Annotated in this window: 85 protein-coding genes and 1 tRNA gene (1 of these 86 running past the window's edge); 34 read left to right on the top strand and 52 right to left on the bottom strand. The window is 32.6% G+C overall.

What is annotated here, in order from left to right; genetic code table 11:
• The 12 genes from WNY78_RS16365 to WNY78_RS16310 form a co-directional block, all read right to left on the bottom strand.
• Positions 1–1,105 carry the 5' portion of a gliding motility protein RemB gene (locus WNY78_RS16365; RefSeq protein WP_342874297.1) on the bottom strand. The gene continues 1,007 nt to the left of window position 1, outside the view, so only the first 1,105 of its 2,112 coding nucleotides appear in the window; the start codon lies at positions 1,103–1,105; its stop codon lies beyond the left edge, outside the window.
• A 138-nt stretch (positions 1,106–1,243) separates the two neighbouring features.
• Positions 1,244–2,050 (bottom strand): energy transducer TonB, encoded by an 807-nt coding sequence (locus tag WNY78_RS16360; protein ID WP_342874296.1) that lies wholly within the window; start codon positions 2,048–2,050, stop codon positions 1,244–1,246.
• Positions 2,051–2,165: 115 nt separating this feature from the next.
• Entirely contained in the window at positions 2,166–2,891 is a 726-nt protein-coding gene (locus WNY78_RS16355; RefSeq protein WP_342874295.1) for an energy transducer TonB, read from the bottom strand.
• A gap of 69 nt (positions 2,892–2,960) precedes the next feature.
• Entirely contained in the window at positions 2,961–3,338 is a 378-nt protein-coding gene (locus WNY78_RS16350) for a VanZ family protein (RefSeq protein ID WP_342874294.1), read from the bottom strand.
• A complete protein-coding gene (gene gcvH, locus WNY78_RS16345; RefSeq protein WP_342874293.1) occupies positions 3,310–3,690 on the bottom strand; it encodes a glycine cleavage system protein GcvH in 381 nt (126 codons plus the stop codon). The genes WNY78_RS16350 and gcvH overlap by 29 nt, the downstream gene beginning before the upstream one ends.
• A 58-nt stretch (positions 3,691–3,748) precedes the next feature.
• Positions 3,749–11,242, bottom strand: a complete 7,494-nt coding sequence (sprA, locus tag WNY78_RS16340) for a cell surface protein SprA (RefSeq protein ID WP_342874292.1) — start codon at positions 11,240–11,242, stop codon at positions 3,749–3,751.
• Positions 11,243–11,246: 4 nt separating this feature from the next.
• Positions 11,247–11,828 carry a Holliday junction branch migration protein RuvA gene (gene ruvA / locus WNY78_RS16335; RefSeq protein ID WP_342874291.1) on the bottom strand — a complete coding sequence of 194 codons (582 nt, stop codon included), beginning with the start codon at positions 11,826–11,828 and terminating at the stop codon, positions 11,247–11,249.
• Positions 11,829–11,951: 123 nt separating this feature from the next.
• Positions 11,952–14,234 (bottom strand): NADP-dependent malic enzyme, encoded by a 2,283-nt coding sequence (locus WNY78_RS16330; protein ID WP_342874290.1) that lies wholly within the window; start codon positions 14,232–14,234, stop codon positions 11,952–11,954.
• Between the two features lie 118 nt (positions 14,235–14,352).
• Positions 14,353–15,246: a carbohydrate kinase gene (locus tag WNY78_RS16325; protein ID WP_342874289.1), complete on the bottom strand. Its 894-nt coding sequence runs from the start codon at positions 15,244–15,246 to the stop codon at positions 14,353–14,355.
• 35 nt (positions 15,247–15,281) lie between these two features.
• Positions 15,282–16,364, bottom strand: a complete 1,083-nt coding sequence (locus WNY78_RS16320; RefSeq protein ID WP_342874288.1) for a hypothetical protein — start codon at positions 16,362–16,364, stop codon at positions 15,282–15,284.
• 59 nt (positions 16,365–16,423) lie between these two features.
• Positions 16,424–17,740 carry an MFS transporter gene (locus WNY78_RS16315; RefSeq protein WP_342874287.1) on the bottom strand — a complete coding sequence of 439 codons (1,317 nt, stop codon included), beginning with the start codon at positions 17,738–17,740 and terminating at the stop codon, positions 16,424–16,426.
• Positions 17,741–17,883: 143 nt separating this feature from the next.
• A complete protein-coding gene (locus WNY78_RS16310; RefSeq protein WP_342874286.1) occupies positions 17,884–20,517 on the bottom strand; it encodes a TonB-dependent receptor in 2,634 nt (877 codons plus the stop codon).
• Positions 20,518–20,684: 167 nt separating this feature from the next.
• Here WNY78_RS16310 and WNY78_RS16305 point away from each other — a divergent pair, with 167 nt between their 5' ends.
• Positions 20,685–21,713, top strand: a complete 1,029-nt coding sequence (locus tag WNY78_RS16305) for a LacI family DNA-binding transcriptional regulator (protein WP_342874285.1) — start codon at positions 20,685–20,687, stop codon at positions 21,711–21,713.
• Positions 21,714–21,744: 31 nt separating this feature from the next.
• Here the strand turns inward: WNY78_RS16305 and WNY78_RS16300 are convergent, their stop codons facing one another.
• The 19 genes from WNY78_RS16300 to WNY78_RS16210 form a co-directional block, all read right to left on the bottom strand.
• Positions 21,745–22,452, bottom strand: coding sequence for a hypothetical protein (locus tag WNY78_RS16300; protein WP_342874284.1), 708 nt, complete (start codon positions 22,450–22,452; stop codon positions 21,745–21,747).
• Between the two features lie 8 nt (positions 22,453–22,460).
• The gene (queG, locus tag WNY78_RS16295) at positions 22,461–23,384 is read right to left on the bottom strand and encodes a tRNA epoxyqueuosine(34) reductase QueG (protein ID WP_342874283.1); all 924 of its coding nucleotides are present in this window, start codon (positions 23,382–23,384) and stop codon (positions 22,461–22,463) included.
• A gap of 56 nt (positions 23,385–23,440) precedes the next feature.
• On the bottom strand, positions 23,441–24,784 hold the full coding sequence (locus WNY78_RS16290; RefSeq protein WP_342874282.1) for a cytochrome c peroxidase: 1,344 nt from the start codon (positions 24,782–24,784) through the stop codon (positions 23,441–23,443).
• A gap of 377 nt (positions 24,785–25,161) precedes the next feature.
• Complete coding sequence (locus WNY78_RS16285; protein ID WP_342874281.1) at positions 25,162–25,830, bottom strand: cupin domain-containing protein; 669 nt, start codon at positions 25,828–25,830, stop codon at positions 25,162–25,164.
• A 4-nt stretch (positions 25,831–25,834) separates the two neighbouring features.
• Complete coding sequence (locus WNY78_RS16280) at positions 25,835–27,757, bottom strand: tail fiber domain-containing protein (protein ID WP_342874280.1); 1,923 nt, start codon at positions 27,755–27,757, stop codon at positions 25,835–25,837.
• A gap of 25 nt (positions 27,758–27,782) precedes the next feature.
• Positions 27,783–28,838 (bottom strand): class I SAM-dependent methyltransferase, encoded by a 1,056-nt coding sequence (locus WNY78_RS16275; protein WP_342874279.1) that lies wholly within the window; start codon positions 28,836–28,838, stop codon positions 27,783–27,785.
• A 164-nt stretch (positions 28,839–29,002) separates the two neighbouring features.
• Positions 29,003–33,064: a two-component regulator propeller domain-containing protein gene (locus tag WNY78_RS16270; RefSeq protein WP_342874278.1), complete on the bottom strand. Its 4,062-nt coding sequence runs from the start codon at positions 33,062–33,064 to the stop codon at positions 29,003–29,005.
• A gap of 107 nt (positions 33,065–33,171) precedes the next feature.
• Positions 33,172–34,494 (bottom strand): cytochrome P450, encoded by a 1,323-nt coding sequence (locus WNY78_RS16265; RefSeq protein WP_342874277.1) that lies wholly within the window; start codon positions 34,492–34,494, stop codon positions 33,172–33,174.
• A gap of 1 nt (position 34,495) precedes the next feature.
• Entirely contained in the window at positions 34,496–34,885 is a 390-nt protein-coding gene (locus tag WNY78_RS16260; protein WP_342874276.1) for a hypothetical protein, read from the bottom strand.
• A 16-nt stretch (positions 34,886–34,901) separates the two neighbouring features.
• Entirely contained in the window at positions 34,902–35,924 is a 1,023-nt protein-coding gene (gene ruvB, locus WNY78_RS16255; protein WP_342874275.1) for a Holliday junction branch migration DNA helicase RuvB, read from the bottom strand.
• An 88-nt stretch (positions 35,925–36,012) separates the two neighbouring features.
• The gene (locus WNY78_RS16250) at positions 36,013–36,462 is read right to left on the bottom strand and encodes a hypothetical protein (protein WP_342874274.1); all 450 of its coding nucleotides are present in this window, start codon (positions 36,460–36,462) and stop codon (positions 36,013–36,015) included.
• Positions 36,463–36,552: 90 nt separating this feature from the next.
• The gene (locus WNY78_RS16245; protein ID WP_342874273.1) at positions 36,553–38,346 is read right to left on the bottom strand and encodes a cbb3-type cytochrome c oxidase subunit I; all 1,794 of its coding nucleotides are present in this window, start codon (positions 38,344–38,346) and stop codon (positions 36,553–36,555) included.
• A 25-nt stretch (positions 38,347–38,371) separates the two neighbouring features.
• Positions 38,372–39,433 (bottom strand): cytochrome c oxidase subunit II, encoded by a 1,062-nt coding sequence (locus tag WNY78_RS16240; protein WP_342874272.1) that lies wholly within the window; start codon positions 39,431–39,433, stop codon positions 38,372–38,374.
• Positions 39,434–39,460: 27 nt separating this feature from the next.
• Positions 39,461–40,852: a quinol:cytochrome C oxidoreductase gene (locus tag WNY78_RS16235; RefSeq protein WP_342874271.1), complete on the bottom strand. Its 1,392-nt coding sequence runs from the start codon at positions 40,850–40,852 to the stop codon at positions 39,461–39,463.
• A 24-nt stretch (positions 40,853–40,876) separates the two neighbouring features.
• Positions 40,877–41,347 carry a cytochrome c gene (locus tag WNY78_RS16230; RefSeq protein ID WP_342874270.1) on the bottom strand — a complete coding sequence of 157 codons (471 nt, stop codon included), beginning with the start codon at positions 41,345–41,347 and terminating at the stop codon, positions 40,877–40,879.
• A gap of 185 nt (positions 41,348–41,532) precedes the next feature.
• Positions 41,533–42,063, bottom strand: coding sequence for a DUF3341 domain-containing protein (locus tag WNY78_RS16225; RefSeq protein ID WP_342874269.1), 531 nt, complete (start codon positions 42,061–42,063; stop codon positions 41,533–41,535).
• Positions 42,064–42,072: 9 nt separating this feature from the next.
• On the bottom strand, positions 42,073–43,803 hold the full coding sequence (gene nrfD, locus WNY78_RS16220; RefSeq protein ID WP_342874268.1) for an NrfD/PsrC family molybdoenzyme membrane anchor subunit: 1,731 nt from the start codon (positions 43,801–43,803) through the stop codon (positions 42,073–42,075).
• 31 nt (positions 43,804–43,834) lie between these two features.
• The gene (locus WNY78_RS16215) at positions 43,835–47,119 is read right to left on the bottom strand and encodes a TAT-variant-translocated molybdopterin oxidoreductase (RefSeq protein WP_342874267.1); all 3,285 of its coding nucleotides are present in this window, start codon (positions 47,117–47,119) and stop codon (positions 43,835–43,837) included.
• A gap of 90 nt (positions 47,120–47,209) precedes the next feature.
• The gene (locus tag WNY78_RS16210; protein WP_342874322.1) at positions 47,210–48,508 is read right to left on the bottom strand and encodes a c-type cytochrome; all 1,299 of its coding nucleotides are present in this window, start codon (positions 48,506–48,508) and stop codon (positions 47,210–47,212) included.
• 334 nt (positions 48,509–48,842) lie between these two features.
• On the opposite strand from WNY78_RS16210, the gene WNY78_RS16205 reads away from it, so the two are divergent.
• On the top strand, positions 48,843–49,223 hold the full coding sequence (locus WNY78_RS16205; protein ID WP_342874266.1) for an SPOR domain-containing protein: 381 nt from the start codon (positions 48,843–48,845) through the stop codon (positions 49,221–49,223).
• A gap of 110 nt (positions 49,224–49,333) precedes the next feature.
• Here WNY78_RS16205 and infB read toward each other — a convergent pair whose 3' ends face one another.
• The 3 genes from infB to rimP all read right to left on the bottom strand — a co-directional run bounded on the left by infB (position 49,334) and on the right by rimP (position 53,903).
• Complete coding sequence (gene infB, locus WNY78_RS16200; RefSeq protein WP_342874265.1) at positions 49,334–52,132, bottom strand: translation initiation factor IF-2; 2,799 nt, start codon at positions 52,130–52,132, stop codon at positions 49,334–49,336.
• 64 nt (positions 52,133–52,196) lie between these two features.
• Entirely contained in the window at positions 52,197–53,429 is a 1,233-nt protein-coding gene (gene nusA, locus WNY78_RS16195) for a transcription termination factor NusA (protein WP_342874264.1), read from the bottom strand.
• 9 nt (positions 53,430–53,438) lie between these two features.
• Entirely contained in the window at positions 53,439–53,903 is a 465-nt protein-coding gene (rimP, locus tag WNY78_RS16190) for a ribosome assembly cofactor RimP (RefSeq protein WP_342874263.1), read from the bottom strand.
• 153 nt (positions 53,904–54,056) lie between these two features.
• Here rimP and WNY78_RS16185 point away from each other — a divergent pair, with 153 nt between their 5' ends.
• Complete coding sequence (locus tag WNY78_RS16185; protein WP_342874262.1) at positions 54,057–54,881, top strand: universal stress protein; 825 nt, start codon at positions 54,057–54,059, stop codon at positions 54,879–54,881.
• A 62-nt stretch (positions 54,882–54,943) separates the two neighbouring features.
• Here the strand turns inward: WNY78_RS16185 and WNY78_RS16180 are convergent.
• Positions 54,944–55,016: transfer RNA gene (locus WNY78_RS16180), tRNA-Gln, on the bottom strand.
• 150 nt (positions 55,017–55,166) lie between these two features.
• Between WNY78_RS16180 and WNY78_RS16175 the strand changes: the two genes are divergently transcribed.
• Positions 55,167–58,526, top strand: a complete 3,360-nt coding sequence (locus WNY78_RS16175; RefSeq protein ID WP_342874261.1) for a DUF2723 domain-containing protein — start codon at positions 55,167–55,169, stop codon at positions 58,524–58,526.
• 6 nt (positions 58,527–58,532) lie between these two features.
• The gene (locus tag WNY78_RS16170; protein WP_342874260.1) at positions 58,533–59,159 is read left to right on the top strand and encodes a polysaccharide deacetylase family protein; all 627 of its coding nucleotides are present in this window, start codon (positions 58,533–58,535) and stop codon (positions 59,157–59,159) included.
• Between the two features lie 3 nt (positions 59,160–59,162).
• Here the strand turns inward: WNY78_RS16170 and WNY78_RS16165 are convergent, their stop codons facing one another.
• The gene (locus tag WNY78_RS16165) at positions 59,163–59,459 is read right to left on the bottom strand and encodes a thioredoxin family protein (protein WP_342874259.1); all 297 of its coding nucleotides are present in this window, start codon (positions 59,457–59,459) and stop codon (positions 59,163–59,165) included.
• A gap of 142 nt (positions 59,460–59,601) precedes the next feature.
• On the bottom strand, positions 59,602–60,828 hold the full coding sequence (locus WNY78_RS16160) for a metallophosphoesterase (protein ID WP_342874321.1): 1,227 nt from the start codon (positions 60,826–60,828) through the stop codon (positions 59,602–59,604).
• A gap of 272 nt (positions 60,829–61,100) precedes the next feature.
• On the opposite strand from WNY78_RS16160, the gene WNY78_RS16155 reads away from it, so the two are divergent.
• The 3 genes from WNY78_RS16155 (at position 61,101) to WNY78_RS16145 (ending at position 66,894) form a co-directional block, all read left to right on the top strand.
• Positions 61,101–64,070: a GH92 family glycosyl hydrolase gene (locus WNY78_RS16155; RefSeq protein ID WP_342874258.1), complete on the top strand. Its 2,970-nt coding sequence runs from the start codon at positions 61,101–61,103 to the stop codon at positions 64,068–64,070.
• Between the two features lie 81 nt (positions 64,071–64,151).
• On the top strand, positions 64,152–65,822 hold the full coding sequence (locus WNY78_RS16150; RefSeq protein WP_342874257.1) for an MFS transporter: 1,671 nt from the start codon (positions 64,152–64,154) through the stop codon (positions 65,820–65,822).
• 64 nt (positions 65,823–65,886) lie between these two features.
• Positions 65,887–66,894, top strand: coding sequence for a N(4)-(beta-N-acetylglucosaminyl)-L-asparaginase (locus WNY78_RS16145; RefSeq protein ID WP_342874256.1), 1,008 nt, complete (start codon positions 65,887–65,889; stop codon positions 66,892–66,894).
• Here WNY78_RS16145 and WNY78_RS16140 read toward each other — a convergent pair.
• Positions 66,891–68,303, bottom strand: a complete 1,413-nt coding sequence (locus tag WNY78_RS16140; RefSeq protein WP_342874255.1) for an aldehyde dehydrogenase family protein — start codon at positions 68,301–68,303, stop codon at positions 66,891–66,893. The two genes, WNY78_RS16145 and WNY78_RS16140, sit on opposite strands and share 4 nt — an antisense overlap.
• Positions 68,304–68,476: 173 nt before the next feature.
• Here WNY78_RS16140 and WNY78_RS16135 point away from each other — a divergent pair, with 173 nt between their 5' ends.
• Complete coding sequence (locus WNY78_RS16135) at positions 68,477–68,740, top strand: hypothetical protein (RefSeq protein ID WP_342874254.1); 264 nt, start codon at positions 68,477–68,479, stop codon at positions 68,738–68,740.
• A gap of 346 nt (positions 68,741–69,086) precedes the next feature.
• A complete protein-coding gene (locus tag WNY78_RS16130; protein ID WP_342874253.1) occupies positions 69,087–69,359 on the top strand; it encodes a hypothetical protein in 273 nt (90 codons plus the stop codon).
• 75 nt (positions 69,360–69,434) lie between these two features.
• Here WNY78_RS16130 and cphA read toward each other — a convergent pair whose 3' ends face one another.
• Positions 69,435–72,074 carry a cyanophycin synthetase gene (gene cphA, locus WNY78_RS16125; protein WP_342874252.1) on the bottom strand — a complete coding sequence of 880 codons (2,640 nt, stop codon included), beginning with the start codon at positions 72,072–72,074 and terminating at the stop codon, positions 69,435–69,437.
• 105 nt (positions 72,075–72,179) lie between these two features.
• Here cphA and WNY78_RS16120 point away from each other — a divergent pair, with 105 nt between their 5' ends.
• On the top strand, positions 72,180–73,040 hold the full coding sequence (locus WNY78_RS16120; RefSeq protein ID WP_342874251.1) for a cyanophycinase: 861 nt from the start codon (positions 72,180–72,182) through the stop codon (positions 73,038–73,040).
• A 169-nt stretch (positions 73,041–73,209) separates the two neighbouring features.
• Here WNY78_RS16120 and WNY78_RS16115 read toward each other — a convergent pair whose 3' ends face one another.
• A complete protein-coding gene (locus tag WNY78_RS16115) occupies positions 73,210–74,139 on the bottom strand; it encodes an isoaspartyl peptidase/L-asparaginase (protein WP_342874250.1) in 930 nt (309 codons plus the stop codon).
• Positions 74,140–74,396: 257 nt separating this feature from the next.
• Here WNY78_RS16115 and WNY78_RS16110 point away from each other — a divergent pair, with 257 nt between their 5' ends.
• From WNY78_RS16110 to WNY78_RS16085, 6 genes are all read left to right on the top strand, one after another.
• A complete protein-coding gene (locus WNY78_RS16110; RefSeq protein WP_342874249.1) occupies positions 74,397–76,181 on the top strand; it encodes a histidine kinase dimerization/phosphoacceptor domain -containing protein in 1,785 nt (594 codons plus the stop codon).
• A gap of 2 nt (positions 76,182–76,183) precedes the next feature.
• Positions 76,184–76,882, top strand: coding sequence for a response regulator transcription factor (locus WNY78_RS16105; RefSeq protein ID WP_342874248.1), 699 nt, complete (start codon positions 76,184–76,186; stop codon positions 76,880–76,882).
• Between the two features lie 288 nt (positions 76,883–77,170).
• Entirely contained in the window at positions 77,171–79,351 is a 2,181-nt protein-coding gene (locus WNY78_RS16100) for a T9SS type A sorting domain-containing protein (protein ID WP_342874247.1), read from the top strand.
• A gap of 171 nt (positions 79,352–79,522) precedes the next feature.
• Positions 79,523–81,685 (top strand): T9SS type A sorting domain-containing protein, encoded by a 2,163-nt coding sequence (locus WNY78_RS16095; protein ID WP_342874246.1) that lies wholly within the window; start codon positions 79,523–79,525, stop codon positions 81,683–81,685.
• Positions 81,686–81,846: 161 nt separating this feature from the next.
• On the top strand, positions 81,847–84,702 hold the full coding sequence (polA, locus tag WNY78_RS16090) for a DNA polymerase I (RefSeq protein ID WP_342874245.1): 2,856 nt from the start codon (positions 81,847–81,849) through the stop codon (positions 84,700–84,702).
• A 10-nt stretch (positions 84,703–84,712) separates the two neighbouring features.
• Complete coding sequence (locus WNY78_RS16085) at positions 84,713–85,108, top strand: (deoxy)nucleoside triphosphate pyrophosphohydrolase (protein WP_342874244.1); 396 nt, start codon at positions 84,713–84,715, stop codon at positions 85,106–85,108.
• On the opposite strand, the gene WNY78_RS16080 is transcribed toward WNY78_RS16085, so the two are convergent.
• Both WNY78_RS16080 and WNY78_RS16075 read right to left on the bottom strand, forming a co-directional pair.
• Positions 85,103–87,067 carry a DUF2075 domain-containing protein gene (locus tag WNY78_RS16080; RefSeq protein WP_342874243.1) on the bottom strand — a complete coding sequence of 655 codons (1,965 nt, stop codon included), beginning with the start codon at positions 87,065–87,067 and terminating at the stop codon, positions 85,103–85,105. The two genes, WNY78_RS16085 and WNY78_RS16080, sit on opposite strands and share 6 nt — an antisense overlap.
• A complete protein-coding gene (locus WNY78_RS16075; RefSeq protein ID WP_342874242.1) occupies positions 87,068–87,337 on the bottom strand; it encodes a helix-turn-helix transcriptional regulator in 270 nt (89 codons plus the stop codon).
• 89 nt (positions 87,338–87,426) lie between these two features.
• On the opposite strand from WNY78_RS16075, the gene WNY78_RS16070 reads away from it, so the two are divergent.
• From WNY78_RS16070 to WNY78_RS16060, 3 genes are all read left to right on the top strand, one after another.
• Positions 87,427–87,693, top strand: coding sequence for a hypothetical protein (locus WNY78_RS16070; RefSeq protein WP_342874241.1), 267 nt, complete (start codon positions 87,427–87,429; stop codon positions 87,691–87,693).
• 336 nt (positions 87,694–88,029) lie between these two features.
• Positions 88,030–88,524 (top strand): hypothetical protein, encoded by a 495-nt coding sequence (locus WNY78_RS16065; RefSeq protein WP_342874240.1) that lies wholly within the window; start codon positions 88,030–88,032, stop codon positions 88,522–88,524.
• Between the two features lie 27 nt (positions 88,525–88,551).
• Entirely contained in the window at positions 88,552–90,468 is a 1,917-nt protein-coding gene (locus WNY78_RS16060; RefSeq protein ID WP_342874239.1) for an adenylate/guanylate cyclase domain-containing protein, read from the top strand.
• A 181-nt stretch (positions 90,469–90,649) separates the two neighbouring features.
• Here WNY78_RS16060 and WNY78_RS16055 read toward each other — a convergent pair whose 3' ends face one another.
• The 3 genes from WNY78_RS16055 to WNY78_RS16045 all read right to left on the bottom strand — a co-directional run bounded on the left by WNY78_RS16055 (position 90,650) and on the right by WNY78_RS16045 (position 95,237).
• Positions 90,650–91,015, bottom strand: a complete 366-nt coding sequence (locus WNY78_RS16055) for an endonuclease domain-containing protein (RefSeq protein ID WP_342874238.1) — start codon at positions 91,013–91,015, stop codon at positions 90,650–90,652.
• Positions 91,016–91,212: 197 nt separating this feature from the next.
• Entirely contained in the window at positions 91,213–93,168 is a 1,956-nt protein-coding gene (locus WNY78_RS16050; RefSeq protein ID WP_342874237.1) for a YgiQ family radical SAM protein, read from the bottom strand.
• A 437-nt stretch (positions 93,169–93,605) separates the two neighbouring features.
• On the bottom strand, positions 93,606–95,237 hold the full coding sequence (locus WNY78_RS16045; RefSeq protein ID WP_342874236.1) for an ABC-F family ATP-binding cassette domain-containing protein: 1,632 nt from the start codon (positions 95,235–95,237) through the stop codon (positions 93,606–93,608).
• 151 nt (positions 95,238–95,388) lie between these two features.
• On the opposite strand from WNY78_RS16045, the gene WNY78_RS16040 reads away from it, so the two are divergent.
• From WNY78_RS16040 to tsf, 7 genes are all read left to right on the top strand, one after another.
• Complete coding sequence (locus WNY78_RS16040) at positions 95,389–95,541, top strand: hypothetical protein (RefSeq protein ID WP_342874235.1); 153 nt, start codon at positions 95,389–95,391, stop codon at positions 95,539–95,541.
• Positions 95,542–95,695: 154 nt separating this feature from the next.
• A complete protein-coding gene (locus WNY78_RS16035; RefSeq protein WP_342874234.1) occupies positions 95,696–96,589 on the top strand; it encodes a YitT family protein in 894 nt (297 codons plus the stop codon).
• Positions 96,586–97,170 (top strand): HD domain-containing protein, encoded by a 585-nt coding sequence (locus tag WNY78_RS16030; protein WP_342874233.1) that lies wholly within the window; start codon positions 96,586–96,588, stop codon positions 97,168–97,170. Before WNY78_RS16035 ends, WNY78_RS16030 begins: the two co-directional genes overlap by 4 nt.
• Before the next feature lie 387 nt (positions 97,171–97,557).
• Entirely contained in the window at positions 97,558–98,013 is a 456-nt protein-coding gene (rplM, locus tag WNY78_RS16025) for a 50S ribosomal protein L13 (RefSeq protein WP_342874232.1), read from the top strand.
• Positions 98,013–98,399 (top strand): 30S ribosomal protein S9, encoded by a 387-nt coding sequence (rpsI, locus tag WNY78_RS16020; protein ID WP_342874231.1) that lies wholly within the window; start codon positions 98,013–98,015, stop codon positions 98,397–98,399. Before rplM ends, rpsI begins: the two co-directional genes overlap by 1 nt.
• A 239-nt stretch (positions 98,400–98,638) precedes the next feature.
• Positions 98,639–99,466, top strand: coding sequence for a 30S ribosomal protein S2 (gene rpsB / locus WNY78_RS16015; RefSeq protein WP_342874230.1), 828 nt, complete (start codon positions 98,639–98,641; stop codon positions 99,464–99,466).
• 97 nt (positions 99,467–99,563) lie between these two features.
• A complete protein-coding gene (gene tsf, locus WNY78_RS16010; protein WP_342874229.1) occupies positions 99,564–100,529 on the top strand; it encodes a translation elongation factor Ts in 966 nt (321 codons plus the stop codon).
• Positions 100,530–100,695: 166 nt separating this feature from the next.
• Here the strand turns inward: tsf and WNY78_RS16005 are convergent, their stop codons facing one another.
• Complete coding sequence (locus WNY78_RS16005; RefSeq protein ID WP_342874228.1) at positions 100,696–101,010, bottom strand: hypothetical protein; 315 nt, start codon at positions 101,008–101,010, stop codon at positions 100,696–100,698.
• 101 nt (positions 101,011–101,111) lie between these two features.
• Positions 101,112–102,248, bottom strand: coding sequence for a helix-turn-helix domain-containing protein (locus WNY78_RS16000; protein WP_342874227.1), 1,137 nt, complete (start codon positions 102,246–102,248; stop codon positions 101,112–101,114).
• A 117-nt stretch (positions 102,249–102,365) separates the two neighbouring features.
• Between WNY78_RS16000 and pyrH the strand changes: the two genes are divergently transcribed.
• The 7 genes from pyrH to WNY78_RS15965 all read left to right on the top strand — a co-directional run bounded on the left by pyrH (position 102,366) and on the right by WNY78_RS15965 (position 111,438).
• Entirely contained in the window at positions 102,366–103,073 is a 708-nt protein-coding gene (gene pyrH, locus WNY78_RS15995; RefSeq protein WP_342874226.1) for a UMP kinase, read from the top strand.
• A gap of 59 nt (positions 103,074–103,132) precedes the next feature.
• Positions 103,133–103,690 (top strand): ribosome recycling factor, encoded by a 558-nt coding sequence (gene frr / locus WNY78_RS15990; protein WP_342874225.1) that lies wholly within the window; start codon positions 103,133–103,135, stop codon positions 103,688–103,690.
• A 61-nt stretch (positions 103,691–103,751) separates the two neighbouring features.
• Positions 103,752–105,008 carry a hypothetical protein gene (locus WNY78_RS15985; RefSeq protein WP_342874224.1) on the top strand — a complete coding sequence of 419 codons (1,257 nt, stop codon included), beginning with the start codon at positions 103,752–103,754 and terminating at the stop codon, positions 105,006–105,008.
• A gap of 165 nt (positions 105,009–105,173) precedes the next feature.
• Positions 105,174–107,576, top strand: a complete 2,403-nt coding sequence (locus tag WNY78_RS15980; protein ID WP_342874223.1) for an efflux RND transporter permease subunit — start codon at positions 105,174–105,176, stop codon at positions 107,574–107,576.
• Between the two features lie 82 nt (positions 107,577–107,658).
• Positions 107,659–109,089: an asparagine--tRNA ligase gene (gene asnS, locus WNY78_RS15975; protein WP_342874222.1), complete on the top strand. Its 1,431-nt coding sequence runs from the start codon at positions 107,659–107,661 to the stop codon at positions 109,087–109,089.
• Positions 109,090–109,372: 283 nt separating this feature from the next.
• Positions 109,373–110,833: an RNA polymerase factor sigma-54 gene (gene rpoN / locus WNY78_RS15970; RefSeq protein WP_342874221.1), complete on the top strand. Its 1,461-nt coding sequence runs from the start codon at positions 109,373–109,375 to the stop codon at positions 110,831–110,833.
• Entirely contained in the window at positions 110,833–111,438 is a 606-nt protein-coding gene (locus tag WNY78_RS15965) for a hypothetical protein (protein ID WP_342874220.1), read from the top strand. The genes rpoN and WNY78_RS15965 overlap by 1 nt, the downstream gene beginning before the upstream one ends.
• A 20-nt stretch (positions 111,439–111,458) precedes the next feature.
• On the opposite strand, the gene WNY78_RS15960 is transcribed toward WNY78_RS15965, so the two are convergent.
• From WNY78_RS15960 to WNY78_RS15940, 5 genes are all read right to left on the bottom strand, one after another.
• Positions 111,459–112,181 carry a porin family protein gene (locus tag WNY78_RS15960; protein ID WP_342874219.1) on the bottom strand — a complete coding sequence of 241 codons (723 nt, stop codon included), beginning with the start codon at positions 112,179–112,181 and terminating at the stop codon, positions 111,459–111,461.
• A gap of 102 nt (positions 112,182–112,283) precedes the next feature.
• Positions 112,284–112,760 (bottom strand): biopolymer transporter ExbD, encoded by a 477-nt coding sequence (locus WNY78_RS15955; RefSeq protein WP_342874218.1) that lies wholly within the window; start codon positions 112,758–112,760, stop codon positions 112,284–112,286.
• Between the two features lie 16 nt (positions 112,761–112,776).
• A complete protein-coding gene (locus tag WNY78_RS15950; protein ID WP_342874217.1) occupies positions 112,777–113,400 on the bottom strand; it encodes a biopolymer transporter ExbD in 624 nt (207 codons plus the stop codon).
• An 8-nt stretch (positions 113,401–113,408) separates the two neighbouring features.
• Entirely contained in the window at positions 113,409–113,852 is a 444-nt protein-coding gene (locus WNY78_RS15945; protein ID WP_342874216.1) for a hypothetical protein, read from the bottom strand.
• A 27-nt stretch (positions 113,853–113,879) separates the two neighbouring features.
• Positions 113,880–114,656, bottom strand: a complete 777-nt coding sequence (locus WNY78_RS15940; RefSeq protein ID WP_342874215.1) for a MotA/TolQ/ExbB proton channel family protein — start codon at positions 114,654–114,656, stop codon at positions 113,880–113,882.
• Positions 114,657–115,343: the final 687 nt, after the last annotated feature.

The following is a 115,343-nucleotide window of genomic DNA, read 5'->3' as shown; positions in this document are numbered from 1 at the left end:
TCTTTCCATGACCAAATTGAATATTAAGAAATTTTGCTGGAGAATAAGACAAGTAAGCTTCTGCGACAGGATAGTCAAAACCACCATCTTTAAATAATTTTGATAATCCTCTTCCAGGAACAATTGGCTCGTTTCCTTCTGCTCTTATACTTACAGCATATTCATTAAAATATTGAGCAAATCGGCCTTGACTCTCGTAAATTGATGTCGTGAAATTGAATTTTTTACCCAAACCTCCTTGAATGAAAATTCCTCTCGTATTATTATAAGTAGAGCTAAAATCTGCTTCGGTATCTTTACCAACTTGCAAATCAAAAATTGGATCTACTGTAAACCAATAGTCTTTTCCTTGAATTTCTACTAAGTGTTCATTCCATAATTTTCTGCTCCACCAACTGTCGCTGCCTTTTACTAAAGCTTCTTTCTCAGCTTTAAAATCATAATATGCCGAAACTTCATCGTAAGTAAATGGTTTTGCTGCTGTATGACTATTGGTTCCAAGACCATTCATTTCTTGGTCAAATCTCGAATAATAGTTATGTGTAAATGGAATATTTAACTGACTACTATATTCTAGTTTTTCGTATTTAACAATGCTATCAGCAACGTTCTTATATTCATCACTTACATCTGCGTTTAAATCTTCAGGAGTTGATAAATCTATTGTTTTAGCTTTTGCTTGTTGTGTTTGAATTTCCGAAGGATCAACCAAAGGTATTTTTATACCTAATGAATATTGATAAAAGGTTGGTTTCCCGTTATAGGTTCCTGGAGTTACTTTTGGTAAAGAATCAAAAACACGTTTTGTTTCATCTTTGAGCTCATCGTAAACTGCATCTATATACAAAACAGAAATCTCACCTTCTTTATCCACTTCAAAAAGTACTTTGATTTCACCTTTATAACTCTCATCATTGACTATTTCTGGAACTTTAAATTCCTTAAAAATAAACGCATTGATTTTATTATTAAAGCAGACTTTTAATTCGTCTATAGGTTGCGATTCGCACTCAGGAAATACTGGTGATTTTTCAAAATTAGAAACCTCTTGCGCAGTTATAAAACCAAAAGCGAATAATAACACAAGTAAGAAACGATTCTTCATATAGCAAGTACAACATTAATTGCCCGAAAGATACTGTTTTTTTCAAAAAATAAGTAATACCATTTCTTATTAAAAAAACGATCTAAAACTATAGTTAGTTCTAGATCGTTTTATTTTTTTCTTCGGAAATGTAACGTTTTAATTCACTTTAAATACAATTGGAAGATTGTAAAGTACAGATACTGGTTGTTCTCTTTGTAAACCAGGTTCCATTTGAGGTATTTTATTAGTTACACGCGCTGCCTCTTTTTCTAAACTTGGATGTGGTGCTCTGGTTAAGATTTCTGTAACGTTACCGTTTTTATCAATTTTAAACTGAACATTGATACGTTGTGTACCAGACAATCCTAATTCACTAGCTAGATCTGTATCGAATTTTCGTTGAACCAATTTTGTGATTTTTTCGTTCATACATTTGATACGCTCTCCATTGGTTGTCTTTTTCTCACATCCTGGATATACTGGAACGACTTCAACACCAGTAAGATCAAAAGGCGTTTCAATTTTAATATCTTTTCCTGGATCTACTGGATCTTTAAATTTCCTTGGATCCATCGGTTTATCTGTCGTTGGAGGATCTGTTACGATATTTGGTGTTTCAACAACATCAGGTGTATCATTATCTACAATTTTCGGATCATTAATTAAACGCTTTTCCTTTGGTCTCTTAATTGGATCTGCTTTTGGAGGCACATTAGGTTCAACAATAATTGTAGGTATAAAATAAGGGTTGTCATCAAAATCTACAATAACAAAATCTTGCTTAGGTGCTTTGTTTTCAAACTTCATCTCAAATAAGGCATAAGTACCTAAAAGACAAAGAATGAGTCCGATTTGGAAATACAGCGATGAGTTTTTTTGTAAATTTGCATCATGCTTGTGTGATTTTTGCACAATTTTATTGCTCTGACCAGCAATATCGTGCGATTTTTTAAAATCTTTCATAATATTTGATTTATAATGTTAATATTATGTTTAAATCACAATAAGCATACCAAAGTAAAAATCCCATCTAACTAATTAGATGGGATTTTGAAATTTTATGATATGGTATTTATATCTAGTCTTGTACTTGAAATAAAATTGGTAATGAGTAAGGTACATTTACTGGCTTACCTCTTTGCTTACCTGGTTTCATTTTAGGTAATAAGTTGATTACTCGCTTAGCTTCTTTTTCAAGACCTGGATGTGGAGCTCTTGCTTGCACACCAACAATGTTACCAGTTTTATCAATTTTAAAGATCACGTTGATACGTTGTCTTCCTGATAATCCTAATTCACTAGCTAAATCTGTATCAAATTTTTTGTTTACGAATTTGCTAATTTTATCAGACATACATTGCTTTTTAGCATTGTTACCTTTTTCATTTTCGCAACCTGGAAATACTGGTACGTTCTCAATAACATTAAAAGGTACATCTATATCTTCTTCTACTTCTTCAACCTCAATTTCTTCAACCTCAACAATTTCTTCTGTTTGGTCAGTTTCAGTAGATTCAATTACTGTTTCTTCAATTTCTTTTTCATCTTCCACAATTTCAATCTCCTCTGGCACAACTGGTGGTGGAGGTGGTGGTGGTGGTGGAACTATTTTTTGATCTGTAATTGGGATATCCTCTTCTTCAAGAGCATCTAAGTCTAGTTGTCCAATATCAATAACTTCTTTCTCATAAGACCTATAATTAATAGTCAAATAAGTTAGAGCCATCATTAATACCATTCCTACTGCAAAATACAGCGAACTGTTTCTGCTTACATCCGATTTAATATTCTTTTTAGGTTCCATGTGCTTAAAAGGTTTTCTGAATGCTAAATTAACCAAATTTTTGACAAAATAGCAAGCTATTAATTCATTTTAACTTTGTTTATTTCTAAAACTAATAATGAGTGTTGCAAAGACAACACCTAATGCATTAGCTAAAGCATCATAAATATCTAATGTTCTATATGATGTCATAACGTGTTGTAATACCTCAATAATAATGCCATAAACAATGACACTTATAGCTGATATAAGTATGATGTGCTTTCCTTTTTTTTCTCTACAGTAATTATATACTAAAACTGTAAATAAAAAATAAGCTACAAAGTGATAAATCTTATCATCAAAAGAAGAGCCTAAACTAGGAATACCTCCAACATGAGCTAAACTACCAATAGTTAATGCTAAAGCGTATACTATTAAAATAGGCAATGCCCATTTTTTAAGCGCCAATAAGAGCTTTGTAATCATCGGCAGATAATAGATTATCTATTTCTGAAGCATCAGAAAATTTAATTTTAATCATCCAACCGTCACCATAAGGATCTGTGTTTACTTTCTCTGGTTCGTCTTCTAAACTCTCGTTAAACTCAGTTATCTCACCAGATAATGGTAAGAACAAATCTGAAACGGTTTTAACTGCCTCAACGGTACCAAAAACTTCTTCGATATCTAACGTTTCATCTAAAGTTTCTACTTCTACATAAACGATATCACCAAGTTCTCCTTGTGCAAAATCTGTGATTCCTACTGTAGCTGTGTCACCTTCTATTTTGATCCATTCGTGATCTTTGGTGTATTTTAAATCTGATGGTATATTCATGTTCTAATCTAATATTTTGTATTGTTACAAATGTAATTTTTTTAGATATTATTTACTACTAATTTCCAAAATTGTAACGCAAAGTAAATCCTGATCTAATTGTCGTTTGCGGAAATGCCGTTGATATTTCATACTCTGAGAATGTATAATCAAAGTAGAATATTGCCGTCAAGTTTTTAGAGAACGCATAATCTGCTGTATACTTTAAGCCCCAAATAGTTTGACCTTGTGTGATTTGATTATTTTCTATGTCCAAATATCTAATAATGGTTTTATTGTTTCGTACTGAAACATCTGCCTTCATATTTAAATCACTTTTAATCACTTGCTTTGGTCCTGCTAATTTAGAACGTATACGCAAATCTTTGATACGATAACCTAAACCTAATATGTACTCATGACCTTGAATTTCTGTCAATAAGTTATTATCAAAACTCATAGACAAGATTCGGTCTTTTTTCATTTCGGCTAGAATCTTAACTGAATTTTTCATTTCAAAGTCAATTCTGAATAACGGACTAAATTGTTCCTCTAAATTGATGTTACTAAAAATAGTTTGGTTTTTAAAATTTCCCGATTGATCTACAACATCATTAAAATTAGGTTGATCTTCGTAAGCCACTCCTGGTTGCAAATCTCCTGGTTTTAAATCTAAGTTGGTTCTAAATTGATTTATTGTATAACTAGAACGGTAACCATGTGTGATTGAAAAACGCTTAAATCGTTTTTTAAACCACTTCATTTTCATGAAACCTGTATATTTTAATTGCCAATTAGGAATTGGAATATCTCTAAAAGCAGATAAACTAATCTTATCTGGATTTGTGCCTTTATAAGCGGCTAAAAATGATGGTAACAATACAGCCTGACTGTTTTTTCCAAACCCTAAAGGGTAGCCTTCTGCATCCACAGAGAAGTTATCATTACCATAAAACTCTCGTGCTAAACGTCTAGCAACTACTAATCTGTTTGTTCTAAAATCATCAAATGCTGCAGATTGATTTTCGTCACTCTTACTAAATGATGTTTTAATTAAAGCTGTTGAAATATTAAAATTTCCGAAGGAATTAGTAATCAATGGGTTATAATCTAACACACCATCTGATCCCAAGTTACCATTGGCGTCTACAAAATCTTCAACTCTAAAGTTTTGAGTCATATTTTCAGAATAGGTACGTCCTCCAGTGATATCTATATTTAAATCTGGAATCAACTCAATATCTGCAGAGATATCTAAAATACGATTTGTTGTCTCACTATATTGTTGGTTGAAATCTGGGAATACGGTTAGCCAACCATTTCTGGCAGCTAAATTTCTAATATCACTTTGACTACCAAAAGTATAACCTAACGTAGGTTTAAATGTGCCTATAAATCCTGGAGTTCTTAAATAACCTGGTAATAATGAACCATTATTTTCGGTATAATTTATTTGAATTCGTTTTACTGCAGTCAATAAATCTATACCAGCATTTAATATTTTAGAGCCTGCTCCTTTTTTAGCTGGTCCGTTTTCTGCAGCAGCAGGAGTTGTAGATTTTCCATCTTTATCTAAAGCACCTGGAGTTGCTCTTTTAGGTGTTCTAGCTCCTCTTGTTTTCTTTTTAGTAAGACCTACATGCTTATACAACGTCTCCATATTAAATGTGGAGTTGATATTATGTGTATTTGCATTTTGAATAGAGTTACCCAAATTGTAAGTTGTAAATGATCCATCTTCATTTTGAATAGGTAGATTAGTATTTAAATCTGACCCTTTTTGCCATTGAAAATCTCCAGTGTATGAATACGTCGCTCTCATAAAACTCAACGTAGGAATCTTATATAATGGGATTTCATAATTAACTTGTAATTGTTGATTTTGAATATTAGGATCACCTAAATCAAAAAAGCCATCCCAAACATCTAAGTCTGGATTTTGTCGTCCATTAATTACATCATCAACAAAATAATTTCTAACAATATTTGTATTTGCAGCAGTGAAGTTTAAACTCAACGCTTTGGTTAAGTTATAATTAATAGCATATTGGGTATTGAAATTATAATTTCTTCGGAATAATTCTTCTAAACCAATATTATCTCCTGTTAAATCTACTTCTCTAAATTTTTGCTTATTAAATTGACGTAAAATATCTGTATTCACCGTAAAACTTGTAGGTACAGGATTAAAATTAAAGTCTTTTAAAATCTTCCAGTATTTTCCTGTAAACAGCGAATCGTTTTTCTTAAATGGTTCAATAGGTTTGGCATCAAAACTGTATGCGTAATTAACTCCAGCTCTAACCTGCTGACTTAAGGCACGCTCAATTTCAAAATCACGACGCTCCTCTTTATTATAAGAATAATTAAATGTCAGGTTTTCTACATCATAAAAACGTGGTTTTGAATCCCCTGTTCTATTTTTTCTTACTCCAATAAAATTGATACTCTTACGTTTGGTATAATTCTCGTTAACTTTTAAGATTGAATCACGATTAGTTGTGTTATCCAACTGCGTTTGTAATTTTATATCTCTATAAAACTCATCATACTCTGGTGTTATAATTTGTTCACCAACAGCGTAATTGAATGGTAATTGAATTCCCCATTTTTTTGGTAGTAACTGACCTAAATTTAAATTAGTGACTACATCGTACTGCTCAACATCTTCTCTACTTCTCTCATTTGGTCTTTGCTCTACAGAACCAAAACCAATAGTACTTTTACGTCCAGTAGCACTTATGTTAGCAAAATCTGCAAAATTAGCATCCACTGCTGCTACAGCAGCCCATCCACCTTCGTTATCTAAATCTGCTAATCGAAGTTCATTAAACCAAATTTCACCACAGGCATCCATTCCACTTTGACCAGAATTTTTAACACCTACCATTAAAACTCTTACATCTCCAAAGTTTGGATTTCCTTTAATACCAATTCTATGCTGACCAGGAACTACTGGTAAAGCAAATTCAGTTGTTGCTGTTAATTCACCACCAATCAAATCATAAAATGTTGGCTCTAAGTTCGCTAGAGAACCATCTGCAATTCCTAATGATTTTACTTGTTCTAATACATCTAGATCAATATTAATCTCATTGACTTCAGGCCAAACAGATTCAGCAGTTGACGTTCCAGTTGAGACTTGTAGAGGTACTTCAATTTGATAATAATTTTGAGTAAAGTCATTACCCATTCTAATAAAACCAATTAAATCACCATCACTAAGCATAGTTGTAGACTCACCTTCATCTGCGTGAATAAACATCCGCAGTTTATTATATTGCCTCATATCTACATTAATATTTTTAAACACACCACGTGAATCTTGTGGTTCTAAATCACAAACCTCTAATTGTAAGGATTGCTCATTTTGTCTAATAATATTATTGTTGTTATTTAATTGCTCTAATACAACTCCTGGTGGTAAGAAATAATTTCCTTCATTTTGCTGAAGACCAACAACACCAACAGTAAAATCTGTAGTATCATTATCATTATTTGCTTCATCATCAAGCGTTAATTTATAACGTCTCCAATCACTACGCACTAAATCTAAAGTCGCAAAACGCATGACTGTTTTTTCTTCAAAATCTTTTAAAAACAAACGAGCAAAACGAACGGATCTAATATCTGAAATACCACCAATTGCTTCAGTAGGTTCAGAAATTGGAATTCTAAATTGGTAGTAAGTGACATCTGCAGTTTGACCATTAGGTAATGTAACTGGCCTTTGTTTTATATCATTAATTTGAGGGTTATTCGCATTTAATGTCGTAGGATCAATTTTTACTTCATATTGAAAATAACTATCAATAGTATTCATTGTATTATCTCTATTGATATCCTCTACATCAGGTTGTACAGTAGAACCTCTATTAGTATCTGTAAATACATCTGGAGAGTTACCTTGTTGACCGTTGTATTTTTTGTAGCGATCAAAAATATCACCTTCAGTATTTAAGTAATAGGTATAATTATCTTTTGATGGATCTGGTCCAAATTGTGCTCCAAATTGTGCTAATTCTTGAGCATCATCATACCCATCATAACCAGCATCTTGATTAGCACGTTCTTCTCCACCAGTAGAGAATGTATAAATTAATGATTGATTTCTAGGTACAACCGTTTGATATGCTGTTACAGGCAATAAAGGCGTTATATCTCCATCTTCTGGCAAACCATTTTCATATTGTTTTTTACCATCTTTTATGACATCTTCGGAAATGTTACCCAAATTAATAAACAGGCTTCCTGGAGAAGAACTCAAAATAGTATTCCCACTATCATCCATAAAAGGATTCATTAACCAAAATTCAATATACTCTACATTAGCTTGTTCAAAATCTGTAGACGTTATTTGTCTTGTAATTCCTGCCCAACTATTATTTGGATCTATAGTATCTCCATCTGCATCTGGATCAAAATTGTATGGACCTCTTTCCGAAGGGTAATACACTAAATCTAAAGTGTTTATCACTGTACTCTGACCTTGAGCAACATCAATTTCTGGAAAAACCTCATCAATAAATACTCGTCTTGTATAAAGGTCAGAAACATCTTCATCACTAATATCACCTGGACGTTGATTACTATAAAAAATAGGGTCAATTGTATACCAGTTTAATAATGCTCTATCAAAACCATTTTGAATACCATTTTCATCTTCACCACCAAAACCTGCATAAACTTTTCCTAAACCTCTTGGTCTACTTGATAAAAACCAAGATTGAGGAGATAATAAATCTATAGCACCTTGAGTTCCCTCAAAATCATCTACATAAGCTGTGGCTTCGTTATCAAAGTCTGTTCCTTTAGGTGCTCCAGGTGCTAAATAAGCAAACTCACCTCTAACTGATAAGTTTGAAGGCGCATCTGTATCAATATTTGGAAGTTTATTAACCAATCTTGTAAAAAATGGCACCTCAGTTGAGTAATTACCATTAAAACCGAATATTGTATTATTAATTGGCTCAGTATTATAGTTTGCTTTTTGTGTGATTGGACGTTCATTAAGGTTTAATAGCGTCGCACCTAATACAAAGTTTTCATTAATTTGATGCTCTACATTTACACCAGTAAAACGTCTTGTTTGCTGTCCAAATACGGCATTATTTTCTACAGAAACATTAATAGGAATATTGGATGATTTTAAAGCTTCATCAATAATATAAACGCGACCAATTTGATAATTAACTGTATAATCTTGACCTTCAACTAATGTTCGTCCACCAGCAGTAACAACCACAGAACCTCTAGGCACATTAAAAGCTCCTAATGGAATCCCATCACCTCCTGAAGACTTATAACGTCCTTTTATTTGAAATTTATTTTTCTCAGCTTCATCTAAAGCCGCAGTTTTTGTTTGCTTATAGAGTATATCGTAAACGTATTTAAGTTGGTTTAAGTTATATGGATCTGGACCAGCATCACCTTCGTTATACTCATAATCTGCCTCATTATCAAAATCATTACCATCATCATCAAGAATATCAAAGAGATAACGACCAAAAGGTTCTGCTTTTGTAAATATAATTTTCCCATTTTGTGTCAACACAGTCAAGCCTGGCACAAAATCAAAGAAACCGTCTCCACCTGCTTGTGGATCGTTGTTATAGTTTAATCTATCTAAATGAAATAATCTAATTAAAGGTGTATCTATAATTTCGCCATCATCAGATGTATCAAAAGGTGTATTATTGTCAAATGCAGGGAAAGTTGAACCTTCCACTGGAGAGATATAGTTTAATGGCGAAGCTTCAGTATAAAAAATGTTAAGTCTAAAATCTTCTTTATCTAATTGAAAAGCGCCAGTATCATAGATGTTTTTCATCATCAAATCCCAAATTGGCTGATTGACATCTGTTATTGGACTCTTCAACATTTTAACTATTAAACTTTGTGTAGAACCTTCTTGAACAGTTACGAAACTATCATTAATCCCATCAAAATTGGCATCTGGTCCATTATCGATTGTTCCGTCACCATTAACATCTGCATCACCAGTATCATTAATACCATCACCATCTGTATCTGGTCCATTATCTTCAGTACCATCACCATTAACATCTGAATCAATAGAATCTGGAATCCCATCACTATCTGTATCATTTCCTGATGCTGTTGAATTTACACCATCATTAGCAAATTCACCTACTTGATAGACTTCGCCTCCAATTGTATATTGAAATGCAACTGCAAGGATTTCATCATTAAGTAATCTTTGATTTAACGAAATATATCCTAATTGTTGGCTTAGCTCATAATCTCTTCCTTGTTCTAATTTTCTTGCATTCTCAAGTTTTCCGAAGTCAAAACCTTCATTCGCAGGTGTTAAAATCCCTTGTTCTGCAGTTGTAATATCTCTAACTGCAGACGACAAGAATGAACCTGCACCACCAATATTTGTTGGATCAAAAGCATTATTCTCATTATCTGGAAATTGAGAACCAGCAGCATTTATAAATCCTCCAGGTGGTATTCCTCCATTTAAACCAACAGTTTCAAATTCTCCAATATCTTGTAAGGCAACAACATTTCTAACATTATCTGTTTGATTGCTTCTATTAGTCACCCAAACTTCAATTCTTGTTACCTGTACGTTGTTAGCGATGTACGGATAACGCAGCATAGATTCATCATAAGTATCTCTAAAATATTGTGCTAAGAAATAGTGTCTATTCTCATCATAATCTCTAGCAAAGAATTCAAATTCTTCAACGGTTCCTCCACCTTGAGCAACAACAGATTGTGATTGTGATTTTTGTTCAGAGAAAATTGCTGTGACTCTAGTTTTACCAAATTGTAATTCGGTTTTAACACCAAATAGACTCTGTGCACCTGTAATTAATGAACTATTGAGAGGCATACTTACGTTACCTACTTCAATTTTTCTAACGATATCATCTTCTGTTGGTGTGTATTCTAATTTTGTTAATTGTTGAAAATCAAATGTAGATTCTGTATCATAATTAACAGTTACTTGTAAACGCGTACCTACTTTACCTAATAAACTTAAACTAATACGTTGATCAAAGTCAAATGTAAAATTGCTTCGATTTCTAGGAGAGAATGTTGGATTATCTTGTTTTGTGAATAAAACTCCTAGATCAACTTCTGCAGATCCTTGTGGTATAACTTCAATGGTGTTACCTCCAAAAATAGTTTCAAAAAACCCTGAATTGACATAAAATTCTGGTAAAAGATTTTTTTGCTCATCTTCTGCGCCTTCTTTTTGTCCGGCTGCAGCATCAATTTTTTGTTTGTAATATTTTTGTTGTTGCTCAAGTAAAACGAGTCTTTGAAATTCCGCAGGTGTTAAAATTATTGGATAATTGATATTAAAATTTCCAACTGTTTCTGTATAAATGTATCTATCTGTAATAGGATCATAAGTATATTTTGAAACAATACTTTGTGGATTAGGGATGCTCAATCTACCTAAAGAAAATCCTGTTTTAGTTGAGTCTTGTTCAACAGGGTCTGTTTGTGCATGACTAAAACCGCTAAACAATAATGAAGCAATTACAAAAAGTAGTTGATATGATTTTGAAAAAGTAAAGTTAGTTGTACTCAAATTTCTATAAATTTTTTAACGCTTCTTTAATAATGTTTTCTACTGTTGCATCTGGTTGTTTTGATACAATTTTATCCAAAACACGTTCTGCTTGTTTTTTAGCAAATCCTAAAACTTCTAAAGCAGATAACGCTTCATCTTTATTCGTATTGTTTTTATTAACAGAAACTTCGTCAATATCGTACACTTTAAGTACTTTATCTTTTAAATCTAATATGACTCGTGCTGCTGTTTTGGCTCCAATACCCTTAATAGACTGGATTAGTGCAACATCACCATGTGCAATACCTTCTTTAACTTGTTGTGGTGATAAAGATGACAACATCATTCTTGCCGTATTTGCTCCAATTCCGCTTACAGACAATAATAATTTAAAAATTTCACGTTCTGAAACAGATGAGAAACCAAAAAGTGTATGAGAATCCTCTCTAACAATTAAATGTGTAAATAATTTGAGAGCCTCTTGATCAGGGATTTGAGAAAATGTATGCAATGATATATTTAAAAGATATCCAACACCATTGCAGTCTATGACAACATCTGTTGGGTTCTTCTCTACTAATTTACCTTGAATATGCGTTATCATTACTCAATTGGGTTTGATCCAAATCATGAGATAGCGTTAACTATTTCACAATTAAAATTGAAAACTCAAATGTAATAAAATTATTTGCATTACAAAGGCGATTAGTTTGGTATTACGCTCTGCTTAATTACTAGTTAACTTCGCTTTTTGTTGCGCATCAATTACTGCAATGGCAGTCATATTTACAATTTCATCTACACTAGCATGTAATTGTAAGATATGAACAGGTTTTTTCATACCCATCATAATAGGTCCAATTGAGTCTGCTTTATTGAGTTCCTTTAATAATTTGTAGGTGATATTAGCCGATTCTAAATTAGGAAAAATTAGAGTATTCACCTTATTTCCTGCTAGTTTTGAGAATGGGAAAGTCTCTTCTAGCAAATCTCGATTGAGCGCAAAATCGGTTTGCAATTCACCATCAACAAGTAAATCTGGATGTCTTTTATGTAGATACTCAACAGCTTCTCTAACCTTTACTGCTGTTTGATTTTTAGAAGATCCAAAATTTGAATACGAAATCATTGCCATAACAGGCTCCATACCAAACATTTTAACAACACCTGCAGTCATTTGAGCAATTCTCGTTAAATCTTCTGCTGATGGATTAATATTAATAGACGTATCACTTAAAAACATTGGTCCACGTTGAGTCATCATAACATTAGTAGTTGCTGCCCTTGTAGAACCTGTAGCCAAACCAATAAGCTCTAACATTGGTTTTAATACTAATGGATAACTTCTAGAATATCCAGAAACCAAAGCATCTGCATCACCTATATTTACCATCATTGCAGCATAATAGTTACGCTCTCTCATTATCTTTTCTGCAGAATAAAGCGTTACACCTTTGCGTTTTCGTTGATCCCAATATACTTTTGCATATTGATTTTTTCGTGCTTCTTCTTCGTCAGATTTAGGATCAATAATTTGTATATCTGCATCAAATTCAATCTCTTCCATTAATTTAAGGATTGTTTGACGTCTCCCTAATAATATTGGTATCGCAATCCCTTCATCATGAACAATTTGAGCCGCTTTCAAAACATCCAACTGATCTGCTTCTGCAAAAACCACTCGTTTTGGGTTCATTTTTGCTCTATTTATAAGCAATCTCACAATTTTATTATCAGATCCTAATCGTTCTAAAAGCTCATTTTTATATTTTTCCCAATCCAGAATTGGTTCTGTTGCCACACCACTTTCCATTGCTGCTTTTGCTACTGCTGGAGGAACTTCTGCAATTAATCTTGGGTCAAAAGGTTTTGGTATAATATAATCACGTCCAAAGGTCAAACGTGTTTCGCCATAAGCGATATTGACTTGTTCTGGCACTGGTTCTTTAGCTAAATTTGCTAACGCATGTACAGCTGCCATTTTCATAGCTTCATTTATTTTTGTAGAGCGTACATCAAGAGCACCTCTAAAAATAAACGGAAACCCAAGCACATTATTTACTTGATTAGGATGGTCACTTCGTCCTGTAGCCATAATAATATCCTTACGTGTTGCAATTGCAATATCATATGGGATTTCTGGATCAGGATTTGCCATAGCAAAAACAATAGGATTTTTAGCCATAGCTAAAAGCATATCTGAAGTCACAATATCTGCCTTTGATAAGCCAATAAAGACATCGGCATTTTTCATAGCTTCGAGTAATGTGTCAATTTTTCTATGCGTTGCAAATTCAGCTTTTTCAGTAGTCAAATCATCACGATCATCTCTAATCACACCTTTACTATCACACATGACCATGTTCTCTCGTTTTGCTCCACAGGCTTGATATAATCGAGAACAAGAAATTGCAGCAGCACCTGCTCCACTAATCACAATCTTTACCTCATCTATTTTCTTTCCGGCAATTTCTAAAGCATTTAATAATGCAGCTGCAGAAATAATAGCAGTACCATGTTGATCATCATGCATCACAGGAATATCTAATTCCTCTTTTAGTCGACGTTCTATTTCAAAAGCCTCAGGAGCTTTAATATCTTCAAGATTAATACCACCAAACGTTGGTGCAATCATCTTTACGGTTTGAATAAATTCTTCAATATTTTCAGTACCAACCTCAATATCAAACACATCTATATCTGCGAATATTTTAAAAAGTAAGCCTTTACCTTCCATTACTGGTTTAGATGCTTCTGGACCAATATTACCTAGACCTAAAACAGCTGTTCCGTTCGATATTACAGCAACAAGATTTCCTTTTGCTGTATATTTATAAACGTTCTTTATATCTTTTTCAATCTCTAAACAAGGTTCTGCAACTCCTGGTGAATACGCTAAAGACAAATCTCTTTGTGTAGCATATTTTTTGGTAGGAACAACTTGTATTTTTCCTGGAGTTGGTTTTGCGTGATATACTAAAGCTTCTCTGCGTTTACTTTGCTTGCTCATATTTGCTATGTGAATTAATCAATTTGTAATTATCGTTGGCGACAAACCGAATTACAAATGTAACTCTTTTAGGAGTAACTTAAACTGAGAATTATTTAGTTTTCTTCGGAAATGAACCTTAAGATTTAGAGTCTAAAAAACTCTGGACATCTTTAGTAGTAATCTTCGGATTTGCACCTTCATGTTGTGTTACGATTGCTCCAACAGCACAAGCAATATCAATAGCATTTTGTGGATGTTTATTTTTCAACAAGCCATTTATCAACGTAGCTAAAAAAGAATCTCCAGCTCCTACTGTATCAATGACATTAACCGAATACCCTTCATTATAGTATAAATTCTCATTGTAGAATAAAACAGCTCCATCTTTACCTCTTGTTACGCAAATATGTGCAGTATTTGTTTTATTTGCTATAAACTTAATATTTTGCTCTATAGACCTATGTTGAGATCCTAAACAAATACTTATTTCCTGTAATTCATCATCATTGAATTTAATAAAATTAGCCTGATTCATAAATTCCACTAAAAGTTCAATAGAATAATATGGTGCTCTTAAGTTAACGTCAAATATTTTATAGTTTGCCATTTCAAGTAAACTACTTAAAGTGTTTTTAGAAGTGTTATGTCTTCCTATTAAGCTACCAAAAATAAATGCATCTGATTTTTTTACTAATTCTTTATCTGAATCTGTAATTTCTATTTGATCCCAAGCTCTTGGAAAGCTAATTTCATAAGAAGCTGAACCTTTATCGTCAAGCATCACTTTTACTTCTCCTGTTTTCAATTTTGGATCAGCTTGAACGTTATTAATATTCACACCTTTTTCATCTATAAATTCTAATAGAGAAGATCCTAAATCATCTTTTCCAACCCTACTAATAATAGAAACATTATTGTTTAAAGATTTTAATCTTATGGCAACATTTAAAGGTGCTCCTCCAATTTTTTTATGAGTAGGGAATATGTCCCAAAGCACTTCGCCAAAACAGGCTATTGTCAATTCTTTCATGCATTCAAAATATTTGAATCGGTTAAAAAACTAGTTTATTTTTGATTTAAAAACTCAACTCTAAGTTCATCTAAATAAATATAAAATGTTGGAGCAAACGTGAGCATTAAATTATTACTTGCAGCTTCAGTATAAGGTGCAATACAAAGTAAACGGTTATTTTTAAAATCTGTTTTTAAGATAGTAACACCGAATAGACACTCTTTACTAAGAATTTTATCACCTAGAGATTCCCATGGACCATCAATACATTTTGATGCGTAAACCCTTACTGCTTTATTAATTTCAGAATCTGGTTGATTTTCATATAAACGATTACAGCTTGCGATAACCAGATAGTATTTATCTTGCACATCATCATATACTATTTTTGGAACTTCAATCTGCGTAAATTCACCTATATCTGGAACAGTAACTGGAGGATGAAGTTCTTCAATTTCAAAAAATTCACCTTTAGGTTTTAAAGTGACTCTTGCCATAGCTCCAGTTCTTGGGTGTGTTTTTGCAGCCCAAAATAAGTTTAGTTTCTCATTTTTATCGTAAAAAACAAATGGGTCACGCCAAGATAAGATTGGACCATCTTCTTCACCATTGTTGCTCCCTAAATGATCTACAACATCAATATAATATCCTCTTTCTGTTATACTTTTCCAATCTCGCAAAGGTGAGGATAAAACTTCATCATCTATATGGTTTACAGTATAGCCATCTTCGGAAATTCCTAAAGCAATACTTTGAAGAAAACAATGATTTGAATCTATATTTTCAAGACCAGTATAAGCTACTAATTTTTTGCCATTAGGCATAAGTTTAACACTACCACTCCAAATAGTCTTAAAATTATGTTTTGAAGTGTCCTTTATATTTAAAAAACATCCTTGATCTTTCCAACTAACACCATTATCCACAGAAGTAAAATGTCTTATATGAAAAGGAAAATCATTACGATCGTTGGGATGCAATTCTGTTCCATCTGGTTTTAAACGTGAAACTGCTAAACTATATAAATGAATAGTATCGTCTTCGACATAAGACCAAGCATCCCATATATATAAATGAGGATGTTGAATACCATTTACAAATTTCTTTCCATAAACGTCAGGAATTTGATTAATCATAGCTACTACTCTTTTTGTTAATTAAAAATTGTTAAAATAATATTGGATTTAATTTATTTCTAAAAATCTAAGTTTACGGTTCTATCCACTTTCTTAGTTTTTATAAGCAATGTGCAAACAGTAGCTATAAGTAGCAATACACCTGCAAATGTTATGGCTTGACGAGGATCATTATTTAAGAAGTTTTTCAGAATATATCCAAAAGTTAAGGTTTGAAAAATCATAGGAATGACAATCATCATATTTATAATTCCCATATAAACACCATAGCGTTCTTTAGGAATATCTGCTACAACCATTAAATATGGAATTCCCATCATACTTGCCCAACCAATACCAAAACCGGTTATGGCGAAAAATAGTAGGTTTTTATTTTCTATATGCGGAAATGCTAAAAATCCAAGTGCAGCTATTACTAAACAAAAAGCATGTACTTTTTTGGCACTATATTTTTTTGCAAAACCAACCAATGCAAAGGCTACTAAAAATGTGACTACATTATACCAACCGTTTACTAAACCAGTCCAACTTACAGCTTCACTATAAGCTTCTTTATTATCTGGTGTTGCATTCCAAACAGAAAGCGCAACGCTTTTAGAAGAATTTTGCCAATAACAAAACAATGCATACCATTGAAACAAATACACTAATGCCAATTGCCACATTACTTTTGGCATGTCTTTTATAGCTGATAAAATTTCTATTAAAGGTCCAATAACACTTCTTTTCTCACTCCTAAGTTTTGCTAATTCTTCTGCTGTTGGAGGGATTTCTTTTGTTTTACTAATACTCCATAGTATTGTTCCAATTGAACAAGCTGCTCCTAAGAAAAAAGAGGCGTAAACCCATGTTGGCAAAGCACCTGTGGTTCCTATAAAAATTAAAGGAAAAATAAATAATGATAAATTAGCTAATACTTGACCTAACCCTGTAAAGAAACTTTGCATTTGAAAACCTAGTGGTTGTTGCTCATCATCTAACTTATCTGCAATAAGTGCTCTATAAGGCTCCATTGCAGTATTGTTTCCTGCATCTAGAATCCATAATAAACCAGCAGCCATCCATAATGAACTACTAAAAGGAAATGCTAATAAAGTTAAACTACATAGAATTGCACCTATTAAAAAAAATGGTTTTCTTCTTCCAAATTTAGGACTCCAAGTTTTATCACTTAATGCTCCAACAAGAGGCTGTACTAATAAACCTGTTACAGGACCAGCAAGGTGTAACAACGGAATTTGATCTGGACTAGCGCCTAAAAAATCATAAATTGGTGTTACTGCACTTTGTTGCAAACCAAAACTATATTGAATACCAAAGAATCCAACATTCATGTTAAGGATTTGCCAGAAAGTTAATTTTGGTTTTTTTAACATAGCACCTTTATTCTAGATTAATATATAGTACTTAAATGTACTTCGTTTTAGTAAAAAAAGAGTCAATGCTATGAAAAACATTGACTCTTTCAACTCAAATCAATTTAAAAAACTCAATAAATTTAGTTAACACTTAAAATTTATTAAAAACTATATTTAAGTCCAAGAGAGATTGATCTTCCTGGAACTGGCCTAACTCTTAAATAATTTGTTTGACCTTCAGTAATACTACCCTCTTCAGATTCTGTAATTCCTAAAGAATCAAACAGGTTGTTTGCTGAAAGGTTTGCATTTAAATTATCAGTAATTCCGAAGTTTATAAAACTATTTACAATTACAAATCCTGGTAATACTAACTCGTTAGAATCTTGAGCAAATGCTTTACTCTGTCCAATGAAACTAAAACCAAATGAGTTCTGGTTTGTTTTTCCAAAGTTATACGCTGGAATAAAATTATAAATGAAATCTGGTTGTCTTCTTGGCGTATTTCCTGCATTATCACCTGAATCAATTTCAGCATCTGTGAATGTTAATCCACCACGTACATCAAAATCATCGTTAAATCTATAAGAACCTTCAACTTCTATACCAACAGATTTATAATCATTTTCAATTATACTATTTGAAGTGGCTTCAAAACCACCTTCTTCGATTGTTTTAGCAAAAAATAATGTTGCATATAGTGCTCCTTTTTCAAATCCTCTTTTGTATCCTATTTCAGCTTGATTAATAAAATCTAATGCATTTATTCCATCACTATTCGTGTAATCCAAACCTGCAAATAAAATACGATCTGCTTTTGCTGATCCACCTCTACTGTAACGTGCAAATATTGCTTCGTTATCTTTAATTAAATAGTTAGCACCTAAAGAGAATGACACATAATCATAATCATAATTAACTATAGTTGGGTTTGCTAAATCTATAGATTGTACTGTTTGCTCTGGTAAAGAAATCTCACCATCATTATTAATATCAAATTCAGACGTTACTGGTCCAGAAAAAGAACCATCTACTTGACCTTTATCATACCGAATACTCGCATCAAAATTTAATTTATCTGAAGCCTCAAAAGCTAAAGCTAAATATGGAGCAGAAGTATTGTATCTGGTATCATAGCTACGTTGGCAACAGTTACCAAAAAATGCTGCACCATAACCTACTAGACCATTTACAGAAAGTGGATTTCCACCAGCATCTAGCGCATCAATCAATCTTGCATCTTCACCTGAAGCCTCTAGTAAATATGAGTTCCATAACCATGACATAGAAACATTTTGTATGCCTTTAAAGTAACCAACAGTAACATCTAAGTTATCAAAGCTTTTGGTTAAACGTATATCATTCATAAAATTATTAAAGTTGTTTAATTGTGTATCAAACAAAACAACTGGTGTTAATAAAGACGTACCACTCACTGCACCATCTCCATTTGCATATACTAATGAATCATACCCATTATCTGTTGCAAAATCACCAGCTAAAAAATCACTTGCTGTTGAAACACTTGCTGGAAAAGGAGAATTAAATCCACCTTTATTAGATGAGAATCTACCATTATTTGTGATTTTGAAATCATCTCCTAAATCAAAAGATGCTTGAATTCCAAATGATGTAGAAATTGGATTCATACCATCACTTACATTTGATCGTCTTAACTCTCCATTAGCTCCTAGACCAACATTTTGATCTAAATAAGGTGTATGTAGTGTTTGACTATTTGCGTCAAAATTAGGAATATCTTCAAATGTAGGATCTGCATTTGTTCCTGTAACTTTAATTGGGTTTGGTAAATATGCAATCGCTTTGTCATTTAAATATTTAGCATAAAGTCTAACATAACCTTTATCAAATTCTTTAGTTAAGTTGAATTTAAACTGTCCACCATTGTTTGCAGTATATCCAGCATCTCTAATACCTTCACCTACTCTATAAAATCCACCCATATGAAAATAAAGTCCATTTGTTATAGGAGCTCCATAATCAAAATCTGTTCTAAAATTACCGTAATCTAATCCAAAAGATGTAGCGAGTGAACCACCTTCAACTTTTCCCGTTTTGCTAATTAAGTTAATAATTGCACCAGGAGAGTTTGAAGACAATGTAGAAGCAGATCCACCTCTAATTGCTTCTATTCTTCCAATATTAGCATCATATCTTGTAAAAATATCTGCAGTTGCAAATGACATATCACCAAATAATAAAACAGGTAATCCATCTTCTTGCAATTGTACATATTTAGATCCACCAGAAGAAACTGGCACACCACGAACTGCTATATTTGAGTTTCCTTCACCACCAGAGGACTCAGATCGAATACCAGGAATTGTTCTAAAAATTTCAGCTGTAGTCCTTGGTGCAGACTGTTGAATTACTTCAGGACGCATAGTTGTTACAGACACACTAGATTCTATTCTAGATTTCGGATTAGTAACACCTGTTATAATCACTTGGTCTAAAGATTCTGCATCTTCACTCATTATAATATCAACAATAATATCTGATCCATCGACAGAAACACTTTTATTAAATTTTGAAAATCCTAAATATGTAGCATTTAATGTATAGGTTCCGTTTTCAACATTGGAAATTGTATAATTTCCATCAAAATCTGAAACTGCTCCTTGAGTTGTACCATTAAGAATAACATTAACTCCACCTAAAGGTACACCAGCATTATCTGATACATTACCTGATATTGTTGATTGTGCCACTAAAGCCGACACCGACATTAGGAATAGAATTAATAAACTGTAACATTTTTTTGTTGTGATCATTTTTAGTTTATTTTAATAATTTGATAATTATTTCGGTTAATTACTGTCAAATCTATATTTATTATCATCTAAAAATGTCAAATAATTAATCGAAAACGTTTTCGATTTTACCGAAAACGTTTTCGATTTATAATAATTACGTATTTTTAAGCTAAACATTTTCAAATATGAAGCCAGTAACTCTTAAACAGATTGCCGAAACATTGGGTATATCCATTACCACAGTTTCAAAAGCTCTAAAAGATTATCCAGATGTGAGCAAAAAAACAAAGCGATTAGTTAAAGAACTTGCAAAAACTCTAAATTATAAACCCAATGCTTTTGCAGTGAATTTACGTAGGAGTGAGTCCAAAACTATTGGTTTAATCATACCAGAAGTTGTTCATCATTTTTTCTCTAGTGTTATTAAAGGTATTATTAGTCAAGCTGAAACTAAAGGATACCTCGTGATTATTCTACAATCAAATGAGTCTTACGAATTAGAAAAAAAACAACTAGATCTTTTAATTAGTCAAAGGGTTGACGGCATTTTGATATCACTCGCTAATGGTACTGCAGATTTTAAACATCTTGAAAACTTAATGATTCAAGAGGTTCCTTTAGTCATGTTTGATAAAATCGCTAAAATTGTCAATTGCTCGAAAGTGATCATTAATGATAGAAAAGCAGCTTATATCGCAACCCAACATTTAATTGATATTGGGTGTAAACGAATTGCTCATTTTAGAGGACCATTACTACCGCAAAATTCTATTGATCGTTTTTTAGGTTATAAAAAAGCATTAACAGATAATAACATTCCTTATGATCCATCATTAGTTTATATTTTAAATGATATGAGTTTTGATGAAGGCACTTTTTACGCTAATCAACTTTTAAAAGACCATACAGATGTAGATGGTATTTTTATTAATACAGATTTAGTTGCCATAGGTGCTATTACCGCATTTAATAAACGAGGCATTAAAGTTCCAGAGGATATAGCAATAATAGGTTTTAGTAATTGGTTTATGTCTTCTGTGATATCACCAACACTTTCTACAATAGATCAACCTGGTTTTTTGATGGGAAAAACAGCGTTTAAATTACTGTATAAAGAAATTAAAAAGCGAAAAAAGAAAGAACCTATCACCTTTAAAACTGTTGAATTAGAAACAAAATTGATTGTTCGTGAATCCTCTAAAACTGAAATTTGATTTTTCTTCGGAAATGTTAACGCTTTAAAATTTAATCTTCATTCAGAATTAAATCTAGCGTAATAGTTGTATTCTCAATAGTCATGAATTTAAGCTGTATAAAACCATAAGTCTCATTAAACAGAAAATTAGATGTGGTTGTACCTAAATAACTTTTAGAAGTTGCATATATAGGAGTACAGACTATATTACCCAAATCATTTTGATAATTTATAGATTTTCCTTTTTTATAATTATGTGTTAGATGAACATCTTGATAATTTTGAAATGCAGCATCCAATTTCCATTGCCATCTTTTAGTAGCATCTAATTTAATGTATGGGAAAGCTGATAATTGTAAAATCCCAACATCATCACTTCTTGGTGGATGCATCCAAATATTTTTATCATTTTCTATTAACCCTGTACGTTCTGAAGTTATTACTTTGAAGTCTTTATCTAAATACTTAAACTGAATGACTGTCTGACTATAATCTGGATGAAAATTAGAGAACGGTTTTGTTGTTCCCTGAATTGTCATTTTGATGTATCTTAATTCTATTTCTAAAATTTTTTGATCTTTCTCAATGGTGCAACGATATAAAACTTCTCTATTAACTGGATAGACTTTATTATCTAAATCAAACCTATTTTCATTTGATAATAATTGATCAGGAATAATTTCTACATATATTTCATTATTCTTTTTAGACGCACAACTCAATAAGACAAACATTATGATTAGTACATATTTTCTCATCGTGACTTTTATTCTAAAAATTTAATATTACGTTGTAAACCTTCAAATTTGGTTCGCTTTACTGCAGATTTCTGAAACACTTTATTAAAGGTATCTTTAGTAATCTCTTCCCAATCTTTTTTGGTCATATCTAATAATTCGGGATGCGGATTAAATAGTGGTTCGCTATGTGCTTTTGAAAAGCGATTCCATGGACACACGTCTTGACAGATATCGCAACCAAACATCCAATCGTTAAATTTTCCTTTGACTTCGGAAGGAATATTCTCTTTAAGTTCTATGGTAAAATATGAAATACATTTACTGCCATCTACAACATAAGGCTCTGTGATGGCTTCTGTAGGACATGCATCAATGCAAGCTGTACAGTTACCGCAATGATCTGTGGTAGCATGGTCGTATTCTAACTCTAAATCAATAATCAATTCTGCAATAAAATAGAATGAACCAATTTGTTGGGTTAATAGATTACTGTGTTTTCCAATCCATCCCAAACCTGATTTTGCTGCCCAAGCTTTATCTAACACTGGTGCAGAATCTACAAATGCTCGTCCGTGAACATCTCCAATTTCTTCTTGAATAGAATGTAATAACGCTTTCAATTTGTCTTTGATGACGAAGTGATAATCGGTCCCGTAAGCATATTTAGAGAGTTGATAACTTTCAGGGTTTTGAATTTCCGAAGGAAAATAATTTAAGAGTAATGACACCACACTTTTTGAACCTTCAACCAGTTTTGTTGGGTCGAGACGTTTGTCAAAATGGTTTTCCATATAACGCATTTTGCCATGTGCATTATTCTTTAACCATTTTTCTAGTCGAGGTGCTTCTTCTTCTAAAAAACCAGCTTTACTGATTCCGCAAGACAAAAACCCGAGACGTTTGGCTTCGGATTTTATAAATTGGGAATGTTTCGATTTGTTCACCTTCAAATTTAAAACTTATAAAGTTTATTTGAAGCCTTTTTCAGCAAGTAAAATTTATTTCATTAATCACACCCCATATCTTGAGATGACATAGGATCTGCATTAGGAAAACAATAACCTGTTGGCAATTCTTCTGGAACATAACGTTGCAAGTTATTATCATAAAGTGCATTTTCTAGAAATGCAGTAATAGCATCAATCTCATCATTTGTTAAATTAAGAGAGATAAAGAGAGGTGAAATTTGACTAGACGGAACGTTTTGGTTTTCTATTTCAGCATTATTTTTATAGCGAATGATATCTTCAATAGATTGAAAACTCCCTCCATGACCAAAGAATGTCACATCCTTTAGATTGTATAATTGAGGTGTTTTAAACTTATAATCATCCTCGGGATTATTTGTAAAACCACCTCTACCTCGTTTAGTAGCATCGTCTATTACTGTTAATATATTATCTCCTTCTAAATCTTTCATACCTAAAGCATAAAAATCCATACCGTTTAATGCTGGACCAGAATGACATGAAAAACATTGAGCATCATCAAAAAACAAAAGGGCTCCTTCTGTTTCTTGTTCATTCATAGCATTTTCGTTACCATTTAACCATTGCTGAAATGGTGCTTGGTTTGGTAATAATGTACGCTCATAAGCTGCGATTGCCAAACCTGCATTTAACTTAGAATAACGACTTGAGACATCACTATTTGGGAATGCTTCATCAAACATATCTTTGTAGGGAGAATTAAGAATAAAATCCTGATCCATGACCAATCTATGTACGTCTAAACCAGCAATAGCTTGAGTTTCTACACCTTCAAAACCTAAGTTATTAACCTCTTTTGGAGTACCAACTGTCCAATTTGTTTCGGTACCTTGATTTGTTCCTGTACCACCAAATTGACCATTCCAAAGCATTACATCTTGGTAGGCTACATTTAATGCACTTGGTGTTCTAATGGGTTGAACATCTATATCAGATTCTAAGTACATCGCATTTTTAAACCGACCTTCACCATGTAATCCAAAACCATTTCCGCCTTCTCCAATACCTTGCAAAATTCCACTTTGAAAACCAGCTTCAGCATGATGACAACTTGCACATGAATACATGTACATGCTTTCTTCCATATTTGGATTCATAGCGATTCCTGTTTCATGAAAAAGCATTTTACCTAGTTCTACTTTTGCAGAAGTTATTGGGTTATTAGGGTCGTTTGGAATGAGGTTAAAATCTGTTGCTAATGGTTGAATTAAAATATCTTTAGAACCGTAAAGCTCAATAATCCTACTTTCTAAAATACTCTGTGAAGGTATTGAAACGTAATTGTCATCATCTGATGCACAAGAAACCAAAAATGTTGTAAATCCTACCAATGACAGAATATAAAATCGTAAACTTTTCATTGTGATTGATTTAATAGCTTCTGAAAAGTAAAATAAAATAAATAACGAGCTGAATAAATTAGATTAAAGTCTTGTTTTATACTACATATAACGTTATTGAAGATAAACTACTGATTTTCATCTACTAAGTGATGCTATAAATTTTAAACTTTCTTTTCAAATCTTAAAAACACAATTTTAGGTTTCAAGGTAATTAAAAGTGTGATGTCTATCTCATCAAATTCTTAATGAATTTTATCAATTGCGTGTATTGCTGTTTATTATTCTCAGCATAAAGTTAACACTATCTAATTGTCTCAGTTTTGATTTTTAAAATACATCTCCTTCAAATAGTCATTTCGTAAATCATATACGTTGTGACAAACTGGTTTTATTCCTTAATCGACTTTTGCAGGTTTAAGAATTAAGTCGTGTTCAGTCGCTATTTTTCCAAATTCTTCTGGGCTAAAAACTGTAGCATCTTTTCCAGGTTCTGCTCCAACTTTTTTAAAGAAAGAGAGTAAGCCATCTTTATCATTTGGGATGATTGCGAAAATTAATTTTAAAGGTTCGTTCCCTGTATTTTTAAATGAATGGTATTCTCCAGGAGCAGTATACCATACATAACCTTCTTTTACTGGAGTTTCAATACGTTTCTCATTCTCATAGGTTATAACGATTCCTTCTCCTGATAAAAAGTAGGCAATTTCTTCAGTTATATTATGTTTATGTTCTGGCAATGCTCCACCAACTCCTAATTCATATTTCGCAAAACTTGCAGATGCGTGAGGATGAGTATTTGCATCCATAAATATTTGAAGTTTACCACCAGACCCTAATGTGTCTTTATTTTTAGGAAAAACCCATAAATGTTCTCCTGCATTAGGTTCCATAATACTACCTACAGATTTTTGAGTTTTGGTAGTTATGTCTGTTTTTTGTGATTCTGCTACGCTTTCAGTTTTCGCTTCTTTGTTTCCGCAACTTTGCAATAAAATTGTTACGCTTAAAAGAGCAAATAATAATAGTCTTTCACTTGATTTCAGATATTCTTTTTTGTTAATCATAAGTTTAGTATTTGTTGGTTGCTTCTATTTGTTCTATTCGTATTAGTAGTTTTTGATAATTACTATTTTGTTTTTCTTTAGTCTCAACTAACTCTGCAGTTAAAGATTTGATATCGTTATTTTGACGATCAATTATCTCTTGTTGCTCTTGTATGGCTTTAGTGAGCAGCGCAATAAAATCGTTATAACGCAAACTCATAAAACCATTGTCATCTTTATGCAAAAAACCTTGATCTGTATAACCCTCTTTCAATAATAATGCTTCAACATCTTGGGCAATAAAACCCATTTCTCGAGTTTTAGTATCATTATTCTTACGTATATAATCTACAGGTCTAAGTGCTTTCACAACATCTAAACCATATGGTAATCTTCTAATATTGTCTTTCCAGCGTTTATCAGAAGTTGCACTCCAATTTACCTGAATACCAGCATAACTAATTTGGGTATTACCTATTCGTATTTGGTTAGATCCTGTAGCGTTTGGAACTTGAGCATTTTTTCCAATACCTATATTATTATTTCCCGTCGTAACATTTCCGAGGGCATCCGCTCCTATCGCTGTGTTACTAACACCTGAAGTATTTTCAACAAGAGCCCAATAACCAAGCGCTGTATTTGATCCACCATTGATGTTTTTTAAAAGTGCATTATAACCTACAGCTACATTTGAACCTCCTGTAGTATTTAATAAAAGTGCTCTGGACCCAATGGCTGTATTTCTTATCCCTACTGTGTTACTTAAAAGTGTTGTAAACCCAACTGCTGTATTTGTGTTTCCAGACGTATTGGAAAGAAGTGCTTGATGACCAATGGCAGTATTCTCTGTTCCATTTGTGTTATCCATTAGAGCAAAACAACCAATTCCCATATTAAAGAAACCCGTATTACTATAAAGCGCTTTATATCCGAATGCACTATTAAAATTTCCAAGGATATTGCTAAAGAGTGCTTCGTCACCTATAGCTGTATTTTGCGAACCAGTAGTATTGTTTTGAAGTGCTTTATGTCCAACTGCTGTATTCTCTGCACCAGTAGTATTATAATACATTGCGCTTTTGCCATTGGCAGTATTATAATTTCCTGTAGTATTACTATAGAGTGAAGTTCTACCAATTGCTGTATTATCATTTCCAGAAGTATTATATACAAGCGACGTAAAACCAATTGCTGTATTATTATTACCTGAAATATTGTTTTGAAGTGCTCCAGTCCCAACAGAAGTATTTTGTTGGCCGTTAACATTGTTTTCACCTGCAAGTTTACCTATTGCTGTATTGTTATTTCCGGTTGTATTTTCCGCTAGCGCTCTATAACCAATTCCAGTATTCGAAACTCCAATTGTATTATTTAAAAGTGCATAAGATCCCGTTGCAGTATTATCTACTCCTGTTGTGTTAGAAGAAAGCGTTTGATTCCCTATTCCAACATTTTTATTATCTGTACCATCGTCGTTAAGTCCAGCATCTATACCTAAAAATAATGAAGAACCATCGACATCAGATTTACCATCATGTAATTCGTTTATTTTAGTCGCTGCATTAGCAGCAGTTAACGCATAAGGTACAGCCATAAACTGTGTTGTACCTAAATCAATTAAACCACTCCCTGTATTTATTTGTACGTTTAAAAAATGATCATCATTTCTCCAATCTATATCTGCAAATACATCACTTGTTGTACCAGTACCAATATTTACAAAAGCTATACCATTGATATCTGTAGTTGGCGTATGATATTCTTGATAAACATTAGTCATACCTTCACCTTTAAGGATTTGAAACTGAATTGTAATAGTTTGATTAGCGAGCACGTTTCCGATAGCATCTTTAATAACTGCCTTATAATTAATACCTTGTTGAGCTTGCATAGTCAATAAAAGTAACATACAAGTCAGTATTAAAATACTCTTTTTATGAGTTTTCATAGGTTTCGTCTTTATATTAGATTTCTTAAAGTCTCGCCTCTAGTATGAGGTTAAAAGGTGTTTCTGTAGCTCTTCTAAAGTGATTAAACCCTCCTTTAAGCGCCACTTCACCTAATCTTTTTTCTCCTGCTTGTGCACCTAATGCTAAACCAACTTCTTGACTCATCGAACTTGGAGTGCATAATAATGTAGAAAAGGAATAGAATGCTCGACCAACAGGATTCATGTTATCTTTTAAAGTATCGTTTGCAAATGGTTCAACAATCATACAAGTGCCATCTGGTTTTAATGCCTTTTTAGTATGTGAACAAGCTCCAACAGGATCTCCCATATCATGGAGACAATCAAAAAAAGCAACAAGATCATAATCCTTTCCAGGAAAGTCCTTAGCAGTTGCTAATTGAAATGAAATATTATTAAGACCTTGTTCTTGAGCATGCATTTTAGCATGATCTATGGAACCTTGATGAAAATCGAAACCTATAAACTCTGAGTTAGGAAATGCCTTTGCCATAATCATAGTTGATGCTGCATGACCACAGCCAACATCGGCTACTTTTGCTCCTTTTTGTAATTTTTCTACAACACCATCTAAAGCAGGTAACCAGGTTTGCACTAAACTTGTCGTGTAAGATGGTCTGAAGAATTTTTCTGTACCACAGAATAAACAGCTGTGATGATTTCCCCAAGACACACCTTCTCCAGATTGAAAAGCTTTTTCCATGGTTGGAACATCATGATACATTGAAGATATAGCATAATAAGCACCAGTCATTAATACAGGACTATCTGGATTACTAAACACAAAAGCTTGTTCTGGTGACAAAGCAAATGTTTGATTACTATCATCATAATCTACATATCCAGAAGCTGCATGAGCAGATAACCATTCTCTTAAATAGCGTTCATTTACGCCTGCTGCTTCGGAAAGTTCGGCTGAAGTTGCTTTACCTTTAGCTTCCATCGCTTTATAAATTCCTAGTTTATCACCAATAATAATAAGTGGACCAATTGCTGCTGCTCCCATTTCTGTAACCATTTTACCTAACAGTGTGTTCAATTTGTTTTCGTTAATTTCCATGATTTTAAGTTTTTAGATTAGTAACGATGGCAAGCTAGTCATGAAGAGAAAAGATGACTTTTACTATATTATAAATATGTTGACTTATTTAAGCAAGTACATAAAATGCTAGCACTATGTTGTCAAAAACACAATGGAAATGATTTTAATAAATTGATTTTCAGTTATTTATATATTGCGCTAGGCGTGTGACCAAATTCTTCTTTAAACGCTCTACTAAACCAAGAAGGATCATTAAAACCAACTTGATATGCAATTTCTGAAACGGATTTATCTGTAGTTTGAATAAGGTCCTTTGCTTTTTCTAGACGGACAGAACGAATGAAAACAGCTGTAGACTTTCCTGTAATGGCTTTTAATTTCCTATAAATTTGGGACTCACTTAGGTGCATTTTTTGTGCAATATGTCTAGAACCTAAGTTAGAATTATCAATATTATCTTGAATGATACTAATAATCTTTTGAAGAAATTTTAACTCAGGGTTATTATCTTTTGAATCTAATATTTGAGATATTTTATCTTTTGAAAACGACTGTATCATGCGTTGTCTTAAAAGCACTAATTGATCTAGTCTAGTCAACAACTCAGTCTTTAAAAAAGGTTTGTTTAAATATGCATCTGCACCATGCTGAAGACCTTTAAGTCGGTCTTTTTCCGAAGTTTTAGCAGTTAGCATAATAACAGGAATATGATCTGTACGTACATCTGTTTTGAGAATTTTACAAACTTCAAAACCATCTCGTCCTGGCATCATCACATCACAAATAATAATATCTGGAATTTTATCAAAAGCCTTTTCCAAGCCTAAATCTCCATTATTAGCAAAAAGACAAAGATACTTGTGCAGTAAACAAATCTTTAAATAAAAAGCAACATCTTTATTGTCCTCTATAATTAAAGCCTTTGGCAAATTGGTACTGCTATCATAAAGTTGTAATGACCATTCTTGTTCTACACCAATATCATCAATTATATCAATTGAATTTGTAATTAGTTTAGTTGATATAGATGAATTTTTGGTTACAGGAATTATTACTGTAAACTCTGTACCTTTATTTTCGGTACTTTTTACACTTATTTTGCCATTTAAAAGCTCTACTATTTTTTTAGTTAATGCTAAACCAATACCAACACCTTTTCCTGCTTTAGACAATGAGTTTTCAACTTGATAGAATCTATCAAAAATATGTGGTAATGCTTTTTCAGGAATACCAATACCATTGTCTTTTACTTTTATAACAAGATATTCTTCGTCGTTAATAACATCATTCTTTACATGAAAAATTATGCTGTTACCTACATGAGAAAACTTGATTGCATTAGACAATAAATTAGAAATGATGATTTGCAATTTTCCGTCATCAAAATCCATAATAAGACTTTCCGTTTCAAAATAAGAAGTCATTTCTAAATTTGAAGTTTTAGCTAAAGACTGAAAACTTTCTCCTATATATCTTAAAAAAGGGATAACATCTGCCTGAATAAGGTTGAGTTCCATAGTACCACTTTCAGCTTTACTTACACCTAGGAGTTGATTAACAAGTAAGAGTAAATCTTTACCATTTCTTTCTATTATATCTACAGCTTCGGTTGTTGTGTCATGATTTTGCAATTTAGGATCTTTTTTTATGGTATCTGCTAAACCTAAAATTACAGTTAATGGTGTTCTAAATTCGTGAGTAATATTTGTATATAAGTCACTTTTAAGCGTACTGAGTTCTTTAAGTTTTTGATGTTCAGCATTGGCTAATTTTTTTGATAGTTTGAAATTATAAAACCAATAAAAAAAGTAACCTAAAACTAAAACATATAAACCATAAGCCCACCAAGTTGCCCAAAGTGGTGGTAAGATTGTTATACTCATTTCCAAAGGACTTTGGTTCCATATTTTCCCTCTTGAAAAGCCGTTAACCTGAAGTTTATAATCTCCAGAAGGTAAATTTAAAAACTGTATTTCATTATCTTTAAGTCTAATCCAATCTTGATTATCTGGAAGTAAACGGTAGGCAAACTCTACATTTTTATCGAGTCTGTAATCTATTGAAGATATATCTAAATAAAATGGAAATTGATTGTGTTTAAATTCTAAATAATTTGAATTTATAATGGGTTTAGTTAATATTTCATCTTCTATTCCGTTAGGCTTTACTGCATAGTCTTTTACTCGTAACTCTGAAAAATAGATTCTTTTAGGTTGGTCAATATTCTTAATATCATCTGGATTAAAATATGTGACTCCTCCTATTCCTCCCAAATAAATAATACCATCGTTATCTCTAAATTTTGCGTGTATATCAAACTCATTACTTTGTATGCCATCTTCAATATTATATTGTACAAATGTTCTGTTTTTTGTGTTAAAATTAACCAAACCATCATTTGTACCTAACCAAAGGTTTCCTTCCTGGTCATCTTGTATACTATATACTGCGGCATTAGTAAATTGATTTTGTTCCCTCCAAGAGGTAAACGTATTATTACCTAAAAAAAGGTTTAATCCATTACGTGTGCCCACCCAAATACTATCATTTTTATCTATTAATATATCATAAACAGCGTTATGAGAAAGACTTGCATTGTTTTGCTTGTCATTATTATAGTTTGTAAAAATAGGGTTCATATAACCTTCGTCTTCAAAATGTATTTTAGTTAATCCTCCTTGAGTACCAATCCAAGTATTATTGTTTTTATCTACTCTTACACAAGCGGTTACATTGTTCTGTAAAGAGTTTTTATTTTCAGGATTATTTACATACCTAACCACTTTTATTTCACCATTCTCTTCTAATTCTAATCTAAAAACTCCATAACCATAAGTTGCTCCCCAAATGTTACCATTATTATCTAATGCTAATCCTTTTAAAAAATCACCATTAATAGAATTTAAATCGTTAGGATCATACCTAAACATTTTAAATTTTGGTTGGTTAGGATCAAATGTTTTTAAGCTTAGCATGCGTAAACCTCTAGTGGTTGCAAACCAAAGTCTTTGGTTTTTATCATCTTTCACTATTTCTCTTACAGTCCCAAAAGTTCTAATTGAATCGTTTTTAACATTTTCAAAATAGTAAGGCTTACCATTTCTAATTAAATTCAAACCACCATCAGATGTTCCAACCCATAAATCCTCTTCATCTTTTAATATAGAAAATATCACATTGTCATTCAATATATGACTACCGCGTTTGTTTTTTGAAATATTCTTAAAAAAAGGTGGCTTAAAGTTTATTAAATTTAAATTATTTGCTGTGCCTACAAGTATTTTGTCAGTATCTGTTTTAAGTAAAGCTGTAACAGTACTATTGCTCAACCCAGTTTCATTTTCTTTTGATTTTTCTATTTCACGAATGATTTTCATGTTTTTAAAATCCAATAGAAAAAGACCATTTCCTGTACCTACCCATACTGAAGACTCATTCTTTTTTAAAAATGAGGTTATGAATTTTACAGAAATGTGAGATGTTATTTCAAAATCAAATAAATCGAGTTTTTTATTTTGAAAATCATAAACATACAAGCCAAAATCACCTCCTATTAATAATTGTTCTCCCGTATTATAGAATGCACGTACACGGTTATTAACTTTCAGTTCAGGATTAATATTTGTATTATCCTTCTGCGACGGATTAATTTTATAAACATTGCCTTCAAAATCACCAACCCATAAATTTCCATCTTCCGAAATTAATAAAGCACTTAATGACTGATTAGGTAAATAGTTTTTTTGAAGAAAAGTATTATCCGCTAATTCCTTAATCATATGTAAACCAGAAAGTCTTGAAGCAACCCAAATATTTCCTTGAGTATCTAAACTCAAATCTGATATACCTTCATTATCATCTTTGGCAAATTTCAACTTTACTTTATAAAAGCGCTCTTGGTTTTTGTTGTAATAAGAAATACCGCTACCAATTGTCCCAACCCATATATTACCCTTTTTATCCTCAAGTAAGCTATTGGTTAGATTTCCTGAAATTGTTGTAGAATCTGAATCCTTGTGTTTAAATTGTTTAAATTGATTTCCATCAAACCTATTTAATCCATCTTGAGTAGCTATCCATACAAAACCAGAATTATCGAGTAAAAGGTCATTTGTGGTAACTTGTGAAAGTCCATCTTCTAATGTAAAATGTTTAACTCTATAGGAATCATTTATAGACTGAGCAAAACCTGAAGTAAAAGGTTGAATAACTAAAATGAATAGTAATACAATAACAATTTTCAATCTCTTCTTGAAAATATAAATACTATAATTAATAACCACCTTTGATTCAATTGATTAATAAGAATTAAAGTTAGTGATTTTTTAAATAGTAGTTTTAATAAATGTGTTTATCGTTTTTCAAATCTAAGCACAGCATTTTTAGGTTTCAAAGTAATTAAGGGTGTAATTTCAATGTTTTCAAATTTTGAATGTATTTTATACCTAGACACTATTTCTCTTATGGCAATAATCATTTCAAACATTGCAAAATTATTACCTATACATTTTCTAGGTCCTGCTCCAAAAGGAAAATATTGCGATGAGAATTTTCGAGAACCTTCTTCAAAACGCTCTGGCATAAACTCATTTGGTTGTTCCCAAAACTCTGGATGACGATGAATCTCATAAACCGAAAACAATAAATTTGAACCTGCTTCAAAGTCTACATCGTTAAAACTATCATTAACAACATTCACACGATCTATAAAATACGCTGGAGGATATAAACGCATGGATTCTTCAATAACTTGCTGACAAACTTTTGAAGCCATAATACTTTGCATCAAATCGTCTGTCTCTTTTTTTACTTCGGAAATTTCCTTATAAATCTTTTCTTGCCATTCCGGATATTTTGCAAGTAGCTGAAACGTGAATGTCAACGCATTAGATGTAGTCTCATGTCCTGCAGTGAATATGATCAAAATTTCATCAATAAGCTGTTCCTCAGACATGCCAAGTCCGTCATCATATTTAGTTTCAATCAACATATCTAATAAATCACCATAACGTTTACCTGATGATTTTCGTTCGTCAACAATACCTTTCAAAATTACTCTTGCTTCTTTTGAAAGGTTTAAATGTTTTTTAATCGTGCCACTCGCTTTGAACCACCAACCTAGATAAGGTTGACGTAATTCTTTAACTAACATATGTTGATTAGCTTCGGTAACAAACTGTAAACGCTCCATATCATTAGATCTGGCAGCTTTTGTGAATAACGATTTAACAACCGTTTGAAAAGCTAAATCATTTAGTGTTGGAAAAATATCTATAACAGTGTCAACCTCAATCTTTGCATACTCAGCAACGATGGTTTCTTGCATGCCACTCAATAAATTTTCAAGTTGCTTTTTATGAAAAGCAGGCTGCATCATTTTACGTTGTTTTTTCCATTTTTCTCCTTCGGAAGTCAACAAGCCTTCACCAACGTATTTTACTAAATCTTCAGTTTGAATTTTAGATTTCACATAATTCTTTTGATTTTTCTGAAGTACATAAACTGCAAATGCTGCATCTCTACAAAAAATCACACTATTACTGAATCCAATTTTTAATCTAAAAATATCACCTTGTTCATTAAAATTTCTATTATGAAAAGGAAGTGGGTTTTTAAGTATTTCTAATGAATGCTTTATGAATTTTAATAGTGGAACTTCTGGTATTTTTTTCATTTTAGTCTTTTAGATATTCCATACCATTTTTTACAATCTGATAAACTCTAACCCGTTTTGATTTTTTAATCAATTTTTCTATATCTTTTCCTTTAATAAATAAAGTTATTGAATCTTCTTTCTTTAAATTTTCAACTAAACTTCTATTATTTGACAGTAAATCATTTGGATGAATTACAAATTCAACAGGAAAATCAGTAGACCAAAATTTATAGATATAACCATGCGTTGAACCTTTAAATATTTTGATTTCTGTATAAAGCTCAACATTAAATTGATGCAGGTTGCTTTTGTCAACGTTTTCTAAATTAGATGAGTATCTTATTAAAAATACAGCGATTATAAGACCTCCAAATAATTTGGAATACAACTTTAATTTAAAATTTCTCATTTAAAAGCTATTTCAATCAAAACAAGCCACCTTGTGTTGGCCCTTTTATTTTACCTAAATGTTTATAGGCTTGTTCGGTAACTTCACGACCTCTAGGTGTACGCATCAAGAATCCTTGTTGAATTAAAAACGGCTCGTAAACTTCTTCAATGGTTTCTGCACTCTCACTTACAGCAGTTGCAATTGTTGTAATCCCTACTGGTCCGCCTTTAAATTTTTCAATAATAGTTGATAGGATTTTATTATCCATTTCATCTAAGCCATGAGCATCCACATGAAGCGCTTCTAGAGCGAACCTTGCAATTTTTATATCTATACTACCGTTACCCTTTATTTGAGCAAAATCACGAACTCTACGCAATAATGCATTTGCTATTCTTGGCGTACCACGACTTCGTCCAGCAATTTCTACAGCAGCTTCCATAGAAATAGGTACACCTAAAATAGATGCACTACGTTGAACGATTGTGGTCAATAATTCGGTATTATAATACTGCAATCTACTTTGTATCCCAAAACGTGCTCGCATTGGAGATGTTAATAGTCCTGAACGCGTTGTAGCTCCAACTAATGTAAACGGATTTAAATTAATTTGAACCGTTCTTGCATTTGGTCCAGACTCAATCATGATATCAATTTTGTAGTCTTCCATTGCAGAGTATAAATATTCTTCTACAATAGGACTCAATCGATGGATTTCGTCAATGAATAAAACATCTCTTTCGTCTAGATTGGTTAGTAAACCAGCTAAATCTCCTGGTTTGTCTAAAACTGGTCCAGAGGTGACTTTTATAGCCACATTAAGCTCACTTGCTAAAATATGTGCTAAGGTTGTTTTACCTAGTCCTGGAGGTCCATGAAATAACGTATGATCTAAAGCTTCATCTCTACCATTAGCTGCCTGAACAAAAATTTGAAGATTCTCCAACACCTGATCTTGTCCCGTAAAATCATCAAAGGATAAGGGTCTTAACTTTTTTTCAACGTCCAGTTCTTCTGGTGTAAAATTTTCGTCTGTTGGGTCTAGGTTTTCGTTCATGGCACTTCCCACGAAAGTGGGAATCTCTTTAAATTAACAAAGTGGATTCCTGCTTATGCAGGAATGATGGTATAAGCAAATGTAATAATTACATTCGAGTTATCATTTCTATTGAGCCATCTAAATTAATTCTAAATGCTTTTCCTCCTCCAACTTTTCTACTTAATTTCCTCTCTTTATTTGAAAGCAATTTATCCTCGGAAAAAATTATTGGTATATAATATTCTTTAGATAATTTCAGATATCGATTTGTTCGACTCACATAGTCATCAGAGAAATCATCATTTTCATCAAATGTTATGATGTAATATTCACCTTCGCTTCCATAAAATCGGATTTCAGTATATTGTTTTTTTAGATCATAGTTATTACCAGACCTACCATCAGCTGCAAATCGATTATCAAAATATTCAATTATATACTTTGAATATTTATCATCCAGTTCATAAACAATTCGATTTTCTGTTTCAGTTTTAGTTTCGGTTTGACATGATAATAAAACAAAAAACAAAATCAATGATAATTTACATTTCAGCATAATCAAATATATAAAAAAGACCTTTAGAATGATTGCTCAATCTAAAGGTCTTTGATAGTTTATTCTAAGATACTCGCTTTCGCCAGTATATTAGTGTTGTAATTCTTCCTCACCATCCTTTAAAGGAATGTTTTGAGGTACAAAATCGTCATCATGTCCTGGTTTACTATAATCGTATGACCAACGGTAAACATGAGGAATATCTCCTTCCCAGTTACCATGGATATGCTTAACTGGAGCAGTCCATTCTAAGGTTGTAGATCTCCAAGGGTTTTGAACCGTAGGCTTTCCGAAGAAAATAGAATAGAAGAAATTCCATAAATACACCAATTGAAACGCTCCACCAACTATAGCAAATAATGTAATTACGACATTAGCATTAGTTAAATCGTCAAACAATGGGAAATGAGAATTTGTATAATAACGTCTTGGTAAACCTGCCATACCTATAAAGTGCATTGGGAAGAAAACTCCGTAAGCACATATTGCAGTCACCCAGAAATGTAAATACCCTAAGTTTTTGTTTAGCATACGACCAAACATTTTTGGGAACCAATGGTAAATTCCTGCGAACATACCGTAAAGTGCAGATATACCCATTACCAAGTGAAAATGTGCAATTACAAAATACGTATCATGTACATTAATATCTAAGGCACTATCTCCTAAAATGATTCCTGTTAAACCTCCAGTAATGAAAGTAGAAACAAAACCAATAGAAAACAGCATGGCTGGATTCATTTGTATATTACCTTTCCAAATGGTGGTAATCCAGTTAAAAGCTTTTACTGCGGAAGGTATTGCAATTAATAAAGTCGTGAATGTAAATACAGACCCTAAGAATGGATTCATACCTGAAATAAACATGTGGTGACCCCAAACTATTGTTGAAAGGAATGCAATTGCAAGAATAGACATAATCATCGCTCTGTAACCAAAAATTGGTTTACGAGAGTTAGTTGCCATAATTTCTGAAACCAATCCCATCGCTGGAAGGATTACGATATAAACTTCTGGATGTCCTAAGAACCAGAATAAGTGTTCAAATAATACAGGAGAACCACCTTGATAATGTAAGACTTCACCTTGTATAAATATATCAGATAAGAAGAAGGAAGTACCAAAACTTCTATCCATTATTAATAATAATGCTGCAGATAATAATACTGGGAAAGATACAATACCAATAATAGCAGTTACAAAAAATGCCCAAATTGTTAAAGGAAGTCTTGTCATAGACATTCCTTTTGTACGTAAGTTTATAACAGTTACTACGTAGTTTAATGATCCTAATAATGAAGACGCAATAAATATTGCCATTGACACTAACCATAGTGTCATTCCCATTCCAGAACCTCCTTGTGCCATTGGCAGTGCACTTAAAGGTGGATAAATTGTCCAACCTGCTGCAGCTGGTCCAGCCTCAACAAATAACGAAATAACCATTATTACACTTGAGACAAAAAACAACCAATAAGACACCATGTTTAAGAAACCTGATGCCATATCACGTGCTCCAATTTGCAACGGTATTAATAGATTACTGAATGTACCACTCAGTCCTGCCGTTAATACAAAGAATACCATGATGGTACCATGAATTGTTACTAATGCTAAATAAATATCGGCATCCATAACACCTCCTGGAGCCCATTTACCTAATAATGCTTCAAATAAAACATTAGGTTCTTCTGGCCATGCGATTTGCATACGGAACATCATTGACATTAATACACCAATTACTCCCATAATAGTACCAGTGATTAGGTACTGTTTTGCAATCATTTTATGATCTTGACTAAATATATATTTAGTTACAAAAGTCTCTTTATGATGATGTTCGTGATCGTCGTCGTGTGCGTGAGTATCTGCGTGTGCTGACATAATCTATTTTCTTTTTTAAGTCTTTTTATTTTGTTAAAGAATCTTTGAATAATTTTTGCTCTTTCATCCAAGCATCATATTCTTCTTGAGTTTCTACTATAATCTTCATTTGCATGTTGTAATGTGATTTTCCACAAATCTTATTACATAACAACAAATAATCAAATTCATACATTAACTCTTGACCTCTAGCTTCTATTTCCTCTTTCTTCCCAAGTCTAATAGCATTAATATTTGCCACTTTTTCTTGAATATCTGGATTTTGACGCATGTCTTCGGTAGTCACAGTTGGCGTAAATCCAAACTGAGTAATCATGCCAGGAACACAGTTCATTTGTGCTCTAAAATGTGGCATATATGCTGAGTGCAAAACATCTTGAGAACGCATTTTAAACAGAACTGGTCTACCAACAGGTAGATGTAACTCTGTAGTAATAACATCATCCTGAGCGTTAGGATCTGCTTCATCAAGACCTAAGATATTTGCTCGATCAATATCAATCAATCTTACATTTGCCAAACCTAAGGTATTGTCCTCACCACCATAACGAGCTTTCCAATTAAACTGTTGAGCATATAACTCTACTATTAATGGATCGTCAGATTCGTCTACGTTCATTATTGCTGTCCAAGTAAATAAACCGTAGATAATTAGACCTGCTAAAACTATTACTGGAACAAACGTCCAAATAGCTTCAAGCGTATTATTATCTGCATAGAATAAGGCCTTTTTACCTTTTTCACCTTTATATTTATAGGCAAAGTAATGTAATAAGAATTGAGTTATCGTCTGAACTATGAAAATAACAACCATTGAAATGATCATCAAATTATCTAAACCTGGTCCATGTTCTGAAGCAGAATTAGACATTAATGGTAAATCTCCTAAATACCAAAAACTTGCGATTGTAATGGCATAGATGAAGATTAAGAATCCCATCATTAAATAAGCATTAATTGTGTTGTCTTTATCTGTAGCTACAGGACTCTTTGAAGAGCCTACTTGAGCTAGGTCAAAAATTTTGACCATTTGCCAAATCGCAATAGCTATGAAAAGTACTATTATAAGTGTTAAAAAAGCAGTCATTGTCGTTTCTGTTCTTTATATAATTTATTAATAATGGAAATGTTCACTTTCTTTAATGAAAGGGTTACGTTTAGGCTCTAGTGGTTGTTTTGTTAGTGCAGTAAAGACTATAAAAATAAATAACCCACCAAAAAGAAGTATTGAACTAATTTCTGGAATCCCTATAGACCATTGATCTCCAACTGTAGCTGGCATAATCATATTGAATATATCTATATAGTGACCACATAAGATTATAATACCTGCCATGATAACAAACCAGTTAACACGTTTGAAATCACTATTCATAAGAACCAATAATGGGAACACAAAATTCATAACAACCATACCTAAAAATGGCAATTGGTAATCTTGAAAACGTGTTACAAAGTATGTGACTTCTTCTGGAATGTTAGAATACCAGATTAACATAAATTGAGAGAACCATAAATAAGTCCAGAAAATACTAAATCCGAACATGAATTTAGCTAAATCATGAATATGACTATCATTTACTTTAGGTAAATATCCTCTAGATTTAAGATATATAGTAACCATTGAGATTACAGTGATACCACAAACCATCATACCTGCTAATACGTACCATCCAAATAATGTTGAGAACCAGTGAGGATCTACACTCATAATCCAGTCCCAAGACATTATAGATTCTGTATATAAAAAGAATACTAAAAATGCTGCAGAGATACGAAAAGTTTTTACAAAGTTTTTATTGTCGTCAGCTTCATCTTGAGCTATTGAGAATTTGCGAGAGAAGTGTCTGTATAACCACCAACCAGCAATAAATATGAATCCTCTTACGCCAAACCAGAAGATATTTAACCATCCTGCTTTACCTTGTATTAATTTATCGTGAGCTACAACATCTGGATCCATCCAAACGAATAAATTATAGTGTCCAATTAATCCTGAAGCCAAAGCAATTGATAATACTATTACAGCACCAGGTAACATATAAGCGGTAATTCCTTCCATAACTCTCAGTAGTAATGGAGACCAACCTGCTTGTGATGCATATTGTACAGCATAAAAAGCTAATACACCTAAAGATATCATAAAGAAGAAAAAAGCAGCTACATATAATGCAGACCAAGGTCTATTGTGCATAGCGTGCATGACGTGATTAACGTGTTTTGTGTGTTCATCAACTTCTGCTTGTGGTCCATGTTCACCATGTATTTTAGCTCCTGCATGAGTATCTTCTCCATGTGCTTCTTCTGAAGCATGAGAATCGTCAGCTTTAGTATCATGATGAACTGCTGTTTCTCCATGACTATCACCATGAGATTCGCTAGCTAACATGGTTTCTACTGCAGCAAAATCTTTGTGAGATGTGAAAAAACCATAAGCAACACCAATAGCTCCTAATATCATTAGGCCAATTGCAACTGATTTTAATTTACTTGAAAATGTATACATATCTATATATAATCTTTATCTATCTTATTTTTCTAAGTCTGCCTTCAATTCCATAACGTAATCGACAACTTGCCAACGCTCTTCTTCATTTAACTGATTAGCGTAAGAACCCATTGCGTTTTTTCCGTAGTAAATCGTATGATAAATACTACCTGGTGTAATAGCTCTTCCTGCATCATCATAACTAGGCACTCCTAAAATCTTTTCTCTTTTAACTAATGTTCCTTTACCATCACCTTTTTTACCGTGACAAATTCCACAGTAAATATCATATAACTGTCCTGCTCTTAATCTATCGATTTGAGTAGAATCTAATGGACTACTTAATGTTGTTTTAGCTAGTATGTAACCATCATTGGTATTAGCAATTTCAAAAGGCATGTGCCCTCCTCTAGGGATTGATCCTTCAGCAGGTAATTGAGCTTCCATTCCTCCTGGGAAAGCATGAGAATCCTGATAAGCTTCATAACTTACAGGTTCATACATATTTGGCATAAACTGGTAGTTTGGTCTTGAATTCTTTTGACAAGAAACAACACTGGCCATTACCATTAATACTACTACTATTTTAAAAACACTTTTCATTTGTAGATCTATATTTATCTTTTTATCAAATGGAATTCGCACTATAATTTAATTTTATAAATCAAATTTAAATATGCTCATTTCATCTATATAAATTAATGCGTTTTATCAATTAAATTAATTTCTACTGCTCCAGTTTCTTTCAATAAATTTGTCAATTCATTTTCATTTCCATGAACAGCAATTTCCATTAAAAAATGATCATCTGTTGTTCTTGGATCTGGATTTTCAGCTTTTTTAAATGGCCACATTCTACTTCTTAAATAAAATGTTATTACCATTAAATGCGCTGCAAAGAATACTGTTAACTCAAACATGATCGGTACAAATGCTGGCATGTTCTCGATATAGCTAAAACTAGGTTTACCACCAATATCTTGAGGCCAATCTGATATCATAATAAAATTCATCATTACGATTGCAACAGTTAAACCAACACAACCATACATAAATGATGTTATAGCTATCCTTGTAGGTGCAAGTCCCATCGCTTTGTCTAGTCCGTGAACTGGAAAAGGCGTATATATTTCTTCAATGTGATGTCTTGCTGCCTTAACTTTCTTGACAGCATTCATTAAGACGTCATCATCTGTATAAATAGCGTGAATTACTTTCGAAGCTTCCATGTACTATTTTTAGTTTATTAATTTTTTAGCTTGACCAGACCAATCATCACGTTCTGCTCTTCCTGGGAAGGACTCTGTAATATCGTCTAATAAGTCATATTCTCTTTTTGTCATTTTACTAACTTGAGCGTAAGTAAAAATTCCAATACTATTAAGTACCTCTTCCATTTTTGGACCGATACCGTTTATAACTTGTAAATCATCGGCAGTTTGAACAGTTGAATCAAATGTTCCAACACCTTTTAATAGATTGTCTAACTTTTCAGTTTTATCTTGTTTAGGCTTGATTGCTGTTGTTTCTTCTTCAATTTTCAATACTGAAGTTCTTTCATCAGATCCTGTTCCAACTAAACTATCTCCTCGTTCTCTTATTTTTTTATAACGCTCTCCTGAAGACTTCAAGATGGTCTTAACTTCTGCTTGTGCAATTACTGGGAACGTTCTCGCATATAGTAAAAATAGAACGAAGAAAAACCCAATTGTCCCAATGAATATTCCAATATCAACAAACGTTGGTGAGAACATTGTCCAAGATGATGGTAAGTAATCTCTGTGTAATGAAGTTACAATAATTACAAAACGTTCAAACCACATCCCAACGTTAACAACGATAGAGATAAAGAATGAGAACATAATACTTGTTCTTAATTTTTTAAACCACATAAATTGAGGTGAGAACACATTACAAGACATCATCATCCAGTAAGCCCAAGCATAAGGTCCTGTTGCTCTGTTTAAGAATGCATATTGTTCATATTCTACTCCAGAATACCATGCAATGAATAATTCAGTTATATAAGCTACACCTACTATAGAACCCGTAATCATGATTACAATGTTCATTAACTCTATATGTTGTACAGTGATATAATCTTCTAGGCTACACACTTTTCTCATGATGATAAGAAGTGTATTTACCATGGCAAAACCAGAAAATACTGCTCCAGCAACAAAATAAGGAGGGAAGATCGTGGTATGCCAACCTGGAATTACTGAGGTTGCGAAATCAAATGATACAATAGTGTGTACAGATAATACCAATGGTGTTGCTAAACCTGCAAGTACCAAAGATACTTCTTCAAAACGTTGCCAATCTTTAGCACGTCCAGACCATCCAAAACTTAATAATGAATATATTTTCTTCTGAAAAGGCTTAATGGCACGATCACGTAACATCGCAAAATCAGGTAATAAACCAGTCCACCAGAAAACTAATGATACTGATAAATACGTAGAAATCGCAAATACATCCCAAAGTAATGGTGAGTTAAAGTTTACCCAAAGTGAACCAAATTGATTTGGAATTGGTAAAACCCAGTACCCTAACCATGGACGACCCATGTGAATAATTGGGAACAAACCTGCTTGAACTACTGAGAATATTGTCATTGCTTCTGCAGAACGGTTAATCGCCATTCTCCACTTTTGACGGAACAGTAAAAGTACAGCAGAAATCAATGTTCCTGCGTGACCAATACCAACCCACCAAACGAAGTTAGTAATATCCCAAGCCCAACCCACGGTCTTGTTTAATCCCCAAGTACCAATACCTGTAGATATTGTATAGATAATACACCCAATTCCCCAAAGGAATGCGACTAGTGAGATTGAAAATACAATCCACCAAGCTTTGTTTGCTTTTCCTTCAACAGGTGCAGCCACATCAACGGTTACATCGTGATATGATTTTTCTCCTGTAACTAAGGGTCTTCTAATAGGTGCTTCGTAATGAGACGCCATAATCTATTATAATTGTTTCTTAATTAATTTTCTATGCTTCTGTTATATTTCTCACTTTAGTATGATACTGAACATTTGGTTTAGTACCTACTGTTTCTAATAAGTGATACATACGATCATCTTCTTTAAGTTTTGCAACTTCACTTTCTTTATCATTGATGTCTCCAAATTTCATTGCTCCACTACTACATGCTGCAGAACAAGCTGTTTGGAATTCACCATCTTTAATAACACGTCCATCACGTTTTGCATCAAGAATCGTTTTTTGTGTCATTTGTATACACATAGAACATTTTTCCATCACACCACGAGAACGTACTGTTACATCTGGGTTTAATACCATACGACCTAAATCATCGTTCATGTGGTAATCAAACTCATCATTTTTATTATATAAGAACCAGTTGAAACGTCTTACTTTATAAGGACAGTTGTTTGCACAATATCTTGTACCTACACAACGGTTATATGCCATATGGTTTTGACCTTGACGTCCATGTGATGTTGCTGCCACAGGGCATACTGTTTCACAAGGTGCATGATTACAATGCTGACACATTACTGGTTGGAAAGCAACTTGAGGATTATCTGCTGGATTTTCTAATCTACTAAATGTAGAAAGTGAACCATCTCCTTCTCCATCACCAAATAGATAATTACCTAATCCTAAACCATCAGCATCTTCTTTTTCAGAATCATCTCCTGCGAAAGTATCATTAGAAGAATAATATCTATCAATACGTAACCAGTGCATATCACGACTACGTCTAATTTCTTCTTTACCTACTACAGGTACATTATTTTCTGCGTGACATGCTATTACACAAGCTCCACAACCTGTACAAGAATTTAAGTCAATAGATAAGTTAAAGTGATGACCAATTGAACGATCAAACTCATCCCATAAATCCACTTCTGGAGATGTTACTTCAACTTCTTCATGGTTTAAAGATACCGTTGGCACTTTATTCCATACGTTTCTATCTTTAGTATTGAAGATTTCTAAGGTAGTTTCCTTTATAATGTCTCCACGACCCATTAAAGTATTTTGCAACTGTACACATGCAAATTCATGCATTCCTGCTGCTTTCTTAATAGATACGTTTTGAGTTGTATTAAAATCTTGGTATAACGGGTAAGCGTTAACACCAGTCATCATTTCTTCTTTTAAACCTGCTGTTCTACCATAACCTAATGATAAACCAATAGACCCTTTAGCTTGACCTGGTTGAATAATTACTGGTACATTTTTAACAGTGACTCCATTTACTGTTACATCTGCATAACTTCCATCTAATGCTCCTGTTGCGACATGATTATTTTCTAAGCCTGAAGCTTTTGCATCTGCAGCAGAAATAGTTAGGTAATTGTCCCAAGATGTTCTTGTGATTGGATCAGGGAATTCTTGTAACCAAGGGTTATTAGCATCCTGTCCGTCACCCATACCAACTTTAGTATATAATGACAACTCCATTCCTTCTGACTTAGCAGAAGATGCTAAATTTCTTGCTGCACTTCCTGCATTAATTGCAGCAACTCCAGATGTACTATTTGAACCTCCAGTTATAGTAGTTGAAGATGATGTATTTGTTACAAATTCATCTTTATCTTCATCTTTAATACCTACTCCTACAGCAACGTCATGAATAACGCCTCCTAAGAATGTTCTATCTTTTTTATCTTTTAATTCAGTTGATGTTTCTGTAGTGGTCGTTGACGATCCATTTGGTGCACTAGAAAATGTACCTGAAACGTAAACACCATCCTGCAAAGCTTTATTGAAAGATCCACCAGACCATCCTGATTTAATATATTCTCTATATGTTTTATCATTTCCAGTCCACTTTAATAGAGCGTCTTGAAATTGACGTGTATCAAACAACGGACGAATAGTTGGTTGCATTAAGCTGAAATGTCCTTTCTTGATTTCTACGTCTCCCCAAGATTCTAAGTAATGAGGTGCGGCAGCAATATATTCAGCATTTATAGCTGTTTCATCAGCTTTCATAGAGAAAGCTATAGATAATTCTGTTTTTTCAAGACCTTCAGCAAAGTCAGAAGCATTAGGCAATGTGTACATTGGGTTAACACCACTCATGATGATACCACCAACACGTCCAGCTTTCATATCTGCTACTAATTTAGTAACAGCTGCATTACTTCCTTGTCTTGTTAATATAGGTGTAGAAGGATCAAAAGCTTTACTATTCAGTTTCTCATTGATTGCTAATGCGACTGTTTGTGCATTTACATCTTGAATTCCTGTTACTAAAACTCCGTTACTTCCTGCTTTACTTAATTCTGAAGCAGCATTTTGAACTGCTTTATTTATGTGCTCTGGTAAATCTGTAGATACAGATCCACCTACTACTAAACTATATAATTTAGCTAATACTTGTTTTTGTTGACTTGGCGTTAATGGTACACGCTTGTCTGCATTTGCACCAGTTAATGACATATTTGATTCAAACTGAACATGTCTAGACATTTTTCCGTTCTTTGGAACACGTCCTTGTGCATATCCTGAATCAAATCCACCACCTTGCCAATCTCCTAAGAAATCTGCTCCAACTGAAACAATTGTCATAGCTTTAGAGAAATCATAACTCGCTAAACCACGAGTCCCATAATTCCCTTCAAAAGCATCTAATGCTGCAGATTCTGAAACCGCATCATAAACGACATGACTTACATTACCGTATTTAGATTTGAATTCTGAAATTAATCTAGATGTAGATGGGCTAGCGTATGTTTGTGTTAATAACACAATCTGCTTACCAGCTGCCTTAAGATCAGTTAATTTCTGATTAGTTTCCGTATCAAAAGCAGACCATAAGATGTCTTGACCACCTTTCATAGCACTTTTCACTCTTAAACTATCGTATAATCCTAAAACAGAAGCGTTAACTCTTGCATTAGCACCATTATGTGTTTTTGCTAAGTCGTTGTTTTCAATTTTGATGGGACGACCTTCACGTGTTTTAACTAAAACAGATGCAAAATCAAATCCATTAGCTATTGTCGTTGCATAATAATTAGCAACACCAGGAACAATAGATTCTGGCTGAACAACGTAAGGAATTGCTTTAATCACTGGCCCTTCACAAGCAGCAAGTGATGCTGCTGCAGTACTAAAACCAACATACTTTAAAAAGTCACGACGCGTAGTAGAAGACGACTCTAAAGTCTCTTTGTCTCCTAAAAATTCATCCGTAGGTATTTCGTTTACGAATTCATTTTGTTTTAGCGTCTCAACAATAGAGCTATTATCTTTTAGCTCTTCAACACTTTTCCAGTATTTCTTGTTTGATGACATATTATATAATTGAATTACTTCTTATTAAATTTATTGTTTTAAATCCTATTTCTAAGATTACCTTTTTAAAGGTTACTAATATTCTTTAGATTAATAGTGACACTTACCACATTCTAATCCACCCATTTGAGCAGCTGTAAGCTTATCTACACCATATTTCTTAGATAACTCATCATGTATTTTTGTATAATACTCGTTACCTTCAACATTCACATTTGTTTCTCTGTGACAGTTAATACACCAACCCATTGTTAAAGGCGCATGTTGGTACATTACCTCCATCTCCTCAACAGGACCATGACAAGTTTGACACTGAACACCTGCAACTTCAACGTGTTGAGAGTGATTAAAATAAGCGAAATCTGGAAGGTTATGTATTCTAATCCATTTTACTGGCTCAGTTACTCCTGTATAAGCTTGCTCTGCTTCATCCCAACCTACAGCTTTGTATAGTTTTTGAATTTCAGAATTATAATCAACATTATACTCATCTATTCCCATTTGCTGAGTTTCATCTGCTACTTGGTAAATAGATTTATGACAGTTCATACAGATATTCAATGAAGGGATACCTGAATGCTTACTTACTCTTGCAGATGAATGACAATATTTACAATCAATACCATTGTCACCTGCGTGAATTTTGTGCGAATAATGAATAGGTTGAACTGGCTGATACCCTTGATCTACACCAACTTGTGACAAATAACCATAAACGAAATATGCACTTGCTAATAAAAAGAATATTACTGTCACTAAAACCAAGAATTGATTTTGAACAAATGCCTTCCAAATTGGAAGACTCTTATCTTTGTGAGCTGCTTCAATACCTTTTTCCTCAGCAAAACGATTTAATGTTTTTCTAACAAGCACTAATGCAATGGCTAATAAAGCAAATAAGATTGCTAAAGCTCCTAAGATTAATTTACTTGAGATACCACCTTCTGACGAACCTTCTCCTCCATCTGCATTTACTACAGGAGCCTCAACTACTTTTGCAGGCTCTGCGGTATACGCTAAAATATCAGTAATATCCTGATCTTCTAGTTGCGGGAATGCAGTCATTGCAGTTCCGTTATACTCATTGTAAATCTGATTAGCGTAAGCATCTCCAGATTTAACTAATCCTGCACTGTTACGAATCCACTTATCTAACCACTCTCTACCTAAACCTTGCTCTTCTTCTAAACGCGTTTCTACATTTCGAAGTGCTGGACCTGTCATCTTTCTATCAAGATTATGACATGATGCACAATTGGTGTTGAATAAAGTTTTCCCTTTAGCAGGATCGCCTTCTTGAGCGTTAAGTGAAGTAGAAAATGTAAGTAAAATAACCAATCCTAAGTAAGGAATCTTTGAGGCTAAATGTCGGTAAATCACCTGTATCATATTGTTAGTTGAATTATCTTCTAAACTTTGGTACGGTTTTTTCATTAATACTCTTGAAAAAAGCGTGTGTAAAATCTCATGCAAAAATAATACTTATAGTCCATTTTTTAAATGTTACAGAAGTGTTAATTGATAATTTATATGGATTCTAAATAATATTTCAGGGTCTAAAATAGTTATTATTTTCAAGTAATAAAACAACACTTAAAAAAAAACGTTTTCTTTGTACCAGATTTCAATTTATATGAAACTTACAAAGTAAATTTTTAACCACCTAATAAGATGATTAATAGCCATCTGTATTAGATTATAAAAAAGAATAAAATAAAAAAACATGAAAATCAATAATCTAAAAATAGCATTTTCGTTACTTCTCGTTTTAGTGTTTTCTAACCAACTAGCTGCACAAGAAGGTGTGGTCACTATTGATCAAGATAGTGATATTACTAAGTTATTGGAATATAAGAAAGATGTTAAAACAGTTGATTTATATAAGATTCAATTAGATTTCGGATCTCGCTCTGAAGCAGAATCACTTAAACGAAAGTTTCAAAATACTTTTGCACAATGGCCAGCCGAAATGGTCTACGAAACACCTAACTACAAAGTATGGGTTGGCAATTTCAGCACACGCTTAGAAGCTGATATTGCTTTATTAGAAATCAAAAAGAAGTTTTCTAAAGCTATGGTTTTTGAACCTAAGAAAGAGGATTAAACTTTTCTAGTATATACAAAATAAAAAATGCGACTCTTTCGAGTCGCATTTTTCTTGTTTTAATATTTCCGAAGTCATTCCGTAGAAAAAAAACAGAATGAACTTGAGTATTATTTACTCTTCAATTTCTTTTTAACTTCTACTTCTTGGAATGCTTCTATAACGTCATCAATTTGAATATCGTTATAATTCTTTAATTGAATACCACAGTCATAACCTTTTGCTACTTCTTTAGCATCATCTTTAAATCGTTTTAATGATGTTAATTCTCCTGTGTGAATCACAACACCATCTCTAATTAGACGAATACCTGAGCTTCTGTAGATTTTTCCGTTTGTAACCATACAACCAGCAATTGTACCAACTTTAGAGATTTTGAATGTCTCTCTAATTTCAGCAGTACCAGTAATCTCTTCTTTAAGTTCTGGAGATAACATACCTTCCATTGCATCTTTAAGATCGTTGATTGCATCATAGATAATTGAGTACATACGTACATCGATTTCTTCCTTATCTGCAATTTGACGAGCATTACCCATTGGTCTCACGTTAAATCCGATAATAATCGCATCTGATGCAGTTGCTAGTAACACATCACTTTCTGTAATGGCACCAACACCTTTATGTATGATGTTAACTTGAATTTCTTCAGTAGATAATTTCTGGAACGAATCTGTTAATGCTTCAACAGAACCATCCACATCACCTTTAATAATAATATTTAATTCTTTAAATGTACCTAATGCAATACGACGACCAATTTCTGCAAGGGTTAATTTCTTCGTGGTACGAACATCTTGCTCACGTTGTAATTGCATACGCTTGGTTGCAATTTGTTTTGCTTCACGTTCATCTTCAAATACGTTGAATTTATCACCAGCTTGAGGCGCTCCATCTAATCCTAATATTGACACAGGAATTGATGGTCCAGCAGCTTTTACTTCATGTCCACGTTCATCGTGCATGGCTTTTACTTTTCCACTGTTTTTACCAGCTAAAACGTAATCTCCAATTTTTAAAGTTCCAGCTTGTACTAAAATAGTAGATACATAACCACGACCTTTATCTAAGAATGCTTCAACAACAGTACCTGAGGCTTGTTTATTAGGATTTGCTTTAAGCTCTAATAACTCAGCTTCTAGCAATACTTTTTCTAATAGTTCTTTAACACCTGTTCCGTTTTTAGCTGAAATATCATGAGATTGGATTTTTCCTCCCCAATCTTCAACTAATAAATTCATTTGTGCTAACCCTTCTTTTACTTTTTCAGGATTGGCACCAACTTTATCAATCTTATTTATTGCAAAAACAATTGGTACTCCTGCTGCTTGAGCATGAGCGATTGCTTCTTTAGTTTGTGGCATAATAGAATCATCTGCAGCCACTACAATAATAGCTAAATCTGTTACTTGAGCACCACGAGCACGCATTGCCGTAAAGGCTTCGTGACCTGGAGTATCAAGGAATGCTATTTTTTGTCCACCTTCTAATGTCACACCATATGCACCAATGTGCTGTGTAATTCCACCAGATTCTCCTGCAATAACATTCTCTTTACGTATATAATCTAATAAAGATGTTTTACCATGATCTACGTGACCCATTACTGTAATAATTGGTGCACGAGGTTCTAAATCTTCAGGTTTATCTTCTACTTCTTCTATAGACTCTTCAATATCTGAAGTTACAAAATCAACTTTATAACCAAACTCTTCTGCAACAACAGATAATGTTTCGGCATCTAAACGCTGATTCATTGTCACCATCATACCTAGAGACATACATGCTGAAATAATTTCGGTCACCGAAACATCCATCATAGTAGCAACTTCATTTGCAGTTACAAACTCTGTAACTTTAAGAATTTTGCTTTCTGCATCTTCAATTTGTGCATCAATTTCTGTCTGCTCTCTATGTTGATCTCTTTTATCTCTTCTATATTTTGCGCCTTTTCCTTTACTAGATTTACCTTGAAGTTTTTCTAGTGTTTCACGTACTTGTTTTTGTACTTCTTCTGCACTTGGCTCTACTTTAACAGTCGAAGTGCGTTTACCAGCTTGGTTTTTACCTTTGTAACCACCTCTTTGGTTCCCACCTGTTCTATTGTTTGACCTATTATCACCACCTGTTGATGGCCCTTTGCTAATTCTACGTCTCTTCTTTTTATTATCTGAATCCGACGCTTTTTTGTCTTCTTTCTTTTTAGGCTTTTTAAATTGAGATAAATCAATTTTATCTCCTGCAATTTTAGGACCTGTAAGTTTTTTGTATTGTGTTTTTAAAGTTTCTTCAACAGGCTCTCCATTACTTTGCTTCTCTTCAGTTTTAGGAGTTTCTTTTGTTTCTGCTTTTACTTTTGGCGTATCAGCTTTTTTAGATTCTACTTTTACAGGAGTTTCTTTTACTGATGCCACTTCCTTTTTAGTAGTTTTCTCTTCAACTGGAGCTACTTCTTTAGGAGCAGATGCTTTTGGAGTTTCCTCTTTAGGTGTTTCTACTTTTGGAGTTTCCTTTTTTGGAGCTTCCACTTTTGGAGCTTCCTCTTTTGGAGTTTTACCCTTATTCAAGTCTATTTTACCAACTTGCTTAGGACCACTAAGAGCTGCTTTGGCCTTAACAACTTCACGACTCTTTGCTTCTCTTGCAGCTTCTTTCTCTTCCAATTCACGCTCACGTTGCTCACGTAATTCTTCTTTTTCTTTTAGCTTTGCTTCGCTAACTTCTAAAGAAGCTACTTTTTTATTAGCATCGGTTTGAAATTCTCCAGAAAGAATCCCATAAACCTCTTCTGATATTTTAGTATTAGGGCTCTTCTCTATGTCGACACCTTTTGATTCTAAAAAATCAACAGCACGATCTATAGAGATATTCAATTCCCTTAGTACTTTATTTAATCTAGTTTGAGCCATAAATTGCTTGTAATATAACTTAAAAATCTATTCTACCAAAACCGCCTAATGCAGACTTAATGGCTTAATCTTCGAATTCTTCCTTAAGAATTCTTATAACGTCTAAAATCGTTTCTTCTTCTAAATCTGTTCTTTTCACAAGATCAATAACATCTTGTTCCAAAATACTTTTAGCAGTATCTAAACCTGCTTTACTAAATTCTGCGATGATCCATCCTTCGATTTCATCTGTGAATTCTGATAATTCAACATCTTCTTCAGCACCTTCTCTAAACACATCTATTTCATAACCTGTTAATTTACCAGCTAATCTAATATTGTGACCTCCTCTACCAATTGCTTTAGAAACCTCTTCTGGTTTTAATAAAACTTCGGCACGTTTATTTTCTTCATCTAACTTTACAGAAGTAACTCTTGCTGGACTCAACGCTCTTGTAATAAATAATTGCAAGTTATTAGTATAATTAATAACATCAATATTTTCATTTCCTAATTCACGAACAATCCCGTGAATTCTAGAACCTTTCATACCTACACAAGCACCAACTGGATCAATTCTATCATCATAAGAATCTACTGCTACTTTTGCTTTTTCACCTGGTATTCTAACCACATGTTTAATCGTAATTAAACCATCAAATACTTCAGGAATCTCTTGTTCAAACAACTTCTCCAAAAATACTGGTGACGTTCTTGACATTATAATTGCCGGCTTATTTCCTTTTAATTCAACACTTTCAATAATCCCTCGTACATTTTCTCCTTTTCTAAAAAAGTCTGATGGTATTTGCTTATCCTTTGGAAGTATAATTTCATTTCCATCATCATCTAATAAAATAATTGCTCTGTGACGAATATGGTGAACTTCCGCAGAATAAATCTCTCCTTCAAGTTCTTTAAAGTGCTTATATATGTTTGTATTATCGTGCTCGTGAATCTTAGAAATTAAGTTTTGACGCAATGCTAATATTGAACGACGTCCTAAATCTATTAATTTAACTTCTTCTGCAACATCTTCACCAACTTCAAAATCTGGTTCTATTTTTTGAGCTTCAGACAATGCAATTTCTTGATTTGGTTCTTCAACTTCATCATCAGCAACTACAATCCTGTTTCTCCAAATCTCTAAATCTCCTTTATCTGGATTTATAATAATATCAAAATTATCGTCATCGCCATATTTTTTCTTCAACGCATTTCTTAATACATCTTCCAAAATAGCCATTAGCGTTACACGATCAATTAATTTATCGTCCTTAAATTCTGAAAACGAGTCAATTAACGCAATATTTTCCATAATTATGAATTAAAATTTTATTACCACTTGAGCTTTTGAGATAGCATCATATGCTATTTCTGCTTCCTTCTTTACTGTTACTTTCCCTTTACCAATGGGTTTAGGCTCTCTTGTTTTCCACTCTAAAAGAATTTTTGTCTCATCTACTTGAGTTAAAGTTCCTTCTATAGTTTCATTCTCTTTGGTTTTTACGCTAAGCGTTCTACCAATGTTTTTCATGTATTGTCTCACACTAACCAAAGGTTCTGTTGCTCCAGCAGACAATACTTCTAAAGAAAAATCTTGCTCTTCCCTATCTAAATTATGTTCAATAGCACGACTTATAAATATACAATCCTCAACTACAACACCATTATCACCATCAATAATAATTTTAATTGAATTATCTGGCAATACGTCAAAGCTGATTAAAAACAGGTCTTCACGCTCTTCTAGAGCTTCGTTTAATAAATTATTTACAGTCTCTCTGAACATTTTTAGTATAAAAAGAGCGGACTTTTCGTCCGCTCATTATTCTTTTTTCTTCAAACAACGCTGCAAATATACAATATTTTTATTGATTTTCACAAGTGATTAAGTCTCGATTTTTATTCTTAAATTTATATACTCATAAACACCTCTAACAAGATGAAAAAAATATTAGTTCCCACAGATTTTTCGACAGAAGCAGAAAACGCATTAAAAGTAGCTGCTCAAATAGCTAAAAAACATAATAGCGAAATCTATTTATTGCACATGTTAGAAATTCCACTACAAGAAATTGATGCTGTAAGTACTCAAGCAGATGTACCAGAGGTTATGTTTTTTATGAAAATGGCGCATCAAAAATTTGAAGACATTATGAATAGCGACTATTTAAAAGGGATTACAGTACATGAAGTTGTTAAAGCTGATGGTTCATTCAATGGTATTTCAGAAATCAGCAAAGAACATGGTGTTTCAATGATTGTCATGGGTTCTCATGGCGCAAGTGGTATTAAAGAAATGTTTGTTGGATCAAATGCAGAGAAAGTTGTAAGAAACTCTGATGTTCCTGTTTTGGTGATTAAAAATGGTCATGATGATTTTAGTGTAGATGATATTGTATTTGCATCAGATTTCAAAAATGACAACAAAGAAACTTATCGTCAAGCTACTGAATTTGCGACTGCATTTGGTGCACAGTTACATTTATTAATGGTCAATACTGCTAGTAACTTTACAACAACCAAAATTGCAAATGATAGAATCAATGATTTTATAAATGATTATAGTTTTAAAAATTTTACTATAAATATATATAATGACGAATCTATAGAAAAAGGTGTCCTTAACTTTTCAAAGCATATTGATGCAGATCTAATAGGAATTAGTACTCATGGCAGGCAAGGTATTGCACATTTCTTTAATGGCAGTATAAGTGAAGATCTTGTAAATCACGCTAATAGACCTGTGATTACGTTTAAAATATAATTTTTAAAATTTATCCAAATAAAAAGTCCTTACTAATTTAGTAAGGACTTTTCTGGTTTTTGTTGGCCCACTAGGTTTCGAACCTAGACTCTTCTGCACCAAAAACAGACGTGTTACCAGTTACACCATAGGCCAATCTCTTAAAGAGGGTGCAAATTTAAAACAAAGTTTCATTTGAGCAAACAATTTTTTATAAAAAAATCAAAAAATGGTAACGTTTACTTAAAATGAGTAGTGCTTTTGATATTTATTGTTAATTTCGCTCGCATTAAATAGACTTATTTTATGACACATTTCAATTTCAAGAAATGGAATACCATTTTAGGATGGTTTGCCTTTATCATAGCATTAATAACCTTTGCACTAACTATAGAACCAACAGTTAGCTTTTGGGATGCAGGAGAATATATCTTAACCTCATCAAAATTACAAGTTGGTCATCCACCAGGAGCACCTTTATTTCAAATGTTAGGAGCTTTCTTTTCTATGTTTGCTTTAGAACCTGCTCAAATTGGTGCCATGCTAAATATGATGAGCGCAGTATCAAGCGCATTTACCATATTATTTATGTTTTGGACAATGACTATTTTATTAACAAAACTAGCTAGAGTTGCAAGTCCTAAACAAGAAGATCCAAATAACACTTCTTATGAAAGCTTATCAAAAAACCAATACATTGCTATTTTAGGTAGTGCTTTAGTTGGAAGTTTAGCGTTCACATTTACAGATTCATTTTGGTTTAATGCAGTAGAAACTGAAGTTTATGCAATGGCAACCCTTATTATGGCTATCCTATTTTATTTAGGATTACGCTGGGAAGCAGACATGCACAAACCTAGAGGTCATAGATGGTTAATATTAATTGCATTTGTAATTGGATTATCATTTGGAGTTCACTTTATGGGATTACTAACAATTCCTGCATTAGGTTTACTTTATTATTTTAAAAATTACAAAAAAATTACTGTAGTCAATTTCATCATTGCAAATGTTGTCGCTGCAGCCATTTTACTTTTTATATTCAAGTTATTACTTCCAAATGCACTTCTTCTTTTTAGTGCTTCGGAAATTTTCTTCGTCAACACTATTGGTCTTCCTTTTAATTCTGGATCTATAATTACCGGATTAGTTTTGATTGCTGCGTTCTATTTCGGATTAAAATATACTCGAGACAAAGGATACAAATACGCAAATACATTAACGCTTTGTTTAATTTTCATTTTTATTGGATTCTCATCTTGGATTATGTTACCAATTCGAGCAAATGCTAATGTTATAATCAATGAAAATAATCCATCAAGCGCAAGAGAGTTATTAGCCTATTATAATTTAGAGCAATATCCGGAAACACATTTATTTTATGGACCATTGTTTACTGATCAATATACTGGTCTAGATGAAAACAACCCATATAAAGATGCAAAGCCTAAATATGAAAAGGATTATGATAAAGGCGAATATGTGATTGTTAATGAGTGGAAAAACGCCGAACAACGCTACAACTCAAAACAAGCCTCTATTCTACCAAGAATGTGGAGTACAGAACATGCCGAAAATTATATGATGTTCACAGGTTTATTAGATTTCAGAATTAAACCTGAGTATCAAATGGAAAACCAAGTTCGCCAGCTTGTTAATGAATTTAAAAATGAAGTTGCTCAAGGTAAAGTTGATTATGAAGACTATCATAATTTCTTAAAACAATTTGGTAGAGATTTTCTAGTCATAGAAAAACCATCTTTTGGTGACAACCTCTATTATATGATAGATTACCAATTAGGCTACATGTATTGGCGTTATTTTATGTGGAATTTCTCTGGACGACAAGATGATATACAAGGTAAATATGACGATTTACATGGAAATTGGATAAGTGGAATTGACTTTATAGACGAAGCTCGATTAGGTATGTCTCAAGACAATCTTCCAAGTGATGTTGCCAATAATAAATCAAGAAACACCTATTATATGCTACCTTTAATTTTAGGTATTATAGGCTTTTTATTCTTATTGGGACGAGATCCAAAACGCTTTTGGGTCTTACTCGTTTTCTTCTTATTTACTGGACTCGCCATTCAATTCTATACCAATGTGAGACCTTTTGAACCTCGAGAACGGGATTACTCTGTCGTCGGTTCATTCTATGTTTTTGCAATCTGGATCGGCTTTGGAGTCTATGCTATTTTTGATATGCTTCGGAAATTTACCAGCTCCAAGTTCTTAGCTCCTGCGATAACTATTGTTTGTCTATTACTAGTTCCTGGAATTTTAGCTGCAGAAAATTGGGACGATCACGATAGGTCAGAAAAATATACTGCACAAGCTATGGCTCGAAAATATCTCGAATCTTGCGCACCAAATGCCATACTATTCACCATTGGAGATAACGATAGTTTCCCATTATGGTATTTACAAGAAATTGAAGGTGTAAGAACAGATGTTCGTGTCGTTAATACCAGTTTATTTCAAACAGATTGGTACATCGATCAAATGAAGCGAAAAGCTTATGAAAGTGATCCTATTCCATCACAATTAACTCATGATCAATATAAATATGGTACTCGTGATTATATCATGAAATATGAAATCACAAAAGACACCATGGATATTAAAGAGTATATGAATTTCATCTCAAATGATGATCCAAAATATAGTCTTAAATATGCAATGCAACGGCGAGGAGAAGATCCTAATGGATATCCTGTACAGTTACAAAACTCGAATTATTTACCAACCTCTTACGTAAGTGTTCCTGTTAATAAAGACAATGTTTTGAAATATGGTATTGTAAAAGAAAAGGATGCTGATAAAATTGTGTCTTCAATAGTTATTAATATTTCTGGAGGAGCATTGTATAAAAACAGATTATTAATGTTAGACATCATTGCTAATAATGATTGGAAACGTCCTATTTATTTTACAGGAGGTGCATTTAGCGATGAAGATTATATCTGGATGAAAGATTATTTACAACTCGACGGATTATGCTATAAGCTTGTCCCAATTAAAACGCCTGTTGACAGAGCAAACCCTTTTGACATGGGACGCGTTGACTCAGACCTCATGTATGAGAAAGTAATGTCATGGGATTGGGGAAATAGTGGAAGTGACAAGATTTATCATGATGTTGAAACTCGTAAAAACGGTATCACTTATAGAGGAAACCTTGCTAGACTTTTAGAACAATTAATCAATGAAGATAAACTAGATAAAGCAGAGCAAATTGCTGATCTCGCTATGGAAAAAATGCCAGTAGATAAATTTGGCTTTTACACGCTTTTAGAACCATATATTAGTGGTTATTACGAAATTGATAAAAAAGATAAAGCCAGAAAGTTATATACTGATGTCTCTAGAAAATATCAAGAAAACTTAACGTATTGGAGTGGATTATCCATAGAAAATCAAACACGTTACTTAGATGAAATTGTAACTGATATTGAACGTTATAGAGGACTTGTTGATATTCTAGTAATATACAATGACAAGGACTTTGCTATACAAGAAACTGAGAAGTTTAATAATTATCTTAAACTATTTAAACACTTCACAGGAGAAGATGAAGAAGAAGCGAAACCTCCAGTTAGAGAAGAACGAGATTTTCCAAAAGACACTATAGATAAAATAATAGGAATTCAAGATTAGGAGATTTTGAAAATAGCTCCAGTAAAAACACCAGTAGTTGCAAAAAAAATGTTCCCAAACTATGTTTGGGACATTGCTACTACTAGTAAGGAGTTGTATCTTACTTTTGATGATGGTCCAACTCCAGAGATCACAAATTGGACGTTAGACATTCTAAAAAAATACAACGCAAAAGCTACTTTCTTTTGTATTGGCACTAACATAAAAAAGCATCCTGATCTTTTTAAAAATATTATAAGAGATGGTCATGCTGTTGGAAATCATACCCAAAACCATATTAAAGGCTGGAAAACAAATAGTATAGATTATGTAAAAGAGGTTGAAGAAGCCCAAAGAGCAATCAATTCTAAATTAAATCTTTTTCGTCCACCTTATGGTCAAATTTCACCCAAACAAGGTAAAAAATTAATAGAGTTAGGTTATCAAATCATTATGTGGGATGTGCTTTCTTTTGACTGGGAGAAAAATATTTCCGAAGAAAAATGTTTAGAAAATGTCATTTCAAAAAGCAAAGCAGGAAGTATAATCGTATTTCACGATAGTGTGAAAGCATCAAAAAATATGATGTATGCACTTCCGAAGGTATTAGAATTTTTTAGTGAAAAAGGATTTGTATTTAAATCTCTTACTTAAGCATTAGAAATATTCTTGAACGATGCCTATTAGTGTATTAGCATCTTGTTCACCACTATGACGCCATTTCATTTCGCCATTTTTATAAATGATAAGTGTAGGTAGGCCTTTAACACGAAGTGCTTCGGCTAGTTCCTTATTTTTATCAACATCAATTTTAATGACTTTTGCTTTGTCACCAAGAGCTGCAGCTACATCTCTCATTACTGGATGCATTGCTGTAGATTGTTCATTTTGTTCTGTATAGAAATCTAACAATACAGGAATATCTACATCTATAAGTTCCCCAAATTTTGACATACATTTAAACTTTTAAATCAGACATGTATAAACAAACCTAAATAAATTTTTGTAATACTTTAGATATTACTACTCAATAGATTCGCTCTTACATATTTATAAAAATAAACAATTTAAGAGTAAATATAACATTTCTATAATATTATGCGTTATTAGCACCTTTTTTAAGTGTGATAACAGTTACTTCTGGCCAAATGCCAACACGACCAGGATAACCTAAATACCCAAATCCTCTATTAACATTTATATATTGCCCTAACTCTTCATAGATTCCTGCCCAATGTTTATATCTCCATTTTACCGGACTCCATTTAATCCAACCTGGTATTTCTATACCAAATTGCATACCGTGAGTATGACCACTTAAAGTTAGGTGGTAATGATAATCATCGTTTATTACACATTCTGCCCAATGACTAGGATCATGACTCAATAATATCTTAAAATCATTAGAGTCTACATTTGTGGTAGCTTTTCTAAGGTCTCCAGCTTTTTTAAATCCACCTTTACCCCAATTTTCAACACCAACTACAGCAATACGTTGTCCATCTTTTTCGATAAAACGACTTTCATTAAGTAGAACATCATAACCCATCGTTTTCTGAATTTGAATTAAATCGGCTAGGTTTTGTGTTTTAGCATCTTCTGAAGGCCAATCTACATAATCACCATAATCATGGTTTCCTAACACAGAATAGACACCATCCTTAGCTGACAGCTTACTGAATAAATTTGTCCATGGTACCATTTCTGAAGCTTTATTATTCACTAAATCACCTGTAAAAAAAATGACATCAGATTTTTGTTCGTTGATAAGATCTACACCATATTCAATCTTTTTTCTATTATCAAAACTTCCTGAATGTATATCACTAATCTGAGTTATACGATAACCATCAAATGCATCTGGTAAATCTTCAAAATTTAAAACGTATTCTAAAACTCTAAATCTATATTTTCCTTTATACATTCCGTAGAGAAGAGACGCAAAAGGAATTGCTGCTACACCTAAAGCAATCTGGCTAATAAACTTGCGTCGAGAAGGAATGTCTAGAGTTTCTTTAGTAACCAACTTATCATATAAACCCATTGCTCCTCTTATAATATCTTCACCAAGAAGAATAGGAACTATCACCAGATTTAAAGACATAAAAGCCAATAAAATACCAAAGGCATAACTTTTTGACGGGTTTAATACACGTCCTTCAGCACCAAAAGAAAACTGATAAATAAAATTACTAGCTATAATAATTGCGAGTACAATATACAAGTAATGTAACCAACTTGCTTTGGTCACTGTTTTAACAGCTTGAAGTCCGTAAAATGAAAATATAATATAGATTACAATAAAAATAATCCAACGCAACATAAAATGAAGTTTTCTCAAAGATAACCGATTTAAAAACCAAATTTACTTTTCAATATATTTTTAACGATATGTTAAGAGACTCTTTAAAACATTTCAATTGCTTTTTTCTGTCTCTTTTAGCTAATTGCATTAATGAAATTTATAACTGTAGTGATAGTTTGCTTAAAAAGTATACATGTTGTGCTTCATAAATTGACTATAAAAAATTTAATTACATCTATCAAACAGTGTCATAGAATTACTATCTTTTCATTCGATTTAAACAACCTTCTATGAAATCTCTTTTTTCTATTGTTTTAACAGCTTTAATTCTAATAAGTTGTAAAGCAGAATCGCAAATAGAAATCGCAAAAAAAGACAAACCTCTTATTGAATATGTCAATCCATTTATTGGTACTGGTGGACATGGTCACACGTATCCTGGAGCAACAATGCCATTTGGTATGATGCAACTAAGTCCAGATACTCGACTCGATGGTTGGGATGGTTGCTCTGGTTATCATTATAGTGATGAGTATATTTATGGTTTTTCACACACACACCTCAGCGGAACAGGAGTTAGTGATTTTGGAGATATTCTTTTAATGCCAACTAATGCTATTAATTTCGATAATGGAAGTAATACTTCGACTGATTCAACATCCGAAAAAAAGGGATATAAATCACATTTTTCCCATGACAACGAAATTGCTCAACCTGGTTATTACAAAGTACATTTAGACGATACAAATATTGATGTAGAACTAACCGTTTCAAAACGTAGCGGAATTCAAAAATATCAATTCCCTACGGAAGAAAATCAGTTCGTAATCCTAGATTTAGAGCATCGTGATCAAGTTTTAGATTATAAAATTCAGAAGATAAACGATTCTACAATTTCAGGATTCAGACATTCTAAAGCTTGGGCAACAGACCAACGTTTATTTTATACCATTCAATTTTCAAAATCCATAAAGAACATCACTTACATTGAAGATGGAACACCTATTTCTAAAAACTACAAATACCAAAGCAAAAAAGCAGCCATAGAATTTGACAATCCAAATAACGATCCTGTTTATGTTAAAATCGGAATTTCAGCAGTTGATCAAGCAGGAGCAACAAAAAATCTACAGCAAGAAATAGGCAACAAAACATTTGATAAAGTAAAAAAAGAAGCCCAAGACTCTTGGAAAACGCAACTCGATAAGATTGTTATAGAATCAAAAAATGAAGATTATAAAACAAATTTTTACACGGCATTATATCACACCATGTTAGCTCCAAATCTGTATCAAGATGTTGATGGTCGCTATCGTGGTATGGATTTAGAAATCCACGAAACTAAAGATTTTGATTACTATACTGTCTTCTCACTTTGGGACACCTATCGTGCAGCTCACCCACTCTACACGATTATAGAACATGATCGCACCAATGATTTTATCAATACTTTTTTAGCCAAACATGATGAAGGTGGCATTATGCCTATTTGGGATTTAAGTGCTAATTACACAGGTTGTATGATTGGCTATCATGCGGTTCCAGTAATTTCTGATGCCTACATGAAAGGCATTAGAGGTTATGATGCAGAAAAGGCTTTACATGCTATGAAACATTCGGCTACGAGAGATAAACTCGGACTCAAATCATATAAGGAGTTTGGCTTTATTCCTGTAGAAGAAGAAAGTGAATCGGTTTCTAAAACACTAGAATATGCTTATGACGATTGGACGATTGCACAAATGGCAAAAGCAATGGGAAAAGAAGGTGATTATAATTATTACTCAGAAAGAGCGCAATACTATAAGAACATTTACGATCCTGAAACTAAATTTATGCGAGGACGTTTTAGAAACACATGGTTTGCACCTTTTGATCCGTATGAAGTGAATTTCAATTATACCGAAGCCAACTCATGGCAATACAGTTTTTACGTGCCTCAAGATGTGTCTGGTTTTATGAATCTTCTCGGCGGAAAAGATAAACTAGAAGCGCAATTAGATGAATTATTTACTGCGCAAGCCGAAACTTCTGGTCGCAATCAAGCAGATATTACAGGTTTAATAGGACAATACGCTCACGGAAATGAACCAAGTCACCACATGGCTTACTTGTATAATTTTGTCAATAAACCTTACAAAACGCAAGAGAAAGTGCATCAAATTTTAACCGAGTTATATACCAACGAACCTGATGGAATTTCTGGAAATGAAGATTGCGGACAAATGAGCGCTTGGTACGTGTTTTCATCCATGGGATTTTATCCTGTGACACCAGGAAGTAATCAATATATCATTGGAACACCTCTTTTTGATAAAGCCACAATTAATTTAGAAAGCGGAAAACAATTTACAATTGCAGCTCAAAATTTAAGTGACACTAATATTTATGTTGAGTATGTGTATCTCAACGGAAAACAGCTAAATCAATCATTTATATCTCATGAAGATATCATGGCTGGCGGAACATTAGAATTTAAAATGACCGATAACCCTGCAATTTGGGGAACTCGAGATGGTCAAGAACCAAAAACCGAAATTAATGAACATCTTATAGTTCCAGTTCCTTTTATTGCTAAAGGCGATGTTGCTTTTAAAGGAGAAACTGAAGTAAGTTTAGGAATTGTAAATTCTGAAACAAAAATCTTTTACAGTCTAAATAATTCTGAATTTAAGCTATATACTGCACCATTTAAAATTTCCGAAGCCATAACATTAAACGTTTATGCTAAAGATGCTTCTGGAAATAAAAGCGCAACTGTAGAAACTAAATTCTACAAAATAGATCCAAATCTCTCTATTAAATTAGATACAGAATATGCCAATCAGTATAATGCTGGAGGGAACGATGCGTTGATAGATGGCATTATGGGTACCCAAGATTTTAGAACCGGAACTTGGCAAGGTTACACAGATAAAGACGTCATTGCTACTGTAGATTTAGGAAGTATAAAACCAATTAACACTGTTGAGATTAACTTTTTACAAGATCAAGGTGCTTGGATTTTTTATCCTACAGAAGTTGAATGTCTGGTTTCAAAAGATGGTAAAACATTTTCTTCGATTGAAACCATTGCCATTGATGCAGCAAAACGAAATGAGGATGTTCGTATTAAAAATTTGTCTTTTAGTTTATCTTCAAAAAATTACCGTTACGTTAAAATCATTGCTAAAAAAATGGGAGAATTACCAGAATGGCATTTAGGGTATCCTCATGATGGCAGAAGTTGGATTTTTACTGATGAAATAGTTATTAAATAACTATACAAAAACCATACATTCAATATAAACAGAAATAAAAAAAATTATTTTAATTACATTTAAAAAACTAAAAACTAACTAATGAAAGATCAAAACAACAAATCTGCTTTAACTACTTTAGTGACTGTCTTCTTTTTCTGGGGATTTATAGCAGCATCTAATGGTGTTTTTATTCCATTTTGCAAAACCTATTTCAACATAGACCAGTTTCAATCACAGTTGGTTGACTTTGCTTTTTATGGTGCTTATTATTTTGGAGCTTTAATATTATTCATCCTTTCTGGTTCTTTAAAAAAGGATATTTACAATAATTGGGGTTATAAAAATGGTATTATCTATGGCTTATTATTATCTGCTATAGGTGCATTTGCCATGTTTCCTGCCACTGCAGGTGCTGAACAAGGTGATACAAGTGTTTTTTATCTAGTGCTTATTGCATTATTTATAGTTGGTTTAGGATTTTCTTTACAACAAACTGGAGCTAATCCTTTTGCTATAGCATTAGGAGACCCTAAAACGGGTTCTCATCGTTTAAATTTAGCAGGAGGTGTTAATTCCTTCGGAACTACGATTGGACCAATTGTAGTTGGTTTAGTCATCTTTGGATCTGCAACTAGAGGCACTGATGAATTAGCTTCAATGATAGCCAATAATGAAATCACCTTAGTTACAGTTCAAGGCTTATATGCTGGAGTTGGTGTATTATTTTTAATTGCAGCTGCTCTTTTTCGTTTTTCTAAAAAATTGCCTGCGTTAAAATCAGATACACCTTTTGAGCCAGCTAATAAAGCACGAAATCTACTCATTGTATTAACTCTAGTTATTATGGGTTGTTTCGGATATATATTTAGCACATATTCGGGAGAAGTAACTACTAGCGAAAGTCTAGAACAAACACGTTTAGTACTCTTATTTATTGCTCTCTTTGCAGTTGTTTCGGCTGTATTTATAGCTTATTCAAGCGCCTCTAAAAAACCAGAAGGTTGGGGAGCAATGAAATATCCACAATTGGTTTTAGGTATGTTAGCGATATTTACCTATGTTGGTGTGGAGGTTACTGTTGGAAGTAATTTGGGAGAATTATTAAAAAAAGCTGTAGATGGGACTGGATTAAACGAATTAGGTTTACCAACACTTAACGATGCTCAAATCGCACCTTATGTCTCCCTATATTGGGGCGGATTAATGATTGGTCGTTGGGTTGGAGCTATTGCGGTTTTTAATCCTAGTAAAGGGTTAAAGAAAGTACTACTCATCATTGTACCTTATATTGCTTTCGCAGTTATAATAGCAGCAAACTCTGTTAAATATAATTTTACTGCAGATGAAATATTATTTTTTGGAATTTGTATTGCCATTCAAATTGGAGGCTTCTTTTTAGCTAAGGATAGACCTGTAAAAACACTCAAGATTTTTAGTTCACTAGGTGTTCTAGCTATGTTGATTGGTTTATTTGCATCAGGAAATGTGGCCTTATTTGCATTTCTATCTGGTGGTTTATTTTGTTCAATTATGTGGCCATGTATTTTCACATTAAGTATTGCAGGATTAGGAAAATACACCTCTCAAGGCTCTGCCTTTTTAATTATGATGATTTTAGGAGGTGCTATTATTCCTCCAGTACAAGGAAAATTAGCCGATGTATTTAATATTCAATCCTCATATTGGATTGCTGTAGCATGTTTTGTGTATTTATTATTTTATGCGTTTAGAACAAAGACCGTATTAGACAAACAAGGGGTTACCTATTAATATTATAGATTTTTTACTTCGGAAAAGAGAACTAATTAGATACCCACTTTCGTGGGCAATACATATGAAAAGAAGAAACTTTATTAAAAACGCTGCATTATCAAGTGCAGGATTAGTTGTTGGTGGTTCTATGGTTGGTTGTGTTGAAAATCCTTCCGAAGAAAATAAAACAGAGCTAGTTGCACCTACAACAAAAGCATCTTTACCAATGGTAATTGCAACTTGGCATGTAATTGATGCCACTGCAAAAGCTATGGAAGTTTTACAAGCTGGCGGAAACGCATTGGATGCTGTTGAACAAGGTTGTAGAGTTGAAGAAGCTAACGAAAAAGGACAATCTGTTGGAAAAGGCGGTTTGCCAGATCGCGATGGAAATGTAACGCTAGACGCTTGTATTATGGATAAGCATGGTAATTGTGGTTCTGTTGTATATCTTCAAAATATAACTCATGCTGTTTCTGTAGCTAGAAAAGTTATGGAAAACACGCCTCATGTGATGTTAGCTGGTGAAGGTGCTAAACAATTTGCTATTTCCGAAGGATTCAAACCTGAAGATTTACTTACAGAAGCGTCAAAAGAAGCTTGGGAAAAATGGAAAGTCGAATCAAAATACAAACCCATTATAAATATCGAAAACCACGATACAATTGGCATGTTAGCCATAGATAAAAATGGAGATATTTCTGGAGCTTGCACTACAAGTGGATTAGCCTATAAACTGGGAGGACGTGTTGGTGATTCTCCAATAATCGGTTCTGGTTTATTTGTTGATAATGAAATTGGTGCTTGTGTGGCTACTGGTTTGGGAGAAGAAGTCGTGAAAACTGTTGGTAGTTTTCTGGTTGTAGAACTCATACGACAAGGCAAAACACCTCAAGAGGCTTGTGAAGAAGCCATTAGCAGAATTGTCAATAAACCGAATAGTAACTTTACAGATTTTCAGGTTGGCTATATCGCAGTCAACAAAAAAGGGGAAACAGGAAGTTACGCCATTCATCAATGGTTTAGTATGACTAAATTTCAGGACGGAAAGAATGAACAAATTCAATCTGATTTTTTTAATAAGGTTTAAAACCACTTAATCGTCAAATCCACCAATTTCTGTTTAAAATTAGTGTAAGGAGGTGTTAGTAAATCAACAGCACCAATAGTATGTTGTTTTAAAACTGAACGCTGATTAGTGAATTCTAAAAAACCAAAATAACCATGAGATTTTCCAATGCCGCTATTATTAGAACCTCCAAATGGCAGATTGTGGTTTAAAAACTGCAATAAATTATGATTGATACACGTAGTACCAGCTCGTGTATTATTTATAATCTCATTCACTCGCTTTTTATTACTACTGAAAATGTAAAGCGCCAAAGGTTTTTCTTTTGAATTGATATCGTCTAAAACTTCAGAAATTGACGTGTATGTTTTCACCGGAAGTATTGGTCCAAAAATTTCATTTTGCATGAGTTTGCTGTCTTCTGGAGCATCAAACACAACTGTAGGTTCTATATAATTTTGTTTTGCTTCGGAATTTCCGCCAATGGCAATATCTGCGTTTCTAGTTGTTGCGTCTTCCAAGTAACCATTCAATCTTTCAAAATGTTTTTGATTTACAATCCTTCCGAAGGAATCAGAATGAGAGGGGTTTTCAGAATAAAAATCTTTAAGATGCTTTTTAAAACAGGTTACAAAATCTGATTTAATTGAGTCATTAATAAATACATAATCTGGTGCAATACAGGTTTGACCTGCATTCATAAATTTTCCGAAGATAATTTTTTTAACCGCTTTATCAAGACTTGTGGTATCATCTATAATTACTGGAGACTTGCCACCTAATTCTAAAGTGACAGAAGTCAAATGCTCTGATGCTGCTTTCATCACAATTTTACCAACTTGTGGAGAACCTGTAAAAAAGATATGATTAAAAGGTAGCTTCAATAATTCTTGCGAAACTTCAACTTCGCCTTCTATAAGTGCAACTTCATTTTCATTAAAAAGATCGCTTACAATTTTAGACATTACTTTAGACGTGTGAGGTGTCATTTCACTTGGTTTTATTATCACAGTATTGCCTGCTGCAATTGCAGATACTAATGGTCCAAAGGTGAGGTTTACAGGGAAATTCCATGGTGAGATGATTAAACAAACGCCTTTAGATTCATATTTAATCCAAGAGGAACTCCCTAACAACGATATTGGTGTATCTACTTTTTGGTTGCTCAGCCAAGATCTTAAATGTTTACATGCAAATTTAATTTCATCAACTACTGTATAAATTTCTGTAAGATCAACTTCTAACTGAGGTTTTTTGAAGTCCTTATATAACGCATCACGTAAATCTTGCTTATAAGTCTTTTCTAAAGCAACTCGTAGAGCTTTAAGTTTTTTAATACGCTCTTTATAGGTGGTTCTCCCAATCTTCAATTGTTGCAACTTTTGTTTCTCAAAAAGTTTTGAATACGTGTTATCTGTATAATTTGTCATTTAATCCTAAACAGTTTTATTGGGCTGCGAGCCATTTTTATGTATTTCATCGATGTTTTCTACGAGCGTTTTCAACTCAACTAATAATCTGCCAGTTTCAACTATTATATTCATCATCAACTGTAATGTTATGTTTCTTTGACTTGAGTTTAATAACAAATCCCTCAACGATTATGAAAAAAGTATTCACAATTTTAGCCTTTACATTATTACCTCTCCTTTCAACGGGACAGGAAACAAATGAAGTTATCAAAAATAATGATACTGTAATCGAAAAAACAATAGAAAGCAAAGATATTAAAAAAGAGACTGCTGCTAGTTCTACAATGAAAGCACAGGTTTTAAAAATCAATAGAAAGAAAAGTACTGAAATTATTAGTATTAAAGCTTACAGAAAAAGTTTACAAATTAAAGTAAAGACTATTAAACTTTGCTAGACAATATATAAAAGGAATTCAAACTTAGGTTTCAAACCCTTATATACTATATTAAAGTATCGCAATGATTATTTAAAGTTAGCTTTCATTTAGATTCTAATTTTAAATAATAAAATGTGGAGACTTTACACTTACCTAAAATTATTTAAGTACATGTTATCTGTATAACTTGTCTTTTAATCCTACACGCTTTTACTGGGCTTCAAGCAATTATTGTGTAGTTCATCGTTGTTTTTTACGACCATCCTCTTGTTATCTAGTAATCGACCATTTTATCTAAAATATTGAATGTAAGGAGTAATGTTGTGTTTCTTTGCCTTGAGTTTAAAACAAACACAAAACGATTATGAAAAAAGTATTCACAATTTTAGCCTTTACATTATTACCTTTACTTTCAATGGGACAGGTGTCTAATGTAGATGTGAATAACGATGATACTATTGAAACTGTAATCGAAAATACTTTAGAATCTAAAAACATAAAACAAGAGGCTGCTGCAAGTTCTGCAATGAAAGCTAAGGTTTTAAAAATTAACAGAAAGAAAAGTACTGAAATTATTAGTATTAAAGCTTATAGAAAAAGTTTACAAATTAAAGTAAAGACCATTAAGCTTTGCTAATTGAATATATAGAACATAAAAAAATCCGAAACTTAAGTTTCGGATTTTTTTATGTCTTAATTTAAACCACTCTCGCTAATCAAAAGTTAATTCTCCTCTAGCTTCTTGTTCTTTAAATTTCTGAACTAACTCTAAAGCATCAGGAATCACATCACTACATAATATAATAAGCGAACCTTTTACTGCATTTTTTACTGCAAATGTTATGGCTTCTTTTTCCGAAGGAATAATAGTAGTTTTCTTATTTGGATCTTTCATTTTAATACCATCATTAAGCATTTTAATGAGTTCTTCCTCGGTTTTTCCTCTCAAACGTTTATCCTGACGAATAATAATTTCGTCAAACATTTCGGCAGCAATACTACCCATTTCATTATTATCTTCTATACGTCTATCACCAATTCCTGCAATAATTCCCACCTTTACAGTTGCATCTAATTCCTCAACAAAATTTTGAAGAGCTCTCATTCCTGCAGGATTATGAGCATAATCTAAAAGAATTGTAAAGTCTTTAAATTTAAATAAATTTAATCGTCCAGGAGTTTGCGATGCTGAAGGAATAAAAGTTTCTAAACCAGCTTTCATATCCTCAATACTAACTCCTTGAACATGCACAGCAAGAACAGCAGCTAATACATTTTGAATCATAAATTTAGCTTTTCCTCCATAAGTTAACGGGATGTTTTCTGCTTTCATTAATCGCATTTTCCACTCACCTCTACAAATGGTGACATAACCATTTTCATATACAGCAGTAATACCATTTAAACGTTGCATTGCTTTAATATGCGGATTATTCTCATCCATAGAAAATAATGCCACATTACATTCTAAATTACGTCGCATGTCATAAACTAAATCATCATCTGCATTTAAAATAGCATAGCCATCTGGTAACACCGTTTCTGGAACAACTGCTTTTACTTTAGCAAGTTGCTCGATAGTGTGGATTCCTTTTAAACCTAAATGATCTGCGGCAACATTTGTAACCACTGCAACATCACATTTTTTAAACCCTAATCCAGCACGTAATAATCCACCTCTTGCACATTCTAAAACAGCAAAATTCACAGTAGGATCTTTTAGTACAAACTCTGCACTTGCAGGTCCTGTACAATCTCCCGTCATTAGTAATCTATTTTGGATATACACACCATCACTGGTTGTATAACCAACGCGATAACCATTCATTTTAGCGATGTGTGCTATTAAACGTGTTGTTGTTGTTTTACCGTTAGTTCCAGAAGTAGCAATAATAGGAATACGTCCAGTTTCTCCTTTAACAGGAAATAATTTATCAATAACTGGAGCAGCAACATTTCTTGGTAATCCAGATGTTGGAGCTAAGTGCATTCTAAATCCTGGTCCTGCATTAACTTCTAAAACTGCGCCTCCAGTTTCGGAGAGCGGTTTAGAAATATCTGTAGTCATGATGTCAATTCCGCAGATATCTAAATCAATAATTTTAGAAATACGTTCAACCATTGCAATATTTGCAGGATGTATAATATCTGTAATATCTTCTGCAGTTCCACCAGTACTTAAATTTGCTGTATCTTTTAAAATGAGTCTTTCGCCTTCAGCAATAACAGAATCTAAAGTATAACCTGCATCTTTTATTATGGTTTGTGTTAATTCGTTAGTCGTAATTTTTGTTAACACATTTTCATGTCCATATCCACGACGAGAATCACTATTGACAATATTTATTAATTCTTGAATAGTAGATTTTCCATCTCCAATAACATGTGCAGGAGTTCTAATTGCTCCAGCAACTAGTTTGTTATTAATAACTAACAATCTATAATCTTCTCCTGTGATAAATTTTTCTACAATAATAGCACCACTTCTTGAGCTCTCTTTTGCATGATGAAAAGCGACTAAAGCATCTTCATAATTATTAATATCTACAGTAATACCTCTACCGTGATTACCATCTACAGGTTTAATCACTAACGGGTAACCAACATAGCGACAGGCTTCTTCTAAACTACGTTCTCGTCTAATAATATCACCTCTAGGCACTTCAACTTCAGCTTGTTCTAATAGGTATTTAGTATCTTCTTTATCACAAGCCAATTCTACACCAATACTACTAGTTTCGCTAGTAACTGTTGCTTGAATACGCTTTTGGTTAGCACCATATCCTAATTGACATAATGAATATTTGTTTAATCTAATCCAAGGGATTCCTCTAGATTCGGCTTCTTCAACAATAGAGCCTGTACTTGGTCCTAAACGCGAACTTTCTCTTAATTCTCGCATTTCTTGTATGTCGTCCTCCAAGTTATAGTCTTCTCCATTAATTAGAGCTTCACAAATTCTAACTGCAGATTTTGCGGCAAAACGTCCAACATTTTCTTCCATATAAGAAAACACCACATTATAAACACCATCTTCTCCATAACCACGAGTTCTACCAAAGCCAGTATCCATACCAGCTAAAGTTTGAATTTCTAGTGCAATATGTTCTATGACGTGACCCATCCAAGTGCCTTCGTCTACACGCATAAAAAATCCACCTTCACAACCTTCAGAACAACGATGAGAATACATCGAAGGAAACATGGCTTTTAAACGTTCTGAAAAACCATCAACTTTATTAGACGGTTTCTCTTCCATATCTTCTAAATCTAAAACCATGACAATCAATTTATGTCTTCTTACTGACCAATAATTTGGTCCTCTCATGGCATTTATTTCGCGTATTTTCATGTTGGTTGGTATAATTTAATTATTGTGAAAGATTATAAATATAGCATTTTTCAATAGAAAATTTAGTTTATTTTTGTCCAATATTTAAACTACAGAAAGATTTTTATGCTGAAGAATAAAGGAACACTAATTCCTATTGGTGGAAATGAAGATAAAGGAATAGAAGAGAGTGAACAATACACTCTAGAATTTATAAGTGAAGGTATTCTATTTCATGTAGTAAGAGAAGCTGGCGGAACAGATGCAAATATTGTTGTAATCCCTACAGCATCAAGTATTCCCGTAGAAGTTGGAGAAAATTATTTAGAAGCTTTTTCTACTTTAGGCTGTAAAAATGTTACTGTTTTAGACATTAGAAGCAAAGCAGACTCTGAAAAACAAGAGTCAATAGATATAATAAAAGCTGCTAATTGTATTATGTTTTCTGGTGGTGATCAATCCAAAATCACTGATAAAATTGGTGGTACAGAGATTCATGAGATTATAAAATACCGTTATAAAAATGAAAAAGGCTTTGTTGTTGCTGGCACAAGTGCTGGAGCAATGATGATGTCAAAAGAAATGATTGCAGGAGGAAGTGCCACAGAATCTTTTATTAAAGGTGCTGTTAACATGTATAAAGGTTTAAGTTTAATTCCTGGTTTAATTATCGATACACATTTTATTAAACGTGGTCGTTTTGGTAGAATATCTGAAGCTGTTGCTCAATTTTCAGATTTGATTGGTATTGGTTTAGCTGAAGATACTGGGATGATTATTAAAAATAGTAAGTGTCGCGTCATTGGCTCTGGAATGGTTATTATTTTTGATGGTAGACGTTTAAAACACAACAATCACAAAGTACTTAAAGAAGGTACACCAATGTCTCTAACTAATATGCGAACTCATATTTTATCTAATGGTGACCGTTTTCATATTGATAAGAAAAAAGTGAAAGTGTTGCCTATTGAGGCGCCTTTTATTTGATTTCTTCGGAAATAAAACATGCCAATTTTAAGAACAAGTTTCTTTTAAACTAACTGTGTTTTTTTTTGCGTTAAGGATGGAAACGACATCCTTTTTATTTTCGTAAAAAGATATAGTGAACAGCCTGACGAAGACATGCTCATTTGCATGTCTTGGCAACGCCCAGAAATTATTTATAGATAGAAACCTCTTCTTTTCCTTGTGAAGTTTTGCTGGCTCTGTACATCCCTTCGGTATTAAAAGGCATAGCGATATTTCCTTTTGTGTCCACAGCAATTAATCCGCCATCACCACCAATCTCTAGAATTCGCTTATTAATAACTTCGTTTGAAGCCTCTTGTACACTCATATTTTTATGCTCCATTAAGCAAGCTACATCATAAGCCACAACTCCTCTAATAAAAAACTCGCCACTTCCAGTACATGATATAGCACAGGTTTTATTATTAGCATAATTTCCTGCTCCAATCATTGGACTATCACCAACGCGTCCCCATTTTTTATTGGTCATACCACCTGTTGATGTTGCTGCTGCAATATTTCCGTTTTGGTCACATGCTACTGCTCCAACGGTTCCAAATTTTGAATCTTTCTTTTTCGCGTGATCCAATTGAAAACTATCTGTATCCTTAATTTCTAACCATTGCTTGTGGCGAAATTCATCATAGAAATAAGAAGGCTCTTCTAGTTTATAATTGAGCTCTTTTGCAAATTGCATTGCACCTTCTCCTGCTAAAAAAACATGTTCGCTCTTTTCCATCACATCACGAGATAAACTTACTGGATTTTTAATTCCAGTAATTAGACTTACTCCTCCAGCATTTAATGATTTCCCATCCATTATGCTCGCATCCATTTCATGAGATCCTGTTGCTGTAAAAACAGACCCTTTTCCTGCGTTAAATAATGGTGAATCTTCTAAAACCTGAACTGCTTTTTCAACAGCATCAACAGCTGTTCCTCCCTTTTCAAGAATAGTGTATCCTTGGTCTAAAGCGCTTTTTAGATCGGCTTTATATTTAGCTTCTAATTCTGGAGTCATCATTCCTTTTACTAGAGTTCCTGCGCCTCCATGGATGGCTATTGAAAATGTATTCATTGATCTTTCTTTTTACTTCGGAAATTTACAAATTCTAGTGCATTTAATCCTTAAACATTCACCGCATTATTTTATAAAACAAAATCAGACAAATACCCATAAACCATCAAACGAATTTAAAATTATGAAATTTAATTTTTTAGTATAACAAAGCGTAAATCTCTCATTTAACTAAAAAAAACAAGTTTTAACTAAAATTACTGAGTTTGATCACAAAAAAAATACATATTTAAACTCATTTAACTAATTCATCCTGTATGACTAAGGCATTTACTTTTATTTTATATTTTTCTTCATTAGTCATGCTTGGACAACAAGATTCAATTTTCATAGAATTAAATGAACTCAAAGATTCTCAGAGCCAATTAGATTTACTTGGTAAAAGGATTTCTAGACTGGTTTATGCTAGCCCTGAAAAAGCGATTACCTATTCAACTATATTTGATTCTATAACAAAATTAGTACCTACCTATGAAAACAAAGCAGATGCATTGATGTATAGAGGTATGGCTAATCACGCCATTCAAGATTATGAAAATGCTATATCAAACTATTTAGAAGCCATAAGATTATTAGAAAAAAATGATGACAATAAACGTCTACCACAAGTTTATAACAATCTTGCAGCAAGTTATAATATAAGAGGTGATGCTAATAAAACTGAAGAATACTTTTTAAAAGCTGCTGAAACTGCAGCAAAGACTAACGATAGTGTATGGATGTCTAGTGCTAACAGTAATCTAGGTGTACATTATAACTCCCTTCAAGAATATAACAAAGCTGAAATAGCGTTAAAAAAATCACTTACTTATTTCGAAAACAAAAAAGACTCTATTAACGCAGGAGCTACACTCATGAATATTGGAAATTCACAATTACCTTTAAATAAAAACAATGAGGCTATTGCGAGTTATAAAAGATCTATGATATTGATTCCTTATGAAAAATTCCCTATTATACATTCTGTCGCTCAATCTGGTATAGGAATAGCGCTTACCAACCAAAAAAAATACATTGAAGCCTTACCCTATTTAAAAAAAGGAAATGCAATTGCTAAACAGATAAATTATACTGAGCAAATAATGGAGACTAATAATGCCTTAGCAGATTATTATGCGCAAACACGCAACTTTGAAGAAGCCTTTAAATTATCTCTAGTCTCACAACAATTGAAAGATAGCGTGCTTACCAAGACACAAGATAAAAACATGGCTGATGCTTTAATTGAGTTTGAAAGCGAAAAAAAGGATGCGCAATTAAAAGTACTTGAACTTGAAAAAGAAAAAACTGGGCAACGACAATTAATATTAACTATACTGGCAATTGGTGGTTTATCTTTTGCCTGTCTTATTGGTTTGTTTTTCTACCGAAATAAGAAACAAAGTAAACTACTAGCCAAACAAAAATTAATGTTAGAAAAAACTGTAGATGAGAAAAACATTCTTTTAAGAGAGACCCATCATCGTGTAAAAAATAGCTTTCAGATGGTTTCATCACTGTTATCTTATCAAGCCAATACCACAAAAAATCTAGAATCAAAATTGGTAATTAAAGAAGCTCAAAACCGAGTGAGATCTATGGTTTTAATACATCAAAAATTGTACAGTAAAGATCAGCTGGTCGGTATTAACTCTAAAGAATATATTGAAGATTTCACTAAAGATGTCATCCAAAGTCATGAATATCGCGATAAAAAAATAGAGTGCATATTCAACCTCGAATCCTTAGTGCTAGACATAGAAACCATAACTCCAATTGGTTTAATTTTAAATGAGTTACTAACAAATGTTGTTAAGCATGCATTTCCTTATGAGCATGATAACAATATCATTCAAATTAGTTTTAAGCAAAAGTCAGATACGCTTTTACTTGTTGTTGAAGATAATGGCGTTGGTAGCAATGGTGAAATTAATGAAAGTGCTTTTGGTTTAAAACTCATAAAAACGCTTGCTAAAAAGTTAAAAGGAGAGTTTAATTTATCTCATAACACACCAAAAGGAACTTCAGCACAACTGACTATTAATCGTTTTACTGTTCTATAATTATGAGTTTTAAAAACGAACATAATTTAATACGGCTTTACATTGTTGAAGATGAACCTTTAATTGCTGAAACTGCTAAAATGTCTTTAGAATCATTTGGGATTAATGTTTTGGGATTTAGCGAAGATTATGAGAATGCATTAAAAGAAATTCAACAAAAACAAGCTAACATTGTACTTTTAGATATAAATCTACAAGGAGAAAAAGATGGTATTGACTTAGCGCTAACGTTAGAAAAACTAAATATCCCCTATTTATTTGTAACCTCACAAACAGACCCAAGTACACTTGCAAGAGTAAAAGAAACCAATCCTTTAGGTTTTATAGTAAAGCCATTTACCGATTCTGGTTTGCTCAGCAATGTTGAATTAGCATGGCATAAAATATCTTTAGAAAAAGAGGAATATATCATTATACGCTCTGAAGGAGAACGTATCAAATTAAACCAAGCGTCTATACAATACCTCAAGGCTTTTGATAATTATTGCTATATAGTTACTGTAGATAAAGAGTATCTTCTTCCGCACACTTTAAAACATATTACAGAAAAATTAAATTCTAAAATTTTTGTAAAATCACATCGCTCTTACGTTGTGAACATTCAAAAAATTAAAAGTATCAAAAGTGACAAGGTTATTATTGAAAATATTGAAGTTCCAATGAGCAGTACCTACAAGCAACAGATTGAAGCTTTTTTGTAAAGCATTAATCATTTCACTAAAAAAAACGTCCTCTTACTAAAAATACCCAAACAACGTCCACTTTATCAGTAATTTAGAGTCACACCCAACCTATAATTGGGTATAAATTATAGTTTATTTAATAACAGGCTGTGCCTAAAACTATAGAACTTTTAAATACTCGATACGATGAGAAAAATTACAATTTCTATTACGATATGTCTATTTACAGATCTCAATATCGCAGTTTCTCATATTTCCGAAGAAAAATAATTCACACCATTACTATTAATAATTAAAACCATTCTTATGAAAACAGTATTACTTTTTATCATTTGCTTATGTGTAAGCACTATCTGTCTATCTCAAACAACTGCTATACCAGATCCTATTTTTGAACAAGCTTTAATTGATCTAGGACATGATTCTGGAACTATAGATGGCTCAGTACCTACAGCAAATATTAATACTATAACAACCTTACAAATAGTCGCTTTAGACATAGCAGATCTTTCAGGTATAGAAGATTTTATAGCATTAGAATCACTAACGTGTTTAGCCAACAATATCTCTAGTTTAGATGTTAGCAATTTAACAGTGCTAAGAGAATTAAAATGTGGTAATAATGATTTGACAAGTTTAGATATTTCAAACAATACACTTTTAGAACGTTTAGATTGTTATGGTAATGATTTAACAAGCTTGGATGTTTCCAGTAATACTGTACTAAAAAATTTGAATTGTAATGATAATGCTATTACGACTATAGATGTTTTAGGTAATACACTTTTAGAAACTTTAAGTTGTAGTGACAATCAACTTACTACTATAGATGTTACCAACAATATACTATTAGAAACTTTAAGTTGCAGTAACAATCCACTTACTTCTATAGATGTTACCAACAACCCTAACCTATTAGGCTTATATTGTCGTAATACATCAGTTTCTAACTTAGACCTCAGTAATAATAGCCTACTTGAGGAGCTAAACTGCAGTAACAATCAGCTTACAGCTTTAAACATAGATACGAATACAGCTCTAACACATTTAACTTGTGACAATAGTAACTTGTCTAGTTTAGAATTAGATATGAATGTTAATTTAGTAGATGTTAGATGCAGAGACAACGCAATTGTTGCGCTAGATTTAAGTAATAGTACACAATTAACAGATTTACTTGCTACAAATAACCAACTTACAAGTTTAAATATTAATAACGGTAACAATATCATTCTTTCTAGTTTGGATGCTGATAACAACCTAAACCTATTTTGCATTGAGGTAGATGATCTCGCTTATGCTACAGCTAATTGGGATGAGGTTGCCAATCTAGATCCTCAAACCAGTTTTAGCGAAGATTGTAGTTTGAGTCTAACATACGTACCAGACGATAATTTTGAGCAAGCACTTATAGATTTAGGTTATGACACGGGAAGTTTAGATGATTATGTACCTACCACAAGTATTAATGCTATAACAACATTAAATTTAGCATCTTTAGGTATAGCAGATCTTACAGGTATTGAAGATTTTATAGCTTTAGAAGAACTATCATGCTTTTTCAATAACATTTCAACTTTAGATGTTAGTAATTTAACAGCGCTTAGAGAATTAAGATGCTATAATAACAACTTAACAAGCATAGATGTATCCAACAATACACAGCTTTTGTTATTGCATATATATTTTAATGATATCACAACTCTAGATGTGTCAAATAACACACTATTAGAAGATTTACGTTGTAGTACTACTCAATTAACGACTTTAGATGTTACTAATAATCCCAACCTTATAAATTTAGTTTGCAGCAACTTAACACTTTCAAATTTAGACCTCAGCAATAATACCTTACTACAATTGTTACATTGCGAAAACAATGACCTTACAAGTCTAAATCTTAATAACAACACTGCGCTAACCACTGTATATTGTGGCTCAAATGATATTACAATTTTAAATATTGATAATACTATTAATTTAGAATTGCTTGATTGTACAGGGAATGATATTGTTGAACTTGATTTAACCAATAATACAGCAATTACAACCTTATTATGTCAGAGTAATGAACTTAATAGCCTTAATGTTAAAAATGGGAATAACATAAATATCGTTACATTTAGAACTACTAATAATCATCAACTAGAGTGTATAGAAGTTGACGACGCAAATTACAGCACTACCAATTGGACTGTAATAGACAACGAAACTAGTTTTAGTGAAGATTGCAGTTTGCTTTCTACAAACGAGTTTGATTTAAATAATTCTATTTCTATATATCCAAACCCTGTAGAAACCGAGTTAAACATATCTCTTAATGATAATCAACCCATAACTTCTATAGAATTATTTGACATTTTGGGTAAGAAAATAGTAACAACAAAATCTTTAAACATCAATGTTAGTCAATATGAATCTGGACTATATATTCTAAAAATTTCAACTAATGATGGTCATATCTCAAAACGAATTATAATTGAATAAGATATATATGCGTATATCTTAATTTTAACCAAGAAAGTCGTTATAAAAAGCGACTTTCTTTTATCAAAATAGCACCAATTAAACAGGATTTGATACCATCTATACAATTAGAACTAAATCACTTATCCAAAAATTATAAAACGCATATATTCACAGTACAAAACTAAAATCATGAAAAAAAAATACACTTTATTATTAACACTTTGTATTGCAACATTATCCTTTGGTCAGCCTGCAAATGATGATTGTAGTAATCCAGATTTAATAACAGTAACCAGTACGTCTACAAATTTTACTTTTGATATTAATTCTGCTGTCATAAACAATGAAACTATTTGTGGTACAACTGGAGATTTTGCAGACGTTTGGTACCAATTTATAATGCCTATGGATGGTAATATATTTGTAGATGGTTCAATTGTTTGGAACAAATTTGCTTTATATAATTCATGTGGTAGTACAGAAATAGATTGCGTAAACACAAAAGATCTTTTTACTAATCTAACATCTGGAAACACGTATCTTTTACGTATGTATAGAACATCAACCGAGGCCACAAATACAAGCTTTCAAAATTTTAGTATTAAAGCTTTTCCAACAGCAACAAATGATGATTGTAATTCTTCTGAAAATATTTCAGTTTCAACAACAGCAACCTCAGTAGGTTTTGAAATTGGTGGAGCTTCTGTAAACAATGAAATTGGATGCTCAGGAGCTACCTTAGATTATGTAGATATTTGGTACGATTTTACAATGCCAGTAAATGGTAATTTATATATAAATGCTAGTATTTTTTGGAATAATATCGCTTTATACGATGGTTGTAGTGGTACACTAATCCAATGTGGTACTAGCAATGAATTTATAACTGGCTTAACTTCTGGAACAAATTACAAATTGCGAATTTTCAGAACTAGTGAAGATGCAGACAATACTTACTTAAACTTCAGCATAATTGCTTATGAAGACGTAACTAACGATGATTGTGCTTCCGCAGAAAACATAACAGTATCAACAACAGCATCCACAATAGATTTTGAAATAGGTGGTGCATCAATAAATAATGAAGAAGGCTGTATTGGTACAACTACAAATTACGCAGATATTTGGTACGATTTTACAATGCCTGTAAATGGCAACCTTTTTGTTGGTGCAGCTATTGTTTGGAATGGGTTAGCCTTATACGATACTTGTGGTGGAACACTAATTCAATGTGGAGCTGGAGATGAGTTATTTACTAATTTAACTGCTTCAACAAATTATAAACTACGGGTTTTTAGAACTTTAGATCTTGCAGATAATAACGAATATAGAGCGTTCTCCATTCAAGCATTTGAAACTGTGACTAATGACGATTGCGCTTCCGCAGAAAATATCACAGTGTCAACTTCACAATCCACAGTAAATTTTGATATTGGTGGAGCATCCATTAATAATGAAGAAGGCTGTATTGGCACAACTACAAACTACGCAGATATTTGGTACGATTTCACAATGCCTGTCAATGGCAATCTCTATGTTGATGCCACAATTGCATGGAACGGTCTAGCTTTATACGATACTTGTGGTGGAACACTAATTCAATGTGGAGCTGGAGGTGAGTTATTTACCAATTTAACAGCTTCAACAAATTATAAACTTCGTGTTTTTAGAACTTTAGATCTTGCAGATAATAACGACTACAGAACGTTTTCCATTCAAGCTTTTGAAATTATAAATAATGACGATTGTGCTTCCGCAGAAAATATTACAGTTTCAACAATATCATCTACGGTTTACTTCGGAATTGCAGGCGCAACTATTAATAATCAAATGGGTTGCTCAGGAACAACAGCAGAAGATTATGCAGATGTTTGGTACGACTTTACAATGCCAATGGATGGCTCTATAATCATTGACGGATCATTAACATGGAATAATTTTGCCATCTATGATGCCTGTAATGGTAATGAATTAGGATGTTTTGATTCTAGCGGAAATGTTGATGGTTTAACTAGCGGAACAACTTACAAGCTTCGTGTATTTAGAACTTTAGCACTAGCAAATAATGACGCTTACAAAAGCTTTACTATTCAAAGCGCAGAAACTCTGAGTACCAATAACTTTGATATAGAGAATAATATTATCATATACCCAAATCCTACAAAAGGCATATTAAATATATCTTCGGACACTACTGTTGATTCCATTTTGGTCTACGACATCCTCGGAAAAATTGTAGCAAAAGCAACCAATCAAAATTCTATTAATCTAGAACATTTAAACGCTTCAATGTATATCGTAAAAGTAAAATCTAACAACACTGTAACATATCAAAGAATACTACTAGAGTAAAATTCACAACCATTGCAACCCAAATTGAATGATCTTCAATTATAATTAAAGTAAAGAAAGTCGTTATAGAGAGCGACTTTCTTTTTGTTTATTAATTAATAAACAATGTTTCATATCAAGGTCTAAGTTTTGTAGTTTTATAGACTATAAATTTAGAACATATGTCAGACCAGAAACGTCTCTTTTTAGTTGATGCCTACGCACTAATTTTCCGTGGGTATTACGCTTTTATAAAAAACCCTAGAATTAACTCTAAAGGTGAAGATACCTCAGCTATTATGGGTTTTATGAATTCCCTTTTAGACGTCATTAAACGAGAACGACCAGATCATTTGGCAGTTTGTTTTGATAAAGGTGGTAGTGCAGACCGAGTAGAAATGTTTGAAGCTTACAAAGCCAATCGTGATGAAACTCCAGAAGGTATAAAAACCGCAGTACCTTATATCTACGAAATTTTAAAAGCCATGCACATTCCAATCATGGTCAAAGAAGGTTATGAAGCCGATGATGTGATAGGAACCTTAGCCAAAAAAGCTGAAAAAGAAGGCTACCAAACCTTTATGGTGACTCCAGATAAAGATTTTGCGCAACTCGTCTCAGAAAATATTTTTATGTACAGACCAATGTTTGGAGGTGGTTATGAAACTTGGGGAATTCCAGAGGTACAAAAAAAGTTTGAAGTCACAGATCCTCTACAAGTTATAGATTATTTAGGGATGATGGGAGACGCGAGTGATAATATTCCTGGACTTCCTGGTGTTGGACCAAAAACAGCTAAGAAATTCATAGCAGCTTATGGTTCTATGGAAGGTTTACTTGCCAATACACATGAGCTCAAAGGCAAAATGAAAGAGAAAGTTGAAGCTAATGGAGAACTCGGTTTGTTGTCAAAACAACTAGCTACCATTATGCTGGATGTTCCTGTAGATTTTAATGAAAAAGACTTTGAAATGTCTGAACCAGATATTCCTAAAGTGACAGAGATTTTTCAAGGTTTAGAGTTTAGACGATTAATCGATAATTTCTTAAAAACGTTTTCTACGGAAATTTCAACTACACAAAGTGCTCCTAAAACAGCAACAACAAAAGCAGACGTAAAAACAACGCCTAAAGAAGAAAAATCTGCAGGAGAAGGTCAGTTTTCTTTATTTGGCGCTTCACCTTCCGATAGTGTACAAACTGAAACCACTTCAGAATACACAAGAAAAACCATAGATACAACATCTCATTTTTACCAAAGTATCGCTCCAGGAATGGCAACGACATTATTTGTAAAAAATCTTCTGAATCAATCCTCAGTATGTTTTGATACAGAAACAACTGGCTTAAATCCGTTGACAGCAGAATTAGTTGGCATCGCATTTTCATGGGAAGCCGGAAAAGGCTTTTACATCCCATTTCCGCAGGACAAAGAAGACGCACAAAACCTCATAGAAATATTAAGACCATTTTTTGAAAACGAGTCTATCGAAAAAATCGGTCAGAATTTAAAATACGACATTAAAGTCCTCGCAAAATATAACGTTGACGTCAAAGGCAAACTCTTTGATACCATGTTGGCGCATTACCTCATCAATCCAGATATGCGACATAGTATGGATGTGTTGGCAGAAACATATCTCAATTACACACCTGTTTCTATTACAGAATTGATTGGTAAAAAAGGAAAAAATCAACTCTCAATGCGTGATGTGCCTTTAGAGAAACAAACCGAATACGCAGTTGAAGATGCAGATATCACCTTACAATTAAAAGAGCATTTTACAACCGAATTAGGCGAAGCCAACACGCAAAAATTGTTTGATGATATTGAAGTGCCTTTATTACGTGTACTAGCTGCAATGGAATTGGAAGGGATTAATTTAGACACAAACTTTTTGCATTCACTATCGGCAGATTTAGAAAAAGACATTGCTACTTTAGAAGCTAAAATTTATGAGGCTGCAGGAGAAGAATTCAACATTGCATCACCAAAGCAATTGGGTATTATATTATTCGAAAAATTAAATCTTGTAGATAAGCCTAAAAAAACAAAAACGGGTCAGTATAAAACAGGAGAAGATATTTTATCCTATTTAGCAAAAGACCATGAGATTATACGACACATTATAGAGTATCGTGGTCTCGCCAAATTAAAAAGCACCTATGTTGATGCTTTACCGTTACAAGTGGAAGAAGCAACAGGTCGTGTGCACACAGATTATATGCAAACCGTTGCTGCAACAGGACGTTTGAGTAGTAATAATCCTAATTTACAAAATATCCCAATTCGTACAGAACGTGGTCGTCAAGTGCGTAAAGCCTTTATTCCTAGAAACGAAGATTACACCTTATTGGCAGCAGATTACAGTCAAATAGAATTACGAATTATTGCTGCTTTGAGTCAGGAAGAAACGATGATTGAAGCCTTTAAAAATGGAGAAGATATTCATGCGTCTACAGCATCTAAGGTGTTTGGTGTTCCAATTTCCGAAGTGACAAGAGCGCAACGTAGTAATGCCAAAACGGTCAATTTTGGGATTATTTATGGTGTATCTGCTTTTGGATTGAGTAACCAAACCGATTTATCGCGTGGTGAAGCCAAAGAGCTTATTGACACCTATTATGAAACCTACCCAAAGTTAAAAGCTTACATGAGCGAGCAAGTTGATTTTGCGCGAGATCATGGTTATGTAAAAACGGTTTTAGATAGACGTCGTTACCTAAAAGATATAAATAGTGCCAACGCTATTGTACGTGGAGCTGCAGAGCGAAATGCTGTAAATGCACCAATACAAGGTAGTGCAGCAGATATTATTAAAATTGCCATGATTAATATTTATAATAAATTATCCCACGGAAATTTTAAAACCAAGATGCTCTTACAGGTTCATGATGAATTGGTCTTTGATGTCTATAAGCCAGAACTCGAAGCCATGAAAACCTTGATTAAAACGGAAATGGAGAATGCTTTTGTGATGGATGTGCCTTTGGATGTTGAAGTTGGGATTGGAGCGGATTGGTTGGAGGCGCATTGATGAATTATAGATGAAAACTAATCCTGTCACTTGTGCAATCATTCATTTTGGAGATAAAATTTTAGCTGTTCAAAGAAGTAAAAATATGAAGCTTCCATTGAAATGGGAATTTGCAGGAGGAAAAATTGAAGAAGGTGAATCTGAAATTGATTGTATAAAAAGAGAAATATTTGAAGAATTAAACATTCAAATAGAAGTTAAAGAAAGATTGACATCAGTGACTCATCAATATCCTAATTTCAAAATTGAGCTGATTCCTTTTAATGCTGAATACGTTGCAGGAAAATTAAAATTAAAAGAACACTCTAATTATATTTTAGCCAATAAAGAAGAATTGATTAATTTAGATTGGGCAGAAGCAGATTTGCCTATTTTAAAAGATTACTTACTAAAGAGACCATTATAGCTCTTCAATTCCAATTTCTTTAAAATAATTATAAGTTTCATCATAAAAACCACTTGGTCTCGTGTGGTCTATCTCTGAACCTTCAGGTATAAAAATAACCATTCCTTGCCTAGCTCTAGTTAACAAAACACGATAGGTGTTTTTAAGATAATCTCTATTAATCTCTTGATTAATATTCATCCATTTACTTCCTCTAAAATTTTGATGTTTCCAGTTTCCTTTATCAAGATGGAAATTTGCTCCCCAAATTAAACAAGACCAATCTATTTCTAAACCTTGAATATCAAATTCTGTAGCAACATCCTCTAAAAAATTAGAAGACCTAACATCTGAATCCTCATTTAAAAACCAATTTGGAGCAGAAATTTCATTTTTTACATCAACTCCTAGAAACCTTAACCTTCTAGCACCTGAAGATGCGATTAAACCTGTTCTTTCTGAACCTTTAGCTTTATTTCTTAACCAGTTTTTAGCTTTAAGAAAATCTCTAGTAACATAGATAGGAAAATCCCTTTGAGTTTCTAAATATAAATTTTGAGCATTATCTGAATTAAGTTCTAAAAGCTCATAAACGAAAGAGGATAATTTTTCTGATCTAAATGAACGAACTGAAACTGATAAATGCAATTCTGACTGACTATTAGCATTTTCCTGTAGCCATTTTTTTTGAGTATCAGTTTTAATATAATTTGAACTATCTGTTATTAAATTAGAGTAATGTATATCCCAATTACTGTAATTATTCATAAAAGCATTTATCCATTCTTCTAAACCAGCTTCGCCTGTATTTATTTCTTGTCCACCACCAATTAAACAGACGATAGAACACCAATCAGTATGGCGATTCATAACATCAATAAGGAATTCTGGTTCAGACATAGAAAAATCCTCTTTGCCTTTTTTTCTTTTCATGAATGAAGACGTTTGCACTTTATTCCAAGCTCTTTGAGCTTCATCAAAAACAACGACTTTCTCAATTGGTTCTCCATCATCTTTCAAATACTCATCACGAAATTGATGAATATTCTGTATTAACTTTTTTGTTTCTCGTCTAGCGTTTTCTTTTGTTATAGGCTTATTAATATCCTTAGAAGACATAAACTTATCAATAGCTAATGCTTCACGTAAAACTTCTACTAAAGGACCATTTCCAGAAAGAAAAACAGCATGTTCATCTTTATCTACACTAGTTCTTTGATTTGAAATATTTAAGCCCGCTAAAGTCTTTCCTGCTCCTGGAACTCCTGTTACAAAACATATTGATTTTCTTCTGTTTGCCTTAGAGTTATCAATAACTTTATTTAAACAATCTGTAGTTTTTGTTAAATTTATTGCTCCTGAATCTGAACGAGATATTTCTTCTACTTTATGTCCTTTGTATAAAGCTTGAGCTGCTTCAACTATTGTTGGAGTTGGTTTATAAATTGAGCTTTCCCATGTATCAACTTCAATTTTCGGGTTTGAATCTTTGATGAATTTTTTAATAGTTTCTGATAAACCAAACTTATTACATTTAGCAACTTGATTCAAACTTACTACTTCCTCTAAATTCACATAATTAGTTTTAGCTTTTGTTGAAATTAAAACTGGTATTAATTTAGCGTAATGGCTTCCTTCATGAAAATTTCTTAAATCTAGTGTATAATCTATTACTTGTGTTTCAGCATGTTTACCGTAAGATTCATCTCCAACTTTAAACTCGACAACAAAAATACAATCATCAACAATAATTATATTATCTACTCTCTTTCCCATTCTCGGAATTGCGAATTCAAAATAAACTGAACCATTAATTCCTTTCAATTCCTCTTTAAGAATTTCAATCTGACTAACCCAAGCATTTTTTTGCAAATCCTCAAGAGAACGATTTGTATGATTTAAACTTAACTGTCCTAAAATCGCGTTTGAATCCTCAGTTAAAAAACCTTGAATTGTATTACTATAGTATGCTCTTTTCATTTAATTATCAATTTTTAGTTGATAATCATTAAAGCTTAGTTTTGGACTCTGGTTTTCAAAATTCAGCAACTCCGAAATTTCCAATTCAAATGCTTTTGAAAACACAGCGATATTGGTGAGTGATATATTTCGCTCTCCACGTTCAATCATACCAATGTATGTGCGGTGAAAGCCTGTTATAAATGAAAGTTTTTCTTGACTTAGATTTTCTTTAGTTCTTAATTCACGAATTCTAAGACCAAATTCTTTAAGAATGAATTTATTTACCATAAGTCGAAACTATACTTATTGTATGCTAAAATCAACATACAATAAGTATCAATTTTCTATATTTGACATACAATCAAAACATAAGACTAATGACTTTAAAAGAAAAAATAATAAGTTTAAAGTTACAGTTAGAAACTGTAGGTGATAATTATGCTGAAATCTTCAAAAATGACATACACACTCTAATAGGAGATTTTAACTCTTCAAATCCTATTTTAATATTCTTAAAGAATTTAGATTCTAAAGAAGAAATAACTCATTGGATAAATAAATTAACTTCAAGAATTGTCAAGAAGTTCGATGAAGACACTGAAACAATTAATGATTTTATATATGACTATATAGAATTAGGTTAGGATTTCAAAACTCTTAACGTCTCTTATTGTTCTTCCTACTTTTATATTTCACTTTAGTCTTGCTTTGATAAATTGCCACAGCATCATTAAACATATTTTCAGCACATTTAAAGCCTAATATTCAACACCTACATCTCCAAAACCAACTACCATTTTAACACAATAAATCTTACAATACTCATTTTCAAGTAATTATTCACTATATTTATTTGCCTTTTACAGTCGTTTCAAATCACACTGACACCTATTCTACTTACGTGTGAACGCTATGCGATTTTCAAATTTTGCTATTAATTTGAATGTCGTTATTATTAATCCATTTTAACTAATTAACTAATGAAAACGTCTAACCGATTATTTCAAGGACTACTCCTTGCGCTATTTTTATATAGCTCAACGTTATTTGCCCAAGACACCTACTACGTCACTATTCATGTTGATACCGACAAAATTTCAAGCCACAATGAATTAGAGGTATGTTACTTCACTTCAGAAGCTCCTGACGGAAAAATCACTAAATCTGAAGGTAATATTGAAGACTTTAATATTGAGGTAAATTCAGGAGATTTAATCATCTGGAAAGGTGTGTCTACTAGTCATCCTGAAAAAGACATTGTTGACGTGAGGTCCATAAATTATCATGGTGGTGATAATGTGTTTGGTAAAAATATTTTAAAAGGAAATGGGCAAACTCCCGAAGTTGTTATTGGTACAGTCAATCCTGACACCAAAGGACGCGTCGAGAAATACGCTATTAAAATTACGGTTTTTAATGATGGTAGTAAACGTGGCAACTATCGTATTGATCCAAAAATATCTGTTAAGCTTTAATACTATTTCAACTTATTTTTCAATAAAATGAAATTCAATTCAGCATTTCCGTTTTCAGCAATAATAAAGAACTGTTTTCTAATGGGCTTTTTGTGCTTAACTGCTATGTGTTTTGGTCAGGAACAATCAGAAACAGACAGTTTAGAGCTTAGATATACGAGCAATACCTATTCTAAAAATAAAAAGCTGTCATTGTTAAATGAATTGGCACAAAAGCATCCAGATCCACAAAAAAAATTATTCTATAGTTTAGAATTAATTGAACATGCGAAATTACTAGATTCAAGTAAATTCCTTTTTCAAGGCTATATGTACAAAGGAACTTCACTTCGATTAAAAAGTGATTTTATACAAGCATTAGAATCTTATTTTAAAGCAGCTAACATCGCTTCAAAAAATGAAAACCAACGTGACTTAGGATTGGTTAATATTTCCATTGCAGATATTTACTCCATAACGAGTAATCATGAAAATGCAGTGAAATATTATAAAGCAGGAATGGATCTATTAAAAAAAGAAAACGATCTTGAAAATTATGCAAATGGCTTATCTAATCTAGGAGACGAGTATTTTAATACTAAAGAATATGATTTAGCCATGGAATGTTTTATGGAATCTGGTCTCATATTCAGAAAAATTAAATCTTTAGAAGGCAATGCTTTTGTTTTAGGAAACATGGGAATGGTCTATGCCGAAAAAGGAAAAGACGACTTAGCAGAAGCCAACATAAATGAGGCCATACGTATCATGAAAAACCTGGAATTGTATTATCCTATTTCCGTTTACCTAACGTACATGTCAGATATTTATGCGTCAAAAAACAATAGAAAAGCTGCAATAGCATATTCTAAAAGAAGCTTGGATTTAGCAACAAAATACAGTTTAAAAGAACAAATAAGTGATGCCAATTTGCAACTCTCAAAGCTCTACGAACTGAATGGAAATTATAAAAAATCGTTAAATCATTTCAAAGATCATTCTACCTTTGAAGATAGTGTTGCCAATATTGAAAAAGTTCAAAAAATGGCAGATTTACGTACCGAGTTCGAAGTTTCAAAAAAACAAACCGAAGTTGATTTATTAACCCAACAACAAAAAACGCAAAACATTCAAGTTGATTTATTAAACCAACAAAATAAAAACAAACAGAATGTTGTGGTCGCTACAATTATCGCCTTATTTTTAATTGCAATGATTGCCTTTGGATTATTTAGACGCAACAAATACATCAGTAAAACAAAACTAATTATTGAAGAAGAAAAGCACAGATCAGACAACCTGTTACTTAATATTTTACCAGAAGAAACAGCACAAGAGCTTAAAAAAAACGGAAAAGTAGAAGCACAACGATTTGAGTCTGTAACTGTTTTATTTACCGACTTTGAAAGTTTTACGAGCTACTCAGAAAAGCTAACTCCAGAGAAACTGGTTAAAAGTGTCGATTATTATTTTTCAAAATTTGATATGATTATCGAAAAGTATAAACTCGAAAAAATAAAAACTGCAGGAGATTCTTACATGTGTGCTGGAGGATTACCATTTCCTACCAAAGATCATGCTATTAAAATGACACTAGCAGCTTTTGAAATTGTACAATTTGTAGAAGACACTAAACACTTAAACGATCCAGATATAGCGCATTTTGATATTCGTATTGGTATAAATACAGGTCCTGTTGTCGCAGGAGTTGTTGGCACAAAAAAGTTTGCTTATGATATTTGGGGAGATACTGTTAATGTAGCTTCAAGAATGGAATCTAACTCTATACCTGGAAAAATTAATATTGCTGAAAACACCTATCAATTAATTAAAGATGCTTTTGAGTGTGAATATAGAGGCGAAATTGATGTAAAAAACAAAGGTATCTTGAAAATGTATTTTGCCACAAGCATCAAAGAAAAAACATTTTATGCATTTATGAACGGACAAAAAGAAGTGGTTTAGTCAGCACGTAAAGTTTCAAAAAAATTAGAAAAATAATTAAAGATAAAGTTAAAAACTAACCTTAACGTCGTTTCTTCTTACCTTTATACTTCACCTTATTCTTACGTTGATTAAAAGGCACAGCATCATTAAGGGTTATTGAGGATTCAAAACTAGAGGCAGCTTTAGGGATGTTTTCTAGTTACTCAATCATTTCCTTTACAGTTTCTTCTATAACAAGTAAAACACTAAACATATTCGTTTTAACTTCTTCATTTGAAAACCTCAAGAAAGTTACACCATAAGCTTCTAATTCACCTTGTCTATTTGCATCATAAAAAAAACTGTGATCATGACTAGCACCATCGATTTCAATAGCTAAACCTATTTCATGACAATAAAAATCTGTGATGTAATTTAACATTGGAACTTGTCTATGAAACTGAACACCATAAGCACGTTGTTTGATATTTTGCCAAAGTAAAACTTCGGGTAGAGTACTGTTTTTTCGTAATTTTCTGGCTAGTAGTTTTAATTCAGGATTGTATGGAATTATTTTATTTCTCATTTTTTACAATCTAATTTTTACACCCCTAAAGTCCCCTCAAGGGGACATTCCAAATTAAGAAACATATGGCGAATTTTGAAATTTATAGCTTATTTACAAATTATCAGCTTATTAATTTAAGATAGCCTGAGCCAATATCCCCTTGAGGGGATTATAGGGGTGTTTTTCAGCGGAGAAATAAAAAAACCATCTCTCTATTATCGCCTCTTCTTCTGTTTCCCCTTATACTTCACCTTATTCTTACGTTGATTAAAAGGCACAGCATCATTAAACGTATTTTTAGCTTCACCACTTGGCTTATTCTTACGCCATTTTTCGTCTTTTTCAGGAAGGAGTACTTTGAGTAAGTCCTGGCGACCTAATTTGTTTAAGGTCTTTTTGATCCACGCTTTATTTTCATCCTTATACCAAAAGAAAAAACGATGTTGCTCATCTTTCTCTTTACGAGTTATAGGTGTATTTACTTTTTTAAGCGTGTAAGGATGGTAACCACTATAATAAATGACTGTAGCGACTGTCATAGGAGTTGGTGTAAATCCTTGTACTTGCTCCAACTGGAAACCCATATCTTTAGTTTCGGCAGCTAAATTTGCCATATCTTCAACTTCACAAGCTGGATGATTTGATATAAAGTATGGAATCAACTGTAAGTTTAAACCCTTCTTGATATTTATCTTATCAAAACGTTCTTTAAACTTATGGAAATACTTAAACGACGGTTTCCGCATTAATTTTAAAACAGGATCACTCGTATGTTCTGGAGCCACTTTAAGTCGACCAGAAACATGCTTAGTCATTACCTCTTCAGTATAATCATCCAATTCTTTAGGATCTGCATTTTTGTTAAACTCAGGCACTAACATATCATGTCTAATCCCAGAACCAATAAATGACTTCTTCACTTTTGGGTGACTATCTACCGCTTGATATAATTCGGTTAATGGCTTGTGAGAGGTGTCTAAATTACTACAAATCACTGGCGAAATACAACTAGGCGCAACACATTTATCGCAGATAGATTGTACTTTCCCTTTCATTTGATACATGTTGGCACTTGGTCCTCCAATGTCACTTAAATAGCCTTTAAAATCTGGCATATTTGCAACTTTATCAACTTCTTTTAAAATAGACTCTTTACTACGAGATGCAATAAACTTTCCTTGATGTGCAGAAATAGTACAAAAGCTACACCCACCAAAACAACCACGATGAATATTTATAGAGGTCTTAATCATCTCATAAGCAGGAATTGGTCCACGCTTATTATATTTTGGATGTGGTAATCTTGTGTAAGGCAAATCAAAAGACGCATCAATCTCAGCTTCTGTCATGGTTGGATAAGGCGGATTTATCATCAAGGTCTTACTTCCAACCTTCTGAAAAATTCGTCTAGCAGCAAGTTTATTAGACTCTTGCTCAATCACCTTAAAATTAGAAGCATATTTTTTCTTATCACTCAAACATACTTCATGAGATGCAATTTCAACATCTTCCCAATTAGCATTCTTTGGGATTTTTTCATCTTCATTTAAAAGTACTGCAGTTTGTAATACCGTATTGATACTATTAAAAGGAACACCTTTTTCTAATAAACGTACAATTTCACGCAAGGGTTGTTCACCCATACCATAAACCAACATATCTGCTTTAGACGTTTCTAAAATAGTTGGCATAAGCTTGTCACTCCAATAATCATAATGAGTAACACGACGCAAAGAGCCTTCAATTCCACCAATTAAAACAGGCGTATCTGGCCATTTTTCTTTTAAAATATTTGAATATACAGTAGATGCATAATCAGGTCTAAAACCAATATCACCATTTGGTGTATACGCATCTTTATCACGACGCTTTTTATTCGCATTATAGTTGCTAATCATTGGATCCATACAACCACCAGTCACACCAAAAAATAATCTTGGCTTTCCTAGTTTTACAAAATCCTGAAGATTATCTGTCACACTCGGTTGCGGAACAATAGCCACTTTCAAACCCATACTTTCCAACAAACGTCCAATAACCGCAGGACCAAACGTAGGATGATCTACATAAGCGTCTCCACTAAATAGAATCACATCCAGTTCTTGCCAACCGCGAATCTTCACCTCTTTGTTTGTGGTAGGTAACCAATCAGAAAGTTTTAACTCTTGCATAGATTGCAAAAGTAGTCAAAATTGAGCATCCTTTCATTATAGTGTTAATATTTTGGGCGTTACCACAAGGGTCGGGCTTTCCGTTGCAAGTCCTCTTTCGTACCTCACTGTGGGCTTTTCACTGCAATCCCTAACGCAAGATAACATCTAAACACATGAACAACTTAAATCGTAATCGGTCTGTCATTCCTGTATTAGCAAAGTAACATAAGTCTAAAAAGTAATTTAAACATATTTACTTGAACTGAATAGATTTCTCAGCAAGTTCGAAATGACATACAACTCAAAACACTACTGGTTTGTCATTCCGACCGAAGTGGAGGAATCTCATAATTAAAAGATTTCTCGTCGCTCATTCTTCGCTCTGTCCAAATGACAAAACTTCAAATTCAATCTATTAAAATAGCATTGAAATATTTATTCTTATCGATCTAAAACTACAAATCCAACCCTTTCAAACTCTCAACACGATTTCTAACCAAGAAATCATCAATCGTTTCAAAATGCTCAATCACACGTTGATCTTTAAATTCAAACACCTTTTTAGACAACCCTTGTAAAAAATCACGATCGTGAGACACAAGAACTAACGTTCCATCAAAATTTTGAAGCGCTTCTTTTAAAACATCCTTAGATTTCAAATCCAAATGATTGGTTGGCTCATCAAGAATTAGCAAATTCACAGGATCCAATAACAATTTCACCATCGCTAATCTGGTTTTTTCTCCACCAGATAGCACACTTACTTTCTTTTCAATATCATCACCTCTAAACATAAAACCACCCAAAATATTTTTAATTTGGGTTCTCACATCGCCTTTTGCAACCTCGTCAACGGTTTGAAATACGGTTAAGTTTTCATCTAACAAAGCTGCTTGATTTTGAGCGAAATATCCAACTTTAACATTGTGACCTAATGCACAAGTCCCTTCCACATCAATTTCACCTAAAATGGCTTTTATCATGGTAGATTTACCTTCTCCATTTCTCCCAACAAAACATACTTTCTCACCTCTTGCAATAGACATATTAGCATTTTTAAATACAACATGCTCATCATACGATTTAGACACATCTTTAACCGTTACAGGATAATCACCAGAGCGTTGTGTTGGTGGAAAACGTAATTTCAATGCAGAGGTGTCTACATCATCAATTTCTATAATCTTTAGTTTCTCAAGCATACGCTCGCGAGATGATACTTGATTCGTTTTAGAATACGTGCCTTTAAACCGGTCAATAAACAACTGGTTATCTGCAATAAATTTTTGTTGTTCTTGGTACGCTTTTATTTGATGTGCTCGTCTGTCTTCACGTAATTGCAGGTAATGTGTGTATTTGGCCTTGTAATCATAAATACGTCCCATTGTGACTTCAATAGTTCTATTGGTAACATTATCAATAAAAGCCCTATCGTGAGAAATCACAACCACTGCATTGGCTTTATTAACTAAAAAGTCCTCTAACCAAATCACAGATTCTATATCAATATGGTTGGTTGGCTCATCTAATAAAATTAAATCTGGTTTTTGTAGTAAAATTTTAGCGAGTTCAATTCGCATACGGTAACCACCAGAAAACTCGTTGGTTTGTCTTGTAAAATCTTCTTGTTTAAATCCTAAACCTTTGAGTGCTTTTTCAACTTCGGCATCATAATTCACATCTTCTAATGCGTAATACTTTTCACCTAAATCAGATACACGCTCAATAATCTTCATATACTCATCACTCTCGTAATCAGTTCTAGTTTCGAGCTGTTTATTCAATCCTTCCATCTCATCACGCATTTCAAACACATGGCTAAATGCTTTTGAAGCTTCATCAAACACTGTAGTATTGTCTTCAGTAAGTAAATGCTGTGGCAAATAAGCTATGATAGCATCTTTAGGAGTTCTTACATTTCCACGAGTTGCATTTTGAACACCTGCAATAATTTTCATCATTGTAGATTTTCCTGCACCATTTTTTCCCATTAATGCAATTTTATCATCTGCATTAATTGTAAAAGACACATCACTAAATAAGGTGTGACCACTAAACTCAACCGCTAAATTATCTACTGAAATCATACTTAAAATTTTAAAGCAGCAAAACTAGTAAAAGTGGGAGATTCTAACTCTAATTGACCTAATATTATTTAATAAGTTAATTATTGAATGAATGAAGTTAATATTTTCCTTTAGATTATATTATCATGCAGAAACATTAAAAACAACAACTATGATAATTACAAAAGTTCTCGGACTCACAAGCACATTAACAAAAAGTAAAAAAGCTAAGATTGCCATCTTAGGTCTTGAAATGGCAATTCTGGTTTATGCTTTAGCACAACAGAAATCAGAAAAGAGAAAACAGAAAGAGCTCAAAGCATGAAAACAATATATTAAATAATAGTCTTGAGAGTAGACATTTCCGAATAATAAAAGATTTGAGATTTACATTTACATTTACAAGTTTAATTTATAAATCTAAAAATAATTGTACTTTAGTAGGAGATTTTTTTAGTCTATTAACCAACCTAATCAACATGAGTCACAGCGCTAAAGACCCTCTCAACTTACGCAGTATTTTTTCTTTTAAATCCTTACTCCTTAAAATCATTGGTGCTTTATGTGCTACCGTTGCTATTAAAGGTTTTATGATTCCAAACCATTTTCTAGATGGTGGAATTTTAGGAATTTCTATTCTCGTATATGAATTTTATCATCTAGATGTCACCTCAATTCTTATAGCACTCAACTTACCATTTGTATACATTGGATACAAAAAAATAGGTAAAAACTTTGCTGTAAACACTTTAGTCTCTTTAATATTATTAGGACTATTTATGACCTTTGTACCTGTACCAACGGTAACAAAAGACTACTTTCTTGTTGCAGCTTTTGGTGGTGTTTTTGTAGGATTAGGTATTGGATTCGTCATTAGAGGTGGTGGTGTTATAGATGGTTTAGAAGTCGTAGCTGGATTTACCAACAAAAAGTTTGGACTCACAGTTACCGAAATTATTATGGCCATCAATACCATAATATTTTTGATTATCGCTTTATTTTTAGGCTTAGAAAAAGCCATGTATTCTATTTTGACTTATTTCACTGCTTTAAAAGTATCTGATTATGTGGTTGACGGTTTTGAAAAACTCATTTCTCTAACTATAATTTCACCAAATCACGAATTGGTTAAAGATTTAATTGTCAATAAATTCAATAAACCTGTAACCATATTAAAAGGTGAGCGTGGTAATTTACCTGGAAGTTACGATGTGAAACACGATTGTGATATCATTGTAACTATTGTAACACGTATAGAAGTCCATAAAATGCGAAAAGCAATAGGACAAGCAGATCCAAAAGCATTTATGTATGTTGAAAATATAAATGAAGTCAATGGAGGTGTTATTAGCCGTAAATCTGATCACTTTTGAAAACAGCATTCCCAAAAATATATGGCGAAGTTGTTAAATTTCTAGACGATAATCTACCAGAATATCTCACGTATCATAATACTAAGCATACGTTGTATGTTCTAGAAAAAGCTGAACACATCGCTAAAAAAGAACATATTAAACCAGCAGAGATACACCTCTTAAAAATTGCAGCACTTTATCACGACATTGGTTATGTTAAATCACATGACGAACACGAAAAAGAAAGTTGCGCCATTGCAAAGCGTCAGTTAAAAACGTATGGTTATTCTAAAGATGATATTGATGCAATCTGCGGAATGATTATGGCAACAAAAATTCCACAGAGTCCTAAAAATAAACTCCAAGAAATTTTGGCAGATGCTGATTTAGAATACTTAGCAACATCACATTTTCAAGAAATTAGTGATTCATTATTTCAAGAATTAAAACATTATGATCCGAGTTTAACCATACCTGAATGGGATCACATTCAAATAGATTTTATAAAAAAACACACCTTTCACACCTCCTATTGTAGACACTATAAATCTTTCAGGAAACATAAAAACTTAGAATTTCTAAAGTCTAAAATTAAATAATTTTCATTTGCCTATACATTATATATAATGTCCTTATTGTAATAAGTCTGCTTTATGTCAAATATGATTATGTAACATTAATTTCAGAATCTGCTGAAGCTACTACAATAGAAACATCATAATTTTTGAAATAAGTTTTGAATTAGCAGATGGCTTGAGCTCAGGTATTAAATTCAATAATTTAATCAGAAACTTATAAAGCTGGAAGAACACAGTATCAAGCAATACTTCAAAAATAAATAAGTAAAAAGGTCTAATTTTCAAATCTCCTTAAAATTATGCCTATTTAGCGTTTGGTAATCAAATATATAATCGTAAATTTGCAAACTCTTTTCGAGAGAGAAAGTTTAACCGCCTGTCGTGTACAGGCAACTAATATTAATAAGTGTGGACACAATAAGCTACAAAACGATTTCAGCAAACAAAGCTACTGTTAATAAAGAGTGGGTTTTAGTTGACGCTGCAGATCAAACGCTAGGTCGTTTATGCTCTAAAGTAGCAATACTTCTAAGAGGTAAACACAAGACTAACTTCACACCACATGTTGATTGTGGAGATAACGTAATTGTTATCAATGCAGAAAAAATCAACTTATCAGGAAACAAGTGGAATGACAAAACGTACATTCGTCACACAGGTTATCCAGGTGGTCAAAGAAGTTTAACTGCGACTGAATTGTTTGGAAAAGATCCAGCAAGAATCGTAGAAAAATCAGTAAAAGGAATGCTCCCTAAAAACAAATTAGGTGCAGAGTTATTCCGTAATTTAAATGTTGTTGTTGGTTCAGCTCATACTCATGAAGCTCAAAAACCAAAAACAATAGACTTAAACAAAGTTAACTAATGGAAGTAATTCACAAAATCGGTCGTAGAAAGACGGCTGTTGCTCGTGTGTACCTTGCTGAAGGAAAAGGCAAGATCACGGTAAACAAAAAAGACATGACGGATTATTTTACTACTGCAACATTGCAGTATAAAGTAAACCAACCTTTAGTCATGACTAACAACGATGGCAACTTTGATATTACAGTAAACGTTTTTGGTGGTGGTATTACAGGCCAAGCAGAAGCGATTCGTTTAGCATTATCTCGCGCAATGTGTGAGATTGATGCAGAACACAGACTAATATTAAAGCCAGAAGGATTATTAACTAGAGACCCTCGTATGGTTGAACGTAAGAAGTTCGGTCAAAAGAAGGCAAGGAAAAAATTCCAATTCTCGAAACGTTAATCCTATTCCTTTTTATTATTCTGGAAGTTCTTCGGAATATAAAAAAAATTCAAAGCTGTTCTGGTCAAACATCAGAACAGCTTTTATTACAAATGCGAGAATACTAAAGTTTAGAATTTCCGCAGGCATTAAAAAAATCCTGAAACGAGTTCAGGTACAGTTTAGCATCTAAATGATTAAGGCGAGCGAAAGCAACCACTCAATCATTGCTAATTTAACAGAACGTAAACGATTACAAAATGAAACAAGTAGAAGTTAAAGACTTACTAGAAGCAGGTGTACACTTTGGTCACCTTACAAGAAAATGGGATCCAAACATGGCTCCTTACATTTATATGGAGCGTAACGGTATCCATATTATCAACCTTTACAAAACTCAAGCAAAGATTCAAGAAACTGGAGAAGCACTTAGTAAAATTGCTGCATCTGGAAAGAAAATCTTATTTGTTGCTACAAAAAAACAAGCTAAAGACATCGTTGCTGAAAAAGCAGGAAATGTAAACATGCCTTACATTACAGAAAGATGGCCTGGTGGAATGTTAACGAACTTCGTTACAATTAGAAAAGCTGTTAAGAAAATGGCTATGATTGATCGTATGAAGAAAGATGGTACATTCAACTCTCTATCTAAAAAGGAACGTTTACAAGTAGATCGTCAAAGAGCAAAATTAGAAAAGAATTTAGGTTCTATCTCTGATATGACACGTTTACCTGGAGCATTATTTGTTGTAGATATCAAACGTGAGCACATCGCTATTAAAGAAGCTCAGAAATTAAAAATTCCAATCTTCGCAATGGTAGATACTAACTCTGATCCTCGTGAAGTAGATTACTTAATCCCATCTAACGATGATGCATCAAAATCTATTGAATGTATCATGTCTGCAGTAGAATCTGCAGTAGCAGGTGGATTAGCTGAAAGAAAATCAGAAAAAGCTGAAAAAGACGCTAAAAGTGAGAAATCACCAGCAGCAAAAAAAGAAGTGAAAGCTGAGAAAAAGGCAGATAAAAAAGCTGAACCAAAAGCTAAAGCAGCAGCACCAGTTGCAGCTAACGAAGAAGAATAAATTAACAATTACACAATAATAAAAAAGTCGTTTAGTTGTTTTCTTCGGAAAGTTTAAATTAAACGACTTTTTTAAATTTTAAAACAATATTGAAGTTATGGTAAAAGTAACAGCAGCAGAAGTAAATAAATTAAGACAAGCTACAGGTGCAGGAATGATGGACTGCAAAAAAGCCTTAGTTGAAGCAGAAGGAGATTTTGACAAAGCAATCGATGTACTTCGTAAAAAAGGTCAAAAAGTTGCAGAAAAAAGAGCCGACAGAGATTCATCTGAAGGTGCTGCAGTAGCAAAAATAAATGCAGACAATACCTCAGGTGTTGCTATCGTATTAGGATGTGAAACAGATTTCGTTGGAAAAAATGATTCATTTGTTGCTTTAGCTAACGATTTAGCTGATATCGCATTAAACCACGACACAAAAGAAGCGTTTTTAGCTGCAGATTTTGGTGGAATGTCAGTTGCTGATAAATTAGTTGAACAAACTGGAGTTATTGGTGAAAAATTAGATATCACTGCTTTTGAAAAGTTAGATGCACCTTACGTTGGACAATATGTTCACATTAATAAGATTGCAGCTTTAGTAGGTTTATCTGCAAAAGTTGATAACGCTGAAGTTTTAGTTAAAGATGTAGCAATGCAAGTAGCTTCAATGGGAGCAACAACTTTATCTTACAAAGATTTTGATGCAGCATTCGTTGCTTCGGAAACAGAAGCTAGAATTGCAGTCATTGAAAAAGATAATATCGAATTAGGACGTTTAGGAAAAACCTTAAAAAATGTACCTAGCTATATTTCTATGGCACAATTAACTCCAGAAGTTATTGCTCAAGCTGAAGAAGCTGCTAAAGCAGAACTAAAAGCTGAAGGTAAGCCAGAGCAAATATGGGACAGAATTTTACCTGGTAAAATGGATCGTTTTATTTCTGATAATACAACTTTAGATCAAGAACAATGTTTATTAGATCAAAGATTTATCAAAGATGAAAAGCAAACTGTTGCTCAACATGTAGCATCTTATGGTGATGTTACTGTTACTGGATTCAAACGTGCTACAGTAGGATAATATATTCCTTTTTTGTCACCAAACGAAAACAAAACAAGTATAAAACCACTACTCTTAATATAAGATGTAGTGGTTTTTTTATTTATTGGAAATTAGTATCAGACAGCGTTGCTATATAGATTATAAAACAACCGTTATTAATTTCAATTATGAATCATCATTTTAATTAATTATCCATTACAATAGCCAATAAGCCTATACCTGCTCCTACATAAACTATAGGAATTGATGCAGTCTTTAAGTATGAGAATTTCCGTTCTTTTAATTCTACAATCTCATTTATAGGAATTTTTGATTTCGTACAACTTAAAAAGTCAACTGTTAGTTCGCATTTTTTAACTTTAATTTTGTTTCCATTAATTGTAGTTACTTTATATGTTTTTTCAGAATTTATGGAATCAACAGATAAGTCAATTTTATTATAACTGTAACAGCTAGTTAAGAGTAATAGGCTAAAAAATAAATAGGCAGTTAATTTCATAATTATAAGTCTTTTATATCCCTATAAACTTATAATTTTATATCTAAACAATTGTCCGAAATTATCCAATTTTCATAAAATTGGACAATTTAAAGTCTTGATTAACTATTTTTTAGGTTAGATTTCTTATAAACTGTAGGCGTTTGCGAAGTAAATTTTTTAAACGCAGTATAAAAAGTAGATTTTGAGTTAAACCCACATTCTAAACCAATTGCTATAATAGTATAGTCTTTATAATTATTATCAATCAATAAATTTCTAGCATATTCAACTCTCAATTTATTTATATAATCCGAAAAATTATAACTGCTATAAATATTGATGATTTTAGATAATTGACTATCACTTAAACCTATTTCAACAGCTAAATTATGAAGACCAAAAAGAGGATCAAGATACCTTTTATGTTTCTTTATATAAAACTCAATTTCTTCAAATGTTTTTAGATGCTTACTATCTTTTATATTAGGCTTTACAATTTTTATTGTTTTATTAATATTAGTTTTATTTATTTCCTCTCTTATAGAGATTCTGTCGATCATTAAATTATATCTAATCAAACCTTGATAACCGATCCAATAAATTAGAATTGAGCTCGATAATCGCAATGGATAATAGGAATATGCTTTATTAATGTCTCCAGAAAAAGAATTTGCTACTACAGCAAAGATCCATAATAAAACTACAACACCTCCAAAAAACATAAATTGCTTAAGCCATTTAAAACTAGTATATGACAGGACATAGCTATGTAGCTCTTTCTGTTTGAATATTAATAAATATGATTTATAAAAAACATAAATAGTAAAGAACATATTAAAAAACTCTTCATACGTAGTATAACTCTCAATAAGAAAACTATCTAAAACATTTGCATAAGAATATACAATTAAAACTGTTCTAATAAGAATTTCTATACAAAAGAAGATCATCGCTAGCTTTAGATACGAAAACACTTTTTTTTGAACATTTAAATAAAAAATCACAAAAGTGAAAAAGAATGGAGCTACAAGCATATACCATGGTATTACTAAATTCTTAACATAGAATAATGAAGAAAAATAATTATTTTCAGTTAACCAAGCTTGTAAATTATTTAAAGACATAAAAAAAACAAGACCGTTTAACAACCAGATAGGTTTTCCAATTTTATTTTTTAATAAAATTGGAATTATCACAAATAAAAAACCATGAATAACTCCTGTTAATAGAAGAATATTAAAAAAATCTTCACTCATTTAGCTATAATTATAGAGTAAATTTACTCAATTAATATCTAAGCTTTTATAAATTGACAAAAACTTTTTTAAAGACTATATCTTAATTCCTATATTTGCTAAACTTTCAACACAACTATGAAATATAAAAGAATCCTACTAAAATTATCTGGTGAAGCTCTTATGGGTTCTCGCCAATATGGAATTGACCCAGAACGTCTATCTGAATACGCTAAAGATATTAAAGAAATCACCGATTTAGGAGTTGAAGTTGCTATCGTTATTGGTGGTGGAAATATTTTTAGAGGTGTTGCTGGAGCAATGGCAGGTATGGATCGTGTTCAAGGTGACCATATGGGAATGCTAGCAACTGTTATAAATGGTTTGGCATTACAAAATGCATTAGAAGACGCTGGAATCAAAACACGTTTACAAACAGCTATTAAAATCAATGAAGTTGCTGAACCTTTTATTAGAAGAAAAGCAATGAGTCATCTTAGAAAAGGAAGAGTCGTTATTTTTGGTGGTGGAACTGGTAATCCGTATTTTACTACAGATTCTGCTGCAGTATTAAGAGCTATTGAAATTGAAGCAGATGTTATTTTAAAAGGGACTCGTGTTGATGGTATTTACAATGCAGATCCAGAGAAAGACGCAACAGCAATCAAATTTGAACATATTACTTTTGACGATGTTTTAAGAAAAGGTTTAAAAGTAATGGACACAACAGCATTTACATTAAGTCAAGAAAATAAGCTACCAATTATTGTTTTTGATATGAATAAAAAAGGAAATTTAATGAAAGTTGTTTCCGGAGAAAATATTGGAACCAAAGTTAACATCTAAAATTTGGCTTATTTTTTGGTAGGTATTATACTTGTATTAAGTAATTAAAGGTATTTAAAATGAACGAAGACATAAAATTTATATTAGATTCAACTAAAGAAGCTATGGATGATGCATTAAAGCATCTAGAGAAACAGTTTACAAATATTAGAGCTGGTAAAGCTAGTCCTGCAATGTTAGGAAGTGTTATGGTAGACTATTATGGTTCTCAAACACCATTATCTCAAGTTGCAAATGTTAATACACCAGATGGTAGAACAATTACTGTTCAACCGTGGGAAAAGAACATGTTACAAGAAATAGAACGTGGAATAGCTTATGCAAATTTAGGCTTCAACCCAATGAATAATGGTGAAACAATAATTATTAATGTTCCGCCTTTAACTGAAGAGCGTAGACGTGATTTGTCAAAACAAGCAAAAGCTGAAGCTGAAGATGCTAAAATTGGTATAAGAAATGCTCGTAAAGAGGCAAATCATGAGATTAAAAATCTTGATGATGCATCTGAAGACCAACAAAAAAATGCAGAAATAGATGTGCAACAAATGACCGATAAATACGTTAAAAAGGTAGATGACATTTTTGATGTTAAGGAAAAAGAAATTATGACCGTATAAATTCAAAAAGCGACTAATCTAATGTCGTTTTTTTTAATTAATCCTCTTTATTTAAAATTACATGCACAAAGTTGTTTGCTTAATCATAATTACGCTATGTACTTGTGCACTATATTCTCAAACACCTAAAACTAAAAAGGATTCATTAAGTAAAAAAGAATTCATAAAACAACTAGGTAATGGATTTTTTCCAACAAAGCATGTAAATATTGACATGAAATACCTCATTAAGTACAACCAGTACGAGGGACTAAGAACTGGGCTTGGAGGTGTTACTAACGATGAATTTTCAGAAACATATAGAATTAATAGTTATGTAGTCTATGGGTTTAAAGATCATAGATTTAAATACAAAATTGGTGGTGGTTTTAGAGTCAATGAGCCAACAAACACATGGGTAAACTTCTCATATACTGATGATTTGCAAGAATCTGGAAGTTCTACGTTTCTAACAGATAAACGTTTCTTTTCTTTTTTTGAACCACGTTTATTAAACATTGATTTATTTCATAAGCATATCACAAAAGCCATTTCATTAGAACATAAATTTTCAGAAAACTTACTTACTGAATTAGAAATTGCTACAAGTAAAATTGAACCTACTTACAGTTATATGTTTAATGTTGATGATACTTCCTATCGAATTTTTGACATCACAAGCGCAAAAGTAGCATTACAATGGAGTCCTTTTAACAGCAATGAAGTAAATGAAAAAGGGATTTCCGAAGTAAAAGAAGGATATCCAAAATTTACATTACAAGTCTCTCAAAGTGTTAAAAATAATATTAAAGGTGACTTTAATTTCTTTAAAACTGATTTTAGAACCATCCATAGATTTATACATAATGAATACTCTTTTACAGAAGCAACTATAACTACTGGATTAGCAACTGGTAACACACCTTTGACACATTTGTATCATGCATACCCAAATAATATTACAAAAGAAACCATTCTTCAACGATTCTCAGTTGCAGGAATAAATAGTTTTGAAACGATGTATTTTAATGAGTTTTTCTCAGATAGATTTACAACACTTCAACTCAAACATTTTATAAAGCCTTTTAAAATCACAGAAAGATACAGACCACAATTGGTACTTATTTCTAGAATGGCTATAGGTGATATGCACGATATAGAGCGACATCAAAATATAGAATTTGGAACACTATCAAAAGGGTACTCTGAGGCTGGTTTTGAAATTAACAAACTGTTATTTGGTTTTGGTTTAAGTTTCGCTTATCGATATGGTGGTTATCATTTGCCTCGATATGCAGATAATATTGCTGCTAAATTTACTTTTAATGTGAGTTTATAACACTATTCTACTTTACATTTCTTACTTCGAAACAAAGCCCTATCACGCAAAAAGACAGCATCTTTAAGTAAAACATGTTTTTTTTACTTTAATCAAAAAGTTTAAACAAGTTCAATAGCCTTATCCCTAGGTTTTTTCTAACTTTGCTCCTGTTTTAAATCACACATGTTTAAACTATTTAATAAAAATTTCTGGGAGGTTATTGCGCGATTAATTTTACGTAACAAGATTGGTATTCTTGTAGTAATTATTTTGGCAACCATTTTCTTTAGTTCACAGTGGAATAACATGCGCTTTAGCTATACTGAAGCCAACTTATTGCCTGATGATCATGAAGTCAATGTGACTTATAATGAGTTCTTAGATATTTTTGGAGAAGAAGGTAATCTCATCGTTCTTGGCGTTAAAGATTCTACATTATTTACAGTAGATAAATTAAATGCTTGGAACCAACTCTCTGAAGACTTCAAAACCTATGATGAAGTAGAAACTGTTGTTTCACTAAACGACCTTCAAAAACTTGTTAAAAACAAAGAAGAAGAAAAATTTGATCTCGTTCCTTTTATTAAAGATTCTATAACTTCTATTGAACAAATTGATAAACTACAAGACGAGTTATTTAAACAGTATCCGTTTTATGATAATTTCTTGTTTAATAAAGAAACGAAAACGATTAGAACTGCCATTTATCTCAAGAAAGATATTGTAAATACATCAGCTAGAAAAGACTTTATAATGAAAGTCCTTGATGTAAAGATTAGAAATTTTGAAGAAGATAATCGTTTGAACGTTAGGGTGTCTGGTATGCCTTATATAAGAACATTAAATGCACAAAATATTGTTGATGAGATTGGTCTTTTCATTGGTTTAGCACTTGGTGTTACCTCGTTTATTTTCTTTTTATTCTTTAGATCTTTTAGAGCAACGTTCATCTCACTCATTGTTGTTTGTGTAGGTGTTATGTGGACTTTTGGAATAATTGGACTACTCAATTACGAAATTACTGTTCTTACAGCATTGATACCACCACTAATCATCGTTATTGGTATTCCAAACTGTATTTTCTTAATCAATAAATATCAGCGTGAAGTTAAACTTCACGGTAATAAAGTAAAATCATTGCAACGTGTTATCACCAAAGTTGGAAATGCAACGTTGATGACAAATGTAACAACAGCCTCTGGTTTTGCCACTTTTATTTTAACAGAAAGTCAACTTTTAAAGGAGTTTGGTATTGTAGCATCATTAAGTATTCTTGCTATTTTTCTTTTGTGCTTATTCGTAATTCCTATCATTTATACGTTTTTACCTTATCCTAAAGAACGACACTTAGAACATCTTAACAAGAGATGGGTTGGTGGTTTTGTTAATTGGATTGAGCGTATGGTACGTGAGCAAAAAATTACGATTTATGCAACGTCACTAGTTCTAATAATTGTTAGTATTATTGGAATGTACCAAATTAAAATTTCTGGAAGCCTCATTGAAGACATGCCAAAAGAGGAAGCCTTTTTTAAAGATATTCGGTTTTTTGAAGAAGAGTTTGATGGGATTATGCCAATGGAAATTATGGTAGATACCAAACGTAAAAAAGGTGTAATGAAATTGAGTACGCTCAAAAAAATGGAGCAAGTCGAAGATTTTATTGATGAAATCCCTGAGTTGTCTCGTCCTATTTCTGTAGTAAGTTTGGTAAAATACAGCAAACAAGCGTATTATAATGGTAATCCTAAATATTATCAATTACCAACAAGCCAAGAAAATAGTTTCATCTTATCTTATGCTAAAAACTCGTCTTCAGATGTTGACTTACTCAAAAATTTTGTAGACAGTACAGGTCAGTACGCTCGTATTACAACATTCATGAAAGACATTGGCACGGACAAAATGGAACGTATCGAAGAGGATTTACATAGCAAATTAAATAAAGTTTTTCCAGCAGATCGCTATAATGTGACGATGACTGGTAAAGCATTAGTATTTCAGAAGGGAACAAAATATTTAGTTAAAAATCTTGCGATATCTTTATCACTAGCTATTTTCTTAATCTCCCTTTTCATGGCTTATATGTTTAGGTCGTTTAAAATGATTATCGTTTCGCTCATACCTAACCTATTACCATTGGTTATTACAGCTGGTTTGATGGGTTATTTAGGCGTGCCAATTAAACCATCTACGATATTAGTATTTAGTATTGCCTTTGGAATTTCTGTGGATGACACCATACATTTCTTGGCAAAATACCGACAAGAATTACAAGCCAATCATTGGAAAATACGAAAATCAGTCTATGCAGCATTGCGAGAAACTGGTGTAAGTATGTTCTATACATCTATCGTATTATTTTTTGGTTTCATTGTATTTACAACTTCAAGTTTTGGAGGCACAGTTGCTTTAGGAGCATTAGTTTCGGTAACTCTAGTATTTGCAATGTTGTCTAATCTACTATTGCTACCATCATTATTATTATCATTAGAACGCAGTATTGCTAATAAGGAAACCTTAAAAGAGCCTTCCATAAATATCATTCCTATTGAAGAAGAGGATACTGAAGAAAATAGTAATTAATTGATTTAAACTTTTTCAATTCACTAAAAAATTAAATCACTTCAAATCATAAACATTTATATTTGCATAAAATTTCAAAAAAATGAGCTATACAGTTTCACAATTATTGACACAAGATATTACGTTTCAACCTATAGAAATTAAAGGATGGGTTAGAGGATTTAGGTCTAATCGTTTCATTGCTTTAAATGACGGTTCTACTATTAATAATATACAATGTGTGGTTGATTTTGAAAATACAGATGAAGCCATTTTAAAGCGTATTACAACAGGTGCTGCAGTTCATATTAAAGGAGAATTGGTAGAAAGCCAAGGTAAAGGTCAAAAGGTTGAAATACAAGTCACCTCTATTGAGATTCTTGGAGATTCTGATCCTGAAGAGTACCCTATTCAGCCTAAAAAACATACGTTCGAATTTTTACGTGAAAATGCACATTTACGTACACGTACAAATACATTTAGTGCTGTAATGCGTTTGCGTTCTTCATTATCATTTGCGGTTCATAAGTATTTTAATGAGAATGGGTTTTACTATATGCACACACCAATCATCACAGGAAGTGATGCCGAAGGTGCTGGTGAAACATTTAGAGTAAGTACTTTAGATGCTAAAAATCCGCCTTTGGATGACGACGGAAATGTTGATTATAAAAAAGATTTCTTCGGAAAAGAATCTAATCTAACGGTTTCTGGTCAGTTAGAAGCTGAAACATTTGCTATGTCGTTAGGTAAAGTTTACACGTTTGGACCAACCTTTAGGGCAGAAAACTCTAATACAACCCGTCATTTATCAGAATTTTGGATGATAGAACCTGAGGTAGCGTTTATGGATTTGGCTGGCAATATGGATTTGGCTGAAGATTTTATGAAATCTGTATTAGGTTATATTTTAGAACATAATAGCGAAGATTTAGAGTTTTTAGAAAACCGTTTACTTACTGAAGAAAAATCAAAACCTCAAGCTCAACGTTCTGAAATGAGCTTGATTGAGAAAATAAAATTCGTTGTAGATAACAACTTTAAACGTGTTAGCTATACTGAAGCTATTGATATTTTAAAGAATTCTAAGCCAAATAAGAAAAAGAAATTCAACTACATAATTGAAGAATGGGGAGCAGATTTACAAAGTGAACATGAGCGTTTCTTAGTAGAGAAACACTTTAAATGTCCTGTAATTTTGTTTGATTATCCAGCAAATATTAAAGCCTTTTATATGCGTTTAAATGAAGATGGAAAAACTGTTCGTGCCATGGATATTTTATTTCCAGGCATTGGAGAAATGGTTGGAGGATCTCAACGTGAAGAGCGTTTAGAAGTTTTAAAAGAGAAAATGAAAGCTTTAGATATCTCTGAAGAAGAATTATGGTGGTATTTAGATTTACGTAAATATGGTACTGCTGTACACTCTGGTTTTGGACTTGGTTTTGAGCGTTTAGTCATGTTCGCAACTGGTATGGGAAATATTAGAGACGTCATCCCTTATCCTAGAACTCCTCAAAATGCGGAGTTTTAACCTATACCTGCAAAAAGCAAGTATCTCATAGCTTTGTGCTATATGAGTTGGAATAATAAAAAATGAATTCATATTAAATCCTGCAAAGTTTGAGAAACTTTGCAGGATTTTTCAGTTCAATGCTATTAGTTTCAAGCTCTTGAAAAATTATTTTTGTAAACCGCATTTTGAGTCTTCACATTTCCGAAGAAAAAATCACCTTCAAAATTATTCTTAAAAGGAACTACTTTTACAAGCATATATCAATAGTTTTTTTAACTTTACTTTAAACGAATCAAAAAGCATGCTCAAACAATACCTACAGTTTAAATTATCCCAAAAGTTGTCACCGCAACAAATTCAGCTTATGAAGTTGATTCAGTTGCCTACACAAGCATTTGAGCAACGTATTAAGCAAGAATTAGAAGAAAATCCTGCCTTAGATACTGGAAAAGAAGAGAAGGACGAGGATAAGATGGATGAGTTTGATAACTCAGAAGATGACTTTAATGACAATGAAGAAATAAATACAGAAGACATCAATATTGATGAGTATTTAAGTGATGATGATGTGCCAGATTATAGAACTCAAGTGAGTAATTATAGTAGTGATGATGAAGAAAAAGTAATGCCTTATGCTGCTGGAACATCCTTTACACAACACTTAACAAACCAGTTAAACACATTTAGACTTAATGAAGAAGAACGTGAAATTGCAGAGTTTTTAGTTGGCAGTGTTGACGAGAGTGGATACATACGTCGTGCGTTAAGTGATATTATGGATGACTTAGCATTTACTCAAAACATTTTTACTACGGAAGAAAAGATTGAAAAAGTGCTGCATAAAGTACATCAATTAGATCCTGCTGGTGTTGGTGCTAGAAGCTTACAAGAGTGTTTAAGTATTCAACTACATAGAAAAGAGAAATATCCTGATGTTGAACTTGCCTGTGATATTATTGACAAAGCTTTTGACCAATTTACGAAGAAACACTATAAAAAATTATTACAGAAGTTTGATATTACTGAAGTTCAGCTTAAGGATGCTATTGAAGAAATTGAACGTTTAAACCCAAAACCTGGAGGTTCTTATGCTGGGAATAATAAAAGAGTTGAACATGTTGTACCAGATTTTGCAATCAAAATAGTTGATGGTGAACTAGATCTAACTTTAAACGGAAGAAATGCTCCAGAGCTGCATGTCTCTCGCGAATATAGTAACATGATGAAAGGCTATAAAGATGCCAAAGACAAGAGTAAATCTCAGAAAGATGCTGTGATGTTCATCAAACAAAAATTAGATGCAGCAAAGTGGTTTATAGAAGCTATAAAACAACGTCAACAAACTCTTTTTGTGACTATGAGTGCTATAATGCACTATCAAAAAGAGTATTTCCTAACTGGAGATGAGCGCAATCTTAGACCAATGATTTTAAAAGATATTGCTGATGAGATAGAAATGGATGTTTCTACTGTATCTCGTGTTGCAAATAGTAAGTATGTGGATACACCTTATGGTACAAAATTGATAAAAGAATTCTTTAGTGAATCCATGACCAACGATCAAGGAGAAGAAGTGTCTACTCGCGAAATCAAGAAAATTTTGGAGACAGTTATTGAAGAAGAAGACAAGAAAAAACCGCTTACCGATGAAAAACTAGCCAAAATCTTAAAAGAAAAAGGCTACCCTATCGCTCGTCGTACAGTTGCTAAATATCGAGAACAGTTGGATATTTCTGTGGCTCGTTTGAGGAAAAAGATTTAATGAACCAACTCCTTAAAAGCATATCATACATTTTTCACCCCTTATTAATGCCATTATTGGGTGTTGTATTTTACTTTTCTAAAACACCACGTTTTATTCCTGGATCTATTATGAAAGCTAAAGTGTTTTCTATTACGATTCTCACTATAGTATTACCTATACTTTTATTTTATTTACTAAGAACTATTAAAAAAGTAGACTCGTTTCATTTAGTAACAGTTAAAGAGCGAATAATTCCATTATTTATAAATAGTATAATTATTATTCTTATTTTATTACGTGTATTACCACTTGATGAAATCCCTGAATTACATTTCTTTTTTATAGGCATTCTAATTTCTACTGTAACTTGTTTTGCCTTAGCTCTAGCGAAGTTTAAAGCAAGCATCCACATGATAGCATCTGCAGGTTTTTTTATGTTTGCTATAGCTATCGCTATTCATTTTAAGATAAACATTAATGGCACTATTGCTTTAATGTGTATCATTATAGGAGCTATTGCTACGTCAAGACTTCATTTAAAAGCGCATACATCTATAGAGTTGATTATTGGTTTTTTTATTGGCCTAATGCCTCAACTTATTTTATTGAACTATTGGATGTAGAGAATGTTGTCTTGTTGGGCTTATAATATGTAGAAAATCAACCCTATTTTAATGGCATTCATAACTACATTTTCTTCACTACTATTGACTTTTGCATTACTATCAAAAATATCATTAAGTGCATAATAAAAATGAAAATTTACATTTGAGTAGCCTGCACTCAAAGTAAGACCATATTGCAATGTGTTGAAATCATCAATATTAGACAAATTAATGTCATTAGGGCTACCTATATATTTTGAAGAATTGTATAAAACATATCCTAATTTAATTCCTGAATATACTCTCCAGAAATCAAATTCTTTAGCAGTAGATGTTCGCCATCTAAATTCTATAGGGAATTCAAGAAGATAGGTGGTAAACTTATTTTTGCTAAAAGATTCATCATCTAAAACTGTAAAATCATAACTACCATTACTTTCAGAAATTTGTAACGTCTGGTTAAATGAATTTGTTGAGAGCCCTAAACCCAATCCAATAGCTACATTACGTTTAGCATTAATTGGCATGTCTCTAATAAAACCAAAATGAAATCCGCTAGAAAACCCGTTTTGAGATACACCATCTGGCTTATTACCTAACAAATTGTAAGTTACAGACACATAAAACTGATCTTCTCTATATTTATCATCAACAACTTTAATACTATCTATTACTTTATTATTGGAAAATGGGTTATCACTTTCCTGTGCTGAGAGAGTAATTAATGGTAATAATAAAAACAAATAAACAAGTCGTTTCATAGTACAAATATAACTTAATACAGATTAAAATATTTCACTAGATGTCATAAAAAAAGCATCCAAAATTTGGATGCTTTTTTATATAATGTATAAAGGTATCTTTTAATTATCTAGAGCACTACCTGTACCTACTGAATAATTAATTTTTAGTGCGTTAGCTTTTCTAAGTTCTTTTTTGATGTCTCCAATAATACCCATGTTAGCCTCTTTATCGACTTTTAGTGATACTGTTAAGAAATCTATTAATTCTTCTCTAGCAATACCTGCTCTTTCTGCATAAATAAAAGCTTGAATATCTTCTATATCTGCAAATTTATCGTTTAGCTGTATTCTCGCTTCTTCACCTAAATCCTTGTAACCACTAGAAGGTTTACCTACATATATGTAACTAATTGGATACTTTTTCTCAAGTTTCTCAACTTGATCAGCTAAAGGCAACCTTTGTTCAACCATTAACGTATCTTCTCTCATTACGGTTACTACCATAAAGAAAAACAGTAGCATAAAAACAATATCTGGTAATGATGCTGTATTTACAGCTGGTAAAGCATTGTCTTTTTTACTTTTAAATTTAGACATAGTATAGTGTTTTTATTTATTGTACTTCAGAAAGTTTCTCAGGATATTCTTTTCTAATTTGATCAATAACCTCCTTAAGTTTTTCTTTGTTTCCATTGAATTTAGCATCCTTGTAATTCTCTTCCATCTTTACAAAATCCATATCAGAGAATCCTTTTCTAGCTCCTATCTCTAAAGCTCTAATATTTCGCAAATCATTATATGCAGCAACTAATTCGTTTTGTACAGAAATGTATTGAGCATAAGATGTTTCTCTTTCATTCTTTAAAGAAATAATAGCCTTATCAGGATGATCAGATGAACTAGGATCTCTTTTTCCTTTACAATAGTCACATCTATTACCTGCAGCATCAGTACCACCACCATTATCTAAAAACTCAATAGCAGCTTTACGCAAGTCTTTGAGTTCCATTAACTCATCTTCAACTAATAATTGATCTTTACCATTTATCAAAACAGTAAAAATATTTTTTTGCTTAATAACAACTTCATCATCGTTAGGCGGTTCCATTGGAGGAAGCTTACGATTTATCCCAGAATCTTTAGGAATTGTCGTTGTTACTAAGAAAAATATAAGAAGTAAGAATGCAATATCTGCCATAGAGCCTGCATTCACTTCTGGTGCTGATCGTTTTGCCATAATTAATTTTATTTACTTATCATCTTCTTAACTCCAAAGAACAACATTAAACCTGCTGCTAATAAAATTAAGATATAGAATGCTTTAATTCCTGCTTCAATCATTTGAGATCCGTTAGCAGATAACATTTTCCCATCAGTTAATTTTGTTTCAACTCCAGATGAAGCAAACCATGCGATTGCTAATACTAGTGCAAAAACTCCTAAAGACATTAATGCTTTCTTAAGTTTATCTGGATGGCTAACTAAGTTAACCAAACTAAATACAACCGCAGTTATTGTCGCAATTCCTAATACAACATAGGCTAAGTTAGAAAACCAAGATAATACCGCTTGGTTTGAAACGTCAGCTTCAATAGCTTCGTCTCCTAGCATCATTATTCTTACTAAAAAGAATACTGCGATTAGACCTATTACTAAAGCAACAATTTTGATTATTTTTTGAATATTCATGTTATGTTTGATTTAATAATTGGTTTATTATTTTTTATGTCTTACTAATAAATCGATAAGTGAAATCGATGAATCTTCCATATCATTAACAATACTGTCAATTTTAGAAATAATGTAATTATAAAAAATTTGTAATATAATAGCTACAATAAGACCAAATACTGTTGTTAATAAGGCTACTTTAATACCACCTGCTACTAATGAAGGATTCATATCACCTGCAGCTTCAATTTTATCAAAAGCATCAATCATACCAAGTACAGTACCCATGAAACCAAGCATTGGTGCTAAAGCGATGAATAAAGAAATCCATGATACATTCTTTTCTAATTGTCCCATTTGAACACCACCATAAGCTACAACAGCTTTTTCAGCAGCATCAATATCTTCATCTGCTCGATCTAAACCTTGATAAAAGATTGATGCAACAGGTCCTTTTGTATTTCTACAAACTTCCTTAGCTGCTTCAATTCCACCAGAGTTAAGAGCATCCTCTACATCTTGAGTTAATTTCTTTGAATTTGTTGTTGCAAGGTTTAAATAGATAATTCTTTCAATAGCAATTGCTAAACCAAGAATTAAACATAGTAATACAATTCCCATAAAAAATGGACCACCTTCAATAAAACGTTCCTTTACTTGTTCAGTAAATGATTTGTCTACTGTTGCAGTTTCATCTGCATCTTGAAATGTTGTGGCAACTGCTGTTGTTGCAGTTTCAACTGTGTTAGCATTTGTACTTGCATTTACAGTACCGAAAGCCATGATACCTACTATGGCTAAGATTGAAAAAAGTCTTTTCATCGTGATTGTTCTTAATTTTATTAGTTAAAGTGTTAAAGATAAAAAAAAATTGGAATTAAAAAATAAAAATACTAATTGAGTCAGTCTCTTTAAAGTTGTTTTGATCAACTAGTATAATTTATAATAAGACGAATTTAAATAAAATGTTTTGGATAATTCAGCTATAAAACGAAAAACTTATAGTTTGCTCTTACATTTCTATAATAAACTTCTTATCATATATGTGTTCTTCGGAAACTTTAGAACTCACAAACGATTCATTGTCATATTATTTAGCATTTTTTAATAACCAATTATTAGATAGAATCCATATTTTTAATCAAAAAGATGAAATATATAAACTGTTGCCTTTAATTGTGTTTTAAATAACAATTAGCTCCTTAATATAGATTTAACGAGTATAAGTATTTCTCTTAAGTCCGTTTTTTTAAGTCATAAACCTTATTATATGTATACTTTATGTTTCTTCAAGCTTAAACAGGATTGACTTCGTCCATCCCTAAATTGTATTCTTGTACAAGCATAGAAACCTAAACATCTATTTAGATGTTGGGTTTTATATTTTAAAATAGTGGCTTCAAGCCTAAACGGGATTGACTTCGTCCTTCCTTAAATTGTATTCTTGTACAAGCATAGAAACCTAAACATCTAAATAGATGTTGGGTTTTATATTTTAAAATAGTGGCT

This window comes from Psychroserpens sp. AS72, assembly GCF_038900375.1.
Lineage (GTDB): Bacteria > Bacteroidota > Bacteroidia > Flavobacteriales > Flavobacteriaceae > Psychroserpens.
The sequence above is the reverse complement of the archived record's forward strand: the minus strand, read 5'-3'. Positions and strand labels throughout refer to the sequence as shown.

Coding starts and splice junctions, on each gene's coding strand:
- WNY78_RS16065 (WP_342874240.1), top strand. CDS start 88,030: ATGAAAACGTCTAACCGATTATTTCAAGGACTACTCCTTGCGCTATTT.
- rpoN (WP_342874221.1), top strand. CDS start 109,373: ATGCTCAAACAATACCTACAGTTTAAATTATCCCAAAAGTTGTCACCG.
- ruvA (WP_342874291.1), bottom strand. CDS start 11,828: ATGATAACGCATATTCAAGGTAAATTAGTAGAGAAGAACCCAACAGAT.
- WNY78_RS16050 (WP_342874237.1), bottom strand. CDS start 93,168: ATGCAAGAGTTAAAACTTTCTGATTGGTTACCTACCACAAACAAAGAG.
- WNY78_RS16350 (WP_342874294.1), bottom strand. CDS start 3,338: ATGATTACAAAGCTCTTATTGGCGCTTAAAAAATGGGCATTGCCTATT.
- WNY78_RS16250 (WP_342874274.1), bottom strand. CDS start 36,462: ATGCTGAAATGTAAATTATCATTGATTTTGTTTTTTGTTTTATTATCA.
- nrfD (WP_342874268.1), bottom strand. CDS start 43,803: ATGGCGTCTCATTACGAAGCACCTATTAGAAGACCCTTAGTTACAGGA.
- rpsI (WP_342874231.1), top strand. CDS start 98,013: ATGGAAGTAATTCACAAAATCGGTCGTAGAAAGACGGCTGTTGCTCGT.
- WNY78_RS16285 (WP_342874281.1), bottom strand. CDS start 25,830: ATGATTAACAAAAAAGAATATCTGAAATCAAGTGAAAGACTATTATTA.
- WNY78_RS16225 (WP_342874269.1), bottom strand. CDS start 42,063: ATGGAAGCTTCGAAAGTAATTCACGCTATTTATACAGATGATGACGTC.
- WNY78_RS16310 (WP_342874286.1), bottom strand. CDS start 20,517: ATGATCACAACAAAAAAATGTTACAGTTTATTAATTCTATTCCTAATG.
- WNY78_RS16260 (WP_342874276.1), bottom strand. CDS start 34,885: ATGAGAAATTTTAAATTAAAGTTGTATTCCAAATTATTTGGAGGTCTT.
- WNY78_RS16355 (WP_342874295.1), bottom strand. CDS start 2,891: ATGGAACCTAAAAAGAATATTAAATCGGATGTAAGCAGAAACAGTTCG.
- WNY78_RS16080 (WP_342874243.1), bottom strand. CDS start 87,067: ATGAAAAGAGCATACTATAGTAATACAATTCAAGGTTTTTTAACTGAG.
- WNY78_RS16165 (WP_342874259.1), bottom strand. CDS start 59,459: ATGTCAAAATTTGGGGAACTTATAGATGTAGATATTCCTGTATTGTTA.
- WNY78_RS16290 (WP_342874282.1), bottom strand. CDS start 24,784: ATGAAAAGTTTACGATTTTATATTCTGTCATTGGTAGGATTTACAACA.
- WNY78_RS16300 (WP_342874284.1), bottom strand. CDS start 22,452: ATGAGAAAATATGTACTAATCATAATGTTTGTCTTATTGAGTTGTGCG.
- WNY78_RS16275 (WP_342874279.1), bottom strand. CDS start 28,838: ATGGAAATTAACGAAAACAAATTGAACACACTGTTAGGTAAAATGGTT.
- WNY78_RS16085 (WP_342874244.1), top strand. CDS start 84,713: ATGAAAACTAATCCTGTCACTTGTGCAATCATTCATTTTGGAGATAAA.
- WNY78_RS16185 (WP_342874262.1), top strand. CDS start 54,057: ATGAAAAAAATATTAGTTCCCACAGATTTTTCGACAGAAGCAGAAAAC.
- WNY78_RS16320 (WP_342874288.1), bottom strand. CDS start 16,364: ATGATTAATCAAATTCCTGACGTTTATGGAAAGAAATTTGTAAATGGT.
- WNY78_RS16115 (WP_342874250.1), bottom strand. CDS start 74,139: ATGAATACATTTTCAATAGCCATCCATGGAGGCGCAGGAACTCTAGTA.
- polA (WP_342874245.1), top strand. CDS start 81,847: ATGTCAGACCAGAAACGTCTCTTTTTAGTTGATGCCTACGCACTAATT.
- WNY78_RS16215 (WP_342874267.1), bottom strand. CDS start 47,119: ATGTCATCAAACAAGAAATACTGGAAAAGTGTTGAAGAGCTAAAAGAT.
- rimP (WP_342874263.1), bottom strand. CDS start 53,903: ATGTTCAGAGAGACTGTAAATAATTTATTAAACGAAGCTCTAGAAGAG.
- WNY78_RS16175 (WP_342874261.1), top strand. CDS start 55,167: ATGACACATTTCAATTTCAAGAAATGGAATACCATTTTAGGATGGTTT.
- gcvH (WP_342874293.1), bottom strand. CDS start 3,690: ATGAATATACCATCAGATTTAAAATACACCAAAGATCACGAATGGATC.
- WNY78_RS16045 (WP_342874236.1), bottom strand. CDS start 95,237: ATGATTTCAGTAGATAATTTAGCGGTTGAGTTTAGTGGTCACACCTTA.
- WNY78_RS16100 (WP_342874247.1), top strand. CDS start 77,171: ATGAAAACAGTATTACTTTTTATCATTTGCTTATGTGTAAGCACTATC.
- asnS (WP_342874222.1), top strand. CDS start 107,659: ATGAGCTATACAGTTTCACAATTATTGACACAAGATATTACGTTTCAA.
- WNY78_RS16005 (WP_342874228.1), bottom strand. CDS start 101,010: ATGAAATTAACTGCCTATTTATTTTTTAGCCTATTACTCTTAACTAGC.
- cphA (WP_342874252.1), bottom strand. CDS start 72,074: ATGAAAATACGCGAAATAAATGCCATGAGAGGACCAAATTATTGGTCA.
- WNY78_RS16325 (WP_342874289.1), bottom strand. CDS start 15,246: ATGAAAGAATTGACAATAGCCTGTTTTGGCGAAGTGCTTTGGGACATA.
- WNY78_RS16105 (WP_342874248.1), top strand. CDS start 76,184: ATGAGTTTTAAAAACGAACATAATTTAATACGGCTTTACATTGTTGAA.
- WNY78_RS16040 (WP_342874235.1), top strand. CDS start 95,389: ATGATAATTACAAAAGTTCTCGGACTCACAAGCACATTAACAAAAAGT.
- WNY78_RS16110 (WP_342874249.1), top strand. CDS start 74,397: ATGACTAAGGCATTTACTTTTATTTTATATTTTTCTTCATTAGTCATG.
- WNY78_RS16035 (WP_342874234.1), top strand. CDS start 95,696: ATGAGTCACAGCGCTAAAGACCCTCTCAACTTACGCAGTATTTTTTCT.
- WNY78_RS16070 (WP_342874241.1), top strand. CDS start 87,427: ATGACTTTAAAAGAAAAAATAATAAGTTTAAAGTTACAGTTAGAAACT.
- WNY78_RS16280 (WP_342874280.1), bottom strand. CDS start 27,757: ATGAAAACTCATAAAAAGAGTATTTTAATACTGACTTGTATGTTACTT.
- WNY78_RS16330 (WP_342874290.1), bottom strand. CDS start 14,234: ATGAGCAAGCAAAGTAAACGCAGAGAAGCTTTAGTATATCACGCAAAA.
- WNY78_RS16210 (WP_342874322.1), bottom strand. CDS start 48,508: ATGATACAGGTGATTTACCGACATTTAGCCTCAAAGATTCCTTACTTA.
- WNY78_RS15960 (WP_342874219.1), bottom strand. CDS start 112,181: ATGAAACGACTTGTTTATTTGTTTTTATTATTACCATTAATTACTCTC.
- WNY78_RS16245 (WP_342874273.1), bottom strand. CDS start 38,346: ATGTCAGCACACGCAGATACTCACGCACACGACGACGATCACGAACAT.
- WNY78_RS16140 (WP_342874255.1), bottom strand. CDS start 68,303: ATGACAAATTATACAGATAACACGTATTCAAAACTTTTTGAGAAACAA.
- WNY78_RS15955 (WP_342874218.1), bottom strand. CDS start 112,760: ATGTCTAAATTTAAAAGTAAAAAAGACAATGCTTTACCAGCTGTAAAT.
- WNY78_RS15940 (WP_342874215.1), bottom strand. CDS start 114,656: ATGAAAAGACTTTTTTCAATCTTAGCCATAGTAGGTATCATGGCTTTC.
- WNY78_RS16135 (WP_342874254.1), top strand. CDS start 68,477: ATGAAAAAAGTATTCACAATTTTAGCCTTTACATTATTACCTCTCCTT.
- WNY78_RS16075 (WP_342874242.1), bottom strand. CDS start 87,337: ATGGTAAATAAATTCATTCTTAAAGAATTTGGTCTTAGAATTCGTGAA.
- WNY78_RS16360 (WP_342874296.1), bottom strand. CDS start 2,050: ATGAAAGATTTTAAAAAATCGCACGATATTGCTGGTCAGAGCAATAAA.
- WNY78_RS16095 (WP_342874246.1), top strand. CDS start 79,523: ATGAAAAAAAAATACACTTTATTATTAACACTTTGTATTGCAACATTA.
- rpsB (WP_342874230.1), top strand. CDS start 98,639: ATGAAACAAGTAGAAGTTAAAGACTTACTAGAAGCAGGTGTACACTTT.
- WNY78_RS15985 (WP_342874224.1), top strand. CDS start 103,752: ATGCACAAAGTTGTTTGCTTAATCATAATTACGCTATGTACTTGTGCA.
- infB (WP_342874265.1), bottom strand. CDS start 52,132: ATGGCTCAAACTAGATTAAATAAAGTACTAAGGGAATTGAATATCTCT.
- WNY78_RS16305 (WP_342874285.1), top strand. CDS start 20,685: ATGAAGCCAGTAACTCTTAAACAGATTGCCGAAACATTGGGTATATCC.
- ruvB (WP_342874275.1), bottom strand. CDS start 35,924: ATGAACGAAAACCTAGACCCAACAGACGAAAATTTTACACCAGAAGAA.
- WNY78_RS16145 (WP_342874256.1), top strand. CDS start 65,887: ATGAAAAGAAGAAACTTTATTAAAAACGCTGCATTATCAAGTGCAGGA.
- WNY78_RS15980 (WP_342874223.1), top strand. CDS start 105,174: ATGTTTAAACTATTTAATAAAAATTTCTGGGAGGTTATTGCGCGATTA.
- WNY78_RS16235 (WP_342874271.1), bottom strand. CDS start 40,852: ATGTATACATTTTCAAGTAAATTAAAATCAGTTGCAATTGGCCTAATG.
- WNY78_RS16120 (WP_342874251.1), top strand. CDS start 72,180: ATGCTGAAGAATAAAGGAACACTAATTCCTATTGGTGGAAATGAAGAT.
- WNY78_RS16230 (WP_342874270.1), bottom strand. CDS start 41,347: ATGCCAAATATGTATGAACCTGTAAGTTATGAAGCTTATCAGGATTCT.
- WNY78_RS16160 (WP_342874321.1), bottom strand. CDS start 60,828: ATGTTGCGTTGGATTATTTTTATTGTAATCTATATTATATTTTCATTT.
- WNY78_RS16060 (WP_342874239.1), top strand. CDS start 88,552: ATGAAATTCAATTCAGCATTTCCGTTTTCAGCAATAATAAAGAACTGT.
- WNY78_RS16265 (WP_342874277.1), bottom strand. CDS start 34,494: ATGAAAAAAATACCAGAAGTTCCACTATTAAAATTCATAAAGCATTCA.
- pyrH (WP_342874226.1), top strand. CDS start 102,366: ATGAAATATAAAAGAATCCTACTAAAATTATCTGGTGAAGCTCTTATG.
- WNY78_RS16155 (WP_342874258.1), top strand. CDS start 61,101: ATGAAATCTCTTTTTTCTATTGTTTTAACAGCTTTAATTCTAATAAGT.
- nusA (WP_342874264.1), bottom strand. CDS start 53,429: ATGGAAAATATTGCGTTAATTGACTCGTTTTCAGAATTTAAGGACGAT.
- WNY78_RS16150 (WP_342874257.1), top strand. CDS start 64,152: ATGAAAGATCAAAACAACAAATCTGCTTTAACTACTTTAGTGACTGTC.
- WNY78_RS16130 (WP_342874253.1), top strand. CDS start 69,087: ATGAAAAAAGTATTCACAATTTTAGCCTTTACATTATTACCTTTACTT.
- WNY78_RS16240 (WP_342874272.1), bottom strand. CDS start 39,433: ATGACTGCTTTTTTAACACTTATAATAGTACTTTTCATAGCTATTGCG.
- frr (WP_342874225.1), top strand. CDS start 103,133: ATGAACGAAGACATAAAATTTATATTAGATTCAACTAAAGAAGCTATG.
- WNY78_RS15965 (WP_342874220.1), top strand. CDS start 110,833: ATGAACCAACTCCTTAAAAGCATATCATACATTTTTCACCCCTTATTA.
- WNY78_RS15950 (WP_342874217.1), bottom strand. CDS start 113,400: ATGGCAAAACGATCAGCACCAGAAGTGAATGCAGGCTCTATGGCAGAT.
- WNY78_RS16000 (WP_342874227.1), bottom strand. CDS start 102,248: ATGAGTGAAGATTTTTTTAATATTCTTCTATTAACAGGAGTTATTCAT.
- tsf (WP_342874229.1), top strand. CDS start 99,564: ATGGTAAAAGTAACAGCAGCAGAAGTAAATAAATTAAGACAAGCTACA.
- WNY78_RS16055 (WP_342874238.1), bottom strand. CDS start 91,015: ATGAGAAATAAAATAATTCCATACAATCCTGAATTAAAACTACTAGCC.
- WNY78_RS15945 (WP_342874216.1), bottom strand. CDS start 113,852: ATGAATATTCAAAAAATAATCAAAATTGTTGCTTTAGTAATAGGTCTA.
- WNY78_RS16205 (WP_342874266.1), top strand. CDS start 48,843: ATGAAAATCAATAATCTAAAAATAGCATTTTCGTTACTTCTCGTTTTA.
- WNY78_RS16315 (WP_342874287.1), bottom strand. CDS start 17,740: ATGTTAAAAAAACCAAAATTAACTTTCTGGCAAATCCTTAACATGAAT.